The 115343-nt window shown below is 32.4% G+C and carries 122 protein-coding genes and 2 pseudogenes (2 of these 124 cut by a window edge); 67 read left to right on the plus strand and 57 right to left on the minus strand.

What is annotated here, in order from left to right:
• From WKH56_RS05595 to WKH56_RS05605, 3 genes are all read right to left on the minus strand, one after another.
• Positions 1–100, minus strand: the 5' portion of a protein-coding gene (locus WKH56_RS05595; protein ID WP_342834802.1) for a 5' nucleotidase, NT5C type. 584 nt of this gene lie to the left of the window's left edge; only the first 100 of its 684 coding nucleotides appear in the window; the start codon lies at positions 98–100; the stop codon falls past the left edge of the window.
• 194 nt (positions 101–294) lie between these two features.
• Entirely contained in the window at positions 295–1668 is a 1374-nt protein-coding gene (locus tag WKH56_RS05600) for a peptidoglycan DD-metalloendopeptidase family protein (protein ID WP_342834803.1), read from the minus strand.
• 212 nt (positions 1669–1880) lie between these two features.
• Complete coding sequence (locus WKH56_RS05605) at positions 1881–2165, minus strand: hypothetical protein (RefSeq protein WP_316910774.1); 285 nt, start codon at positions 2163–2165, stop codon at positions 1881–1883.
• Positions 2166–2261: 96 nt separating this feature from the next.
• Between WKH56_RS05605 and WKH56_RS05610 the strand changes: the two genes are divergently transcribed.
• Complete coding sequence (locus WKH56_RS05610; protein WP_342834804.1) at positions 2262–3284, plus strand: hypothetical protein; 1023 nt, start codon at positions 2262–2264, stop codon at positions 3282–3284.
• Between the two features lie 181 nt (positions 3285–3465).
• Here WKH56_RS05610 and WKH56_RS05615 read toward each other — a convergent pair whose 3' ends face one another.
• Complete coding sequence (locus tag WKH56_RS05615; protein WP_342834805.1) at positions 3466–4188, minus strand: hypothetical protein; 723 nt, start codon at positions 4186–4188, stop codon at positions 3466–3468.
• Positions 4189–4364: 176 nt separating this feature from the next.
• Between WKH56_RS05615 and WKH56_RS05620 the strand changes: the two genes are divergently transcribed.
• From WKH56_RS05620 to WKH56_RS05630, 3 genes are all read left to right on the plus strand, one after another.
• Entirely contained in the window at positions 4365–5087 is a 723-nt protein-coding gene (locus WKH56_RS05620) for a hypothetical protein (protein WP_342834806.1), read from the plus strand.
• Entirely contained in the window at positions 5084–5497 is a 414-nt protein-coding gene (locus WKH56_RS05625) for a deoxycytidylate deaminase (protein ID WP_342834807.1), read from the plus strand. The genes WKH56_RS05620 and WKH56_RS05625 overlap by 4 nt, the downstream gene beginning before the upstream one ends.
• Before the next feature lie 300 nt (positions 5498–5797).
• Positions 5798–7324 (plus strand): AMP-binding protein, encoded by a 1527-nt coding sequence (locus WKH56_RS05630; protein WP_342834808.1) that lies wholly within the window; start codon positions 5798–5800, stop codon positions 7322–7324.
• A 55-nt stretch (positions 7325–7379) separates the two neighbouring features.
• On the opposite strand, the gene ytvI is transcribed toward WKH56_RS05630, so the two are convergent.
• Positions 7380–8561: a sporulation integral membrane protein YtvI gene (gene ytvI / locus WKH56_RS05635; RefSeq protein ID WP_342834809.1), complete on the minus strand. Its 1182-nt coding sequence runs from the start codon at positions 8559–8561 to the stop codon at positions 7380–7382.
• A 110-nt stretch (positions 8562–8671) separates the two neighbouring features.
• On the opposite strand from ytvI, the gene dapA reads away from it, so the two are divergent.
• Positions 8672–9583 (plus strand): 4-hydroxy-tetrahydrodipicolinate synthase, encoded by a 912-nt coding sequence (gene dapA, locus WKH56_RS05640; RefSeq protein WP_342834810.1) that lies wholly within the window; start codon positions 8672–8674, stop codon positions 9581–9583.
• Positions 9584–9590: 7 nt separating this feature from the next.
• Here dapA and WKH56_RS05645 read toward each other — a convergent pair whose 3' ends face one another.
• From WKH56_RS05645 to WKH56_RS05665, 5 genes and pseudogenes are all read right to left on the minus strand, one after another.
• Entirely contained in the window at positions 9591–10091 is a 501-nt protein-coding gene (locus tag WKH56_RS05645) for a hypothetical protein (RefSeq protein WP_342834811.1), read from the minus strand.
• A gap of 111 nt (positions 10092–10202) precedes the next feature.
• Positions 10203–10601 (minus strand): annotated as a pseudogene (locus tag WKH56_RS05650) (M23 family metallopeptidase); the annotation flags it as partial.
• Positions 10602–10661: 60 nt separating this feature from the next.
• A pseudogene (locus WKH56_RS05655) lies at positions 10662–10763 on the minus strand (LysM peptidoglycan-binding domain-containing protein); the annotation flags it as partial.
• Positions 10764–10826: 63 nt separating this feature from the next.
• Positions 10827–11459, minus strand: a complete 633-nt coding sequence (locus WKH56_RS05660) for a LysM peptidoglycan-binding domain-containing protein (RefSeq protein WP_342834812.1) — start codon at positions 11457–11459, stop codon at positions 10827–10829.
• Between the two features lie 128 nt (positions 11460–11587).
• Positions 11588–12298: a hypothetical protein gene (locus WKH56_RS05665; protein ID WP_342834813.1), complete on the minus strand. Its 711-nt coding sequence runs from the start codon at positions 12296–12298 to the stop codon at positions 11588–11590.
• Positions 12299–12413: 115 nt separating this feature from the next.
• Between WKH56_RS05665 and WKH56_RS05670 the strand changes: the two genes are divergently transcribed.
• Together WKH56_RS05670 and WKH56_RS05675 are read left to right on the plus strand one after the other, a co-directional pair.
• On the plus strand, positions 12414–13019 hold the full coding sequence (locus WKH56_RS05670) for a hypothetical protein (protein ID WP_342834814.1): 606 nt from the start codon (positions 12414–12416) through the stop codon (positions 13017–13019).
• A 101-nt stretch (positions 13020–13120) separates the two neighbouring features.
• Positions 13121–13318 carry a hypothetical protein gene (locus tag WKH56_RS05675; RefSeq protein WP_316910764.1) on the plus strand — a complete coding sequence of 66 codons (198 nt, stop codon included), beginning with the start codon at positions 13121–13123 and terminating at the stop codon, positions 13316–13318.
• 100 nt (positions 13319–13418) lie between these two features.
• On the opposite strand, the gene gltP is transcribed toward WKH56_RS05675, so the two are convergent.
• Positions 13419–14675 (minus strand): glutamate/aspartate:proton symporter GltP, encoded by a 1257-nt coding sequence (gene gltP, locus WKH56_RS05680; protein ID WP_342834815.1) that lies wholly within the window; start codon positions 14673–14675, stop codon positions 13419–13421.
• Positions 14676–14913: 238 nt separating this feature from the next.
• Here gltP and WKH56_RS05685 point away from each other — a divergent pair, with 238 nt between their 5' ends.
• The 4 genes from WKH56_RS05685 (at position 14914) to WKH56_RS05700 (ending at position 23039) form a co-directional block, all read left to right on the plus strand.
• Positions 14914–16464 (plus strand): AAA family ATPase, encoded by a 1551-nt coding sequence (locus tag WKH56_RS05685; RefSeq protein ID WP_342834816.1) that lies wholly within the window; start codon positions 14914–14916, stop codon positions 16462–16464.
• A gap of 70 nt (positions 16465–16534) precedes the next feature.
• Positions 16535–18499 carry a vWA domain-containing protein gene (locus tag WKH56_RS05690; RefSeq protein ID WP_342834817.1) on the plus strand — a complete coding sequence of 655 codons (1965 nt, stop codon included), beginning with the start codon at positions 16535–16537 and terminating at the stop codon, positions 18497–18499.
• 16 nt (positions 18500–18515) lie between these two features.
• Positions 18516–19961, plus strand: a complete 1446-nt coding sequence (locus WKH56_RS05695; protein WP_342834818.1) for a hypothetical protein — start codon at positions 18516–18518, stop codon at positions 19959–19961.
• 18 nt (positions 19962–19979) lie between these two features.
• Positions 19980–23039 carry a helicase-related protein gene (locus WKH56_RS05700; RefSeq protein WP_342834819.1) on the plus strand — a complete coding sequence of 1020 codons (3060 nt, stop codon included), beginning with the start codon at positions 19980–19982 and terminating at the stop codon, positions 23037–23039.
• Between the two features lie 27 nt (positions 23040–23066).
• On the opposite strand, the gene WKH56_RS05705 is transcribed toward WKH56_RS05700, so the two are convergent.
• Positions 23067–24065, minus strand: a complete 999-nt coding sequence (locus tag WKH56_RS05705; protein ID WP_342834820.1) for an L-tyrosine/L-tryptophan isonitrile synthase family protein — start codon at positions 24063–24065, stop codon at positions 23067–23069.
• A gap of 173 nt (positions 24066–24238) precedes the next feature.
• Here WKH56_RS05705 and WKH56_RS05710 point away from each other — a divergent pair, with 173 nt between their 5' ends.
• Positions 24239–24532 (plus strand): HPF/RaiA family ribosome-associated protein, encoded by a 294-nt coding sequence (locus WKH56_RS05710; RefSeq protein WP_342834821.1) that lies wholly within the window; start codon positions 24239–24241, stop codon positions 24530–24532.
• A 239-nt stretch (positions 24533–24771) separates the two neighbouring features.
• Here the strand turns inward: WKH56_RS05710 and WKH56_RS05715 are convergent, their stop codons facing one another.
• The gene (locus WKH56_RS05715) at positions 24772–25779 is read right to left on the minus strand and encodes an aspartate-semialdehyde dehydrogenase (protein ID WP_342834822.1); all 1008 of its coding nucleotides are present in this window, start codon (positions 25777–25779) and stop codon (positions 24772–24774) included.
• A 388-nt stretch (positions 25780–26167) separates the two neighbouring features.
• Between WKH56_RS05715 and WKH56_RS05720 the strand changes: the two genes are divergently transcribed.
• Positions 26168–28042 carry a helicase-related protein gene (locus tag WKH56_RS05720; protein WP_342834823.1) on the plus strand — a complete coding sequence of 625 codons (1875 nt, stop codon included), beginning with the start codon at positions 26168–26170 and terminating at the stop codon, positions 28040–28042.
• A 43-nt stretch (positions 28043–28085) separates the two neighbouring features.
• On the opposite strand, the gene WKH56_RS05725 is transcribed toward WKH56_RS05720, so the two are convergent.
• The 8 genes from WKH56_RS05725 to WKH56_RS05760 all read right to left on the minus strand — a co-directional run bounded on the left by WKH56_RS05725 (position 28086) and on the right by WKH56_RS05760 (position 35692).
• Positions 28086–28598: a hypothetical protein gene (locus tag WKH56_RS05725; RefSeq protein WP_316910754.1), complete on the minus strand. Its 513-nt coding sequence runs from the start codon at positions 28596–28598 to the stop codon at positions 28086–28088.
• 117 nt (positions 28599–28715) lie between these two features.
• Entirely contained in the window at positions 28716–29930 is a 1215-nt protein-coding gene (gene dapG, locus WKH56_RS05730; RefSeq protein ID WP_342834824.1) for an aspartate kinase, read from the minus strand.
• A gap of 1 nt (position 29931) precedes the next feature.
• Positions 29932–31164, minus strand: a complete 1233-nt coding sequence (locus WKH56_RS05735; RefSeq protein WP_342834825.1) for an aspartate aminotransferase family protein — start codon at positions 31162–31164, stop codon at positions 29932–29934.
• Positions 31165–31166: 2 nt separating this feature from the next.
• Positions 31167–32081, minus strand: coding sequence for a UDP-N-acetylmuramate dehydrogenase (murB, locus tag WKH56_RS05740; protein ID WP_342834826.1), 915 nt, complete (start codon positions 32079–32081; stop codon positions 31167–31169).
• 368 nt (positions 32082–32449) lie between these two features.
• Complete coding sequence (locus WKH56_RS05745; protein WP_316910750.1) at positions 32450–32989, minus strand: PilZ domain-containing protein; 540 nt, start codon at positions 32987–32989, stop codon at positions 32450–32452.
• Positions 32990–33104: 115 nt separating this feature from the next.
• The gene (locus tag WKH56_RS05750; RefSeq protein ID WP_342834827.1) at positions 33105–34004 is read right to left on the minus strand and encodes an SPFH domain-containing protein; all 900 of its coding nucleotides are present in this window, start codon (positions 34002–34004) and stop codon (positions 33105–33107) included.
• Positions 34005–34032: 28 nt separating this feature from the next.
• On the minus strand, positions 34033–34464 hold the full coding sequence (locus WKH56_RS05755) for an NfeD family protein (protein ID WP_342834828.1): 432 nt from the start codon (positions 34462–34464) through the stop codon (positions 34033–34035).
• A 271-nt stretch (positions 34465–34735) separates the two neighbouring features.
• Positions 34736–35692: an LCP family protein gene (locus tag WKH56_RS05760; protein WP_342834829.1), complete on the minus strand. Its 957-nt coding sequence runs from the start codon at positions 35690–35692 to the stop codon at positions 34736–34738.
• Between the two features lie 177 nt (positions 35693–35869).
• Between WKH56_RS05760 and WKH56_RS05765 the strand changes: the two genes are divergently transcribed.
• From WKH56_RS05765 to WKH56_RS05775, 3 genes are all read left to right on the plus strand, one after another.
• Entirely contained in the window at positions 35870–36679 is an 810-nt protein-coding gene (locus WKH56_RS05765) for a hypothetical protein (RefSeq protein WP_342834830.1), read from the plus strand.
• A gap of 92 nt (positions 36680–36771) precedes the next feature.
• On the plus strand, positions 36772–39150 hold the full coding sequence (locus tag WKH56_RS05770; protein WP_342834831.1) for an AAA family ATPase: 2379 nt from the start codon (positions 36772–36774) through the stop codon (positions 39148–39150).
• 1053 nt (positions 39151–40203) lie between these two features.
• Entirely contained in the window at positions 40204–41274 is a 1071-nt protein-coding gene (locus WKH56_RS05775) for a hypothetical protein (RefSeq protein WP_342834832.1), read from the plus strand.
• A 235-nt stretch (positions 41275–41509) separates the two neighbouring features.
• Here WKH56_RS05775 and WKH56_RS05780 read toward each other — a convergent pair whose 3' ends face one another.
• Positions 41510–42790, minus strand: a complete 1281-nt coding sequence (locus WKH56_RS05780) for a UDP-N-acetylmuramoyl-tripeptide--D-alanyl-D-alanine ligase (protein WP_342834833.1) — start codon at positions 42788–42790, stop codon at positions 41510–41512.
• 275 nt (positions 42791–43065) lie between these two features.
• Between WKH56_RS05780 and glmS the strand changes: the two genes are divergently transcribed.
• The 4 genes from glmS to WKH56_RS05800 all read left to right on the plus strand — a co-directional run bounded on the left by glmS (position 43066) and on the right by WKH56_RS05800 (position 51021).
• The gene (gene glmS / locus WKH56_RS05785) at positions 43066–44865 is read left to right on the plus strand and encodes a glutamine--fructose-6-phosphate transaminase (isomerizing) (protein ID WP_342834834.1); all 1800 of its coding nucleotides are present in this window, start codon (positions 43066–43068) and stop codon (positions 44863–44865) included.
• A gap of 1844 nt (positions 44866–46709) precedes the next feature.
• Positions 46710–48185, plus strand: coding sequence for a UDP-N-acetylmuramoyl-L-alanyl-D-glutamate--2,6-diaminopimelate ligase (locus WKH56_RS05790; RefSeq protein ID WP_342834835.1), 1476 nt, complete (start codon positions 46710–46712; stop codon positions 48183–48185).
• Positions 48186–48452: 267 nt separating this feature from the next.
• Positions 48453–50324 carry an LTA synthase family protein gene (locus tag WKH56_RS05795; protein WP_342834836.1) on the plus strand — a complete coding sequence of 624 codons (1872 nt, stop codon included), beginning with the start codon at positions 48453–48455 and terminating at the stop codon, positions 50322–50324.
• Positions 50325–50442: 118 nt separating this feature from the next.
• A complete protein-coding gene (locus tag WKH56_RS05800) occupies positions 50443–51021 on the plus strand; it encodes a methyltransferase family protein (RefSeq protein WP_342834837.1) in 579 nt (192 codons plus the stop codon).
• A gap of 165 nt (positions 51022–51186) precedes the next feature.
• Here WKH56_RS05800 and WKH56_RS05805 read toward each other — a convergent pair whose 3' ends face one another.
• The 4 genes from WKH56_RS05805 to WKH56_RS05820 form a co-directional block, all read right to left on the minus strand.
• Positions 51187–51768 carry a hypothetical protein gene (locus WKH56_RS05805; RefSeq protein ID WP_342834838.1) on the minus strand — a complete coding sequence of 194 codons (582 nt, stop codon included), beginning with the start codon at positions 51766–51768 and terminating at the stop codon, positions 51187–51189.
• Between the two features lie 81 nt (positions 51769–51849).
• Positions 51850–54147 carry a sensor domain-containing protein gene (locus WKH56_RS05810; protein ID WP_342834839.1) on the minus strand — a complete coding sequence of 766 codons (2298 nt, stop codon included), beginning with the start codon at positions 54145–54147 and terminating at the stop codon, positions 51850–51852.
• Between the two features lie 137 nt (positions 54148–54284).
• Positions 54285–55373, minus strand: coding sequence for an endolytic transglycosylase MltG (gene mltG / locus WKH56_RS05815; RefSeq protein ID WP_342834840.1), 1089 nt, complete (start codon positions 55371–55373; stop codon positions 54285–54287).
• A gap of 77 nt (positions 55374–55450) precedes the next feature.
• A complete protein-coding gene (locus WKH56_RS05820; RefSeq protein WP_342834841.1) occupies positions 55451–55738 on the minus strand; it encodes a hypothetical protein in 288 nt (95 codons plus the stop codon).
• 215 nt (positions 55739–55953) lie between these two features.
• Here WKH56_RS05820 and WKH56_RS05825 point away from each other — a divergent pair, with 215 nt between their 5' ends.
• Together WKH56_RS05825 and WKH56_RS05830 are read left to right on the plus strand one after the other, a co-directional pair.
• Positions 55954–56334 (plus strand): hypothetical protein, encoded by a 381-nt coding sequence (locus tag WKH56_RS05825; protein WP_342834842.1) that lies wholly within the window; start codon positions 55954–55956, stop codon positions 56332–56334.
• Positions 56335–56999: 665 nt separating this feature from the next.
• Complete coding sequence (locus tag WKH56_RS05830; protein ID WP_316910733.1) at positions 57000–57296, plus strand: hypothetical protein; 297 nt, start codon at positions 57000–57002, stop codon at positions 57294–57296.
• Positions 57297–57317: 21 nt separating this feature from the next.
• On the opposite strand, the gene glmM is transcribed toward WKH56_RS05830, so the two are convergent.
• Positions 57318–58658 carry a phosphoglucosamine mutase gene (glmM, locus tag WKH56_RS05835; RefSeq protein WP_342834843.1) on the minus strand — a complete coding sequence of 447 codons (1341 nt, stop codon included), beginning with the start codon at positions 58656–58658 and terminating at the stop codon, positions 57318–57320.
• Positions 58659–58945: 287 nt separating this feature from the next.
• Between glmM and WKH56_RS05840 the strand changes: the two genes are divergently transcribed.
• From WKH56_RS05840 to WKH56_RS05850, 3 genes are read left to right on the plus strand one after another with little or no spacing between them, the layout of a single operon-like run.
• Positions 58946–59344, plus strand: a complete 399-nt coding sequence (locus WKH56_RS05840) for a hypothetical protein (protein WP_316910731.1) — start codon at positions 58946–58948, stop codon at positions 59342–59344.
• A gap of 53 nt (positions 59345–59397) precedes the next feature.
• Positions 59398–61719: a preprotein translocase subunit SecA gene (gene secA, locus WKH56_RS05845; protein WP_342834844.1), complete on the plus strand. Its 2322-nt coding sequence runs from the start codon at positions 59398–59400 to the stop codon at positions 61717–61719.
• Positions 61720–61770: 51 nt separating this feature from the next.
• Complete coding sequence (locus tag WKH56_RS05850) at positions 61771–62538, plus strand: hypothetical protein (protein ID WP_342834845.1); 768 nt, start codon at positions 61771–61773, stop codon at positions 62536–62538.
• Between the two features lie 67 nt (positions 62539–62605).
• Here the strand turns inward: WKH56_RS05850 and WKH56_RS05855 are convergent, their stop codons facing one another.
• Complete coding sequence (locus WKH56_RS05855; RefSeq protein WP_342834846.1) at positions 62606–62797, minus strand: hypothetical protein; 192 nt, start codon at positions 62795–62797, stop codon at positions 62606–62608.
• Positions 62798–62998: 201 nt separating this feature from the next.
• Between WKH56_RS05855 and WKH56_RS05860 the strand changes: the two genes are divergently transcribed.
• Entirely contained in the window at positions 62999–63217 is a 219-nt protein-coding gene (locus tag WKH56_RS05860; RefSeq protein ID WP_342834847.1) for a hypothetical protein, read from the plus strand.
• 41 nt (positions 63218–63258) lie between these two features.
• Here the strand turns inward: WKH56_RS05860 and WKH56_RS05865 are convergent, their stop codons facing one another.
• Together WKH56_RS05865 and WKH56_RS05870 are read right to left on the minus strand one after the other, a co-directional pair.
• Positions 63259–63714, minus strand: coding sequence for a hypothetical protein (locus tag WKH56_RS05865; protein WP_171778880.1), 456 nt, complete (start codon positions 63712–63714; stop codon positions 63259–63261).
• A gap of 72 nt (positions 63715–63786) precedes the next feature.
• Entirely contained in the window at positions 63787–64239 is a 453-nt protein-coding gene (locus tag WKH56_RS05870) for a hypothetical protein (protein ID WP_342834848.1), read from the minus strand.
• 129 nt (positions 64240–64368) lie between these two features.
• Between WKH56_RS05870 and WKH56_RS05875 the strand changes: the two genes are divergently transcribed.
• Entirely contained in the window at positions 64369–64752 is a 384-nt protein-coding gene (locus tag WKH56_RS05875; RefSeq protein WP_342834849.1) for a hypothetical protein, read from the plus strand.
• A gap of 112 nt (positions 64753–64864) precedes the next feature.
• On the plus strand, positions 64865–65425 hold the full coding sequence (locus tag WKH56_RS05880) for a hypothetical protein (protein WP_342834850.1): 561 nt from the start codon (positions 64865–64867) through the stop codon (positions 65423–65425).
• Between the two features lie 390 nt (positions 65426–65815).
• Here the strand turns inward: WKH56_RS05880 and WKH56_RS05885 are convergent, their stop codons facing one another.
• From WKH56_RS05885 to WKH56_RS05895, 3 genes are all read right to left on the minus strand, one after another.
• The gene (locus tag WKH56_RS05885; protein WP_342834851.1) at positions 65816–65983 is read right to left on the minus strand and encodes a hypothetical protein; all 168 of its coding nucleotides are present in this window, start codon (positions 65981–65983) and stop codon (positions 65816–65818) included.
• Between the two features lie 98 nt (positions 65984–66081).
• Positions 66082–66333, minus strand: a complete 252-nt coding sequence (locus WKH56_RS05890) for a hypothetical protein (protein WP_342834852.1) — start codon at positions 66331–66333, stop codon at positions 66082–66084.
• A 48-nt stretch (positions 66334–66381) separates the two neighbouring features.
• Positions 66382–66669 carry a hypothetical protein gene (locus WKH56_RS05895; protein ID WP_342834853.1) on the minus strand — a complete coding sequence of 96 codons (288 nt, stop codon included), beginning with the start codon at positions 66667–66669 and terminating at the stop codon, positions 66382–66384.
• 135 nt (positions 66670–66804) lie between these two features.
• Here WKH56_RS05895 and WKH56_RS05900 point away from each other — a divergent pair, with 135 nt between their 5' ends.
• Positions 66805–67914 (plus strand): hypothetical protein, encoded by a 1110-nt coding sequence (locus WKH56_RS05900; protein ID WP_342834854.1) that lies wholly within the window; start codon positions 66805–66807, stop codon positions 67912–67914.
• A gap of 109 nt (positions 67915–68023) precedes the next feature.
• Positions 68024–68254: an acyl carrier protein gene (locus tag WKH56_RS05905; RefSeq protein WP_342834855.1), complete on the plus strand. Its 231-nt coding sequence runs from the start codon at positions 68024–68026 to the stop codon at positions 68252–68254.
• Positions 68255–68286: 32 nt separating this feature from the next.
• On the opposite strand, the gene WKH56_RS05910 is transcribed toward WKH56_RS05905, so the two are convergent.
• Both WKH56_RS05910 and WKH56_RS05915 read right to left on the minus strand, forming a co-directional pair.
• A complete protein-coding gene (locus WKH56_RS05910) occupies positions 68287–68505 on the minus strand; it encodes a hypothetical protein (RefSeq protein WP_316910718.1) in 219 nt (72 codons plus the stop codon).
• 173 nt (positions 68506–68678) lie between these two features.
• A complete protein-coding gene (locus WKH56_RS05915) occupies positions 68679–69419 on the minus strand; it encodes a diadenylate cyclase (protein ID WP_342834856.1) in 741 nt (246 codons plus the stop codon).
• A gap of 241 nt (positions 69420–69660) precedes the next feature.
• Between WKH56_RS05915 and WKH56_RS05920 the strand changes: the two genes are divergently transcribed.
• The 3 genes from WKH56_RS05920 to WKH56_RS05930 all read left to right on the plus strand — a co-directional run bounded on the left by WKH56_RS05920 (position 69661) and on the right by WKH56_RS05930 (position 71984).
• Entirely contained in the window at positions 69661–69957 is a 297-nt protein-coding gene (locus tag WKH56_RS05920; RefSeq protein ID WP_316910716.1) for a hypothetical protein, read from the plus strand.
• A gap of 116 nt (positions 69958–70073) precedes the next feature.
• A complete protein-coding gene (locus WKH56_RS05925) occupies positions 70074–70241 on the plus strand; it encodes a hypothetical protein (protein WP_316910715.1) in 168 nt (55 codons plus the stop codon).
• 132 nt (positions 70242–70373) lie between these two features.
• Positions 70374–71984 carry a VirD4-like conjugal transfer protein, CD1115 family gene (locus WKH56_RS05930; protein WP_342834857.1) on the plus strand — a complete coding sequence of 537 codons (1611 nt, stop codon included), beginning with the start codon at positions 70374–70376 and terminating at the stop codon, positions 71982–71984.
• 16 nt (positions 71985–72000) lie between these two features.
• On the opposite strand, the gene WKH56_RS05935 is transcribed toward WKH56_RS05930, so the two are convergent.
• The 3 genes from WKH56_RS05935 to WKH56_RS05945 all read right to left on the minus strand — a co-directional run bounded on the left by WKH56_RS05935 (position 72001) and on the right by WKH56_RS05945 (position 74545).
• Positions 72001–73002, minus strand: a complete 1002-nt coding sequence (locus tag WKH56_RS05935) for a hypothetical protein (protein ID WP_342834858.1) — start codon at positions 73000–73002, stop codon at positions 72001–72003.
• Between the two features lie 83 nt (positions 73003–73085).
• Positions 73086–73427, minus strand: a complete 342-nt coding sequence (locus WKH56_RS05940) for a hypothetical protein (RefSeq protein ID WP_342834859.1) — start codon at positions 73425–73427, stop codon at positions 73086–73088.
• 422 nt (positions 73428–73849) lie between these two features.
• Positions 73850–74545, minus strand: a complete 696-nt coding sequence (locus WKH56_RS05945; RefSeq protein WP_342834860.1) for a hypothetical protein — start codon at positions 74543–74545, stop codon at positions 73850–73852.
• Positions 74546–74624: 79 nt separating this feature from the next.
• Between WKH56_RS05945 and WKH56_RS05950 the strand changes: the two genes are divergently transcribed.
• Both WKH56_RS05950 and WKH56_RS05955 read left to right on the plus strand, forming a co-directional pair.
• Entirely contained in the window at positions 74625–75341 is a 717-nt protein-coding gene (locus WKH56_RS05950) for a metallophosphoesterase family protein (protein WP_342835590.1), read from the plus strand.
• 60 nt (positions 75342–75401) lie between these two features.
• Positions 75402–75686 (plus strand): hypothetical protein, encoded by a 285-nt coding sequence (locus WKH56_RS05955; protein ID WP_342834861.1) that lies wholly within the window; start codon positions 75402–75404, stop codon positions 75684–75686.
• A 52-nt stretch (positions 75687–75738) separates the two neighbouring features.
• Here the strand turns inward: WKH56_RS05955 and sigI are convergent, their stop codons facing one another.
• A complete protein-coding gene (sigI, locus tag WKH56_RS05960; protein ID WP_342834862.1) occupies positions 75739–76497 on the minus strand; it encodes an RNA polymerase sigma-I factor in 759 nt (252 codons plus the stop codon).
• Positions 76498–76720: 223 nt separating this feature from the next.
• Here sigI and WKH56_RS05965 point away from each other — a divergent pair, with 223 nt between their 5' ends.
• The 9 genes from WKH56_RS05965 to WKH56_RS06005 all read left to right on the plus strand — a co-directional run bounded on the left by WKH56_RS05965 (position 76721) and on the right by WKH56_RS06005 (position 82932).
• Positions 76721–77302: a DedA family protein gene (locus tag WKH56_RS05965; protein ID WP_481861957.1), complete on the plus strand. Its 582-nt coding sequence runs from the start codon at positions 76721–76723 to the stop codon at positions 77300–77302.
• Between the two features lie 201 nt (positions 77303–77503).
• Positions 77504–77872, plus strand: a complete 369-nt coding sequence (locus WKH56_RS05970; protein ID WP_342834864.1) for a hypothetical protein — start codon at positions 77504–77506, stop codon at positions 77870–77872.
• 144 nt (positions 77873–78016) lie between these two features.
• Positions 78017–78607, plus strand: a complete 591-nt coding sequence (locus WKH56_RS05975) for a hypothetical protein (RefSeq protein WP_342834865.1) — start codon at positions 78017–78019, stop codon at positions 78605–78607.
• Positions 78608–78612: 5 nt separating this feature from the next.
• Positions 78613–79308: a hypothetical protein gene (locus WKH56_RS05980; protein WP_342834866.1), complete on the plus strand. Its 696-nt coding sequence runs from the start codon at positions 78613–78615 to the stop codon at positions 79306–79308.
• A gap of 171 nt (positions 79309–79479) precedes the next feature.
• Positions 79480–80673 (plus strand): ammonium transporter, encoded by a 1194-nt coding sequence (locus WKH56_RS05985; RefSeq protein ID WP_481861958.1) that lies wholly within the window; start codon positions 79480–79482, stop codon positions 80671–80673.
• 553 nt (positions 80674–81226) lie between these two features.
• A complete protein-coding gene (locus WKH56_RS05990) occupies positions 81227–81637 on the plus strand; it encodes a hypothetical protein (protein ID WP_342834868.1) in 411 nt (136 codons plus the stop codon).
• A gap of 42 nt (positions 81638–81679) precedes the next feature.
• Positions 81680–82072: a hypothetical protein gene (locus WKH56_RS05995; protein ID WP_342834869.1), complete on the plus strand. Its 393-nt coding sequence runs from the start codon at positions 81680–81682 to the stop codon at positions 82070–82072.
• Positions 82073–82128: 56 nt separating this feature from the next.
• On the plus strand, positions 82129–82332 hold the full coding sequence (locus tag WKH56_RS06000; RefSeq protein WP_342834870.1) for a hypothetical protein: 204 nt from the start codon (positions 82129–82131) through the stop codon (positions 82330–82332).
• A gap of 33 nt (positions 82333–82365) precedes the next feature.
• A complete protein-coding gene (locus tag WKH56_RS06005) occupies positions 82366–82932 on the plus strand; it encodes a hypothetical protein (protein ID WP_342834871.1) in 567 nt (188 codons plus the stop codon).
• Between the two features lie 160 nt (positions 82933–83092).
• Here WKH56_RS06005 and nadE read toward each other — a convergent pair whose 3' ends face one another.
• The 5 genes from nadE to WKH56_RS06030 all read right to left on the minus strand — a co-directional run bounded on the left by nadE (position 83093) and on the right by WKH56_RS06030 (position 87635).
• Positions 83093–83932 carry an ammonia-dependent NAD(+) synthetase gene (nadE, locus tag WKH56_RS06010; protein ID WP_342834872.1) on the minus strand — a complete coding sequence of 280 codons (840 nt, stop codon included), beginning with the start codon at positions 83930–83932 and terminating at the stop codon, positions 83093–83095.
• 46 nt (positions 83933–83978) lie between these two features.
• Positions 83979–84599, minus strand: coding sequence for a nicotinate (nicotinamide) nucleotide adenylyltransferase (nadD, locus tag WKH56_RS06015; protein WP_316910697.1), 621 nt, complete (start codon positions 84597–84599; stop codon positions 83979–83981).
• A 48-nt stretch (positions 84600–84647) separates the two neighbouring features.
• Positions 84648–86126, minus strand: coding sequence for a nicotinate phosphoribosyltransferase (locus WKH56_RS06020; protein ID WP_342834873.1), 1479 nt, complete (start codon positions 86124–86126; stop codon positions 84648–84650).
• A gap of 105 nt (positions 86127–86231) precedes the next feature.
• Positions 86232–86780, minus strand: a complete 549-nt coding sequence (locus tag WKH56_RS06025) for a cysteine hydrolase family protein (protein WP_342834874.1) — start codon at positions 86778–86780, stop codon at positions 86232–86234.
• A gap of 78 nt (positions 86781–86858) precedes the next feature.
• Positions 86859–87635, minus strand: a complete 777-nt coding sequence (locus tag WKH56_RS06030) for an NUDIX domain-containing protein (RefSeq protein ID WP_342834875.1) — start codon at positions 87633–87635, stop codon at positions 86859–86861.
• Between the two features lie 284 nt (positions 87636–87919).
• Here WKH56_RS06030 and WKH56_RS06035 point away from each other — a divergent pair, with 284 nt between their 5' ends.
• A complete protein-coding gene (locus WKH56_RS06035; protein ID WP_342834876.1) occupies positions 87920–88804 on the plus strand; it encodes a GT-D fold domain-containing protein in 885 nt (294 codons plus the stop codon).
• An 85-nt stretch (positions 88805–88889) separates the two neighbouring features.
• Positions 88890–89471, plus strand: a complete 582-nt coding sequence (locus WKH56_RS06040) for a hypothetical protein (protein ID WP_342834877.1) — start codon at positions 88890–88892, stop codon at positions 89469–89471.
• Positions 89472–89947: 476 nt separating this feature from the next.
• Here WKH56_RS06040 and WKH56_RS06045 read toward each other — a convergent pair whose 3' ends face one another.
• Positions 89948–91147: a replication initiation protein gene (locus WKH56_RS06045; protein ID WP_316910692.1), complete on the minus strand. Its 1200-nt coding sequence runs from the start codon at positions 91145–91147 to the stop codon at positions 89948–89950.
• A gap of 688 nt (positions 91148–91835) precedes the next feature.
• Here WKH56_RS06045 and hprK point away from each other — a divergent pair.
• Both hprK and WKH56_RS06055 read left to right on the plus strand, forming a co-directional pair.
• Positions 91836–92756 (plus strand): HPr(Ser) kinase/phosphatase, encoded by a 921-nt coding sequence (gene hprK / locus WKH56_RS06050; protein WP_342834878.1) that lies wholly within the window; start codon positions 91836–91838, stop codon positions 92754–92756.
• A gap of 343 nt (positions 92757–93099) precedes the next feature.
• Positions 93100–93441, plus strand: a complete 342-nt coding sequence (locus tag WKH56_RS06055; RefSeq protein ID WP_342834879.1) for a hypothetical protein — start codon at positions 93100–93102, stop codon at positions 93439–93441.
• A gap of 26 nt (positions 93442–93467) precedes the next feature.
• Here the strand turns inward: WKH56_RS06055 and WKH56_RS06060 are convergent, their stop codons facing one another.
• On the minus strand, positions 93468–94052 hold the full coding sequence (locus WKH56_RS06060) for a hypothetical protein (protein ID WP_342834880.1): 585 nt from the start codon (positions 94050–94052) through the stop codon (positions 93468–93470).
• A 499-nt stretch (positions 94053–94551) separates the two neighbouring features.
• Between WKH56_RS06060 and WKH56_RS06065 the strand changes: the two genes are divergently transcribed.
• Entirely contained in the window at positions 94552–94824 is a 273-nt protein-coding gene (locus WKH56_RS06065) for a hypothetical protein (RefSeq protein ID WP_342834881.1), read from the plus strand.
• Between the two features lie 15 nt (positions 94825–94839).
• On the opposite strand, the gene WKH56_RS06070 is transcribed toward WKH56_RS06065, so the two are convergent.
• Positions 94840–95226, minus strand: a complete 387-nt coding sequence (locus tag WKH56_RS06070; protein WP_342834882.1) for a hypothetical protein — start codon at positions 95224–95226, stop codon at positions 94840–94842.
• A gap of 285 nt (positions 95227–95511) precedes the next feature.
• On the opposite strand from WKH56_RS06070, the gene WKH56_RS06075 reads away from it, so the two are divergent.
• Entirely contained in the window at positions 95512–95877 is a 366-nt protein-coding gene (locus tag WKH56_RS06075) for a helix-turn-helix transcriptional regulator (protein WP_316910687.1), read from the plus strand.
• Between the two features lie 239 nt (positions 95878–96116).
• On the opposite strand, the gene WKH56_RS06080 is transcribed toward WKH56_RS06075, so the two are convergent.
• Positions 96117–96575, minus strand: a complete 459-nt coding sequence (locus tag WKH56_RS06080) for a YrvL family regulatory protein (protein WP_342834883.1) — start codon at positions 96573–96575, stop codon at positions 96117–96119.
• 348 nt (positions 96576–96923) lie between these two features.
• On the opposite strand from WKH56_RS06080, the gene WKH56_RS06085 reads away from it, so the two are divergent.
• The 4 genes from WKH56_RS06085 to WKH56_RS06100 all read left to right on the plus strand — a co-directional run bounded on the left by WKH56_RS06085 (position 96924) and on the right by WKH56_RS06100 (position 99686).
• Positions 96924–97208 carry an AbrB/MazE/SpoVT family DNA-binding domain-containing protein gene (locus tag WKH56_RS06085; RefSeq protein WP_316910685.1) on the plus strand — a complete coding sequence of 95 codons (285 nt, stop codon included), beginning with the start codon at positions 96924–96926 and terminating at the stop codon, positions 97206–97208.
• A gap of 254 nt (positions 97209–97462) precedes the next feature.
• On the plus strand, positions 97463–97693 hold the full coding sequence (locus WKH56_RS06090) for a hypothetical protein (protein ID WP_342834884.1): 231 nt from the start codon (positions 97463–97465) through the stop codon (positions 97691–97693).
• Between the two features lie 199 nt (positions 97694–97892).
• Positions 97893–99200, plus strand: coding sequence for a hypothetical protein (locus WKH56_RS06095; RefSeq protein ID WP_342834885.1), 1308 nt, complete (start codon positions 97893–97895; stop codon positions 99198–99200).
• Positions 99201–99227: 27 nt separating this feature from the next.
• Positions 99228–99686 (plus strand): hypothetical protein, encoded by a 459-nt coding sequence (locus WKH56_RS06100; protein ID WP_342834886.1) that lies wholly within the window; start codon positions 99228–99230, stop codon positions 99684–99686.
• 140 nt (positions 99687–99826) lie between these two features.
• On the opposite strand, the gene WKH56_RS06105 is transcribed toward WKH56_RS06100, so the two are convergent.
• Positions 99827–100159 carry a hypothetical protein gene (locus WKH56_RS06105; protein WP_342834887.1) on the minus strand — a complete coding sequence of 111 codons (333 nt, stop codon included), beginning with the start codon at positions 100157–100159 and terminating at the stop codon, positions 99827–99829.
• A gap of 160 nt (positions 100160–100319) precedes the next feature.
• Between WKH56_RS06105 and WKH56_RS06110 the strand changes: the two genes are divergently transcribed.
• From WKH56_RS06110 to WKH56_RS06140, 7 genes are all read left to right on the plus strand, one after another.
• The gene (locus WKH56_RS06110; RefSeq protein ID WP_342834888.1) at positions 100320–100772 is read left to right on the plus strand and encodes a hypothetical protein; all 453 of its coding nucleotides are present in this window, start codon (positions 100320–100322) and stop codon (positions 100770–100772) included.
• Positions 100769–100966, plus strand: coding sequence for a hypothetical protein (locus tag WKH56_RS06115; RefSeq protein WP_342834889.1), 198 nt, complete (start codon positions 100769–100771; stop codon positions 100964–100966). The genes WKH56_RS06110 and WKH56_RS06115 overlap by 4 nt, the downstream gene beginning before the upstream one ends.
• Before the next feature lie 149 nt (positions 100967–101115).
• Complete coding sequence (locus WKH56_RS06120) at positions 101116–101319, plus strand: hypothetical protein (RefSeq protein ID WP_342834890.1); 204 nt, start codon at positions 101116–101118, stop codon at positions 101317–101319.
• An 86-nt stretch (positions 101320–101405) separates the two neighbouring features.
• Positions 101406–102323, plus strand: a complete 918-nt coding sequence (locus tag WKH56_RS06125; protein ID WP_342834891.1) for a zinc-ribbon domain-containing protein — start codon at positions 101406–101408, stop codon at positions 102321–102323.
• A gap of 250 nt (positions 102324–102573) precedes the next feature.
• On the plus strand, positions 102574–103329 hold the full coding sequence (locus tag WKH56_RS06130; RefSeq protein ID WP_342834892.1) for a hypothetical protein: 756 nt from the start codon (positions 102574–102576) through the stop codon (positions 103327–103329).
• Positions 103326–103694, plus strand: a complete 369-nt coding sequence (locus WKH56_RS06135) for a cyclic-phosphate processing receiver domain-containing protein (RefSeq protein WP_316910677.1) — start codon at positions 103326–103328, stop codon at positions 103692–103694. The genes WKH56_RS06130 and WKH56_RS06135 overlap by 4 nt, the downstream gene beginning before the upstream one ends.
• A gap of 90 nt (positions 103695–103784) precedes the next feature.
• Complete coding sequence (locus tag WKH56_RS06140) at positions 103785–104075, plus strand: hypothetical protein (RefSeq protein WP_342834893.1); 291 nt, start codon at positions 103785–103787, stop codon at positions 104073–104075.
• 72 nt (positions 104076–104147) lie between these two features.
• On the opposite strand, the gene WKH56_RS06145 is transcribed toward WKH56_RS06140, so the two are convergent.
• The 4 genes from WKH56_RS06145 to WKH56_RS06160 all read right to left on the minus strand — a co-directional run bounded on the left by WKH56_RS06145 (position 104148) and on the right by WKH56_RS06160 (position 107323).
• Entirely contained in the window at positions 104148–104636 is a 489-nt protein-coding gene (locus WKH56_RS06145; RefSeq protein ID WP_342834894.1) for a hypothetical protein, read from the minus strand.
• A gap of 352 nt (positions 104637–104988) precedes the next feature.
• Positions 104989–105258, minus strand: coding sequence for a hypothetical protein (locus tag WKH56_RS06150; RefSeq protein ID WP_342834895.1), 270 nt, complete (start codon positions 105256–105258; stop codon positions 104989–104991).
• A 101-nt stretch (positions 105259–105359) separates the two neighbouring features.
• The gene (locus WKH56_RS06155; protein WP_342834896.1) at positions 105360–106322 is read right to left on the minus strand and encodes a hypothetical protein; all 963 of its coding nucleotides are present in this window, start codon (positions 106320–106322) and stop codon (positions 105360–105362) included.
• Between the two features lie 353 nt (positions 106323–106675).
• The gene (locus WKH56_RS06160; RefSeq protein ID WP_342834897.1) at positions 106676–107323 is read right to left on the minus strand and encodes a thymidine kinase; all 648 of its coding nucleotides are present in this window, start codon (positions 107321–107323) and stop codon (positions 106676–106678) included.
• A 153-nt stretch (positions 107324–107476) separates the two neighbouring features.
• Here WKH56_RS06160 and WKH56_RS06165 point away from each other — a divergent pair, with 153 nt between their 5' ends.
• The 4 genes from WKH56_RS06165 (at position 107477) to WKH56_RS06180 (ending at position 109533) form a co-directional block, all read left to right on the plus strand.
• Entirely contained in the window at positions 107477–107758 is a 282-nt protein-coding gene (locus WKH56_RS06165; protein WP_342834898.1) for a hypothetical protein, read from the plus strand.
• A gap of 141 nt (positions 107759–107899) precedes the next feature.
• Entirely contained in the window at positions 107900–108277 is a 378-nt protein-coding gene (locus tag WKH56_RS06170) for a hypothetical protein (protein ID WP_342834899.1), read from the plus strand.
• A gap of 110 nt (positions 108278–108387) precedes the next feature.
• The gene (locus WKH56_RS06175) at positions 108388–108651 is read left to right on the plus strand and encodes a hypothetical protein (RefSeq protein WP_342834900.1); all 264 of its coding nucleotides are present in this window, start codon (positions 108388–108390) and stop codon (positions 108649–108651) included.
• 114 nt (positions 108652–108765) lie between these two features.
• Positions 108766–109533, plus strand: a complete 768-nt coding sequence (locus WKH56_RS06180; protein ID WP_342834901.1) for a hypothetical protein — start codon at positions 108766–108768, stop codon at positions 109531–109533.
• Between the two features lie 102 nt (positions 109534–109635).
• Here WKH56_RS06180 and WKH56_RS06185 read toward each other — a convergent pair whose 3' ends face one another.
• Entirely contained in the window at positions 109636–110079 is a 444-nt protein-coding gene (locus WKH56_RS06185) for a hypothetical protein (protein WP_316910667.1), read from the minus strand.
• 252 nt (positions 110080–110331) lie between these two features.
• Here WKH56_RS06185 and WKH56_RS06190 point away from each other — a divergent pair, with 252 nt between their 5' ends.
• Positions 110332–110868, plus strand: coding sequence for a hypothetical protein (locus WKH56_RS06190; protein ID WP_342834902.1), 537 nt, complete (start codon positions 110332–110334; stop codon positions 110866–110868).
• A gap of 346 nt (positions 110869–111214) precedes the next feature.
• The gene (locus tag WKH56_RS06195) at positions 111215–111688 is read left to right on the plus strand and encodes a hypothetical protein (RefSeq protein ID WP_342834903.1); all 474 of its coding nucleotides are present in this window, start codon (positions 111215–111217) and stop codon (positions 111686–111688) included.
• 66 nt (positions 111689–111754) lie between these two features.
• Here the strand turns inward: WKH56_RS06195 and WKH56_RS06200 are convergent, their stop codons facing one another.
• The 3 genes from WKH56_RS06200 to WKH56_RS06210 all read right to left on the minus strand — a co-directional run.
• Positions 111755–113116, minus strand: a complete 1362-nt coding sequence (locus WKH56_RS06200; protein ID WP_342834904.1) for an NERD domain-containing protein — start codon at positions 113114–113116, stop codon at positions 111755–111757.
• 513 nt (positions 113117–113629) lie between these two features.
• Positions 113630–115087 (minus strand): flagellin N-terminal helical domain-containing protein, encoded by a 1458-nt coding sequence (locus WKH56_RS06205; protein WP_342834905.1) that lies wholly within the window; start codon positions 115085–115087, stop codon positions 113630–113632.
• Positions 115088–115283: 196 nt separating this feature from the next.
• On the minus strand, positions 115284–115343 hold the 3' end of the coding sequence (locus WKH56_RS06210; protein ID WP_342834906.1) for a hypothetical protein. 684 nt of this gene lie beyond the right edge of the window; 60 of the gene's 744 nt are visible here — the last part of the coding sequence; the start codon falls outside the window, past its right edge — the gene reads right to left on this strand; the stop codon is at positions 115284–115286.

Here is a 115343-nt window from a genome sequence, read left to right on the forward strand (position 1 = left end):
CTGCAATTGTATCGTCAATATCTAATAAAATAATAGGTTTGTTTTTTGGTTCTTGCTGAACAGTAGAATTTTCCGTATCAAAAATAATTTTGTTTTCCATCATTTCCCTCTCCTTGAGTCTAATTTCTTATATAAATAGTTTTTTATGTATTTTTTAATTAACCCATTATAAACACAAACAATAAAATAATGCCACTCAGAGTTAAAAAAGTTAAAAAAATGTTTTTTTTCACCATTATTTTTTTTAGGTGATTTCCGAATCGTGTAAGTAAAAAGTCTTATGCTATTTGTTCATTATTTAATAACATTTAATGGATCTATGTAAGAAAATGATGAGCCGTTATAAGCATTTGCAATTGAAAGATGTAGATGCGGACCTGTTGAACGCCCTTGATTTCCAACTGCAGATATTAATTGTCCTTGTTGTACTCGTTGTCCCTGCTTAGCATAAAGATTTTCGCTACTCATATGGCCGTAAATGCTAAAAAGTCCGTTGTCGTGTTGAATAACAATCCAATTACCAAAACCAGAAGCGGGGCCTGAGAATAAAACTGTACCAGTTCCGGCACTGTAAATAGGCGTTCCTAACGGTGCTGCCATATCAATTCCATTATGAGAAAGAGTTCGACCCAGTACTGGATGCACTCTGTATCCAAAAACTGAGGATATTGTGTATGTGCCTGCCTTCATTGGGCTAGTGAGAACTTGATCAGGGTTTAAGGGTATGTTTTCTGTTCCAGTGTTTGGTTTAACTTCTTCCAAAACTTTATTTATCTCTACCATAATTTGCTTAGATTGATTTTCCTCTTCAATCAGCTTATTAGACATTTCAGTTTCGTGTTGTTTATGAGTGCTCAGAATTACGTCTTGTTGAGCTCTTTGGACTTCCTGTTGCTTTTTTAGATTTAATAGAGCATTCTTTTGATCTTCTACTTTCTTCTTGTTATCTTCTAATTTTTTCTGCTGTTTTTTTAAGGCTTTTTCCTGTTTTTTTATGGCTTTATATATCTTTTCATTTTCGTCAGCAATGATGTTGATAAATTCGTGAGCGTTTATAAGGTCTTGTAAATTTTCGGTTTGAAAGAAGAACTGAAAAAATCCAAAGTCTCTATTTTGGTACATAAAAGATATAGTTTCGCCTAATTTCTTTTTTTGCTCGTTTAGCTCCGCTGTTTTAATAACAATATCTTTTTGTGTTTCGCTTAAACTCTTTGTTAGCGACAATATATTATCTTCAGTACTCGTGATTTCGGTTTGAGTTTCGTTAATCTTGTTTTGTATATCCGTAATTGTTTTTTCTGTTTCGTCTATATACTTACTAATTTCGCTTATTTGTTGTTTAATGACTGTCTTATTATCTTCGCTCTTTTTTAGGTCCTCTTTTAATGCATCTACCTTTTTTTCTGCGTCTAATTTTTTCTGTTCTTGTTCAGAGTCAATTTCTTTTTGTATATCTGCATTGTTGGTTTGAGGTGATGTGGTGGGTTCAGTAATAACTTTGTTTCCCTGAATAGGTGCGACTACTGTATTTTGAGGGGGTGAAGATGGTGAAGTTGTTTGTGGAGTAGCTGGTGCTGTAGAAGTCGGTGTCTCCTGAGATTCAGCTTGAGCCTGTAAAGGTAACAAGATGAGTAAGGCACATCCCGTAAGGATAAATTTTTTATTCAAAGTTATCCCCCTTTCGTATAAAAGAGTTCTTGCCTGTTTAAAAAAGAATTTACAAAAGTTCATAATATTAATAGCTTTTTAGAACCTACATTAGTGGCATTATCTTATCAAGGAATAAACCCTTTTTTTAGAAATAGTCATCTAAGCGGTATAAGAGACAAGTTGTAATAAAGGCTCATAAACCATAAGAAAAAGGCGCTATGAATTAGCGCCTATACATAAATGAGGATCGTATTGGATTTTGTTTCAAAGTAGAATAGCCCTTTGTCTAATCGAACTTTTGAATCTTCTAAAAAAGGAAAACGAACTGTTTCTTCATCAACTTTAAACTCAATCCATTCAAACTCATCTTCATCTAAAGTAATTTTAGTGATTACTCCATCGTAAGGAGTTCCATTAGAAATGAGTTTTACTTCTTTCTCCAGTAAAACTGAAGCAAGGAAATCAAATACTAAAAATATCATTTGATCCTTTGTGTTAGAAACGTACAATCTCAAATTCATCACCCTTTCTTTTAGTTTTTTTCTAGTCACTGTCATAATGATTTGAACCTAAAAGTAAAGGAAACAAGTACAAAAAATGGAGTGTTTATCGTGGAAAAAATGTTAATCGGGAGTTTAGCTAGTAGTCTTCTTCTTATTTCTGGATGTCAGGTTGGTGAGCAGCACGTTAATATACCTTCTGTTAAAGCAGATGCTGAAGTTAAAAATTACAGCGTTAATTATGATTTAGATGTACACACGGAAGGTAATAAAGTAAAAGTAACAATTTCAATGGAAAATAAGACAAACAATCCTATTCCTCTTATAACAAACAATAATCAACTCTTTTCCGTTAAGCTACTTAAAAAAGATGGATCGGTATTAGAGAAGGAAATTATTGATCAAAGAGACAGAAAACAGATACTAAGAAAAGAAAAAGTTAGTTGGGAAGTAGAGTTTGAGGCGAATTTAGATGATAAGGTTGTTGTAGAATCTGATTTGCTATTAAAGTCAAAGAAATATCAAAAATATGATTTAGAGAACCCAGAGCAAAAAGAACCGGTCATTGCTACAACAGAGAAAATTGAAACACCCAAAATAGCGTTTGCTCCTGATAAAAAGTTAATTTACACATATGAAGTTGGTAAAAAAGAAGGTTACATTCAGCAAAAGTTTCAAAATTTTGATGGTAACAAGGTTCAATCTTTTTCTGAACAAAAAGGTGTTCAACTTTATTCTCAAGAATCTGATGGTATTTACTATCTTTCCTCCCCTGACTCCGTAGGAGATATCGATGCTACAAAATTTATTCAAAAAAACGAAATGACTAAAATTATTCCATATCCACTAGTAGAAGGGACAATGTGGACAGTAGGAAAGAAAAAATATAGATTGTCTGATGCAAACTTAAAAGTAAAAACCCCGCTTGATACGTTTGATAACTGTATTGAGGTAACAGAAATTGATAAGAAGGTTACACGTTATTATTACTACCAAAAAGATATTGGACTGGTTAAAGTGAAACGTGCAAGAAGTAAGTTTTTGCCCGCAAAGACAGAACTTCAATTAGTTGAAATTAAAGATCCTATAGAAAAGCAGGATGGAAAAGAAGAAAAGAAACCTAATAAAAAATAAAAAGTCTAAACAAAAACACATCTCGATCTTGTAGGGTTGAGATGTGTTTTTTGGTATTTCCTTAAGTGAATTTAATCACTTAAATATGTAAGTGTTTTTATTGCTATTTTAATTTTATATGTAAGTTATGTATGTTATGTAAGTACGTATGTATGTATGTATATGTAAGTTATGTATGTTATTAATAAATAAAAATGACTTCTGAGTAAACCGTTGTCCCGTTATTTAAAGTGACTTTGTTAAAGGGATCATCGCCTTGCTCTAACTTGCTGTAAGAATAATCAAGAAATAATTTAACCTTTTGATCAATTTGGGTAAAATCTTTTTTTAGTAATAAGTTGTTTCGAGAGTTTAAACCATCATCGTGTTTACAAACCACAAATATGCGATTTTTGTCGTGATTTCGCCTTCCCTTGCTTTGATTCTCATATAACCACCTTATTAAATCGTTTCGGTATGTACGATCACTTGAATAATTACTCCGCTGCTTTCTAAATCTCTTAGGGAAGCTTGTCAGTTTTAAGTCAAACGGGACATCCATAATGTAAAAATCGATGGTTTTATGTTTAATATTCTCCTCTTTTCTCGCTATGTTGTACGAGCAGAAAATATCTTCCGTTACACTACTGGTTCGTTTGTTATACCATCTATGGGCCAAGTAGGTAAACTCCCCTTTTGGATTCCTTTCATAACATTTTTCCACTTCACTAAACGTTTGAGCGTTGTATACTACGCTATCGGTTAGCCTATCATTTCGATTATCTTGCATCTTCCAATGATTTTCTAAGTAAGGAACCGCTTGCTCTATCTCGTGAGATATAGGTGCAAAAAAGATTTCACTGTTCTGCTTAACGGGTTTTTCTTTGAATTTACTTGCTGGAACCGAAAAAAAGAAATTTTCCATTCATTTCACCTCTGAGCTTTTCTCTATGATGTTGTCAAAGGTAATTATATAAAAATGAAAATAAGGATTGGAAAAAAAGTTATGAAAACTAAAAAAGAGATTTATTTTCCGCTAAAAGTAGAAAAGTAAATAAGATATTAAAGAAGCAAGCTTTATATTTTAGGGAGAGTGATATTGTGAAACTTCCGAGTAAGATTGGATTTAGCGGTAAAATGACTGCGGGAAAAACAACTATTTCAAATTTGTTAGCTAAAGAGTATGGGTATGTTGTATTGCCTATTGGTGGACGAATTAAAAAGGTTAGCAACCTTTTAATTGAAGATAGAAACGAGTTAAAAAAATACTTATTAGATATATTACCTAAAGAAAACACGAATAAGGTAATGGTGCCGGTAGAGGTTGTATTAGGTGATTTAGAAGAGTTATATGAAAGACATTTTGCTAGTAGTGTTTCTCTTCACGGAGTACATAATGTGTTTATCAAGGATCACAATGGTATTTATGAAAAAAATGATTATTATCGAGACCTAACTCAAAAGGTCGGTAGTAAAGTAAGGGCTACGTTTGGAGAAGATGTATGGGTTCAAATATTTTTGAATGAAGCAGAACTATTAATTAACCAAGGGAAAAAAGTAATTTGTGATGATATTCGCCTTGAAGTTGAATATGACCTATTCTGCGAACAGAATTATACCCTAATACGATTGGATGTAGATCCTGAAGTCCAACGAAATCGCATCTTAAATCTTTATAAAACATATAACGGTGAAGCATTAACTCACCCTACTGAGATTGCGTTAGACAATACATACTTTAAGTATAAATTTGATACATCAGTAGATTCAGTTAATACAACTTTCAATAAAATTGACAGTTTAATTAAGGGGGGATTAGTTTGACTAGACCAAGTTGGGATGAACATTTTTTAAGAAGAGCTGAATTAAATTCCGAAATGGCTACTTGTGAAAGATTAAAAGTAGGAGCAGTAGTTGTAAAAGATAAAAAAGTAATTGGTGATGGCTTTAACGGTTCACCAAAAGGTCAACCGCATTGTACTGATGTTGGATGCTTAAAGAACGAAGAAGGAAGATGTATTCGCACGCTCCACGCAGAGTACAATGCAATATTGCAGTCAGATAGACACCTTCTTAAAGGAGCAACTATCTATTGCACGCACGAGCCTTGTGAAAATTGCACGAAAAATATTGTGCAAGCTGGTATAGCAAGAGTAGTCTTCCGTAACGCTTATATAAATAAATATAATTCGCATTTTAATATGAGTGTTCAATGGGAGCACAAACCATATTAAGAAGATAAATAAGAAAAGCAGCCACAATAACTCTTAAGTTTATTGTGGCTGCTTTTCTTGCTAGTATCAAATATTTTAAAAAACAGGAAAAAGTAAGCAATAGCTATTGTGGAGTTTCGGTGTATTCATTATGATGGAGTAGGTAGTTTGAACACGAATATGAATTTTATTTTAACTTTTCACAATAAGTAATTGAATGCGTATACATATTAGAACCCTACCCTCTACTCTTTAAGTTCGAGGGAAAGGTTGTTCTTTCTTGAATAAATATAATGTTTTGCATCTCTGGGAGGCGTTTTTTTGGAATTAACATTACCTAATGAAATTAACTTGTATGACGAAATGAAGAAACAAGCAAAGTTAACCCCTAAAAAAGTAATTGTAGAGGATACGAAAAGTTCTCTTACATACGATAAATTTTTAATTTCTGTAAACGTATTAAGTCAAAAAATTAAAGAAGCGACTAAAAATGAAGAACGTGTTGGATTGTATCTTCCTAATGTAACTACCCAAGTTGTTGCTTTGTTTTCTCTCTTTAAAAACAAACAAGTCCCTTGTGTATTGAACTTTTCAATGGACACACCAAGCCTTGTGGATTGTGTTGAAACAGCTTCTCTAAAAACGATTTTAACATCTAAAGAATTTGTTGAGATTGCAGATCTACATTCTGTAATAGAGGAAATGGAGAAGAAAGTTAGAGTTGTTTATTTAGAGGATTTAAAAGATGGAATTACTGTTACACATAAAGTGCGTGGAGTCGTTGGTTCTAGGTTACCTAATATAATTAAAAGAAAACAATCTGAAGTAATCTTGTTTACTTCGGGAACAGAGAGTAAACCAAAGGGTGTTATTTTAACACATAGAAATATCTACGCAAACATTAAGCAAGCTTTAGCTGTAATAGACATTAACCCAAATGATCGAATCTTTAATCCACTTCCTTTGTTTCATACATTTGGATTAACAGTCGGAGCTGTCCTTCCCCTTGTTGCGAATGTTAAGTCTTTCCTATATCCTTCTCCTTTACGGTATAAAGACATACCAAAAATGATCCATAAGGATAAAAGCACAATATTTGTAGCTACCAACACGTTCTTTAATAACTACGGTAAATTTGCTACAGCAGAACAATTCCAATCGCTAAGAATTGTTGTAGCGGGTGCTGAAAAATTAAAGAAAGATGTAAAAGAACAATACAAACGTGATTTTGGAATAGACATTTTAGAAGGTTATGGTGCTACTGAAACATCGCCAATTGTAGCTTTAAATACACCTACTCATCATAAACCTGGGACAGTAGGGAAACTTATTCCCCTAATTGAAAGTAAAATTGAAAAAGTTGAGGGTATTTTTGAAGGTGGTAGCCTACTCTTGAAAGGCCCTAACGTAATGAAGGGTTATTTAATACACGGAAAAGGTTTTGTACCTAGTGGCGAATGGTACAACACAGGTGATATTGCGAAAATTGACGAGGACGGTTACCTTCATATTCTTTCTCGATTAAAAAGATTTGCAAAAATTGCTGGTGAAATGGTATCTCTAAATAAAGTTGAAGAATTGGCTTCAGATTGTTTTGGTGATTCATCCTTCTATGCCGTTAGTGTTCCGGATAAACGTAAAGGCGAAAAAATTGTTTTGTATACAACAAAAAAGAATGTTGTAGATAGAGAGTTAAAAAAGTTTATAAAACAACAAAAAATTTCTGCATTGTACATCCCTCAATCTGTTGAGTTTATTGAGGAAGTTCCTGTCTTAGGAAGCGGCAAAGCTAATTACCTTGAGTTGGAGAAGAAAGCTAAAGAACTTAAGAAAAAATTTGCGTTATAAATATAAACTAAACAAAAAAGTAGAGGATTATTAATTAATCACTCTACTTTTTTGTTTAATGGGTATGAATTTTTTTGTTAGCCGCTTCTTTAAATAGCCACAAGTGAAAGTATCCTTTTTCCCATAAAGATTTAATTACTATTAGAATAACTGGTGCTAGGATAATTCCGATAAAACCTAAGACCGCTACAGATACAACCATCCCTGCTAACATTAAAAATGGAGAAATCCCTAAAGAATTCCCTGTTAGTCTTGGCTCCATCACTTGTCTAAAAGCAATTATGACTACCCATAAGACGGTAAGTTCTATTGCTAAAGTTGTTTTTCCGATAACGAATAAATAGATAATCCAAGGTACAAATAATGTAGAAACTCCTAGTAGTGGTAGTACGTCAAAGATACCGCTAATAACACTTAATAATAAAGCATTTTCTACTCTTAATATTAAGAGTGCCACACAAACAATGACAAATGTATAAGTTAATAAAACGAGTTGTGCTTTAATAAAGCTACCAATACCTTTTGCTGTGTCGCCAAAAACCGATGTAGTAAATTTCTTAATATTTGTTGGTACAGACTTAGATAAAAAACTTTGTATTCTAGGCCATTCAAAGGCTAAAAAGATGGAAAGAACATAGCCAATAACAATTTGAGTTAACACTTTTGTTATAAGTGATACATTGGTAAATAGCGTAGAAACTAAACCGTATGTCCACTCTCCTACTTTTCCACCTACAGAACTCAATTGTTCTTTAGCATTTTCGGTTACGCTATCTGGGACTTGGTTTATCTGTGACTTTAAAGAATTTATGTAACTATGAATAGAGCCTTCAATACTTGTAGTCCACTTTGGTAAATTGTGAGCAACGTTTTGGGCTTGAAAAACTAATAAAGTTCCCAATGAACCGACTAATCCCACCATAATTAATGAGATGACTGTAACACTTATGCCGGTTGCTAGTTTATATGACATTCCCTTTTTATTTAGCCACCTTATAAAAGGTCTATATATTGCATAGAAGGCTAATGCAAAATAAATAGGAGCGGCATATAAAAAGCTAAGTTTTAGTAAATAGAAGAATATAAAAAGTGCGACTATAAATAATCCGACATTTAAGATTTTCTTCCAATGGTCTTTCAGATAATGTATCAATTTAACTCCTCCCCTCATACGAGTTTTGGGGAGTATAAAAAAATTTCCGCTTAATACAAGAAACAAGGAATCTTTTTTAGTCAATTGGGATGTTTATTTACTAATCAAAGGTAGCGGAATCTTCCTTTGAACACTAACTTAGAAATATAATTTTTAAGAAGCTAATATTTAAAAATGGAAGGTGTCGCTGTTTTATGATGAATGAGTTTGGAAAAATTATTACTGCGATGGTAACACCGCTTAACGAAATTTTGAATTTAGATTTAAAAGTAATTGAACCACTTGTTAAACATCTAGAAGAGACTGGTACAGAAACATTCGTTCTTGCGGGTACTACTGGTGAGGGACCAACAATTGAAGAACGCGAAAAATTAGAACTATTAAGCGAAGTCTATAAACATAAAAATAAACTAACTAAAATTATTATGAACGTAGGTACGAATAATACAAAAGAAACAGTAAGAAATGCTATTAAATGGTCTGAGAATGAAATGGTTGATGGAATTATGGTGGTTTGCCCTTATTACAATAAGCCAAGTCAGATGGGGTTATACAAACATTTTGAAAGTGTCAATGATGCTGTAAGCAAACCTATTATGGCTTATCACATCCCAGGTAGAACAAATGTAACAATGAATGCTGAAACAATGGTTAAAGTGGCAAACTTATCAAATATTGTAATGTTGAAGGACGCTGAAGGTGATTTAGAAAAGCTTCAAGATGTTATAAAACAAACAGAAGGCAAATGGGATGTTTATAGCGGTGATGATCCTGCACTATTTGATTATCTAGACATTGGTTCAAAGGGCATTGTCTCTGTTGCTTCTCACGTTATTGGAGACGCAATTAATTCTCTCATAGAAGCCTATGAAAATAAGGGCTATGATAGCGCTAAAGACTATCAGGAATTTATTAAAGAAGTTTCAGAGCAATTATTCCCTTCTTTTAGTCCAAATCCGGTTCCTGTTAAATATGTATTGTCGAAAATGGGGTTAATGACTGAAAAGGTTCGCTTACCGTTAACAGAATTAGCTGGTAGTGAAAAAGAGCAAATCCTAAATGTCTTACATCAGCAACAAATATTCAAACAAATAAACCACTCTTAAGAGTGGTTTATTTGTTTGTTTCGAAGAAAAATAAGACGTTAAATTTCGTTAAGAAGAATTGGTGTATTAGACTATGAAATTGATTAAACTGCTCTTCTTTATAAATTGCTTCTCCTTTGTCTCTAGATTTCAAAATTACTTTCATCTTTTCTAAAGATAAATGAAATGAGTCATAAACTGTTTCTTTCTTTTGTCGTCTATAAAGTAAAAATAACTCGAAGAAAAAAGTACTTATTAAAAGTTCGTCCAACGAGTTAATGTTAAAATCTAATATCCACTCATCTCCTTCTAAAACATCTCGGAAGTTTGATTCTATAGGTTTATAAAACGGCTTTATAAATTCATTTGGAGTTATTAGTTCTAGGTATTCGTGGTTTAGATAATGCGACCATTCATATAGCAGAGCATCAATAACATAAAAAAAGTTTTCATCTTCTTTTACCAGATAGCCTTTCTTACTATAATCATCTAAAAACGAATTCGGGCATAATACTTTCTTTGCACTCACTTTTAATACCACCTCTACAAAGAAATACAATATTAAAAAAGGTTAGTACATATTTCTTTTTGTGCAATATGTACTAACCTTTTGCTTACAGCAATTTTAAATTTAATAGCATTAGAGACCGATTGTGTAAAGTTCAGGATCTACTGCGTTAGATTTCTGAGCATTCCATAATCCCTTATGAACCTCAAAGTGCAGGTGTTGACCTGTAGAGTGACCTGTACTTCCCATCCAACCAATAAACTGACCTGTTTTTACTTTATCGCCTACTTGAACTGCTCGTGAACCACTTCTCATATGAGCGTATACTGTTTCGTAAGTTTGGCCATTAATTTCGTGTCTTATGAAGATACACTCTCCATATGAATCTGATGTATAAGACCTAGTAACAACGCCACCTGCAGCTGCGTGAGCTTCTACGTTTCCTGACTTAGCAATATCAATACCATCGTGGTGTGTAGACCATCTTGGTCCAAATCCTGAAGTTAAGATACCTTCTGCCGGTTTTATAAATATTCGTTGAGCAGCAGATGCTGTTGATGTTGTTGTAAGTATTTGACCTACGTAAATAGTATTTGCTGTTAGGTTGTTAGCTGCTTTTAAAGCGGCTACGCTCATATTAAATTTGGTTGCAATTGAAAACAGAGTATCGCCAGCTTGAACTTTGTAAGTCATAGATGGACTAGTAGGTTGAACTGTTTGTGTTGGCTGAGTTACTGTTGGTGCAGTTGTAGAGCCTTAAGAAACTAACAAGCTTTGACCTACATAAACTGTATCTCCTGTTAAATTGTTAAGGGATCTTAACGTGTTAACTGTAAGGTTATGTTTCGTTGATATACTCCAAAGAGTATCTCCCAATTGCACTTTGTAATAAGAAGGTGAAGTGCTTGGAGTAGTAGTAATTGGGGTTGTGTTTAAAGTTTCTTGAGATTCATACCTTGGGACTGAAAGATACTGACCATATACATAGCCTTCTTTTCCTCCGGTTGAAATCTTATACCATCCGTTTGTGTTAGAAAGAACCTCTACTTCCGTCCCACCGTTTAAGGATGTCGTAATAGAATAGTTGGTCCCTGGACCGCTGCGAACATTTAAAGTACTAGAAACTGTAACGGTACGGTATTCTTTTTTGGTAGTAGTAGCTGGTTTATCGCTAGCGGTTTTACTTACTAATAGTGTTTGTCCCACTTTAATAGTATCCGATGACAAGTTATTTAAATTTTTAAGTTCACTTACAGATAAATTATTCTTTGTAGCAATGCTATACAAAGTATCTCCACTCTTAACGGTTACGGTAGCTGCAGATACAACCGTAGGTGCAAGTATAGCCGCTACAGTTAAACCTGTCGTTGCATAAGTTAATTTTTTCATATAAATTAACCTCCTGTTTTTTTAGAAAGGAAATGCTGTTGTTTAGTTATAAGCAAAAGCTTGAATAAATCAAGAGAAGTAGAACATTTAATCTGTAAAAAAGACAAAAAACCCTTTTATACCAAGGGTTAAGACTGAGGATTATTTTCTAGGAATTCTGTGTACAATCTTGTTAACTCCATACCAGTTGTATTGAAAACCTCAACATTAGGTTTATGCATACTTTTGCTAATGGCTGATGTTAGTGGCATTAAGTTTTCTGGCAGAAGGTATTCTATATATAAATTCAATTCTTTTTGATCGGGATTAAAATAAAAAATTAAAGGTAGTACATCGTTTTTTCTAGAGTCTATAACATCTTGAAATAATAAAATTTCACCCTTGTAACTAAAGATGCATTGAATGAATATCCCCTCGGCCATTCCATAGAATAGAGGTTTAAAGTCTTCTACTTCTTTTTTAACTAATTTATTTAGGGTTGTGCGCTCGGTGTCATTGTAATAGTAGGACATTATAGGAAAGAATAGCTGGCGACTAATATCCTGAGAAAAAATGTCGTCTTTTTCACTTGTTAGCTTCTCACAGACTGTATTTTCAAAAGGCTTATCACAAAATGGGCATATATCAATATTAATGTCTTTATTGGGGCTATGATATATAGAATCGTAGTTATAGCGAATTTTATCTTTTTTTATTCCTTCAATTATTACATTAGTTAGAGTATAAGGAGACTGATTAATCTCTAAACGAACATCAAATTGCATTTCTTGTTTTTCACGAAGTAAATCAATAAACTCTACGTGTTTATGTTGATGAAAGTGAAATATTTTAGCTGTCAAAACTGCCCACCTCCCCTTTTAAAAGGTCTTTAACCTCTTTCTAAATACCAAAACTGTTCCCTTTTTAAAAGGGAAAATAAGAATTCATTTTAAGTTATAACAGAGGTGATGACTGGTGAAGGCAAAATTAATTCTATTATCAGGTTTAACAGCGATTGCTTTAGCAGCTTGTCAAAACGATGACACTGCAACTAAAGAAAGTTCAGATACAAAGCAAAGTGCACAGGTGACTAGTGAAGAAAAGACTACAGACCAAAAAGAAGTGAAAAAAGAAAATGAAAAAGTAACAACTAAGGAAAAAGTTCAAGAAGAAAAAATTGAGAAGAAAGTAGTTACTGCCAAACAGACAGATGAGAAAGATAAGAAGGTTAAAGATGATAAAGCAATGGTATTAAAAGCAGAAGATACAATTGTAAACTATTTTAATGCTATTTCGTTAGGTGATGTAACTACTCTACAAAAGATCTATCCATCGGGTACCGAAGAAAATCAACAGCTAGGCAAGATGTTTCAAAGTAGTAAAGTTACTGCAGATATAATTAATATGAAAAAAGTAACTGTAAACAGCAAGGAAGCTCAATATAAAGTAAAAGTAAAGATTTACACAAAACAAGACGATTCTAATTTCACCGATAATGTGTCAGACTACGAAGTGACATTAGATATGAACAATGGAACTATAAAAACTAAATCAATAACGTCTACTGACTATCTAGAATAGAAAAACCGCTTAAGCGGTTTTTTATTTGTTTTTAAAAAGAACATTAGAAGTTTTGATGCATATATTGTTTGGTTGTCCTTTTGTCTAAGGGAGTTGATTTTTTGTCAGTTTCTAATTTAATAATGATTGGCCTAGGTGCTCTTGTAGCATTTGGATTATGTGTGTGGTATTATCTCGCTTTAACAAGAAGTAATGATGAAGAAGAAAGAATAGTGAAACGGGACTTAACATACGATGTAGAACCTGCATATACATTAAACTCTGGTAAAGACCAAGAAAATAACGAAAACAAGCAATAGATCCTTCATAACCCTATTTAGTCGCACTATTATTTTTAATTAGACTAGTAAAAAGAAAAAGCCAAGAAGTTAATTTTACTTCTTGGCTTTAGTTTTTGTATTATTCTAGGCTAGTTAAATAATCTTCTTCTTTTGTTTTATCGTATTGTCCTTCCCATTTAGAAATGACGATAGCCGCTAAAGAGTTACCTATAACATTTACTACTGTGCGTGCCATATCTAAAATGCGATCAATACCAGCAATAAACGCTAATCCTTCTACTGGAAGTCCTACGGAACCTAATGTTGCTAAGAGTACTACAAATGAAACTCCAGGGACTCCAGCAATACCTTTTGAAGTTATCATTAAGACTAAAACTAACGAAACTTGTTCCATTAGTGACATATCAATTCCGTATAATTGAGCAATGAAGATAGCTGCAATTGATTGGTATAGAGTAGATCCGTCTAGGTTAAACGAGTAGCCGGTGGGAATAACAAAGGAAATAATTGATTTAGGGCAGCCTAACTTCTCCATTTTTTCAATGATTTTTGGAAGTACTGTTTCCGAACTTGAAGTTGAATAAGCCAAAATAAGTTCATCTTTTAAAACTTTGAATAAGTTAAAGATATTAAACTTACATAATTTTGCTACAAGACCTAATATCACTACTATGAATACGAACATTGCTACGTATACAAGGATAACAAGTTTACTTAATGGGATTAGAGAGGATATACCAAATTTAGAAACCGTTACGCCAATTAAAGCGAAAACACCTAATGGTGCTAATTTCATTATGAGGTTAGTGACGTGGAACATTGCATCTGCTGTTGCTTGGAAGAATTGAAGAACCGGCTTTCCTTTTTCTCCAATAGCTGCCACACCAAGACCGAATAGTACAGAGAAAAAGATAATAGCTAGCATATTACCATCTGTTAGTGCGGAGAAAATATTTTGAGGAACAATGTTAATAAACGTATCTGCTAGACTATGAGATTCTACTTGTTCTGTTGTAGCTACGTAAGTTTGGATATTGCCTTTAGATAAGGAGGACATATCAATACCTTTACCAGGTTGGAATACGTTGGCCGCTACTAACCCAAGAATAATAGCTATAGTTGTAATGATTTCAAAATATAGTAGTGTCTTTCCACCAATCTTCCCCAGTTTTTTTATGTCGCCTACCCCTGCTACGCCAACAATTAAGCTTGAGACTACGATTGGAACAACAATCATTTTAATGAGCCGAATGAAAATTGTCCCAACTGGTTCCAAGTATGTTTGGACATTAGGGTTCCCGTAGAATACCCCTCCTACAACAATTCCTAAAATTAGTCCGATTAGTATTTGCCAAGCTAACCCTATTTTTTTCATACGAAGACCCCTTTCGTGTTAAAGAAATTAATTGGTGCGAATTTTAAAGCTTTCCAAATTTAAAGCTTAGCCTTTTATGTTTCTTAATTTTTTAATTTAGGAAGAAAAATGCTTTTACATTTATTTTTTTGAATATTTTATAAATTGTTTTTATGAGATGAAAAATAAGCTATATTACCTTCTTTTAACGTAAATAAAAAAATATAATGTGCTCAAATAAATAACAGGAGCCCATTATATGAAAAAGTTTTTAAGTAAGAACGCAGTTGTTTTAAACCTGTTTGAAAAAGAAACTGGTGTTTTGTATGGCGAAGACATCTTTATTTCTGTAGAAGGAATGTCAATTGGAAGTCCAATTTTAACTCGTAATGGTGCTACAGATTCTAATGTAGCAGAAGCTCTATATTGGCTTGAATATCACTATAATTTACTAGGGCTAGATTTAAAGAAAAATAACTCCTTAAGTGTTTATGACGTTTCTGAAAAACTTTTTGAACTTTACATCCTTTATACAGAGGAATCTGAATTTGAAATTTTATTTAATGGTGAACTTTTAGAAGAAATAAGTAGCTCGAAGGAAGACAAGCAAATAACAGAACTTAAACACCCTCCTGAAGAACAAAACCACGAAAGTAGCTTTAAGGATAACCCCTATAACCAATCCGATGTAACAACAACTTCTAGAAAAACTTTAAAGCCCTCACATACACCTGAAGATATTCTCAAAGAAGATTTAAATAGAATAGAATATGATCACTTAAGCGAAGGTAAGGTGAAACAAGCAATTGTTTTCCCTCCCTTATATAACGACGGAAAATACATAGAACAATTTTTAATAGAACGTGGTGTAAGATGCGCTCTAATAAAATGGGTTTTATCTTACCGTAAACACAATGCTAATAGATTTAAAAACGCACCTCAAGAAGTTGTTGATAGAATTGAAAAAAAACCTCACTACATAGGGAAAGTCCCGGTAATTGAAAAGGCTTTGGCCGCAATGATGCGTGACCAACCTCTGTCCCTTAAAGGAGAAGCCGGCACAGGAAAAACCACGTTGGTAGAAACAATTTCGTGTCTTTTAAACCTTCCCTTATTTAGTATTAACGGTTCATTGGAATCCAACAAAGCTACATTAGTGGGAGAAAAAGATATTGTAGGAAAAGGGAGACTTGTTACAAAAGATGGTCAAATGACAAAAGCAATGAAATGGGGAGGTATCCTCTATATTGATGAAATTAATATGATGCGTCCTGATGTACTAGCTATTGTAAACGGAGCTACCGATCATCGAAAAACATTTTATAACGATGTAGCTAAAGAAACTGTTGTAGGTCATACAGATTATCGCTTTATTTCTGCTATGAACATTGGATATGCGGGAGTAAAAAAGATTAATGAAGCTACAAGTGATCGCACCGCTTCCATTATATTGACTTACCTTGGAAAGAATGAAATGAAAACACTACTAAGAAACTTAGCACAAAGAGAGAATGTGCAGGCTAAAAAAATAGGTGCACCAGAACTAGAAGAAATTGATATTGTGAAGTTGACCAAAATCTATCTTGAGTTAACGGTTGCCTCTAAAAAAGGTTACATTCCTGTATTGGCTGCCTCCACTCGAAACATTATTCTATTGGCTAAAATTGTTCCTGTTTTGGGATACCAATTAGCATTAGAAATGATGTTAGATAAATTTGACGAATTTGCAGCTGAAATTGTTGGAGTGTTATCAAGTGACGAGCTATTAGATGAATTGGGTGTCGATCCAAACGAACTTCTTAATTCCTAAACAACTACGATGTAACATTAAAAGTAAGCCTCTCTCCTTTTAGAGAGGTTTTCTTAATAGGAGGATTTTTGTGATTTTAGAAAACCCGCAGATATTAAAATCCTTAGATGCGTTCTTGAGAAGAGCAATAGCAGATATAGAGGATATTGTATCTACAAGTAAAATGCAAGAGATAGAAATGACAAGGCTTGTTTTTAACGATGAAAAAGAATGTTATACGACTGGTAAAACAATAGTGGTGGGTAAGAATTTTCCTGTTTTTAAGCGTGATAATAACAACATTGTATATAGACAAGCTCAAGGGGTTATTGTTCACGAGCTCGCTCACGTTATTTTTACAAACTTTAAGCACTACGCTACTTTCATTAATACAGCTCCTCATAAGCATAAGAAAAGTAAAAATATCGCAAAAAGTGTTATTAATATTCTTGAAGATTATCGTATTGAAAATCAGGTAGCTGAATTAAATCCTTTTTATAAAAAATTGTTCCTAATGGTTCGTTTTCATATCGTACAAGAGGTAAGTGAAAAGATTAAAAATATTAAGATAGCTAATGATGTTGATAGGCTTAATGTACTTATAAACTCCCTCTTGTTTTTAGGTTTCATAAATAAGCCTTTAAAAACAGCAGATTCTACAACAAATGAAATACTAGTATCCTTGTTACCAATTGTTCGTAAAGCTACAATGGCAAAGTCAACTAAAGACGTAGCTGGCTATGCAGATGAAATAATGATTTTATTTAAAAAAATAGACATAGATGATAGTAACTTCTATGTAGATGAAGTAATAGAAAAGCTAATGGGTAAATTAAAAGCTACAGGCACTAATACTCCGCTTGAACGACAACAAATAGAAACGAGTCTTCCTGGTAGTCAGAATTCCGGCGATAAAGACGCGCCTGACAAATCAGTTGTTTTAGATATCACTAAGAGCCTAGAATTAGCTTCTAAAGACGCTGAAGATATTTTAGATGATTTAGTATCCCGAATGAACAAAGAGGTTCTCAGGCTAGAAAGAGAGGATATAACAAGCGACATTATAAATAACTACTTAAACACCTCTACAAATGAGAGACTTGAGTCACAAATAGAAAAGGAAGAAAAAGAAATAGCTGAGTTAATTAAAGATCTTCCACCCCTTCACTCTCGAAGAAAAGTTAATATCCGCAAACCTATTGAAATTGACAAGTATTCGATAGGCCACTATGAATCTTTAAAAAATGATTTAAGACTTCCTATTTTACGAACTACTTCCAAATTAGAACGAATAAAACAAACAAAAATTGAGGATTGGGAATACAATCAGAAATCAGGCTCCCTGGATACTAATGCTTTAACAAGATTTATAGCGTTTGATGAAGTAGATATTTTTAAAAAACAGTATCCTGATGATGAAAGATTGGCTATGGATGTAATGTTATTAGTTGATTGCTCTGGTTCAAACAGCGTTGAAGTGCTAAATCAAAAAAACAAAGAACGTTTACCTAGATATAAGGTTAATCAGATGATTGCGCTTTTTCTTCACGAAGTATTAAAAAGCATTGGATGGAGGCATTCAATATGGGCATTTGACTCTGGTAATACGGAGAATATAGCTCCTATTGTCCCCTTCACTGGATGTTTTGATAAAAAAGAAGGGTTAAAAATACGTTCTATAGGTGCAAGAAATGCTAACCGTGATGGAATGCATATTCGTATGGCCGGAAAACACTTAGCCGGGCACGCAGAAACAGATCGTAAATTATTAATTGTTCTCTCTGACGGTCAACCCGCTTCGCGTAACTATAGTGGCGTAGCAGCTATGTCCGACGTATATAATGCTACTCAAGAATTAAAGGAGCTTGGAGTTAAGACAATTGGAATATTTTCTGGTGATGAAGTAGAAAATCGATACTTTGAGCGAAAAGACAACAAAGGTGCGGGAATGTACGAAAGTGTAATTTTTCTTAATAATGACAGTATCTATGAGTTTCCTGATAAACTTTACAGCTTGCTAAATAAAGAATTTGAACTTGAGGATGATTCTTACTAATTAACTACTTTATGGTTTGAAAGAGAGGTTTTATATGACATTTTCCCTTAGAGCAATTAAAGAACTAGAATATAGAGCAAAGCGGCTACACAATAGGTTTAGTTTTAAAACGGAAGGAACAATGAGGAAGCCTGTTAATAGTCGGAATGCATCAGATTTCGAAAGTGATGTTGAGTATATGCTTCCTGCTGCTAACGAACTTAATTTTATAACTATTAAAGAAAATTATGAATACGCCCAAAATGTATTTAGTGCGGTGCAAAGATTATTAGTTGGCGGAAATAAAATTGTTCTGTCTGGTGGAACAAATGAAGAAATGAACGAACTAGTTATGAAGGAAACTCAAAATATATTAGATCTTATTTTAATGATTAAAGATAACGACAGGCAGTTTAAGAACATTATTTTTGATGAAAAACATAGGTTTGGTGAGCAGTGGTTTATAGAAATCGCTAAGCATATTCAAATAACTAATGATGTTTCTGTTTTTGTGAATGAATTAAATGGTGGAGATATTGCCTTACACATAAAAAAAGCATTGATGAACCCCAATAAAAAAGAAATAAACTTATATGGAATAGATCGAGATATAGATTGTGGAGCTGATTCAAGAAAGAAAGGTATCGAAACCGCACGTAACGGACTAGCTGAAGTAAGCTCTCTATGGGCTGATATTTCGTTTTGTGCAAATCACTACATAAATTTTGGCGATGAACGAAATTATTATATAGAAAGTGAAATCTATAATTTTTACAGAAAAAAGCTAACAAGGCAACAAGGAATCTTTGTTTTCAACTACCCCTTCTATCGAATTGATGACGTAAAAAACATTCTTAGTAATAATGAGTTAATAGCCGCTATTAACACAAATGATGAAATTGGAAACATAGTTTTTGTTCTTCGTTATGGAACCCCTAAAGAACACTCTAAAAAAGAGATTCAAAAAATAGAGTACCAACCTCAACGTTTACCCTCACAAATGACTGATGTAATTAACTACTATACGAAGCATATTGAAGAAGTTAAAACTTTTAGAGGTAAATATACCGATATGCACGATATTCGAACAGAGTTTGAAAATCAGGAAGATTCTACTGAGTTTCTCTTTGATTATTATCAACCTCGAAACAAACTACAGCAGCTTGATAATCCACTAATTGAATATAAGCCGGACCACGTACCCGCTATTGCAACTTCCGAAATTATTAATGGTCGATATGTAGATGAGGTATTAAAGAAAAAAGTAGGAAAACAGTTTGGATTTGATCACTTGTTCTCAACCAAAATAGTTAAACGCGAAACAGAGGAAAAGGAAGAAAAATTAGATAAGGACGGTAATAAAGTTGTGGAAATTAGTGAGAAAAAAAGTAACGTTATTGTGTCTATTGCTTTAATTGCTCAGACAGGAGAATATGTAGAATTATTTTCTAATGAAACAGAAGATGATGATGATTTTAACTAAAGAAGGTAAGGTGAAAGTTTGGACCGTTCATTAGACAACTTAAAATTAGATATGCACAATTCCTTAGATAGCTTAAGGTTAGATTTACATAACGGTGAACGCTCTTTTAATTTTAATACTGACCTCCTAATTGCTAAGAGGACTGAAAAAGAAAATGAGCTAGAGATATTAGCGGTTTCCCTGTATGAAACAAAGTCTGAGATTAATAAGCTAGTCAAGAAAAATAATGGTGCTTCTGGTAAAATACACGGACACCCCTTCTACAATTACGATCAGACAAAATTCACTATTAAAAAATTCTCTAACTTTGAAAAAAGAGAAACAGCAGGGAAAAAACATAGCCATCGGATAACGCTAATTAGAAAAAAAGACCTTGTAATAGATCAAACAGTAGAATCTTACCCGATTGTAATGTTACCTAAAGAAGAGGCGGAACATTTACAAACAATTGTTTTTGAATACGTTAGAGATAACATCGTTTCTCCGCTCTTCCCTGATGTGAGAATTCCGCAAGTGTTAGCAGGAGAACTATTTATATCTATAGAAGAAGCTCAAGTTATTTTAAAAAATGTTAATGATGGGGTTGTTAAGACAGAAAATGAAATAATGACAGCAGAAATGTTGCTTATGTATTATCAATGGGTTGATTACTTAGTGCAAGAATTAGCTAAGCGAAACAGGTTGCAACACTTAGAAGTAATTGCTTGTCCTAGAGATTTAATTGCATATGAGATAATTATTAATGAAACTGAAATTCGAGAAATCGTTTCTAGGGGGCTAATAGCAGGATGGATTAAAATTTCTAAAACCTCCAAGCTAACGAAGCGTTACGATGGCTTTGACACGTATATGCCTGATTATGCTAGCACATTTAAGCAAAGAATTGAGAGTATATCAGTTGCACAACATCATTATGGCGTAATAAGAGAACAAACCACCAAATACTTAAAACGTTTAGGTAGAGATCCTATATCCGTCCAACTAGATGCTATAGAAGCAGGTTTAAAATCTCTAAAGAAACAAAAAAGAGTAAATATAGTTGGTGAACCTGGTGTTGGGAAAACATACATTATGTCCTCTACTGCTTTTTTGGACTCGTTGTATTCCCAAAAAACGATGAAGCTCTTAGTAATGTCTCCAGATCATTTAGTGGAGTCTGCTTGGCAAAGAGAGACAGAAGAAACATTAAAAGAAGCGACTTACCATCATATAAATTCTGTAACAGATATTATGAAATACGAACAGCAAGGATTACTACTAGATGAAAAGCCTCGAGTATTTATATTACCTCAAAATTCCGCGAAGAGTGGCTATGCCACTATGCCAATGGTAAGGTGGGAAACTCACCTATTACCTATAGAAAACCAACCAAACAAATATAAGTCTCAAAAAGTATTTGTTTGTCCACACTGCGGTGATATTCAAAAAAGAAGAATTAAAAACACATACACTGATCCTAACGCAACAAAATTTATATATGTCCCCGTTCCTTATGACCATTATGCTACTGAAAGATACAATAATAGAAAATGTAATACGTGTCAGACAATTCTTTGGGGAACCACAAACAAAGAAGCAATTTCTTATAAAGAATTCGCTTCCGGAGAAGCTAAGGAATCTCCTTTTGTATACACAAGTGTAGGGTTTTTCCCTAGAGACTTAAAAGCCCTCAGAAGGCTTATAGAAGACACACGAAAGAAGTATGACGAGAAACCCACTAAAACCAAAAAAACTCAACTGTCAGGACTGAGAGCGGCTGAGTTGCAAATGAATGGTACTACAAAAGAAAAAAAACAAGTATCCCCTCATAAAGTGCCCATCGCTGATTACATTTTTAAAAATCTAAAGAATGTTTTTACTCACTTAATCATTGATGAGGTACACGAAATTCAAAATAGTGCTTCTGCAAGAACACAGGCTGCCGGAAAATTAATTGCATCTGTACCAAAGGTTATTACAGGTACAGGAACTTTAATGAACGGATATGCAAAATCCCTCTTCTTTACATTCTTTATGCTATTTCCAGAAAAAATGAAAAAAGCAGGATTTGAAATTGGTGATGTTGAGAAATTCCAAGTTGCCTTCGGTGTAACTGAAAAAAGATACCGCATAACGTCTGATAAAAAAAGAACTACTATAGCGCCTAAATCAAAGCCTGGTATATCCCCTATTATTTTCCCTATGTTCCTTCAGTCAACAAGTGTGTTTATTACCCTAGATGATTTAGAAACAGCGTTGCCTGCAATAGAAACCGAAGTTGTTGAGGTAGAACCATCTCAAGAGTTACTAAAAGGAAAACAAGAATTAGAACTAGCGGTAGCTGCAGCTACTAAGGGTGATGTGAAGTTATTTAAAGCCCTAATGCCTCTGTTATATTCTTATCTGGATATGCCAACGATACAAAGAGAAATTAAAGACGAAGACGGTAACTTAGTTCATTTAACTAAAGTTATAGCGAACGAAGATGACAGAAAAATTAATGCATTAAAATCAATAGTAAAAAAAGAAGTTGTACAAAATCAAAATAGAGTAATTGTTTATACATACTATACAAACGATGGTATTAATGACTATATAAAAGAGAAATTAGAAGAAGAAGGATATCGGGTTACAGTTCTCAACAAAAATACAGAACATAGTATTTCTTGTGACGGCACCTTAAAGAAAGTGCCTAAAAACAAACGCGAAGAATACATTAAAGCGGAGGTCAAACAAGGTACAGAGGTTCTAATCACCAATCCTGAGCTAGTTAAGACAGGAACAAACCTAATTGATTTTGCTCCTATTGTAAGATACCAGATGGACTATCAAGTTTATACTGAGCGTCAAGCGCGTGGAAGAACAAGAAGAATAGGACAAACCAAGCAATGCACAATCTATTACCTTTACTACAAACAATCATTTCAAGAAGATATTACAAAGCTAATGGCAACAAAAATAGTTGCATCTGAAGCAATTGAAGGAAAGATGCACTCTAGAGGTCTTGATGCAATAACAAATAGTCGAACTCCAGAAGAAGAGTTAGCAAAAAAATTCTTTGAAACAATGGGTTTAACTCATAACAAAAAGCCTGAATGAGATTTAATCATTCAGGCTTTTTGTTATTTATTTTTTAAAGAAAAATGGGTAATTGTATTCTTCTAAGTAAACTGGTTCATATTTCTTTTCGTTAATTGATTCCCAATTCTCCATACTCCAACGCTTGTCCCAGACTGCCATTCTTAAATGTGATCGATTTTGAAAGTAAGGATTCAAGAGAATGCTAAAAAATTTACTCTTTTTACTGGTGTGAGCAATAAGTAAATTAGGATTTAACTTTTTCAGCAAATGCAGTGCTCTACCTTCTCTAAAAATTAAGTTGTTGAATGCTCTAATGCGACAAGATTCTTTTGTGAGAAAAAAATTAAACACTTCAGAAAAATCCGGTTCAACATCTAGGTATGGGACAAGGTTCTCTTTCCATTTTTCAATTTGTGAAAAATAGGGCTCTCTTTTATCGTTCCATAACTTATAGTAGTGCTCTGATTTGGTTTCCCATCTGTTTTCAAACTCATATAAATTATCTCCAAACATCTCTGTCCATCTAGTTAAAACAATAGAATTTCGAGTGCCTGTTATTTTTTCAGCTGCTAAATTTAATTCTTGTAATATTTTATATGTTTGATCAAGTTCTTCTTTTGTCCATCCCCCTACTCTTTGGTATAGATCCCCTTTGTATGCAATGATAAATCTAAAATTATATGGATAAATCTCTCGTATTGTTTTTGCAACCATTTGTAAATGGATAAGAGTAATAAAATCAGCAATGTCGGGATGGATCCAACCGTTCGAGATATGTTCTTTTTTAAACTTAGGTGAAAATGTTGTTAAAAAGAAATCAATGGGTGCTCCTTTTGAAACAAGTGTTTTTAACTTAGAATAATATATGTTCTTAATTTCTTCTGACATTATACTACTACCTTCTAGTTGAACAATGGATTGGTTTGAGAACAGAAATCGGTGAATAACATCTGTAATAGTATCAGTATCTTTAACCTCTAAATTGTATTTATCAATAATTGATTTAAAATATAAGTTATTTAGTTCTAAATCTGCAATCTTCAAAGCTTTTCCCTCCCTTATAAGCTTAGTTCTCCAGCTGTGAGTATAATCAACATTTAACTTTTGTGGGGATAATTTCAATTATTTATTCAAGCCTGCTCATTGTTTTAACGAGGCACACAAAAATATAATTTTAAAACTAAGATGTAGAGAAAGAAGTTAAAGGGGAATGCTCGTTGAAAATACAATTTAGGGGCCATAACTTTGAATTACCTCAAACAATGCGAAAATATATAATTAGCAAAGTTCCAGCATTAGAACGCCTTTCTCAAAAAGATGTTAAAGTTTATTTGAGTGTAATGAAATTTCAATGCAATGTTAAATTAGAAGTTCTTTTATACGGAGAAAACCAAAATCGTATACGTGAAGAAAGTATCTCAAATGATTTAGATTCAGCGCTCTTAATATTAAATAGTAGACTTGAAAATCGTTTTAAGAGGCTTAAAAAAACTGAATTAGTAGAGATTTAATAATATTCTTCTAATACAAAAAAACTTATAGTTAAGAAACTATAAGTTTTTTTGTATTAGCTTTTTAATTGTTGTGCAATTGCGAACAAGAGTAGATGACAAGAATCGTTTTAAGTACTTAATAACAATTGCTTCTTTAAATTATACAAGCGCAGCATAGCGCAACATAATTTTTATGAAACGTTATGCAAACTTATTAAGTGTTACTAAAATCTATGCAAACTTATTAGTGTGAAGTATTAATTAGAAATAAGCTTTTCTGCAATTTGTACAGCGTTTAATGCTGCTCCTTTTAGTAAATTATCTGACACAACCCAAAAACTTGCGGCGTGGTCACTGTTTACGTCTTTTCTTAAACGGCCAACCATTGTATCGTAAACACCTTCTGAATTACGAGGCATTGGATACAATTGCTCTTTTGGGTCATCAATTAGCTTTAGCCCTTCAAATGTTTCCCAAAGACATCTTAATTCTTCAATGTTAATAGGTTTTTCAGTTTCAATATAAACTGATTCACTATGTCCAACAAATACAGGAACTCGGACACAAGTGGCATTTACTTGTATTGAGTCATCGTGCATTATCTTTTTAGTTTCGTTAATCATTTTCATTTCTTCTTTTGTAAATCCGTTTTCTTCAAAAATATCAATTTGAGGAATTAAATTAAAACTAATTGTATGAGGATATACCTTCGGAGTGTATTTTTCTTTATTTAAAAACGCTGAAGATTGCTCTTTTAATTCTTCAATAGCTTTTTTACCAGTCCCGCTAACTGCTTGATATGTTGAAACTACTACCTTTTTTAATCCTAAATGGTCTGCAATTGGTTTTAAAGATAAAACCATTTGTATAGTAGAGCAGTTTGGGTTAGCAATAATTCCTTGATGTGTAAGTATATCTTCTGGGTTTACTTCGGGTACTACTAAAGGAACATCATCTTTCATACGAAAATGGCTTGTATTATCAATTACTACCGCCCCACTATTAACCGCATACGGTGCATATTTTTCAGAGATACTTCCCCCCGCCGAAAACAAAGCAATATCAATTCCTTCAAATGATGCTTCCGTTAGCTCTTCAACGACTATTAGTTCGTCCTTATAATTTAGCGTTTTTCCTGCTGATCTAGCTGAGGCTAATAATTTTAATTTATTAACCGGAAAATCTCTTCTCTGTAACGTTTCAATCATTTTTTGTCCAACTGCGCCAGTTGCACCTACAACTGCTACATTGTACTTTTTCGTCATAGATAAACACCTCTAATAAATTTTTCCTCTAAATATGTAGAGGATGGGATTTTAAATCTACAAATCATACTATCCTTCATTATCTTCTATTTTTTTAAAATAAACAGGAGGAAAACTAAGCTTTTATAGGTGTGGAAATATACGAATTATACTAAATTGAACTTTAATTACCCTTAAAAAACCAACTTTTACTCAATTAATTTTTAGAGAAGAAATCATTTCCTACAGTTACTAATTCCTACAAACCAACATATTAAATAGTCATTACTAAAAAAGAAAAGAATATAAATAATCTTTAAGATGGTTTAGAAATATAGCTTGCTTTAAAGGGGTGTTTTTAGATGGAGTGAATAAAACCATAAGAATTATTAGAATTGGTGGTGATTAGATGTCTAATAAGCATCAAAGAAAGATTGAACAATCTATGAGAGAAATAGAGCATCTATTTAACGAATGTAAAAATGCTCAAGGTGATGAGATATTAAAATTAGAAAAAGAAATACGAAAACATCTAGAAAAAATACGTAATATTCAACTTACCATAAAGAAGTTAGCGCCACACCTTTTAACAGAAAATGTAGAAAAGCTAAATTTAATTAAAAAGGAGTTCATAGTACTATCGGAAAGCTTATTTAAAGAAATAACCCTAAAATACCCTATTAAAATGACGTATGCAGAACTTATAAATAATAAAGAGCATCACTTATTTAGACTTGGAATTCTAGGGTTAATAAACAAAGAAAAGCTTATTGAATCACTTTTTCACAACTTGTTTAAGAGACAAATACCTCCTCATCCAAAAGATGAACATCCTCTAGCTAGAACTATATCAAGAAAATTCATTATACATACAGGTCCTACAAATTCTGGTAAGACTTTTGATTCATTATTAAGGTTAAAAGAAAGTCAAAATGGAATGTACTTAGCTCCTTTAAGGCTCTTGGCATTGGAGGTATTCGAAAAATTAAATATAGAAGGTACCCCTTGTACACTGCTAACTGGTGATGAAGAAATACAAGTCCCCTTTTCTAATCATATCTCTTGCACCGTTGAGAAGGCAGACTTAAAGAACTTTTATGATTTAGTCGTAATAGATGAAGCCCAATTAGTAAGTGATTCATCAAGAGGAAACGCTTGGACTAGGGCAATACTGGGATTGTACGCAAAAGAAATCCACATTTGTTGTTCCCTCAATGCTGTACCTATTGTTAAAAGGTTAGTTGAAGATTGTGGTGATGTACTAGAAATCAATACAAATGAAAGAAAAACGCCTTTAATTATTGAGAAAGATAATTTTGAGTTCCCTAGAGATGTACGTGCAGGAGACGCATTAATTGTTTTTTCTCGAAAAAAAGTTCTTCAAATAGCCTCGGTATTAAGTCAATGTAACATAAAATCGAGTATGATCTATGGAAATCTACCCCCTGATACGAGAAGAAAACAAGTTGCTATGTTCGCATCGGGTGAAAATGAAGTGGTAGTCTCTACTGATGCTATAGGAATGGGATTGAATTTACCGATAAAAAGAGTGGTTTTGCTTGAAACAGAGAAATTTGATGGAAATGAAGAAAGGTCTCTGTCTGATCAAGAGGTTAAACAAATACTCGGTAGAGCCGGAGGAAAAGGTTTATATCCCGAAGGTTACGTAAACTCAGTTAAAAACAAAGAATTAATATTTGAGCAATTAGCCAAAAAAGATGAGAAGGTACGAGAGGTTTACATAGGACCGTTAGAAAGCACAATATTATCTTTGCGTTTCGGAACCTTAAAAGAAAAACTAAGTTATTGGAAGACCTTCATTTCTGAAGTACCTTACATAAGAAAAATTGAAATTACCCAACAACTTGAGCTACTTGAATTGTTACCAAAATATCTAGAAGAGAACTTGACGCAAGAACAAATATATCGTGCTATATATATCCCCTTTGACTATAGTAATGAAGAATTGTTATTAACGTGGTTACGGTATTTAAATGAGATAAGCAAATCTAATATTGAATTTGAAAAGCCGCTGTTTAATTTAGGATCTGATTTAGAAGGTTTGGAAACGGCATATAGAAAAATTGATTTGTATTATTCTTTCAGCAATTCTTTTAACGCTGTGTATGACGAGCAATGGATAACAGAAAGTAGAGATTTACTATCTACTCGGATTCACAACGTTCTTAGAGAACAAACCTTAAAAAGTGTTAAGCTATGCTCAAAGTGCGGAGAGTATTTGCTTATTGAGAACGAAACTAATCTATGTACTAATTGCTGTTAATGAAAAAAATAAAAGACGGGACATATATAATGTCATCCGTCTTTTAATTAATTTTCTTTTCAAGCTTTTGTTTTAATAAATACTCTTGAAACAACTTATAATTTGTAACTACTTTGTCTAAGTGTGTATCTTTAATCTTTTCTGTTTCCTTATACTTGGGGTATTCAAGAACTTTATAATCACCTTCTTTTAGAGGAACTCTTTCTTTTCTAACAACTTTATGAAATATTTCGTAAGCTTGTTGGCTAGGTATAGTTGCTTTGTTTTCATCTGAATACGATATGACGTTTCCTCTTTTGAAAACTATTTTGCAACCTTTTTCTAATTCAGTGATTTCTTCTACGTGCAAAGGTATTTTAAAACCTCTACGGTATTCTTTGGGTATAAACCACTCAAATCTAATACACAAGCCATCGTCAAATTTGTGGTATGCAATGAAACGGTAAGCATCTAAAATTGTAAAATTTGTGGTGTGTTTAGGATAAGATAGGACATACCTTTTTAATTCTGAAGAAGCCATTTGGTATGTGGAAGAATATAAAATTGGATAATTCATCAGACTATCCCTCTCTTCTTTTAAAAGGTATTATTAATACTATTTTTATTATTATTAATTATTCATAAACATTTTATTTTATTTTTCATAAAAAAAGCATACGATATCGTATGCTTTTCATCTTGCTAGTGGCTTGTCTAAACCGAACGAGTTATGTAAGAATCTAATAGCATCTTTTGATTGTTCTTCGGGTACAAGAACCCAAATTGTTGTATGAGAATCCGTGGATTGAAGAATAGGGATATCATTTGCGTAAAGTGTGTGGACTATCTTTCTTACTACTCCAGGTACGCCTGACATACTTGCTCCTACTAGAGATATTTTCACTACATCATCGCGTTGTTCAAAAGCTAAATTTAAATTTGCTAGAATTTCTTCTACTTTCTTAGCCTTATTCTTTTTAACTGTAAAGCCTACGCTATCTTGTGTAATATTGATGAGGTCTAAAGAAACGTTACTGTCTTCTAATAGAGAAAAAAGTTCATCTTGCATTGAGTAAGACATATTAGTTTTTACAACAAACTGCATTATTCCAGACGTTTGAGTGATGCCGGTTAAAAATTGGCCGGTATCCCGCTGATTTTGATCATCCAATTCGCTTTGATTTGTGATTAATGTACCTGTGAAATCACTAAAGGTTGACCTAACTCGAATTGGGATATTATACTGCATTGCAATTTCTACGGCCCTTGGGTGTATTACTTTCGCTCCTTGGTGTGCTAAGTTGCATATTTCGTTATAAGTCGTTTTTAATAAAATCTGTGCATCTTGGACGATACGAGGATCAGCAGTCATCACTCCCTCTACATCTGTAAATATATCAACATATTCTGCATTAACTGATGCGCCTAATGCCGTAGCTGAGGTGTCACTTCCTCCTCTTCCAAGTGTAGTAATTTCTAAATTGTCGGAAATACCTTGGAATCCTGTAACTACTAGAACGTCTGTTGTTTCTAGTTCTTTTAACATCCTTTCGGGTTTTAACTCTAAAATGCCCGCTTCATTAAATTCATTATTTGTTATAATTCCTGCCTGTCCACCTGTCAAAACACGATTAGAAATGCCTTGTTCAACCAACTCACTAGAAAAAACGCAAGCTGAAATTAATTCCCCTGTATTCATTAGAAGGTCTTTTTCACGTCCTGTGATATGTGGAGCCAAACTAATAAGTGTATCAGTTGCATAAGCATCTCCTGTTCTTCCCATAGCAGATACTACCACGATAACTTTATAATTTTCATTTAAGCCTTGTCGGATATGTTTAAAACAGTGTTGTCTACTTTCGGAACTTGCTACTGAAGTTCCGCCAAATTTTTGCACAATTATTTTCACTTTATTGTCCTCCGTTAAAAAATAAAGATAATTTCTTTTCTAATTGAAATTCTTTTAATGTTTTTTTAAATGCTGTAAGAAACTCGTTAATTTCCAAATGGGTAATAATTAATGGGGGGAGTAAACGAATAATATTGCCTTGCGTAATATCAATTAAAATACCGTTTTTTAATGAAGACAACTGAAAGTCTCTAGCTAATTCGGGGGAAAGTGTTGTTGATAGTCCGAACATTAAGCCTTTATATCTAATTTCTGTGAGGATATGAGGGCAATAATCCTGTATTTTTGTCAACTCATTAAATAAGTACGCTGCTTTCTCTTCCACATTTATTACGTCTTGTTCGACTAAAACTTCCATAGCTGCCAAACCTAAAGATGTAGCTAAAGGAGGATTGGCCCAAGTCGTGCCGTGATCACCTTTTTGATATGTCTCAAGGAGTTTATCTCCTATAATAACTCCTCCTAAAGGAATGCCTCCACCTGATCCTTTTCCAAATAATATAGCATCTGGTTTAATTCCAGATGTTTTGTAAGAAAAGAAGGTTCCTGTTCGACACATTCCTGTTTGAATTTCATCCATAATAAGTAGCGTATTAGTTTCATCGCAGATTTTTCTAGCCATTATCATAAATTCATCTGAGATAGGAAACACTCCGCCGGACCCTAAAACAGGTTCCATTAGAAAAGCAAGAGGCTTTTCTTCTTTTATTGCTTTTTGAAATTCCTCAATAGAGTTGGGAGTTATTTCAATAGCTTCAAATATAGTAGAGGGATAGTCTTGATAAACGGCTGGTTGCCTTGTGAGGGATACAGCTCCTAGTGTTCTTCCGTGAAAACTATTTTTAAATACAACGAGTTTGTTGCGAGAATCTGAGGTTCTCTTTTTTCTTTTGTATAACATCTTAAGTACAGATTCAGTTGCTTCCGCACCAGATGTAGTAAAAAACACCTTACCCTTAATGGAATATTCTGAAATTTTTTGAGCATATTCAATAGCATTAGGGTTATAGAAATGATAAGGGGCGTGAATCATATTTTTTGCTTGTTTTACAAGAACTTTATTTAAAGCTGGGTGGTTGTAACCAAGTTGGTTAACTCCCACACCAGCAAACATATCTATATATTGGTTTTGTTTTTCGTCAAATAGATAACAACCATTCCCCTTTATGATTGTTATGGGTAATTTAGTATAGGCGGGCGCTAAGTATTCGCTATTTTTGTCTGACCAAGACAAGTTTACCCCTTCTTTCCTCTAGTGGTTAAGAACTGTACTTCTGGATTTAATTGAACACCGTATTGTTCTTGAACTTTCTCTTGAGCTAATCTAATTAAAGAAATTACATCATTAGAGCTAGCGTCACCTAAGTTAACAATAAAATTCCCGTGTTTTTCAGAAATTTGAGCGTTACCTATACGGTGACCTTTTAATCCTAACTTTTCTATTAAGTTACCTGAGTACTCAGGTAGTGGGTTCTTAAATACGCTACCGCAGCTTGCTTCCTTAAGTGGCTGTGTTTTTAATCGGTATTCTTTATTGTCGTTAGTTATTTTGACGATATCTTCCTTGTTAGCAGGCGTTAACTCAAAAGTTGCTTCTAATACAACCCATTTTTCCTGCTGAATAACGCTTTTTCTATAACTAAATTGCAACTTTTCGTTTGTAAGAGTTTGTACCTGACCGGTTTCGTCTAGCACCTTTATCTCCTTTAACACTTTAGAAACATCACTTTTATGAGCCCCAGCGTTCATTGTTACGGCTCCGCCTACGCTCCCTGGAATGCCAGCACCAAACTCTAATCCAGATAATCCTTGTTTGGCAACGTTTAAACAAAGTACTATAAATGATGCTGCTGCACCCGCCGTAACTAAATTGTCGTTAATATTAATTGATTCAAATTCCTTACCTAAACGTATAACAATCCCTTTAATACCTTCGTCAGGTACTAGGATATTGGAACCTTTGCCTATAATAAAGTACGGTATATTATTAGATAAAATATATGTATATAAATTAGAAAGTTCGTTAATGGAATGAATATGCACTAAGAATTCAGCATTGCCGCTTAATTTCCAAGTGTTGTATCTCTTTAAAGATGCGTTTTCTGTAAAGTTTAAATTTAATTCTTGAAGCTTTTCTTTAATGTTTGTCAAAATAGTCATCCTTTCAACCTGAATTCTTTTATTTTATTTTTATGAAGATTTAAAATACCTTGGCAAAAAAAAGAAAAAACCCACTTATTTACGAGTTTTTTTCTTCTTAAAAAATTCAAAAGTAAATACAATTAAGTCCACAATTAGAGAAATTATAAGATAAATATATAAATAAGAAAAGATTAAAAATATAGGAATAAAGAAAACAACTGACATTTTTAAGTGCGGCCATACAATTAATATTAATAAAATGAACAGGATAGAAGTAAAACCGTTTTTTATGTAGTAGTTTTTGTAAAGTGAATTCATTCTGCATCACCCGTTACTAAAATACACATAAATAGTATTATTTCAAAAAATATAGCTCTTTATCTATAGTGCAGTTCAACTCCATAATAATATAAATCTTTGTAAATGTCGTGTTTTTCCCACGTAATCCTACCCATTGCTCTCCTTGGTATATTTTCTTCATCAAAAAAGACTTCTATGAACTCAGAAGTAAGTTCGTAATCAGTTTCAATTTTTAAGCCTGAATAGCTAATATCTAAAATAGTTACAAATCCAATCTGGTTAAAATCCGAAACTACCGCTTGGTATTCTACATTTTTACGTTCTTCTTTTCTAGCATTATCTACACATTTGTATTCTAGAACCTGAAAGTCGTATACCGGTTTTCCTTTATGCTGTGCTAAATCTTTAAAAGAAACTTTAAAAAAATGTATATGTTGATATGACGTATATACCAAATTGTAAATTTGGTCGGTAGAAAACGGTACAGGTGAGCCGTTCAAGCTTCTTGGTATTAATGTATATAAATAATTCTCTTCTTCTGCAAAGTAAACAATTTCTACGTTAGTCAAAACTCGATGATCGTTAGATATCACCTCTGCTGGTCGTTGGAATTGCATAAAATAACTACACCTCCTAATGTTGAGATGATTATACAAACAAAATATATATTTTCAAAAAAAACCTATAAAAAATATAGGTTTTTTAAGATGATTAAATGTGGCTAATTTATAATTACTTTTTATTAAAATTTGAGAATTCTTTAAGAGAGCTTACTGTACCCATTAAATTAACTGCATCATACGGAACAAGCATTTTGTTATCACTATCTGCTAATTTGCCAAGAGCATTGATAGACTCCAGGCTTAAAACTTGGTTAGAAATATTAACATTGTTGTACGCATCGTAAATACGTTTAATTTTTTCGCTTTCTGCTTCCGCAATTAAGCGTATAGCTTCAGCTTCTCCGTTTGCTGTTCTAATTTGAGTTTCTCTTTGGGCATCCGCTTTTAAGATTGCAGCTTCCTTTTCACCCTGCGCTTCCAAAATTTGAGCTTCTTTTATACCTTGTGCTCGTAGAACTTGTTCACGTCTTTCTCTCTCAGCTCTCATTTGTTTTTCCATAGACTCTCTAATATCTCTAGGGGGATCAATATCTTTAACTTCTACTCTTTCGATGCGAACTCCCCAGTTAGTAGTTGAATCATCTAGAGCTCCTCTTAATTGTGCGTTTATTCGGTCTCTACTAGCATAAGTTTCATCCAGTTCCATTCCGCCAATTGTATCACGTAAAGTCGTAGCAATAATGTTTATAACCGCTTCTCTTAAGTTATCAATTTCATAGACTGCTTTAAATGGGTCAGTTACTCTATACCAAACTACAGTGTTTATTTTTACACCTACATTATCGCGAGTAATAACATCCTGAGCAGGTGTATCTAAAACTAACGTTCTAAGATTAACTCGAGTTGAAATTTTATCTATTCCGGGGATTATAATTTTAAATCCTGCGTCAAGTTGTCGATTAAACTTACCAAGGCGTTCCACCATAGCTACAGTGGATTGCTTAACAATTTTAATTGAAGAAAAGAATAAAACAAAAGCTAAAATAACAAGAAAAATTGGGAATATCACATAAACACCTCTTAAATCAAAAAGAAATTCAGTTTTTAGGGTACACAACTAAGGTTGTTCCATCTATCATCTCAATTTTTACAATAGTATTTTCTTTAATTTCTGTATTATTAAGACTTTTAGCTAACCAGCTTTCAGACTCTACATTTACTCTTCCGTTTTTATTTGTTTCTATTTTTTCAGTAACTATGCCTTCTTTCATAATAAATGCTTCAATATTGGAAGGTCGTACAGTTTCGTTAATTTTAAATCGTTTAATAAGCACTGGTCTTAATGCATAGATAGCGACAATGCTTAATAAGGCAAATGTAGCGACTAAAACCCAAAAATTATCGGTTAGTATTAATGAGATAAAATATGTAATAAAGGAAGCAATCGCAAAAAACAAACCAAAAAATAATCCTGGAGTAGAGAATTCAATAATTAAAAATAACACTGCAAGAACTAGCCATATCTCCATAGTTAAATGTTCACCCCCCGTTAACCATAACCATAAACTTATTATTCTAATGTTTTTGCATACCTTGAATAAAGGGTAAACAAATTATTTCTTGCACAAACTTTCATAATTTTTCATAACATCTACTAGCATTTATGCAATTTGCGTAAACTCTACCAAAGTTTATGATCATAAAATTTCAGAGCATAAAAAAACAGGCATATCTATTTCAGTAATATGTCTGTTTTTATAGTGAAAATTATTAATTGAGTTTTTAAGTTAGTAGGACAAGTTAATTGTCTACTTGATCTAAGACATCAAATACTTGTTGAGCCGCCTTTTGAATAGCATCATTAGATGCAGTTACATAAGAAACGCCACCTATCATATCGGTACCAGCGTCTAACTTTATTGATTGAATGTTATCACCGCTTAAACTTCTCATTTTTAGAGCTAACAGACCTAGGTCTTTAAAACTTACATTTGAGTTAAAGTTTTTATCTACTACTTGTATTATATCCACCATCTTAGGAATGTTTCTAACTGTAATTGTTTGATCAACGATAGCGCGTATTACCTGCTGTTGTCTTCTCATACGCCCAAAATCGCCCTCTCCATCCTTCCTAAAACGCGCATAATTTAATGCCTTAATTCCATTTAAAGTTTGTTGACCCTTTTGTAAAGAAAACTGAGTTCTAGTTATTCTGTCACTAAACGTCATATCTTTTTCAACGTCTATATCTAATCCGCCTATTGCATCTACCATTTCTTGAAATCCCTTAAAATTAATAGTTGCATAATAATCAGTATGGATTCCAAATGTTTCTTCAATCGTTTTTGCAGTTAGGTCAACGCCACCTCTTGCAAAAGCTGCGTTAATTTTATCGTGACCGCTTTTCCCAGGGATTTCCACTCTTAAATCACGGGGTATCGATAGTAAAGAAACTTTAGAATTTTTAGGGTCTACCGCTGCAACCATAATTGTATCACTTCGACTATCATTGAATGAATCGCCGTCTACTCCTAACAGCAAAATTGCGAAAGGTTTTTTAGAGTCTAAATTAACGTTATCTTGAAAGTGTTCTATATTTGATATTTTCCCCACTTCTTGTACAAATTGCTCTTCAGCAGTTGGTTCTGGGTGTATGATGTTCCATACATATTGATCGAAAACATAATACCCTCCGTACAACAAAACACCAAAGAAAAATACAGAAAGTATAAATTTAATAAAACCTAGCAATTTCATTTGGACACCTCTTTATGGCTTCAAAATTATAAAAATAAGCTTATTTTTTATTCTCCAAGAAAAAAATTATCCCTTATTTGATAAATATTTTGGAAAAGATAGCATATTTTTGGGCCTTTCACTAGTTTTTTGTTTATAATTTATAATATAGAGGTTAGAAAGAGGTCGAATGATAAAATGGTTAATATCGAAACTTTTGATGAATATAAAGAACGTTTATTAGATGAATTAAAAAATATAGATGTAGTAGAGCAACTTGAGATTATAAATGACGACGAAATAAACTTTACTGTAAAAAATCCTAATTACAATGAAGGATTCCTAGTGGATTTAGAAAGCGTCTGGAGACAATACAAAATAGTTGGAAATTTAGATCTACTAAATGTCTTTATAGAACAACAAAAATCAAAGGTCCTCTTATGGGGATTAAAGAATAAAACTTTTGGAGAGTTAAAGGATAAATTAATTCCTTCCCTTCTACCTGTAAACAAAGTATCTAAAGAGGGTGAAAATTACATTACTCGAAATTTGAGTAGAGATTTCAAAACCACACTTATGTATGACTTAAAATATGTAAGACAAGCATTACAGGATGATTGCTTCCCTTTTTTACCTGATACAGCAGATATGATGAATATAGCTGCTAACAATTTAATGAATAAAGGTTGGGGGAACGAAGAGGAAATCTTTGAAAACGAACATTTCCAATTCTTCACATATCGTATTTCTGACAGTTACATCTCGCACTACCAATTTTTTATTAAAGAACTAATTGAAGAATCTATGGGCGACTGCTTTTTTGCCTTCCCTACTGAAAACACCGCTTATGCAGTAAAGGTTAAAGGAAATAAAATGGATTCAGTTATTGAGAGTCTCAATGTTTTGTCTAAACGGGTCCAGTTTAGTTATAAAGAAGAAGTTGAGCCTTTATCGCAAGATATAGTGAGATACAAAGATGGCGAATACGAGTTTTTGACTAAAAAGTAATATAAGGACATACACGTAGTAGCAGTATTCCCATTTTTTTATATACATATTAAGTAATAAGAGTTCTAAGAAGTGTTAACGGAGGAAAAATAATGTTAGGTTTATTTGGAAGAAAAAAAGGAAAGCGACACAACACAAGTAGTTTTACAATTGAGCAGGATTCTGATTTTTATTATGAAGTAAAACTTCATAGTAGTTTAGTATGCTTTACTAAAGAAAAGTTACACGCTGAAATTGTTGTAAAGGAATTAGAAAAGTTTGAGGTAGAAGGAACTTTAGAACATCTTGTTCCAGGATTCACTTGGCAACATATACGAGATATCCCCTATTTAATAGAAAATATAAGTTCTAATGCTTACGCTATGATTCGACCAGTTTTACAGCGCTATGGGGTTACTCATAATTATAATGGTAATTACATAACCACTTTAGATTCTACTAATTCAACAGTCTCCTACAAAACGGTGACAGGAATGTTGGTTAAAGGAAAACATTTACATAATGGGGTTGCAATTCGAAAAGAAAATGATGAATACAAATTAGAAAACGTACCTACAGGGAAAACAATAACAGCTATGGAAAGCGAAGAACAATTAAGGCAGTTCTACCACGAGACTGCTTCTTTTTTTCCTTGGCATTACGAAAATGTGATGCAGGTATTAGATGACAACATTAATTTGAAAATATATTTTAAAGAAGTCAAAAGAGCTATTAGTTCTGGGGGGGGAATTCCTCAACCTAGTACAGAAACAATTGCTCCTGCTCAATTTAGTATCTATGGAGGTACTGATCCTCTTAAGTTAGAGGCTTACGTAAAAGCAATGAAAAAGCTTAATAGTTTCATTGGTATGAAAAACGTTAAATTAAAAATTGACGAGTTCCTTAAAACTTACTCTGTAAACAAATTTCTTGGAAAGATGAACATAGGTACAGAAGATGAGAAGCTGCACTCTTTAATTGTTGGTCCTCCTGGTACTGGTAAGACAGAGGTGGCAAGAATAATGAGTGATTTATTATGGTCGCTTGATATGATTGAAGAAAATAAATTTGTAGAGTTATCAAAAGACGATTTTGTTAAATCAGCTGTTGGTGGCACTGAAGAAGCAACTAAAGCAGTTATTGAAAAAGCATTAGGTGGCGTAATGTTCATTGATGAAGCATATACGCTTTTAGGGAATAAGGGTTCTGCAGGAGATAATAATTTAGATTATGGAAAGATTGCTTTAGAAATAATTATGAGAGCAATGTCTTTCTATCCTGGTAAACAATTAGTAGTTATTTTTGCTGGTTATCGAGATAAAGTTGATGAATTACTGTTAGAAAATGATGGACTCCCTTCACGCTTTAAATTTAGATTCGAATTTGACGATTATACACCACAAGAGTTAAAAGAAATAGCAGTAGAAATGTTAGAAGGCCAAGGCTTTGTTACAAATGACATTAATGAACAATTAAGTCATTTAATTTACTCTAAGGCTAAGCGCGGTTCACTTCAAGGTAACGCCAGAGATATTAGTAATTTGGTTGGCGAAATAACACGACAGCACAAGAATTACGTATCAGAGAAAGGCGGTCATTATAAAATAATTCATCCGGATGTTATTCATTCCGTATCAAATGCAAAAAAAGTTAAAAATACCGCTGCTTTAGAGTCGTTGTTAATTGAGGCTGAAAAAGAACTAAACAATTTAATTGGTTTAGAAACATTCAAAAAGCAAGTTCGTTCCTTAAAAAACGTTTTAACTGCTGATCAAAAAAGATATGCACAAGGTATTGTTACTACTCCCCCACTTCTTCATATGGCTTTTAAGGGGAATCCTGGTACTGGTAAAACAACTGCTGTTAGGATATTAGCAAAAATTCTTAAAGGTTTAGGCGTATTATCTAGTGGACATTTTATTGAAGTTAAAGGAAAAGATCTAGTTGGAGACCACGAAGGACATACTCCTAAAAAAGTTGATGCTTTAATAAAAAAGGCTAGAGGCGGCATTTTATTTATAGATGAGGCTTATAGTATGGTAAATGGCAAAAATGACAGGTATGGTATGGAAGCCATAAATACATTGTTAGGTGAAATGAATGGATCCGGTGAAGATGCAGACCTTTCTATTATATTTGCTGGATACCCTAACAAAATAGAAGAATTATTCAGTCTGAATGATGGTTTCAAATCGAGGATTAATCAACATTTTATTTTTGAGGATTATAAAATAAACGAACTTCTTGAATTATTTAAGTTAAGAATGAAAGAACTTAGTTATGAACTTGATTATAATGTTCTTGAGACTGCAAAAGCAGCTATTTCATACGCAAAGAACGCTCACAATTTAGAAAACAGTAATGCAAGATGGATTAGAAATTATTCTTTAGCAATAAAAAGTGCCCAAGCAGATCGTCTAGAAATTGAGGGATACGATAATTTGCAACTTATTAAGCAAGAAGATGTTTTAGAAGCATACAAAAAGATGTAACTAAAAAAGCAACCTTCTCTTTTGGAGGTTGCTTTTTTAGTTATGTAATTATATTAGTTAATCTTAATAAACGCTATGCAATGTGCATACCGTTTATTTTATTTTATGCGCGTATAGTAAAATATACGCTGTGTATGTATAGTTAGTAATTACAATTCAACGCTTGCAATCAAAAGCAATTAAAAGCAATTAAGCGATATTTACAAGGAAGTTTCACTTCAAGGAATTTGATAGCTGTTTTATATTATTGATTGTTCAATTGATTGTTTTATTGACTAAATCCTAAAAGTCTTTATTGAACATTGCGTTATTAAACAAAAAGCCTTTAATAACAAGCTTCAATCAATATTGCATTACTTAATTATTAATTTTTATTGTTTAATTATTGATTATTATTGATTGTCACCTCTTTTTATTGCTAATTATTGATTGATATAGTTATTTAAAAGATTTATGTGTACTTTCCAGCATTAGATTCAGATCCTCTGGATAATCCTGATCTATGTCAATGATAATATTTAGTAATAAAGTTATAGTGTTTCTAATGATATTATTTCGCTTCCTTTTGTAATCCGAATGAATCATTTTCTCTTAATTATTACTTTTTGAAAAATAGCTGTAGTGTAATGTATAAGGGAACTTGGCAACTCACGCTTCCTTTTTATAAATTGAATAAAAAGTAAAATTTAAAAGGTTACCTGTGGTTTATAAAAGCAAGTACCTTTCGTCATATAACACTTTGTAGTAACGCATATTTGTGAAATAATAAAAAAATTGTTGTTCAGCGCTATGTTTTAAAGGACTTGTTACAAGTTAACGATAACTTATTGTTAACTGTTTATTGCTAATGTTACTCTATTGATTATAATTGATTGAATTTTATTGATTATTATTGGTTGATTATTGTTTATTGTTGTGGCTATTCCGTGATAAATAAGTTTGCTTATATCAATAGAAGTCGAATATTGAGTTAATTGGTTGATTGATTTTTATTGCTTTGATTGTTGGAATTTATGTATTATTAAACTAGAGGATTATATAGGTGGTGAAAATATGAGTAAAATTAGTATGAAAGAAATTTTAACAGAAACTTTTAAAGATGATGTATTGTGGCGACAAATTCACAACCTTAACCTAGAAGATTATTTATTTCCAGAATCCCTTTTAAAAGAACTCCATTTGGAAGATACATATTACACATCAAAGGCAGCTGCTATTATAGGTTTGCCAGATAATGATGCACAGCCAATAAGAAACAATTTAGCTGAAGGTAGAAAGAATGTTAGGGAGTATGTACAAGCTACTCGAACTAGTAGACAATGGACCTTTGATTATAAGTCCCTTTTTAGAATGCATATGTATTTTATATTAAACTTAAAAGGAAATATGTCTCCAAAGGAGATATCTCATTATCTAGGTAATGAAGTTGAAGAAATCGTCACAGATGGCAATTCTAAAAAAAGAAGTAACGTAATTAATGAAAAGCGTGAACTATCAAGTTCAAGTAATTCATCTAAATATGATGAAAGACTAGAAAAGATAGAAAATCAATTAATTTATCAAAATCAGCTAAATAGGCTACTTACTTTAAAGCAAGAATACGAAGAAGCGAGTCGGAAAGTGACGGACTGGGAACTACTAATGGAATTTGTGAATTATCAACTTGAAATAGCTGAAATGAAACGAAGAGAAATTAGATCTGAAAAGAAACAGTTAGAGTTAGTTAAAGAAACTTTTAAAAAGATTGATCAAATGAATGAAAATAATCGTCCAAGTTTGTTGAAGGCAATTTTCTCTAAAAATACAGCTGGGCCGGTTGATTACGATAAGACTTTCGCTGAAGTTGCTGCGGCAAGTGAAGTGAATTTGGACAAGCAATCCCCTAGCCAGGAACTAACAGATATTAATTACGAAATTGAAAAACTTAAACAAAAAAAGAAGAATATAGAAAACGATAAAGAAGATTTAGCTAAGAATAGAACAAATAAAAAAGAAGCATATGAAAATTTCAAGACACAATTTGATTACTTTGAAAAGAAGCTTAAAGCAACGAGTTTCGTTGAAGAAGCTTCACAATCAAGGATAAATGATTCTTATACAATCGAATATAACGATGAAAAATAAAAAAGAAGCTTATTTTAAGCTTCTTTTTTTGATATGAAAAGGTTGCAATCAAAACCAATTAAAAATTTTATTGTAACAAAACTAAAAAAATTTAATTTAAATCAGTATTTTGTTTCTTCCAATTAAATATCGCCAATTAAAAATTATTGATTAATTATTATTAACTTTTATTGATTAATTATTGTTTATTGATTGATTATTGATTGATTGTTGCGCAACACTTTTAGTTCGCTGTTTAATTAAAGTGATCGTAAACTTTTTCTAAGGTCATTCCCCTTGAAGCTTTAAGCAGAATATATTTTCCGGAAATTAGCTCATTGTTTTTCTTAACAAAATCACATAGCGCTTTGGTGTCATTGAAGTATTTTGTTTCATTAGAGCCTTTAGCGATTTTATAAGCTTCGCTCATATCCTTGCCTACAAACCAGAATTCAAAGTCTGGATACATTGTTGCGATTTTACCTATCTTTTTATGAGTGCTTATACTTTCGTTACCTAATTCAAATATATCACCGAGAATCGCTATTTTATTTTTAGGGGTGTTAATACTTTTAAAGGTGATTAGTGCGCTTTTAAGGGAAGTTAAGCTAGAATTATAACAATCTAAAAGAAAAGAATTAGTAACTTTTTCTTTGTATTCTAATCTCATATCAGCATTCTGAAAGCTATGTAACCCTTGCTGGATCATTTTAATATCTATATTAAGTATTTCTCCTAATTTAATAGCAAAAGCTGCATTTTTAGCATTATGAAGTCCGAACGACGGTAAGTCATAATTGTTTTCAAGATAGTTAAATGAAATTTTATTTTCTAATTGTTTTAAGTTCTTGATATCAATGTCTTTAACAGGGTGACCATTTAAGCTAGATAACAGACTCTCATCGCCATCAAAGATTACATTTTCCTTTGAAGTTAATCCCTCGATAATCTCCATCTTCGCCTTTGCTATATTTTCTCTAGATCCTAGATGACCAATATGAGATTCACCTATGTTAGTAATAATTGCAAAGTTAGGCTCGGCAGTCCTGCTTAAATCGCTAATCTCACCCATATGATTCATTCCCATTTCGACAATGCAGAGTTCTGTGTTTTTTGGCATAGTTAAAAGGGTTAGTGGTACCCCAAGGTGATTGTTATGATTACCACTATTTTTATGTATTTGAAAACTGTTTGAGAGTGCGGCCGCCAAGATTTCTTTGGTTGTAGTTTTTCCGTTAGAACCTGTGATACCCACTACAATTGGGTTAACTTCTTTACGATAGCTATTTGCAATTGTCTGGAATGCTTTTAATGTATCATCTACTTTAATAAATTTAATTTTGTTACTAAGATGAGACGGAACAGCAGTTTTATTATTCCATAAAGTTGCAATCGCTCCATTCTCTATGGCATCTTCTATATACAAGTGGCCGTCCGATTGATCCCCTTTAATAGGAACAAACAAACCCCCAGGTTCTATTTTTTTTGTGTTGAAGTGTACGTTTGTAACACTAATTCCAATAATTCTTTCTAACATAGTAACCTCCATTGTTTAGGGTTTTATTTAGACATTAATAAAAACGTTCTACTAATGTTCTTATAATTAATATTCTTTATTTTTTTTAAAAAAAAGATGTTACACCGTTGATTTAATTAGATGAATTATCTTTTAATGTAAACACATAAAAGTACAAACGAACTAAATTAATAAAACTAAATAATATGCACGTTTCATATTACTGCATAAATTTTATGCGGTGCTATGAAACGTAGCTATTGATTATGCAGAAAAGCTAAACTGGAGGAAATGCTATGTGTGGAATTGTTGGATATATTGGTTATAGACAAGCACAAGAACATCTTATCAAGGGATTAAGCAAGCTAGAATATAGAGGGTACGATTCTGCTGGAATTGCAACGATTAAGGATTCGCAATTAAAAGTATATAAAGAAAAAGGAAAGATTGAAGACTTAAAACTTATTCTTGATAAAGAAAATGCAGCTACTGCTGGAATTGGTCACACTAGATGGGCTACTCACGGGCCAGCTACTACATCAAATGCCCATCCTCATACTAGTCGAACTGAAAGATTTGTATTGGTTCACAATGGAATTGTTGAGAATTATAAAGAGTTAAAAGAGGACTTTCTAAAAGATGTAGAGTTTCGAAGTGAAACAGATACTGAGGTCATTGTTCACTTGGTAGAAAAAATGCGTGAAGAAAGTGTTACTACGGCTGAAGCATTTCAAAAGACATTAAATAAAATTGAAGGTAGTTACGCAATTGCAATGATTGATTTGGAAGATGAAGAAACAGTGTATGTTGCTAAGAATAAAAGTCCATTATTAATCGGCAAAGGCAACGGAGAAAATATGGTGGCTAGTGACGCTATGGCTGTAATTCATTTAACGGATCAATTTATTGAGCTAGAAGATAAAGAGATGGCCTTTCTAACAAAAGATGCTATTTCTCATCACAAAATTACCGGAGAAAAGATTGTACGAGCACCGTTTAAAGCTGAAATAGATCCAAGTGATTTAGAAAAAGGGACATATCAGCATTATATGTTAAAGGAAACAGATGAGCAGCCTGCAGTAATTAGACAATTAATTAATACGTATGGATTAAACGGGAAATTTGAAATCCCTAAAGAATTAAAGAATGATATTTTAGCATCTGAGCGCTTATATATTGTAGCTTGCGGAACGAGTTATCACGCTGGTTTAGTCGGGAAGAAGTTACTGGAAAAGCTATCTCAAATCCCTACTGAAGTTCATATTTCTAGTGAGTTTACACAAGATCCGCCAATGTTAAGTGATAAATCATTTGTAATCTTCCTTTCTCAAAGTGGAGAAACTGCAGATAGCCGTGAAGCATTGCAAATGGTTAAAAAACGTGGAATTAAAACTTTAACTATCACTAATGTAAGGGGTTCAACACTTTCGAGAGAAGCTAACCATACTCTTTTGCTGTATGCAGGTCCAGAAATTGCTGTTGCTTCTACCAAAGCCTACACTGCTCAGGTAGCTGTTATGAGTATACTTGCAGACGTACTTCGACAAGAGAAAAATATAGAGGCTACGTTTAATTTAAAAGTGGAACTTTCTAAAATCGCGCAAGGTATGGAGCGAATGGTAGACCAAAAAGAGGTTTTTGCTGAGATTGCTAAAGAATATTTAAAAGATGCCCGTAGCTGCTTTTTTATCGGGCGCACAATGGATTACAACGTATGCTTAGAAGGAGCATTAAAGCTGAAAGAAATCTCTTATATCCAAGCTGAAGGTTTCGCTGGTGGTGAACTAAAACACGGAACTATAGCACTAATTGAAGAAGGAACTCCTGTAATTGTTCCTATAACTTCTAAGGAAGTTAATTTGATGATTAGAGGAAATGTTCAAGAAGTAAATGCGCGTGGTGCAAATAGCTGTATTCTTGCAATGGAAGGCCTTGAAAAAGAAGGTGATCGCTATCTTTTACCTAAAACTCACCCTTTGCTTTCTCCATTGCTAAGTGTAGTGCCTATGCAATTAATTAGTTATTATGCTGCCTTGCAAAGAGACTGTGATATTGACAAACCGCGAAATTTGGCGAAAAGTGTAACAGTTTTGTGACACTACGAATGTGAGATTTTTATTTGTTAAGTGATAATAAAGTTGTTTAACTTTTCACCTGATATAACAACTGGTTTTTCTTAATAACCTTCTCTTAAGATTTTGTTGTTAAGCTTTCCTTTTTTTAATTTTAAGTTACTTATACTACTCTTGTCTAGTGTATTAATGTATAGTACAACGAAGTCGTTACTAATTTTTTTATAATGGTGACGACTTTTTTGTTACTTCTTATACATAGATTAATAGTTTTCTTTTCATAGTATCACTAAACTAAAGAATCATCATAAACACAATCGTGCATATCTTCTCATAAATAATATGCAAACTTAGTTTTAACTACTAAATATAATGCATTACCTGATTCTGATCCTCATTTTGTTGAAAAGTTCTTACAATCAAAAGCAATCAAAAGCAATTAACAAATATAATTCATCAAAACCATAGTAAAAAGCTTGCTAATTCAATTATTGTATCTAGTTAGTCTTTTTTATAAGGATACCCATTTAAAAGAAAGTTAATACATTAAGTCTGCAATAATTACGAAATATTTATTATTGATTGAATGCCTAATTATTAATTGTCAATTGCTCAATTATTGATTGTTAATTTTTAAGATGAGCAGCTAAGCTTAAAGTCGTATATTAATATTCGGTTACCTTAGCACCGGACTATCTCTACAAAGGCAATATAACTAAAAGTTTGTTCTCGATTAAAAATATAAAAAGCATAAGATGCTCAAGGTAACTTTTTTGGCCATATTAGATTTTAGTAATCAATATATACCTGGGGTATACAGTTGTAACTTCCAATTTGAGAATACTAGTAAATGCTAGTTGTAGAGGCGGATGTTTTGCTATTACTTAAACAATAACCATCTATTATTAAGTTGTTGGATGATTTGAAAAACGTTTGAAATCAGTTTCCTCTTTAAAAGGCTCTTTAGCAATAGATCTTCCATTACAAGTATTATCACCTGTGTAGGCAAAATCATATAGATTTTAAACAAGAAGTTATATTTCTGATTTAATATTTCAATGCAATAAACATATTCAGTGATTGCAATTTGCAACAATAATAATTGATAGCTGCAATAATAATTGTATACCGCAATTAAATCTTTTAATTGCGGTATACAATTAATAAATTATTTCTTATTAATTGTTTATTGCTTATTATTAATTACTTATTGTGTGTTGTTCTATTGAATCATTTTTAGATAGTTAGATCCACAAATAACTGGTTATACAAAAACACCAATACTTCTTTTATGTTCTATAAGTTATAATAACTGGTTTATCTTATAATACACATTGGTTGAAATAAGCAAAAAAGGGGATAAAGTTACAGATTTAGCTGAGTTGCATAACTATGCATAACATAAACTAAACTTTACTAGACTAACAACTAGTAAAGTTTATGCAACGTGCATTAACTTTACTAGATTTGATAATTTCAGCTCAATATGTGGTTAAACAGAGGCTTAAATATATTATTTTGTTTTGTATAGAAAGATCTCTGCTATATAATTTAATTTTTCGTCTTAACAATCAAAAGCAATAAAAAAGTTTATTGTGCTGCTTCTAGCTATTTTTCCAATAAATTCTTCTTAATTATTGATTATTATAACGTTAAATGTTCTATTGCAATTAATTAGTGTCTAATTGATTGTTATTGGAGATTATTGTTCAATTATTGATTGGGGATTAATAATAATTGTTTTACTGATTAATTATTAATTATTATTGAGTAATTGTTAATTGTATAAAAATATTAAAGATTTAACTAATGATTTATTTAAACACAAAAAATATAATGCTAAAAACAGTTAGAGGAGCTATTAAGAAATGAATATAAATCAATTACTTAGTGGAATAAGATTCAAAGAAATACAAACTGGAAGTGAAGAAGAAATTACTAATATTGCTTATGATTCCAGAAAAGTCAAAAAGGGAGCACTTTTTGTCTGTCAGAGTGGAGGGAATTATGATAGCCACAATTTTATTAACGAGGCTTTAGAGAAAGGAGCAGTTGCTTTAATAGTAGAGAGGGAGATAGAGACTCCCAATTCCGAAATTACAGTAATTAAGGTGGAAAATTCGAGGAAAGCACTATCAGGTATATCAAGTAACTTTTATAATCATCCTTCTCATTCGCTAAATGTTATTGGCATAACAGGCACTAATGGAAAAACCTCTATCTCCTATCTAGTGTCTGAAATACTTCAGAGCAACAAAGAGATGGTTGGGGTAATCGGGACAATTGGTATGGAAGTTAACAATGTGCCATTAAATTTAGAAAAAACTACTCCAACAACTCCTGACTCATTAGAACTTCAAATGATTCTAGGAGAGATGTGTAAAGTAAATGTGTCTACCGTAGCTATGGAAGTCACCTCAATTGGATTAGATCAGCATAGAGTAGATGATTGTCAAATCAATATAGGTGTGTTTACAAATCTAACAGAAGATCACTTAGATTTTCACAGGACTATGGAAAATTATAAAAATTCAAAACTAAAACTTTTTAAACTTTGTGAAGTTGGGGTGATAAATATTGATGATCTGGTTGGACGTGAGTACGTTCAAACTATGAGAGAAAGAAAACAAAAAAATGAAAATGTGAAAGTTACAACGTATGGAATAGACACAGAAGCTGATTTAAAAGCATTTGATTTGCACTTGAATCCATCCGGAAGCAAATTTAAAGTTAAGCATTTAGAAAATACATATGACGTAGCTATAAATCTACCAGGAAAATTTAATGTTTACAATGCATTGGCAGCTATCGGTGCAACTCTCAGCTCAGGTGTTTCTATGGAGATTATTATTAAGGCATTGAGAAATATTAGGGGAGCTAAAGGAAGGTTTGAGAGTGTTCAAACAAAGAGTAGCTTTTCTGTAGTAGTAGATTATGCGCATACACCAGATGCTCTAGAAAATGTGTTGACTACTGCAAAAGAGTTTAAACCAAAACGTTTAATTACTGTATTTGGGTGTGGTGGCGATAGGGATAAAAGTAAGCGTTCGTTAATGGGACGTATCTCTGGTGATTTATCAGACTTCACTATAATTACCTCAGATAATCCAAGGACAGAACACCCAATGGGTATTATTAGAAATATTGAAGAAGGCATAACAAAAACATCAGGTTTATATGAAATTGTAGATGACCGAAAAGATGCTATTAAAAAAGCTATAGAAATTGCATCGGCCGGAGATATTGTAATTATTGCTGGTAAAGGTCACGAAACATATCAAATACTTAATGATAGAACAATTCATTTTGATGATATGGAAATTGTAAAAGAATTAATTTCTTAAGTTTAAGCAACTTCATTTAGTAAACAGGCTGAACTTTGCATAACATTTATGCACAAAAAATATGTGTTATGCAGAGTTAGTAATCTCTTGCAATTAAATAGAAAAAATAATGCTTTTAAAAGGAACTTGAAACTTTATCTAGGTTCCTTTTTTTGTGCTTTTAAAATTTCATATTAAATAATACAAGGGTTGTTTTTTGAAATAAAAAAGAAGAGAATAAGTATGTTTTTCCATAAACATAAAATGGTAAAAGTATGAGGAGGGTTTATGCGGAGGTTAAGCAGTAAGTTACTAATTATTATTATATATATTGGGCTTTTGTGGACTAAGACAAATTACGTTCAAAGTAAAGTGTTTCATTTAGAGATTGAAAATAATGCCCAAAATTTCATTTTGGATTTTAATCCTCTAAGTAGCATTCTATTATTACTAGGGATAGGAATGTTATTTAGAAACTGGGGTATTTTAGTTTCATATTTTCTTGGTACTTTTGTTCTTTTTGCGAATGTGCTCTATTACCGTGAGTTAAATGATTTTATTACTATACCTGTGTTGATGCAAACGAGTAATGCAGGTGATTTAAAAGGAAGTATTGCGAGTATATTTGAATGGACTGATATTTTTTACTGGATAGATGTTATTGCATTGTTTATTCTTTTAATTTGGTTTAAAAAGAAAGAATCAGTAAATTGGAAAAAACGTCAGGCGAGCGTGTTTATTTACGGGGCGATTGTTATTTTTCTATTAAATATAGGGTTAGCTGAAAAAGAGAGACCTGATCTATTATCAAGAACGTTTGATCGACAAATATTAGTTAAAAATATAGGGATATATAACTTTCATATTTATGATGCCTTTATTCAAAGTAGAACGAATGCTCAACGCGCTATGGCAAGTAGCAGCGAGATTACTCCGGTATATGATTACATAAAATCCAAAAATAAGACGGTTAATAAAAACTTTACGTCAATAGCAGAAGGAAAAAATGTAATTGTTGTCTCTATGGAAAGCTTACAAAGTTTTGTTATAGATAGAGAATTAAACGGACAGGTAATTACACCGTTTTTGAACCAATTCAAAAACGAAAGTATCTATTTTGATAACTTTTATCATCAAGTTGGACAAGGGCGTACTTCTGATTCGGAGTTTCTACTTGAAAACTCTTTATACCCTTTAGATAGGGGTGCAGTATTTTTTACACACGGCCAAAATAAATATTATGCTTTGCCAAAGGTTCTAAAGGAGAATGGTTATTTCACTTCAGTTCAACACGCTAATGATAGTTCTTTCTGGAATAGGGATGTGGTTTACCCTAACTTTGGTTATGATAAATTTTTTGATAAAGACTCTTATAATGTAACTAAGGATAATTCTATTGGATGGGGTTTAAAGGACAGAGACTTCTTTGCACAATCTGTAACTCATATGTCTGAATTCCCTCAACCATTCTATACAAAATTAATTACATTAACTAATCATTATCCTTTTGTACTAGATGATGAAGATAAATTTATAGAAGCCGGAAACTTTCCAAGTCAAACTCTAAATCGCTACTTCCAAACTGTGCGTTATATGGATGAGGCATTTAAAGAATTTATAGAAGAATTAAAGGCCTCTGGTTTATATGAAAATTTAATAATTATCGCATACGGCGACCACTTTGGAATTTCTGAAAATCACAATCGTTCAATGGGAATGCTTCTTGGGAAAAAAATAAACGACTTTGAATCATTTCAGTTGCAACGTACACCAATGTTTATACATATTCCAGGTTACACTGATAATAAAGTAATTAGCAAAGTTTCTGGGCAAGTAGATATAAGACCTACAATTTTAAATTTATTAGGTATTAAAGAACCTAACCCAATTACATTTGGACAGGATCTACTATCTGCGGAAAGACCTAGTTTTGTAGTGGAAAGGGACGGGGCGTTTTCGACAAGTGACGTAGTATATAAAAACGGCGTTTGTTATGACAAGTATACCGGTAACAGAACTAAACTATATGCTTGTAAAGATGGTATTGAAAAAGCTAAGCTTGATCTAACTTTCTCAAACCAAGTGATATATGGTGATTTGTTAAGGTTCTTAAATGACATTCCTGAATACAACAGTGGTAAAGCGATTATAAAGAAATAAAAAAATATAATGTGCTTGAGAACAGGTCTTTAAAAGACCTGTTTTTATTTGTTTGAAGGGGCTATAAAAGATATCCATAAAGTATAGATGTTTAGCAAAAAGTAGGTGAGTATTGACTATGTTAAATTTCCCATCACAATTAGAGCACAACCTATTAGGTATTTGTTTATTATTGTGGGTGATTATTGAGTACAGAGTATTATTTAAACGAGATAAAAGACCGAAAAAGAATGACAGAAAAGCTTTGTCGTTATTTTCAGTCTTAATCTTAATGTTTTGTGTTTCTTCTATATTAATATATGAACGTAATTTGGGTAGCTTGGGTAAGGAGTATAGGTGGATTTTTTGGGTAGGAATTTTAATAATAGCTATTGGGGTAGCGATTAGACAGCATAGTATACACATTATGGGAGGTTCATATGTGGCAACTCTTCAAGTTCAGGAAAAACCTCAATTAATTCAAACAGGACCTTTTAAATTAGTCCGTCATCCTTGCTATACTGGGTTTATGATTTCTTTATGGGGATTAGGGATTGCTCTTTTAAACTGGCTTTTCTTACTACTTATAATATTTTTTTCTATCATTGTTTTTTTGATTCAGATTAAAATAGAAGAAAGGGAACTTGAAGCCTTCTTTGGTGAGGAATATAAAGAGTACAAAAAAACCACGAAAAAAATCTTACCGTATTTTTTGTAGCATTGAAATATAAACTACACGAAAAGAAAGGTATACACAATGTATACCTTTCTTTTTCATTTGTACTCTACACAATAGTCTGTCTCTTCAACGATCTGTCTCCAATACTCACAGTAGCCTTCTTTGCTATTTTTAGGATTATAAAGAGCACAGTTTTCACAGCATTTAGACATTATTTCCACCTGCTTTTCTGTTGGAAAGGTTAACTATTCTTGCGATATTCTTATTGAACTGGTGAAACAATTCAAATTTCAATTCATTTAAGGTGTGCACCAAAAAAGAATCATCTTGTTGTTTGGGTAAACCTGTTCTCTGTAAAAAAGTTCTAGAATGATATGGTTTTTCAAACTCACTAATAGTTTTCTCGAGTAAGGCAAGTTCGGATGGATAACCTTTAAACGCTTCTTTAAAGTCGTTTACTAAGTCTTCATAACTTAACGGGAATGCATCAAAAAAATCTGGATGCATTTCAAATTTTAAAAAAGCAAAATAGTCTAATAGAAAAAACACAAATAATGACTTCATCTGGTGGGGTTTAATTTCTTTTAACTTTTTCTCGTATTGAGTTTTTGTAGAGAAAGGAAAGTCATCCTCTTTAACTGAATAAATTGCTGAATAAAATATTTCTATAATAGTTGCTGCGCTTAATACCATATATGAATAAGGGTAAGGCTTATCATCTTTTTTTATTTGCTTTGCCAATTCAAAAGCAGCTGTGTCCCATTTTTCTTTTATTTTTCTGTTCATAAAACACCTCGCTTATTAAAAACATTTATGGAGTAAAATGAAATAATTTAGGTTTTATATTTAAACTTAGAATAATGATTTTTATTTTTTAAAATAAGTTGTTTCAAATTCCTCTGTTGGTAAAGGCTTTGAGAAGAAAAACCCTTGAATACCATCTGTACCAATTGACTTTAAAATCTTAAGCTCATCTTCTGTTTCCACACCCTCAGCAATCACCTCTAAGTCTAGAACGTGTCCCAGGTCTATTATAATTTGTACAACCTGTTTCATTTTGTCGTCAGTAAGAATACTATCTGTAAATGATTTGTCCATTTTTAATCGATTAACTGGAAAGTCCTTTAAATAAGAGAGAGAGGAGTAGCCTGATCCAAAATCATCAATTGCTAATCCACAGCCTAAAGCCTTTAATTTATCTAATACATTTAACACATTCTGTTTTTTCTTCATTGCTACTGTTTCCGTTACCTCTATAATTAGCAGTCTAGGATCTAATCCGAATTTCTTTAGATTTCTTTGTATATTTCGATATACGTCTTGGCGGTCAAATTGTTTGCCTGATACATTTATACTAATTGGGACTACCTGATAACCTTTTGATATCCATTCTTTAAGTTGTCTACAAGCTTCCTGAATTACCCAAGTTCCTAAAGAGTGAATAAACCCTGAGACTTCTGCTAAAGGAATAAATATACCTGGTGAGATTATTCCTTGTTCAGGAGAATACCAACGAATTAATGCTTCGGCTGAAGTAATGGTGCCTGTATGCGCATCAATAATAGGTTGATAATGTAGGCGGAATTCATTATTGTCTATGGCTTTCCTAAGACTTCCGTTAAGATGAAATTGTTCGCTTTGTTTCTTAATCATTGTCTCGTTAAAGAAACTATAAAAATTTTTCCCTCTTTGCTTTGAAAAATACATTGCTGAGTCCGCATATCTAACCAAATCATCTGTATTAAGGGTGTCTTCTGGATATGTTGCGATACCAATTGATGAAGAAATTAGAATTTCGTGTCCTTCTATTTCAAAAGTCTCTTTAAACCCTTCTAAAATAATCTTAGCTATTTCTGTTAACTCGTTTTTGCGATGAAATTTTTCAATAATAACTGTAAACTCATCGCCGCTCATTCTAAAGAGATGGCAGTGTTGTGGTAACAATGACTTTATTCTACTAGCTGTGTTTTTTAACAACTCATCTCCTGCAAAATGCCCTAAGCTATCATTAACATCTTTGAAATTATCAATATCAAAGAATAAAAGGGCAAATTTTTTATTTTCTTCCTTCATTTTTCGGTATATGTTAATAATCTCTTTTTGGAATTTTGCCCTATTTGGTAAATTAGTTAACGTATCTGTATATGCTAACTGATAAATTCTTTTTTCGTACTCTTTTTTCTTACTTATATCCTTTGCAATACCGTGAATTCCAACTAATTTGTTGTGCACAAAGATAGGGAATAGGGATAGTGATACAAAAATTGGATTTCCTTGTTTCTTAATCATTACCGTGTCGTATGTTTTTCTAATGCCATTTTTAACCTCTAAAAGACTTACTACAGTTTTACTAAAGTAATCTGGTGTAATTAGCGTACTGAAAGGTCTATCCATAATTTCGTTTCTTGTGAATCCAGTGGCATCAAGCATCGCGTCATTAATATCCGTAAAACAAAAATCTAAGTCTAAACTAAATACAAAGTCTGGATTCTGATCGAATAAAGATTTGAATCTCTGTTCGCGCTCCACCACATTCTCCACATCTTTGTTTTGTATATGAATATCTCTCATTACAATGACAACATACTGCACCTCATTATTCTTGCCTATAACAGGATTAAAGCTTCCTTTAACTACTATATATTCTCCAGAACCTTTAATACGGAAGTTAATTGTATGCTTTTCATTTTTCTCAAAAACACCGTTAATAATATGTGCAATTACTGGGTGGTCATCTTCGTGAATAAACTCTAAGAAAGATTTTTTATCAAATAGAGAAGGGGATTGATCTAAGTACGTTTGATGGGATGGAGAAGAGAAGAATATACGAGTTGAGGAGTCAATTATAGAAATCATATCATTTGTATGGTCTGTAATTGTTCTATAAATAGGATGATTCTCTATCTCTAAGTCTTCATTCCATACAATGTATAGTAAAAATTCTTCCTCGGCAATGATAATTCTGCTCTTTTCAAAGAATACTGGTATGTGTTTTCCACTTGCGTGTAGAAGAGAGTCTTGTTCGGAACAAAATAAGTGCTCGATAGGTTGAAGTAAAATATCCGATTCTAATTTGTTTGTTAAATGGCAAATATACGGGTTAACCGAAACAACCACTGACTCCTTGTTAACTAAGAACGTGCCAGTATGATAACGTTTTTCCAAAATAAACGCCTCCTTCTGAGAAGTTTTTGTGATAATAGTGTAATTTCGTCTTAAAATCTAATAATTTGAATAAAAAAATGCAAGTTAAAGCATTTGTTTTTTTTGGTCAAAATAAAAAACGGCTATGCCGTCTTTTATTATTTTGTTAATTCAAGCCATTCATTTTCGTATTTTTTTCTGTTTACTTCGTGTTCCTCAAATGTTTCGGCATAAAAAGTCTGTCCGTTTGGTCGAGCGTAGAAGTAAATTGCCTTAAAATGTGAGCCTGTTGGGTGCAAAGTGGCTGTAAGAGATTCGGTACTTGGAGCATTAATTGGACCTAGTGGTAGTCCAGGAGTTTTGTAGGTGTTATATGGGGAATCAGTATCAATGTCGCTATAAGTCATAAAAACTTTATGTTCTCTATTAGCATAAGCTGCTGTAATATCGCTTTCTAATTTCATTCCTTTGATTAACCGATTATAAAAAACTTGAGCTACCTTGGGACGATCCTCTGAAAACTTAGATTCTTTCTCTACTACTGAAGCAAGAGTAATAAGTTGATCAAAAGTATAGCCAGTGTCTAATATCTGCACTTTATTTTCTACATACCATTTATTTGTTTCATCTAGCATCTGCTCAATAATCTTATGTGGAAGGGTATTTTTTTGGAAGTCGTAAGTATCTGCGTGTAGATATCCTTCTAACTGAACGATTTTTTGTGAATTGTAAGCGGGGAGCCACGCATATTTTTTCCTTAATTCGTTATAGTATTCTTTATCGTTTACTAAACGTATAAAAGCTTCTTTATCTACAATGTTTCGTGAGGATAAAATTTCGCTCATTTGTTCAATAGTTGTTCCTTCCGGAATGGTAACATACCGTTCAGCAGTTTCTTCTTTTGTAGAATTGTCTATTTCATTTAATTCTGCTATTAGTGAATTAAAATCACTTGTATCTAATACAAATTTCCCTGGTTTAAATGACACATCAAATTTTTGATTACTCCAAGGAGCCATTTTGCAATAAATCTGTTTTAAGCGAATGTAATAATAAAACACGTTAGCATCCTCAATTACTCCGTTTGCTTCAAGTAAATCTGCTACTTGTCGAACAGAAGCGCCGGTAGATATATCAATGCTACCAGATGACACAGCGGATTTCCCTTTAAACCAATTCAGGCCTCCGACTGCTACAGCTGCAAGCACTATAATAAAGATTAAAAATTTAATAAAAAAGCGTTTCATTATAAAGTTTCCTCCTAAAAAAGGTTTCTTCTAATACCATTCGTCTAGTAATAGAAGAAACCTTAAAAAAGAAGTACTTATTTAAACCAGCGCCACTGGTTTTTTTGATTCATTCCAACCCCAAGTAAAAAGTTTGTAGGGTACTGTTTATTAGGAATGTAATTATCTATTTTAAAACGAGGATCGCCTATAGGAATCTCTTCAACTTCTCCCCAATCATTCATTACAACAAAAGATTCATTTACCCAATTAATGCCCAACACTTCATAGTCTAGGTTTTTCTCAAAACTTACGTCGCTGTAGGTTTCGTGAGGAATGTTTTCTGAGCAAATAAGAGAATCGATACGTTTATCTTCTCGTTCCATAATGCTCTTTAAATAAGTTACTGAAAAAACTTGCATAGTGTGTCCCTTTCTTGAAACTCCGTTTAATTTAATTAAATTTTATAAGAATTAAATTTAAAAAGATTATAAAGTACTAGTAATCAAAAAAACAATGTAAAAAAGCTTGCAGTTCTACTTATTTAATATATGGTCGGATGTGTTATATAGGTGTTTCTTTATAAGAAGGTGATATAGTGTTGCAATTATACAAAGATAGAAGTTTGGGGGTTGGTGAACGAGTAAGAGTTTATTTCAATTTGCATACTCATCTCTTTTCTATTGTTTCGCTGGAAGGTCAGTACAAAGGGAAGGTAGTTGCGCACGGAAATGGCATAATATTAACCAATGCTAAATTTAAAGTTAACAGATCGGGACAAATGAAAGTGAGAGAGATAAGGCGGAAGAGTGTACACGCATATATAGATGGGGTTTTTTCAGGGTTAACTGAAGAAGCTTTAAGTAAAAGAGCATATTATAACCCATATAAGACCGACTACTTTATTAATTGGGAATCTAAAGAAAATATATTTGAGGCTGACAAAGTAATGCTAAAAGACAAACGAGTTACTTATTTATAAACCGTTTAAACTAGAAGTTAATAGGGCATTTTGTTAATTTTGTTTATTAGAAACAGTGCTTATTAACGGTAACACAATTCATAAATGTTTATAATTAAAATTAATATTATTTTTGATTATGAACATTTATGCAGAAGTATGCAAAGTTACTATATATTATGCAGAGATATGAAGTTTTCTGAAGGGATATAAGTAACTATTGTAAAGTAGCTATGTTTATATGAATTAGTTTCAAAAGGTGCTAATAGCACCTTTTTTTATTTTTTTAATTTTATTAGAAAAATATCGATATAAAGAAGGTAGGAGGGATTAAAAGTATGATGTGTGATAATTGTAAAAGAAAGTTTGATGATGAAGAAGAAGTATTTTACGAGTGTAGTTCTTGCGAATACCTTATTTGTGAAAGTTGTATGAAGAAAAAAGGAAAGCGATGCACTAAGTGTAGCGAAGGTCGTTTAAGCAGCTACTAATTCCTACATAATTTAACTTGAAAAAAGAAATAATAGTGGTGAATATTTTTTAGTATAAACATCACTATTTTTTTTACGAATTTATGCATAAATCTCATAGAAAGTGGCATAAATTAGTATTAGACAGACTATTTAGAATTTACATTTTATTTATTTTAGTATATAATTAAAAAAAGGAACAAGGAGGAACTTCTTATGAATATTACTGGTTTTTCTCGTGTTTTTCTCTCTCAACAAAAGGCTGAAATTGTTTTGAAAGTACAATGGGATAAGGAAACAATGGAGAAATTAAAGCTTGAGAATCCTACTGTTCGTGTAAATGTTAGAAAGAAAGATTGCAGGTTAATTCCTAATAATATTGAATTTAAAATATACAATAACGAAGAACCAACAATCTATAATGTGCATAGCCAAGATGTTGAAAAAATCATTCAGTTCATTAATAGAGAACGTGGTAATTTAATTAAAGAAATTAACGACAAAGCGTCATAAAAAAGCTAACGGTGTTTCCCGTTAGCTTTTTTGTATTTCATTAGCTATAGAATTAACAAGCTTATTAACTAATTCACTACTATCTGCTTCAACCATTACACGAACAAGATTTTCAGTACCAGATGCCCTGACTAACACTCTTCCGTTATCTGCTAATACAGTCTCCGCTTCTTTAATTGCATTTCTAATAGCAGGATGGCTTTCCCAGGCTCTTTTATCCTTAACTTTTACATTAACTAGTTGTTGAGGATATTTTTTAAAGCCACTTAGTAGTTCTGTAATAGACATAGAGGATTCTTTTACAATGCTAGCTAATTGCAAAGCGCTTAGAATGCCGTCTCCAGTAGTGTTTAAATCAAGGAAAATGATATGTCCTGATTGTTCTCCACCTAGCGTGTACCCTTTTTTCATCATTTCTTCTAGTACGTAACGATCTCCAACGCTTGTTTGAACGGAGTTAACACCTAGTTCATTTAAAGCCTTTTGGAAGCCAAAGTTACTCATTACAGTAGAAACAACGGTCTGATTAGTCAATTTGCCTTTTAGTCTCAATGCCTTGGCGCAAATATATAAAATTTGGTCACCATCCACTACTGCTCCTGTTTCATCTACAGCAATTAAACGATCCGCATCACCATCAAATGCTAAGCCTAAGTCTGCTTCTAGTTCTACTACTTTTCTTTGAAGCTCTTCAGGATGTGTAGAACCACAATCTACGTTAATATTTACACCATTTGGTGAAGCGGATAAAACGTGAACGGTTGCTCCTAAGCTTTCAAATAGAGTAGGGGCTACAGTAGTTGCAGCTCCATTTGCACAATCTAATACAATGTTTAATCCCTCTAGGCTTGTTGAAATAGAGTTTTTAAGAAATTCCACATAAAAGTTAGCAGCGTTCTTGTAGGAAAGTATAGTGCCGATGTCTCCTCCGGCACATACCGGAATATCGTCTAATCTTTCAAGATAGTGCTCAATTTCTAATTCTACTTCGTCTAATAGTTTATACCCATCCTGATTAAAAAATTTAATACCGTTGTCTTGGTATGGATTATGGCTTGCTGAAATCATAACTCCACCGCTTGCCAATTGTTTTGTAATGTAAGCTACTGCAGGAGTAGGAACAATACCTAATTGAATAACATTTACACCTGAACTAGTAAGACCTGATATTAAAGCTGTTTCTAGCATAGACCCCGATATTCTAGTATCTCTCCCAACTACAAATGCAGGGCGCATTGTCTGCTCTTTCATATTTTTGGTTAAGACATAACCAGCGCTTTTACCTAACTTAAATGCTAATTCGGGAGTAAGCTCTACATTCGCTACACCTCGAACACCATCAGTGCCAAAATACTTTCTCATTTAAATAACCTCCGATAAACCTAATTCAAAAATTGATGATTTATCCTTAGAAATTTAAAGTGAATACCCTTGCTACAAGACCACTAGTTTTTCAATGTATTGAACATTAAGTATTAAGGGGGATATTCACTATTTAATTATTAAAGAAAAAGGTGAAAAATATTCCTGACTATTTTCTATCTTCATCTTTTATAAAAATATATGTGTTTTTACATATTGTGGACAAGGTACTTTTGAAAACTTTTTTAAGTTATATTCGATAAATTGAGAAAAAGTGAGGGATAGAGATGCAATTAGATATGGAGAAGAAGTATTATATCCTGCTTTCAATTCTAATTGGGTGGGCTTCGTATTTTGTGTTTCCTATTGAAAAACCCGCTCTTACGTATTTTTTAGGGATTTTTATTGGGGTTATATCATTGTTTTATCTTCCAAAAGAAGAATATACTCACAACGGCTGGATTCAAGCTGGAGTATGGGCACTTGTTTTAATAATTTTTCCTATTTATATTTTTGCTGGTTTAGCAGTAGGTATGGGAGCACATATAGTCTTGGATCAACTCAAGAAAATTGTAAAGGGCACTAAATTAGGTTTCTATCAACAATGGACATTTACGATGGGTCTAATTTTTGTAAACTTTATTGCCATTACTGGTGTAGCTATTGGTAAGTTTATGAATTATTAATGTAAACCGCATATTTTGTGCGGTTTCTTTTTTTTAAAGAAAGGTGAGACATAATGGGTTTACAACAATACTTTGATAATAAACGTATTAAAAAGATGATGAAATTAACAGATAAAATTGTTACTCAGCATACACAAGTTAGTAATATTGAGGATTCTGCCTTTGTAACGCAAACTCAACAATTCAAGGACCGACTGAAAAATGGTGAAAATGAGGAACAGGTACAAATAGAAGCATATGCACTAGCAAGGGAAGCTGCAAAACGTGTATTAGGTTTAGAAGCGTATCCGGTTCAATTAGTAGGTGGTCTAATTCTATCAGAGGGCAACGTAGCGGAAATGAAGACAGGGGAAGGTAAGACGTTAGTATCATTGTTTGCTATCTATTTTGAAGCACTAAACGGCTCAAAAGTGCATTTGGTTACGGCTAATGACTATTTAGCAGAACGTGATAAAAGTGTAATTGGGCCGGTCTTAGAATTCCTAGGATTATCTGTAGGATTGAATGTTTCAGGTTTATCAGGGGAAGAGAAAAAAGCTATCTACAAGAAGGATGTTATTTATAGTACAGCTTCTGAGCTTGGTTTTGATTACTTACGTGATAATATGGTTAAAAATAAATTCGAGCAAGTACAAAGCGGATTAGATTATGTCTTAATTGATGAAGCTGATTCTATTCTAATTGACGAAGCACGTACACCACTAATTATCTCAGGGCAAAAGAAAGAGGACTTAGGGTTGTATAAGCAAGCCAAAATGATAGTTAGTCTATTAAAAGATGATGAATATGAATACAACATAGAATCTAACTCTGTTTGGCTTACAGAAGCGGGAATGGAAAAGGTACAAAACTTCTGGAAGATTGACGATTTGTACTCTCTAGAAAGTCAAAGTTACTTACGTGCTACAAACTTAATGCTGCGTGCTTACTTTACGATGACTAAAGATAAGGATTATGTAGTAAGTAACGGAGAAGTTGTATTAGTGGACCAAAACACAGGACGTATTATGGATGGTAGAAGGTTTAGTGAAGGATTGCATCAAGCAATTGAGGCAAAAGAGAGTGTAGAAATAAAAGATGAAACAATGACACTTGCTACTGTAACTATCCAAAACTATTTCCGTATGTATAAGAAAATAGCGGGTATGACTGGTACAGCAAAAACTGAAGAAGAAGAATTGCAGAAAATTTATAACCTAGATGTATTAGTAGTGCCTACACATCGCCCTATTGCGCGTATAGATGATAATGATGAAATCTATTTAGACAAAGAAGAAAAAGCAAAGGCTATTATTAGAGAAATAAAAGAGCGCCACGAAAAAGGTCAACCGATACTGGTTGGGACATCATCTATTGAGGATAATGAGTGGTTAAGTGGTTTATTTTCAAAGAACGGCATTAAACACGAAGTACTAAATGCTAAAAATCACGAAAGAGAAGCTGAAATTATTTCAAATGCCGGTCAAAAAGGAGCAGTTACAATTGCAACGAATATGGCTGGTAGGGGTACCGATATTAAACTAGGTGATGACGTAAAAGAACTAGGTGGATTAGCTGTTATAGGAACAGAAAAACACGAAAGTCGTAGAGTTGATAATCAATTAAAAGGTCGTTCTGGTCGCCAAGGAGATCCAGGCTACAGTAAATTCATTCTTTCGCTAGAAGATGATTTGATTAAACGCTTTAATGGTCAAAAGATAAAGGACTTAGCAATAAAATTAAAGTTTCCTAAAGAAGAACCTATTAAAGATCGTATGGTAGCAAGAGCCATTAGTAGTGCTCAAAAAAGAATGGAAGGTTCGAACTTCGATATCCGAAAAAACTTATTAGAATATGACGAAGTAATGGATCTTCAACGAAAATTTATTTATAACGAGAGAACTAACCTAATGGATATCGTTGAGACGGAAGAATTCACAGAGAAGATGATTGAGGAATTTATCTGCGAAGAAGTTCGTAAACGATACGATGACGGTGAACCTGAGGAAATTATGAATTGGATTGTAAATGAGTTAATTGGGGCTGTTGAAAAGAATTTAATTAATCTTGATACAGTAGAAGATGTGGAAGAAAGTGTAGTGAAAGTGGCGTTAACTCGTTATAGAAAGAATAGAGAAACAATAGGCAATGACATTATTAATCAAATTGAAAAAGCAATATTTATGGACTTATTGGATCAGTTTTGGGTAAGGCATTTAGATCAATTAGTGCAACTAAAAGAGGGTATTCACTTAAGAGCTTATGCTCAAACAAATCCGCTTGTTGAGTACCAAAGAGAAGCGGCTGGAATGTTCCAAGAAATCCTTGCTGAGTTGAGACATTATTATTGTATGAATGTACTTCATTTTGATATTTCAAATATTGCTAAAGGGTAATCTGTTGGGGGTCTTCCTCAACAGATTTTCTGTAATTTAAGGGGGATATTTATGTTCGAATACAAGAAACAATTGAAAGGTTTAGTAGAGGATAATAAGGAACTGGTGAAGGAATACGCTATGAAATTGGGATTAATAAAACAGAAGGAAGAAACATATGACGAGTTAGAAAGTCGTTGTTACCGCATATTGGCTGAATATGATCATTTAATCGTGTATGGGATAGATGGACAACCTGATTACTTTAAAAGGCTATATGAGCGTTTTAAAGAGGATTCAAGAGTACAGTTCTGGTTAAGTGATGGAATGAAGGATTTGCTACCACCTGAAAGTGAAAATACGTGGATTTATAACCCTAACTCGTATACTTCGTGTTCCAAACCGATATTTGATTATGGGGATTACCGTTTATTCGAAAAAGCAAGTGAAGCTAAAAGCTTTGTGTTAGTAGATAATGATAAACAGCAAAATGAATCTATAGGGTTTCTATCCGGTCAAAAGAAAGAAAAGAATCTTGGTAAATTTGTATCTCAGTTTATAAAAGAGAAAAAAGAGCTAACAATCCTAACTTACGATGAGAAAACACTCTTATATCTTAAAGGTGTTATGAAGGGAGCGGGGTTAACTAACCGCTCTATTACCTTTGCGTTTTTAGAGGGAAGTCAAAAGCACCTAATTAACAGTTTTAAATCTGAAATGTATTCTGTTATTCCTGTAGTGACTGTAGAAGAAGATGCTAACTGGAGTGAACTAATTAGAAAATGGGATACTTACCAAAGACAAATTAGTGAGGGTATAAAAAATCATAAAAATAGGTAAAACAAAAAGGCTCTTGTAATAGAGCCTTTTTAAGAGATGAGTTGTCTTAATAAGAAAGATATATGAGCTACTTTCTTATAGGTTTTAGTATTTTCTTTTCTAGAGCAGTTACTAATTCTTCTAACGTATCGGCCAATGCCTCTATTTTAACCATAGAACGATATAAATCTTCAGTAGTAGCTTTCCTTGGAATTGCTAACTTTGCAGATGCTTCATAAGTTAGCTGATACGCTTCGCCTTTCCCTTTGCATTGGATCATAATATTCCAACCTAGGCTCATTAATTTCTTTAACCGTTCCTCAATCATCACAGTCACCATTTTCTTATAAATTACGTTAATTAATTTTCTAGTTTAGAAGGGTTTTAAATGCCCAATAATGTATTTATATATTAATTTAAATTGGCTATTAAACCATTTAACAAAAGTATAATACATATAACAAGAGCGGAGGAAAACGTTATGTTTGTAAACGACAAAAAGGTTGCTATCGCTTATGGTGTACCCGTTGAGACTGTTAGGAAATGGGTGGATACTAAATATATCTCCGGAAATAGAAAAGAAGATGGTTCTTATGAGATTGTAGAAAAAGAATTTAATTTTCTAATGGAAATGGAAAAGGTTAGAGAGCAAGTCTTAAAAGAATTTTTAAATGAAGATCCTTTAGAAATACATATATGAATTTTAAAAAAGCCGTCTAAAAATATAGACGGCTTTTGAAATTATACTAAGTAACCACGTTTTTTAGAAACGATCTTATGGTAGATAACTGTTAAGGCTAAAAAAACCATAAACATACATACAAGCATTACAAATACAAATGCAATGGTTTGAGTGAATGATACAATCGGAAACCAAAAAGAAATGCCTTTCGAAATACTAAGCAAAATCAACAGATAAGGTGAAAATACCAGTAAAATGGTTGTCCATTCGGTTAAATTACGCGCAAACCACCCAAACCAAGTAAGAGAAGGTGTTTTTTGCATACTTTGTAATTGATCTACTGCTACGTTCTCAAATACCGTGAAATAAAAATAAGAGAACACAGCTAAGACAAAAATTGATAGTCCGTTTAGAAAATAAAACGCGAATGTGGAACCTAAAAAGACATCAGAGGTTCTTGTAAATAAGAACACGATTGCAAGCACAACACCTGCAATCCAAGTAAAATTTCTCACTAGAAACGCCTCCTAATCTTATTAATTCACAATTCACGCAAAACGTTTTAATTCCTCTTTATAATATGATAATTATTTTAATATTTGGAAGGCTATACTGTCGGTTTCAAGGTTATAAGAAATTATTCTTAGCTTTATACCTGAATACGGTAAGTTAATAATTTTGTTCTTTTTGGCGTAAAAGTTGTAATTAGATTGTTGGATATTGCCTATGTTTTCGGAAGAAACTAGCGGATAAATAGAGAAAAACTTTACATTTTGAAATCCTCCAAAATAATAATTGATTGTTTTAGAGGTGCTTTCTCCTTCTGTAGAATAGGAAAAAATATAATCTCCAGTTTTAAACTGTTTTTCTATATGATTTACAGGTTTTTTAACGGCAGGAATTTCTGATAAATTTCGAATGTACGGCTTGTTACTATCTACTTTTTCGCTTTTGTTGTTTGAATGGTTGTAAGCCGCTGCACTAATAGCAAAAACGAGAACAAAAACAGGTACTAAGAAAGGTGTTATGTATTTTTTCATTATGTCCACTCCGAAACTCTAAGTTCTAATGTAAGTTAGCTTTGTCTAGTTAAGATATAATTTAGTTTGTTTTCTTTAATTTTTTAAGAAATTATTTATATTGCTCCCTACATAGAGGGAGGGATATGAATGGATGCGAAAAGATTAAAGACGTTTGCGATTACTCATATGACCGCAAATATCTTCCTTTCAGTAATGTGTATATATCTTATTATCCAATCAAAATTTAAAATAGAAGAAATGCTACATTGGTTTACTTTTATATTTATATTCGGCTTATGCGCGACAGTTATTACAAAACGAAAGATAATTGATTATTTTGTGGTGTCTTTAATAACACTCCCTATTGTTCTACCAATTATTTATACTACTATGAATGGAATGTTTTCTAGAAAAATAATTTTGTTTGATGCTTTAGGGTTTTGGTTTATACACAACCAGTATCAACAGTTGGAATTGATAGAAAATGAAGTGAGAAAAAATAAGGGTTATGGTGAAGAAAAAGAAGAATAGAGTAAAGGGTAACTCGGCTGAATTTAAAGTCGAGTTTTTTATTTTTCCAAAGGGAATGAGGATTGTTTTTTAAATAAAAAGACAGATTAAAGAACTTAGACGAGGTGTGACTATGCAGTTAAGAAAAGAAGTGATAGATCAAGAACAAGCTATTAACTATTTTGTTCGTGAAAAATTGAAAAAGGGCGTCAAATTAACAGATACGGAAGTGTGGGCAAAAGAATGGATGGATATTTACGCAAAGAATCATAAAAAAGCGGAAAAGATCCTTTACAAAACATATCATAATATTCCTAAATATGTGCGAGTGTGGGAACAAAGAATGAACTTGCAATCAACGCTCCCAATGCCTAAAAAGGCAAAGAAATACGCTCTTGAACACACTTTTAAAGATAAAGCAAAAGAACTATTAGCAAAAAACAAATGCAAAACAAAAATTTCGTTTGAAGATTTAAACCCTATGGATTACAAAATGATTTGTGATTGGTTTGAAAAAGGGATTGAAATGCCTGAATACCTTAAAGGTGTAATGAAATTTAAACTAACGTTTAAAGAAAACTTGGAAAAGCTAATGGGCAAAAGTATACAGGAAGCAATGACTGGCGCACAAAATGTAGTTTTTTTTCTATTCTTTATATTTTTCTTTATGACACTTATGCTAATCAATTTATAAAACCACAAAACTTGAGGTTTTGTACTACTATTTAAAAGATAAGAAATTTATAATTACCGGAAATTTAGAGCAAGGATTAAGAGGTTATTATAGGAAATTAATTGAAGATAATGACGGAAAGGTGTCTGGACGTGTACTGATTATTTACTTACAGATGATGAAGTCGGTTCTAAGTTAGAGAAAACCAAAGCACTTGAAGTTGAGATTCTAACTGAAGAAGAACTGCTATCAAAAATCAATTAAATTTAAAAGAGCTCTCGTTTATTCGAGTTGCTCTTTTGTTTTGTATAGAAATACAGAGAAACTATATATTCCTATACAAATACATCCTATATTTTAAACTTAAAAAAGACCTTTAGTTAAGGTCTCTAAATTTATAAAAATTCTTTATTATTTATTTTTAGGTCTTTCTTTTTCTAGTATTTCTTCAAGCTCTTTGGTAATTCTTTTTACTTGCACTTTGCTTTCGGAAGATAACTTACTGTATTTATCTGTAGCATACTTCAAATTACTAATTGATGCTGAGATAAACCCTTCCGTACCTATATCCATTGCCATCTTAAAAACTCTCCTTTGTGTAGCTTTAGGTTAAATTATCTTACAAGTATATAACAAGTCCTCTTACGTGAATACAACGAAAATTAAAGTTAAATTACTTACTCTTCGTTCCAAGAATCTGCTTCCTGCTGGGCTGCTTCAGGCGTGTCGTATACCTCAGCTCCAGATAACTCTATAGAAATACGGCTTTCTTTCTCATATTCTTCTTTAAAAACGCAATGTTTTAAGGTTGGTTTTTCTTTGTGAGACCAATCTTTATATAATTCTTGGTCTATTGACTCAATATTTATATAAAGATCATCAAAAAATCTATATCTCAGTCGTGCTATTTTCTTTGTTTGACTTTCCATCTTTAAAAATCATCCTTTTTAAGTTTATTTAGTATAAATATTTGTGCCTTATGCTAATGAATAATCTCCAAATGTAGCTTGTATATATTCTTTTAATGTGTCTCCACACCATCCGATAGCGGCTTCCTTATCATCACGGAAGTATGAACTGTTTGCTCCATTAAAAGAACCTACGTAAATAGTAGTTCCTTCATTATTTTCCACTTCTCTAATATAAGCTAAAACGTTACTATATTGAGCCCAATATACCACATAATAAGTGCTTTCTCCTCGGTTATTTGTTATTACTTTAATATTTTTAGAAATTGGGTCTACTACGAAATCTGGATCTGTCATTTTTATTTCCTCCTTAGTAATTTTTTATAGTCTAATACGGAAAGTTTTAAAAAGAAAAAATAAGTAAAATACTTGTGGTTAAAGGTGTTGGAAAATTTCAGTTCACTTTTCTTGAAAAAGGTACCTGATATCTTTATGAAAGAGTCAGTCCAACTTCCAATGGGGGTGAAAAAAGTGAAACTTGAAATTAAACAATTGTATCAAAAATCACTTAAATTAAAAGCTGAAGAAAAAGTAGATTCCCTTGAAAAACTACTGGTTATTTGTGAAGATACAGCAGAGCATTCTTATGGTTATCTAACAAGATTTGAGCTAATTAAAGAGTACAAACAATTAAATAAGATATACTCAGCAATTAAATTGTATTTAGCTAATGTTCACGTATTCTTGGAGTATAGATTTAACAGTAAGCCTTTATTGAATAGTTACTCTTGGGTTGCTAAACACATTGACTCAGTATTTAACATAAAACAAAAAGAAATAACAGACTTCTTTACTCATATGAAAAACGTATATGAAATTAGCGGCTATTCACTTAGAAGTTACTATCAAGAGTACTACAACTACTTAATGAGAGTCGGCAGATGGGAAGAAGGGTTTGCTACATACTCTCGCTGGATGGTTGAGAGTAGGGACGAGTCTTCACAGAGTATAGGACAAGAAGAGTCTGATCGTGCTTTCTATTACTTCAATGTGGGTGATTATGATAATGGTAAATATGTGTTTGAGGCAGTCAAAAAAGGTACTGATTGCCCGCTAGGTACAAGAACGTATGCCTATCCACGTGCAGTTAAATACTATTTCGAGTTAAAAGATTGGGAAATGACTACTTACTTGATGCAACGTGGTTATGAATACGCTAAAGGTAAAAGTAGTGCTATAGAAGAAGTAGCAGAAATAATGAAATCTTTAACTATTTTAAACCCTAAAATCGCTTTAAAGCTATGGGAAAAGCATCGTTGCAGCTTTAAAAACAGTGAAAACAAACGAGCAAAACACTCTTTTGGAATTTCATCCTACTTACTTGAAAAGAGCCTAGGGACACACCTTGCTGGTTCCCAGAAGCTAAAGAAGTTGGAGCAAAACGCTCAGGAGATGTACGAAATTCAAGAATATATGGATCAACGAAATGGTACAGATGCTTATCACGAAGAGTTAATGTACTGGGAAGAAATTTGGGGGAACTACAATAAACGTAGAAAGCATAAAAAACTACAACAAATAAATCCGGATGATGAAAGATAAAATAGAGCTTTTAAAGCTCTATTTTCCATTAAAATTTGATTACATACAAAAGGGAATTTCAGAAAAAATTGATATTATATTAAGACGAACTAATAGGAGGAAATTATAAATGACTACTTTAGAAAAATTAACAGAGTTAATTGTTGAACGTTTAGGTGTAGAATCTGGGGAAGTTACTATGGAAGCTAGTTTCAAAGACGATTTAGGTGCAGACTCTTTAGACGTAGTAGAGTTCATTATGGAACTAGAAGAAGCGTTTGAAGTAGAAATTCCTGACGAGGAAGCTGAAAAACTTGCTACAGTGGGAGACGCTGTAAGATACCTAGATGCTAACAAATAAGAAGTAATTAAAATACCGTTACTGTAAAATTCTTATACAGTAACGGTATTTTTCTTTTCTCCGCTTTCCTTTAACAAAAGACTTATATCTGCGTACTCATCGTCATACGTTCCTAAATATAAGTAATTGTTTGATTTGCAATAATTTTTTCCTAACTCCACTGCTTCGCTATACGCCAATTCACTTGCTATCCTTGCTTTTACAACTCCGTAACTTGTTTTGTAGTATGTATAATATCTTGCAATCCTCAACTTGTTTTCCTCAATTTCTTATGTTTGTAAGAATTATAATATCAAACTCAGTAAAATTTGCATATATTTTTTTTAGACGAAAAACATAAATGGTACACTTGCTAATTTTTTAAAAGAAAAACCGCTCCATATAGGTGCAGTTTTAGGGGGAATGCTGTTTTAAATAAGCTATTTCATTTTAATTTCTTTAAAGTAGAGTCATAGTGCTCTAAAAAGAACTGACGGAAATCTTGACGACTTGCCACAAAATACAATCCACTTTTAGTCGCTATGCGAATAGCACCCGTTTCTTCACTAACCACAAAAACAATTGTATCAAAACTTTCCGCTGTCTCTATTGCCACCATATGCCTTGTTCCTAATGTGCCGAAATTATCCCTTTTTCTAGCTGATAGTGGTAGTTTGCAGCCGGCAAAGTGAATGCGTCCTTTTTGAATTAAAACCGCTCCATCGTGAAGAGGTGTGTTTGGGTGGAATATTGTTCCGATAAGCGAAGAAGAAACTTTAGCATCTAGAAATGTTTGATTTTCTGAGGCTGCTGATATATCTCCGTTTTCATCCATAATAATAAGAGCCCCGTGTTTATTCTTTGATAGTTCAAAAAGAGCATCTTCGAAAACTTTAAGAGTGGCTTTTGAGGGTCTCTTCGGCCCTGAAAACCCGCCTAGTTTTTTTAAAAACATTCTAAGTTCCGGGGAGAATATAAGGAGAGTTCCAAATGCAAGTGTTTGTGTGCCTAGATTTAAGAGAAAGGATGTTCTTTCAAAACCTAAGTGTCCTGCTATATATGATAAAGCATAGATGAGTACAATACCTAATACCATCTTAACCGCTTCGGTTTTTCTGATAAATCGATACAACGTTAAAATAATTGCAATAATAAATACATAGTCTAATATATTATGCCATAACAAAACTACTCCTCCTTGGCTACACTGCGCTGTTTTTCATCTAGTTATTTATCTTTAGAAAAGAAAAAACCTTACAGAAATAGATAAAAAATGATGCAATGTTATTAAATATAAAAAATTAAACATTTAAATTAAGGGAAGTTTCCCCTCAATAGTTAATTAAGGTCTTCTGAATTAAAAGAAGTGAGTTTCTTGCAATAGGAAACGAACTGATTATAAGGCAGAGTAAAGAGGGGGAATGAATATGTGGAAAGACGTACTAGAGTATTTTTATCTTGAACAAGAAACAGAAAATATGTCTTGCTTTCGTCTGAAAGATCGCTATGTAGATGCTATTAACCAAAACTTCCGTTTCCTCTTAATAAGTCAAACAGAACAGTACGTTGTGTATTATTCTTATTCTCAACAAAATTCATCACTAGTAGTTAATAAAAGAGAATTTGGAGATAGAGAAGAAGCAGAGCTATATATAAGAAGTGAAATCAATGAAATTATTAGAAAGAACCTTATATATTTTGTGTTTGGTAAATTTGTTAAATAGTTAAGAAAGCAGAATGCATACTCTAAACTCTAACTTTTAAATGCCTTTTGAAATAGAATATAGTGAACGAATTGCTTATTAGCGATTTGTTTTACCGTTTATAGGAGGAAATTAATTTGAATAATAAACTACAACAAGAGAAAGAGTCATTATACAAAAAAGGCGTTAAAACTGTTCAGATTAAAGTAGATGCTTTAGTAATTCTTGATGAACAGGGTTATGTAACCGGCATTAAATTACCTAATGAAGCAGAATACTTAGGTAAAGAGTTTAAACAATTATGATCTTTAAGAAGTGAGGGGATTTCCTCACTTCTTTTATTTTTTTGTAAGGTCGTTAAGTAGTTTTATATAGAAAAAGTTGACAATACCCCTTTTATTACTATAACAAAGGCAGAACATAGAGGGGGGAGGAGAGTGAAAAACCACTTTTTTTCAATAGGGATTGCTGTTTTAATTTTAATATCTGCAACCATAACAAATTTCGTTTTAAGTTTTTTTGAAATGGGCTTATCAGATATAATGCAATCCATAATGTATGGCGACACTACGCCAATAATAGTATTTATTGCGGTAACAATTGTTTTAGCTGCTGCGCTTGGAATATCAATAATGCTACTATTTAAGAAGTTTGGTATGGGTTTCAAGAAAGGCAAACAGCTAGGTACTTCTAAATTAGCTTCGCTTAAGGATTTAAAAGATATTACAGGTAATGATGGTGTTATATTAGGTAAGAAGGTTAGATTATCTGCAAACCACAGTTACTCTCATATTTTATTAACTGGAGTAACAGGTAGCGGTAAATCATCAAGTTTCTTTATACCAAACTTAGTATCTAATCCTGAATCATCTTTTGTAGTAACAGATCCCAAGCTAGAGCTATTTAGAAAAACCGCAATGACAAATTTAGCTCAAGGAAAAAGAGTCTTAGTATTTAGTCCATTTAAAAAAGAAACATTAAAATACAATCCGTTAGCTTTGTGTAGAGGTGAGACAGAAATCAGAGAACTTGCACAAACGCTACTTGTAAACGGTAATGCAGCTGTTGAAGCTACCACAGGACAAAAATCTGGTGGTTCGGAATGGATTTCTATGTCTACTCCACTACTATCAGCATTCCTGATATATGTTAGAATGCTTGATGCACCTAAAAACACAATTAGTTACGCTCTAAATTTAATTATTGAGAATGATTTAGATACATTAAAATTTATGATAGAAGACTCACATCCTGTAGCGGAAAAACAATTTAATATCTTCTTACAATCTGCGGGTAGCGAACAAACCGCAGCCTCAATTAAAACCGTATTAGCAACAAATCTTCAAATGTTTGTTGATCCACTTATCGAAAATCTTACTTCTGAAAACGAAATAGATCCTGGGATGTTAAGAGATAGGCCTACTGTATTGTACGTAGGAGTTCCGGAGCATCGAAGTGACTTTATGAGTCCACTAATGGCTCCGTTCTATTCACAATTAATTGGTAGACTAATAGAGATTGAGGGTGTACCGGTTCAATTCTACCTTGACGAATTCGCAAACATTGGAGTTATCAATAACATAGATAAATATTTGGCCACAATTCGATCCAGGAAAATGTCAATATCTATAGGTATTCAAAGTATTAATCAACTCAAACAAAAGTATGGTCAAGAAACAACAGGTACTATACTAGATAATTTAAAAACAAAAATAATTCTGCCTGGTTCAGCTTATGAAACAGCGGAATACTACTCTAAATTAATTGGTAACGAAGAAATAAGTACATATGGAAGTAGCGATTCTAGAGGTGAAAAAAGCTTTTCTGAAAGTAAAACAAGAAGAGAATTATATTCACCTGATGAAATTAGAAGGTTGCCCGATGGTAAAGTACTAATTGTTACTGACAATAAAAATCCATTCTTAGATGAGCAGGATCGTTATTATGAGAGTCCACATTATCTAGAACTTACTAAAAAGGAAGCAGATGTAGATCAATATGTAGAATGGTATCGTTCCAAATTGGATGCACAAAAAAACAGACCTTAAAGAGTCTGTTTTTTTGTTACATTGAAAGAGATTTTTCAGCTTTCACCGTTGCTTTAGCATCAATTTTAGCTTGCTTTGCTGTATTGTTTTGCTCAATTTGTTTGTTGTTAGATGCAACTTTAGCTTTATCAGCCTCTATACTACCTTTATAAACACCAGTTACCTTGTTCCAAACGTCTTTTAATGTAGTGTTAGCAACTTTGTTCATTACCTTTTTACCTGCTTTAGCAGCTGCTACTTGAGCGAATTTTGATCTGTATTGTCCTGCTGTAGGATTCTCAACGCCTTTTTTCTTTAATTCAGTTGTTACCTTGTCTTTAATAACACCGTAGGTTTGTTTACGTTGCTTAAATTGTTTCATTGTAAACTGTGCCGCTGGTTTAATAGTAACACTGTTAATTGTTTTTAAAACTGCGCGAGTTTTTTGGAATCGACTACGATAGCTGTTTTTAGCTTTAAGAACCACGTTAGATTTAGCAATTTTGTCTTTTGCTGAAGCAATTGTCTTTTCTGAGACTTTATCGTTAGAAGCTTTAAAACGAACGTTCTTGTTCTCAGCTTTCTCGGTTTTCTTCTGAGCTCTAGCGGCTTTTTTCTCAGCTTTGGCATCAATTTCAGCTTGCTTTCTAGCTTTTTTGACATCTTCTCTAGTTTTAGGTTGTTGTTGGAGTTTTGTGTTATGCTCCTTTAATTTCCCGTTTTCTCCTTTTAAGAAGTTAGTTTCCGCTTTTGATTTATCCATCTCTTTTTCTAGAGAAGCTTTTCCTGCTTTTAAACCTTTATTTTCTGCTTTCAAACCTTTGTTTTCCGCTTTAAGCTTTTCGTTTTCTTGTTTAAAATTTTGGATTTTAGCTTTTAAATTACTTATTTCAACGTCTTTGTCTAATAACCTTTCTCCTGTAGCTTTTGTGTATTCATACACTCCTTCTTTAATTTCTTCGTATGATTTACCCTTAAAAGTCTTATCGTATTGTGCACCGTATTCCTTGTATTCATCATTATTTTTATTTGTGCTCATTTTATTCACCTCCAATTAAATCTGCAAATATCATAATCAGTTATAGAGATAATACAAGTAAAAAAAGAAAAACCCACTAGATGTTAACTAGTAGGTTCTAATGTGTCAGGGTCAATTCCGTTCTTAATAAGTACTTTAGTGACAATGTAATCGTAAGCGTGATTTAAAGTAGGGAATTCCTCATATTCGGTATGGGGTTCATAGTCAATGCCGTCTACTTGATAATACAAATGTAAATCTAACATTACGTGGCCAAATTTCTCTAAATCTTCTTGGGTATTACCACAAAAATCTCTTGTGTCTGCTTCCCAATCAATTGTAAGTGGGTTATCTATTTTGAAATATTCATCTAATAAAACAGCTAACATAGATTGAACTTCAGTTAACATTTCTTGTACAGCTTCTTGGTTCATAAAGTAACTCAACCTCCCTTCATAGCTTATTAGCAGAAGTAATAATAAATAAGAAACATAGAAAATCCATTAAAACTACATTTTAATTTTAAGATCTTAGATTATTCAACATTAGAACTAATATATAGGATTTAAAAAAGAGAATAAGGTTAAATTGGCAGAATATGTTGTTAGTATTAAATGAAAGGGGACGAAAAGAACTACTTCAAAACCTTAAAAACAGGGCAATTATTTGAGTTAAAACACATAAAAAAATAGCAGAAGATACCTGCTGTTTTTTTATGTGTTTTTTTATAAATAGGTGGGTATTTATTTAATAATCTGGTTTTTTTTATAAACTTACAGCTCTGCTAAAAACTGTGCATATCTTTTAGTAATTTTTATGCAAAGTTATTAAAAATGCATATTATATAATATTCCTTATGCGAATATCATCAGTTCTCCACGGAACTTAGTTTCTCAACATAATCTCTGGTAGAATTCAAAAAATTTATGACAGAAGTAGTATGGTAGTCAGTAATGGCTTGATAATTGCGTGTAAGAAGGTTGTTAATTTCGTCATAAATTCTTACTTTGTTTTCATTCATAATTTCATTAAGGTAAGTATCTAGGTTAGGCTTAGATAAAAAGCTTAAAGTAAACTCGTAAGACCTAATGGGGATATTATGATCTACTAAAAAATTCATTGTATCTTTAACAGGCACATCTTTAAAAGGGATACTTGATAAATTCTTCATTAACATTCCATTTTTATAATTTACTGTTTGATAGTCTTCTGCAATTTTAAAATTGAAATTGCATCCCATATAAAAGCGAAACTTAAAGTATTCTTTAAAACGCCAAACATCCTCTTTAGACACATCTTTAAAACAATTTGATTCTAAATGTTCTTCTCGCAAAAAATAGTATGTACCATCTTCAAAAAAACGTGCAATTATATTTAAAAAATCGGTCGTTGAAATGTTATCTTTTTCTTTTTCAGCTAAATGTTTGGTTAAATAATTGTAATAACTTTTGTTGTATTCAGAGGGACTAATGTCAGAACCAAGTGCTTTTCCGTAAATTTTACAAAGCTCCTGCACATCATATTTTTCAATCTTTATTGTAGAATTTTCAACATCGACAAACACTGCTATTTCCCCTTTTATATTTAATATCTTAGAATGTATTTTAATCGAAAAAGAAAGAAGAGTGAAAAACTTGTATTTTGTGTTAAGTGATTCTCACGGGTGTTATCAGGAGTTAAAAGAAATTCTTACGTATTGGAACCCACAGGAACAGACACTTGTGCTATTAGGGGATATTGTTGATAGAGGGCCATCTAGTTTAGAGTGTTTGCGTTTAATAATTCAATTACAGGAAAAGGAAAATGTGATAACAGTGGGTGGGAACCACGAGCAATTATTGTGTGAATGGTTAGAAATGAAAGGTAATGAGTCATTCTACTATTTAGAAGTTTTTAATAAAACAATACAGTCCTTCTTTCCTGATGTATCTAATGTCTTACAGAAGTACACGAAACAAAGAATAGCGAATGTTTTAAGGACAATGTATCAAGCGGAGCTGTCTTTTATAAAAAATATGCTTACTTATTATGAAACAGATCAGCTCTTATTTGTTCACGGTGGCTGCAACCTAGAGCCCAATTGGAAAGTTGACGCTGAAAGAGACTGTAAATGGATTCGTCAACCTTTTATAAGTGGCGAAAACAAAACAGGGAAAACAATTATATTTGGTCATACTCCCACAGAAAATATGCACGATACACAGTCTAATGATATATGGATTTCGCCGTGCAAAACAAAAATAGGGATAGACGGTAGTTGTGTTTACGGTGGGCAACTTAATGCAATTGTAATTAGCGATAGCGGAAAATTAATAGATACTTTTTCCGTTAAGAAAAAAGGATTAATTTCTAATATATAGTATATAAATCGTTATAATGTGTAGGAAATTCAAACATTATATGGAGAGAGGGAAATAGATATGGCTATTGAAGAAAGAGATGTATTACACGCCAAAACTAAAAGTAATCAGTTTGTAAAAATTCTTGGTGAAGTAAAACAAAAGTATGAGGATACATTACACGTTCTCATCGGGAAGAAAGTCATCCTTATCCCCAAAAGTGAGAGCAGACAAGGAAGGAATGCCAAGGTAGGAGAGCCGATTTACGTAGAAGGGAAAGTCACACAGCAGTATGAGGATACAGTGCACGTGAAAATTAAAGAAAAAGTTATGCTATTTCCTAAAAGTATAGTAGATGTCATTTAAAGCTTCCGTACATAACAAAAGTGAGGTTGTATTTGTATACTCCTCACTTTTTTCACTCCTCTAACCGCAAATAATCCTTTAAGAACACAAAGTTATTATCTAAAATAATCGCTAAAGAAATAATATATTTGCGGTTGCGCTCCACTGTTTTGCGCGTAACAGGTAAATCCTCTAATTTTAATAAATCTTTCATAGGAATTTTCTTTGTATCGTAAAAAATATCCCTTAAATCTTTATTTTGAATTAACAGTTCAGCTACTTTAATTGCATTAATTCTAGCATCAATATGTTTAGGAGCTTGATTCATAAGCTCTTTCATTGTTAAATTAAACTCCGCTAATTTATCTTGAAACTTTAAGATTTCATCCTGCCTATTGTTGTTAGTTAACTCTTCTTGATATGCCGAAATATCAACGCTATCTCTAGCGTTAGAATTACCTTCTTCGTCGTTATCCATTTGTAGAGTAGAATGATTAAATAAATCAGTGCTTGAAGATTCTTTACGTATGTAATCTACAACTCTATTTTTAATAACTGTTTCTGAAAAAGCAATAACAGATTTTCCCTTACCAGGAGCAAATTTATCTAAGGATTCGTTAAATGCAATTAAACCAATACTAAATTCATCATCAGATTCAGTAATATAACGCTGACAAACAGAGGAAACAGCGCTGGCAACAAAAGGTGTATAGTCTTTTATTACTTGATTACGAAGATCCATATCTCCGCTTTGTATTTTATCTATAGACTCGTCTAAAGATATATCTTTTCTTTTATTGCTTTTGCTAAATCTAGAAAAGATATTAGCCATCTGTTTTCACCTCGTGATGTTGTTTTAATAAAAAAGTATTGGACAAAATATTATGATACCACAATTTCTAAAATGAACAAGAGATTTTTAGGCTAAGTTTTCCCTTAACAAAAGGGTTTCTAACAGATTTTTGAAAATGAATAAGACATATTTTCCAAAATAAAAATTACATATAAAAGAGATGGGAGAAGGTAGGGAATTGAATGAAGTTATCTTAGAATCAATGAATTTTTTAAAACAATTGTCTTATTTTGGTATAGTGCTGGCTTTGTGTTTTGAGTTCGTTCCTGCAGAATTAGTTTTACCTCTTGCTGGATATTGGATATACAATGGAGATTTTAATATTCATTTAATGGCCTTAGCAGGTACAGTGGGAGGAACTATCGGACCTATGACTTTATATACTTTGGGTAAATACGGTGGAAGGCCGATGGTAGAGAAGTACGGAAAATTCTTTTTAGTCAACAAAAAACAAATAGATGCTTCGGATCGTTTCTTTAATAAATATGGCGCGAGTGTTGCATTTGTTGCTAGATTCTTACCGCTTGTAAGGACTGCTATTTCTATACCTTGTGGAATAACAAAAATGAACTTTGTAAAGTTTAGTATCTACACTTTTTTAGCAATGTATCCTATAACTTATCTTTATCTTTATGTAGGATATAAATTAGGTCCGCATTGGAACCAAGCGGGTGAATTATTAAATCAATACATCAAGCCAATTGGAGTTACAGTGTTAGTGTTAATTGTAGGGTTTATAGCTATTCGTGTTGTGAAAAATAAAAGAAACACAGAATTGTCCTAAAAGCAGAAGTTTAAAGCTCTACGCTGCAAACTTCTGCTTTTGCTTTTTTTATATCGTTTTAACATTGGAATTTTCCCGTATATTTTTTTTACACTCAAAAACATAAATGGTATACACTTATACATATATTTGAATTTCAGAAAAAACCATATAACAAATGACGGTAGCTGGTAGTAGAAATGGAACGGGTGGGAAGTAACGTTGAAAAACTTATCTAATCATTTAAAGGAGAAAATCCAAGAACATTTGAAAGCACTACAACTAGAAGAAATTGAATGGTTGGATGAGCAAGCGGTTGTTGAGAGTTGGAAAGAGCAAAAAGTAATAGCGTATGGGGGCACATTTCTTTTAATAGCCCTAAACACAGGGGTAGTTCTTGAGTTTTCTTATATGTCTTCGCAAGGAACTCAATATTGCAACTGTAAAAATACTGACGAGGGTTATAATGCTTTTTATAATTGCTGTGGCGAAAGATGTGATTGGGAAGTGCCGATGGTAATTAAAAACGTTCAAAATAAAGAATTAGAAGAAGTATTTGTTTTTACAGGGAAACAAAAAGAACTATGGTAGTAGCCTTTAACAAAAAAGAGACGAAGCATACGCTTGGTCTTTTTGTTATTATGGTTTGTTTTAAAGGTGAGTTGGTTCAAAGAGAATATAATAAAACAGGAGAATAATTTTAGGTGGTTAAGCAGGGAGGAAGGATGTTAGCTAATGGAATATTTGAGAATCCAAGATAAAATAATTGCTAAATTGGGGAAAGAAATGCCTGAAATTAACTTTAGGAATATCAAGACGATTCCAGTTATTAATTTTGATTCGTTCTTAAATAAGAGTAAAAGAGAGTTTATTGATTGGTATACAAACAAGATTGCTTTTATTAATTTTAACGTAAACCTAACAGTGTTGAACGATAAAGAATTACTGTTATTTGAAGAGGTATGCGAAAGTCTTGGTTATGGCTTTGTATTACAATACAACACATTAAAAGGATTCTCTGTGCACACATATAGTAAGATTCAAGAACCTTCAGTCTCTGTACTAGAAAAAGCGGTAGAAGCTCTTCAATATTTTGGTTCGGCTATAGGTGATTCACAAAAAGTTCAGTGGATTTTTGGATCTCATAAGCAGCGGGCTCAAACTCTGTTCTTCATTCAAAGGTTTGTGTACGAGGACGTAATGAAGGTAAAAGAGGAAATAGTGAGTGCTCTAAACAAAGCAAAGGTAGAAACAGACACTGCGGTTTATGAAGCTTTTAAGACGGTATTGAGTGCTGTTTATGAACAGGAAATTAAGAAAAGATAAGTAAGTTGAATTTTGGAAAAGCTTTTGCGTCTTTAAGGGACGGAAAGGGTGATAGTATTTTGGAAATTGATTGTAACGAAATTAAAATGCGGATTTTAACCAGGTTTGCTCTGGAGTTTCCATTTCTAAAAATAACAGGGTTGCTCAATTTTGATGTTAGTAGGTATATTTGTTCTCGCCATTTAACATTAGATAATAATATTACAGTGGAGAAGATAGAATTTGCGCTTAGAAAAACATTTAAAATCATTGGGATGAAGGTCGATATATCTAAGTTTCCTTTAATTAATAATGCAATGGTAGAAGAAATTAAGGGGTTATTGTATACACCGACACTGATCTTTAATTTAGATGCAGGACTCAACTTTAGTATACAAAGTAGTAATTTGAATACGTTGAAAAGAATAGAGATGATTAAACGCATTCAAAGAATTCAATTATATGGCTCAGAAGGTGATAAAAAACATAATCTACCTATCGATGTCCTATTTGGCGATGAAGAATACATAAGAGGTAAACTAGCGGAACTAAGAAGTAGTGCCACAGTGCAGAAAGCATTGAAGAAATTTATAGATAGTATAAATTACGATTGTATAAAACAAACGTCTGAAAAGATGAAAAAGCACCTTAGAAAATACATACGAGAGGAAACTAGAATTTATTTTATAGAATACGATAAGAGGGATAACGTTGGAGGCTAAATGAATGCCTTCTTTTTTTATTTACCAAAACAATATGTTAGATAAACTCACACAAAATATAAAATAGTTAAAAAAACAGAAAGGGAAACGAACGATAATTGGAAAATATGTTATAAAACTTTACATAATATTAGGGGGAGATAAAGTTTGTTCAGTATCAATAGCGTATTTATGTTCTTCTGTACATTACTTGTCTTGCTTATGACACCTGCTCTAGCTTTATTTTATGGGGGACTAGTAAGAAGTAAAAATGTACTGAGTACTACAATGCATAGTTACACAAGCATAGCAGTGGTCTCTATTCAATGGGTGTTAGTAGGATATACATTAGCTTTCGGAACAAGTTTCCACGGCATAATTGGAGGGTTAGAATTCTTAGGGTTGCACAACGTAGGTTTTAAAGCCAACGTAGATTATTCTTCTACAATTCCACAGAGTTTGTTTATGATGTTTCAAATGATGTTTGCAATTTTAACTCCTGCAGTAATGGCTGGCGCTTTTGCAGAACGTATGAAGTTTGGACCTTTTCTAGTATTTATCCTGTTATGGACTACTATGGTTTATGATCCTCTAGCCCATTGGGTATGGGGTGTGGGTGGTTGGTTAAGAGAATTAGGAGCCTTAGACTTCGCTGGCGGTACAGTTGTACATATTGCTTCAGGAGTTTCAGGGCTAGTTGTCTCTTTAGTCCTTGGTAAAAGGCTGCAATCAAAAGAGAACACACCTCATCATATCCCTTTAACCATATTAGGAGCGGGACTACTATGGTTTGGTTGGTTTGGCTTTAACGTAGGTAGTACACTTACGTTAAATGGTGTAGCAATGAATGCATTTATCACTACTATGGTGGCTGCAACAGCATCGAGCTTATCTTGGATGTTATATGATTGGGGAAAGAATAAAAAACCTACTGTTTTAGGTGTGGCCACGGGCATAATAGCTGGTCTTGTAGCTATTACTCCTGCTTGTGGTTTTGTATCAGTACTATCTGCAATTGTTATTGGATTAACGTCAGGTGTTATATGCAATTTTTCTGTTTCTAAAATGAAAGAAAAATTAAAGTATGATGATACTTTAGATGCTTTTGGTCTTCACGGATTCGGGGGCATTTGGGGAGCATTAGCAACAGGGTTATTTGCTTCAAAAAATGTTAACGAAGCAGGTGCAAACGGATTATTCTTTGGCGGTGGAATTGACTTACTGCTAAAACAATCAATAGCTGTTTTTGGGACTATTCTTTTCTGTGGTCTCGCAACATTTGTTATAGCAAAGATAGTAAACAGAATAACTCCAATGAGAGTGTGTGGTGAAACAGAAGAAGTAGGGCTCGATTTAGTACTACACGGAGAAAAAGCATACAATTAAAAAAGATGAGTATTGACTCATCTTTTTTTGTTGCGTAGTTCGAATGATTGCTTTGTGTGAAAAAATATAACAAATAGATAGTATAAAAAGCGTATTTTTATGGGGTGAATGTTAATTATAAAGCGAATTTCACATTTTTATATTACATAATGTTAATATTTATTACGTAATTGTTAAATTTTTCGTTTGGAAGAAATGTAATATATCTGTATAATGCTATGATAGGCGTAAGCTATATATATAAAACGAATACTGAATGTTATATAAATATACTGAATATTATCTTATGTATACACCTCTCTTATTTACATTTAATTAGAGAAAAGGCGTTATATATAGGGTGTTTGTATAAATGTCTGAGAAAATAAATAGAAAAGCAAAGTAAACTAGCTTATTTTTTTATGTTATTATAATTCTAATGTAAGTAAATCATATGGAAATTATTAATTGAAACTACAAAAACTTATTAAGTAAACACCTAAATCTAAGTATTCCTATAGTTTAAAGGTAGTTGACTTAATTTTCTCTTACTAATAGAAAATGGTGATATTTAATGGAAAAATGCATAGAAGAAAGCGGAGCGGCAAGGAAAAAGCAGTCCGATTACCATAGGAAAAATTATGACTATAAGAAAGTAGACAAGGAAGAATTGGCGACATTGTTATACAATTTAGAAAGTCTATTTACGTTTATAAAAAAACAGAGTAGATTATTCGCTCATATAATTGCTTATTTTTTAGTGGTATGTGGTCTAACTTTGACAGCATACTTTTTTGTTGATGAGTTAGGGGCACTCCCTACTGGAATTCTTATAGTTATTAACGTTTTTATGGTCTTTTACGGTATATGGTTGCTGTTTTTAGGAATAAAGCAATGCTTTAAAAACGACAAGTATTTAAGGGTGCTAATGGCACATATACAGGACGTGAAAAGAGTAATGCAAAACAAGGATGAGCCGAATTAAGATTATGTCATTGTGAGATTAGGGGTTTGGGGAGAGAATCAAATGAAAGAATTGTTAGAAGAAGCAGAGAAGGTGGATTTTGAGTCTATTGACAAAGAATCTCTTGTTGCGATGTTGTATTACTCAGAGGAGTTCTATAGTTCTGGCAAAGAGTTTCTAAAGGTGTTTACTCACGTATTAACCTACTTTTTCACTACGCTACTTTTCGCTATATTTTGTTGTTTTCACGCGCAATATATTGAGCAAGTTCCTCTAATAATTGCAATTAGTATGAAAGTTGGTATTGTTTTTTATGCCTTATATCTCGTCAGAAAAAGTATAAAGATGTATCGGGAGCACGAAGTATATTTAAGGGTTTTGTTGCAGTATATTGTTAAAACAAAAACAGCCTTAAGTAAGAAAGATAAAAAGGGTGAAGGTTCTCTGTCAAAGTAATTATAGGGAGCCTTTTTGTTGTGGTTTTAAAACTTTTTTTCAGAAGGGAAATACTTATGATTAATGTGTTTTTGTTAGTTATTAATCACGAAGAGAAAATACTTTTCTACAGTGAGGGAGAGTTTGCTGATCAACATTACGATGAAGGTAGAAAGGGAGAAAAATACGAATTTTACTCCAAAGACTTTTTAATGGAGTTTTTAAAAGAACAACAAAACGAATATGGCAAATATAAAAAAGTAGAAGTAACATCATATTAAGCACAGTAAAGAAATAAGAGGGCGGAGAAGGTATTGGAGAAAGAATTAAATCGAACTTTAAAGCAAATAGAAGAAGAACTTTACAAGTATCAAGATTACAAATTGTTATTTCCGAACTTTAGTAATTGTGTTTTAAGCTGGATACAGGTTAATGCACCTCATTTTAAAAAAAGAAACCCTGGGCTGGCTATAAAGCTTGCTCTTAAGAGGATAGAACATCCATTAAATCTTACTCGTACTAACCGTTTAACAAATATAATGGGCAAGGATTTTCCGGATAAGCTTCAGTACTGGTCGAAATTAGGAGTTACCTTAAATGCAACTTACACATTTAATACAGATTGTATTTGTGAGATGAAACACTATTCTTTTAACGACAGGCTGGGATTTGCTCAGTGGAAAAAACATATAAAAGATGATGACCTGCAATTACGATTAACTTTTGGAGAGCCGCTCATTGATGTATTTAAAGAGTGGAGAGAAAGAAGAGTAAAGGATATAGAAGATAGGTACAATGAGGAACTAGCAGAGTTTGCTAAATCGCTTCAAAATGAACTAGACAGGAACTTAATAAAAGTTTTAAATGAAATTACCGCTTGATTTTTCTTTTTTCTCCCAAAGTTGTATTTACTTATAGAGAGTATGTTTTATATTTAGTGAATCTAAATTGCAGCACCCGTAACACGGTAAGACAGTGAGGTAACATAGCAAGCTAAATTATAAAACAAAAAGACATCACAACAATGCGATGTCTTTTTTCTTACTTCCACCAGGAATCGTGCATAGAAGCTGGTAGTTGGCGTTTATGCTCAGTTAGTTTGTATCTTGTTATGATCTTCTCAGCTGCTTCTGGAGGTACGTCTTTTCCTTCTAAGAAGTCGTCTAGCACATTATAAGTAATGCCTAACTCTGTCTCATCTGTTTGCTGTGGCTTGTTATCTAATAAATCCGCTGTTGGTTCTTTCAAATACAGTTGGGACGGTGCACCTAACTCTTTTAACAAACTGCGCCCTTGGCGTTTAGAAAGGCCGCTAAGAGGTAAAACATCTGCTCCTCCATCTCCATACTTAGTAAAGAAACCTGTGACTGCTTCTGCAGCGTGATCAGTACCGATAACAAGTAGGTTATTCATTCCTCCGATAGCGTATTGAACCATCATTCTTGTTCTAGCTTTTACGTTACCTTTGTGAAAATCGCTTAACGTTCCCGAAATGTCTACGTTGTAATTCATAGCAAAGGTATCTACAGTTTTAGAAACATTAAATGTTTCTGATTGGTCAGGCTTAATAAATTGAAGTGCTAACTGAGCGTCATCTTCATCTGCTTGTGTTTGGTAAGGCAAGCGAACTGTTACAAATTTGGCGTTGTGTCCTTCTTGACGTAGTTCTTCAACTGCTAGTTGTGCTAATTTACCGGCTAATGTAGAGTCTTGACCACCGCTAATTCCAAGTACAAAACCTTCTGCTTTAGATAAAATTAAATATTCTTTTAAGAAGTTAATTCTATTGCGGATTTCTACTGCGGGATAAATTGTCGCTTTTACATTTAAATCCTTAATAATTTGTTGCTGTTGATTTTTTAATTGTTGAGTTAAAGTCATTTTAGTTCCTCCTAAAAATTAATTGAAATAGTTTTATTAAATGTTGTTACTTGCTTTTTTTATATAAAGAATTCTTTTTACAGTATTCATAGCAAGCTTCAGGTAATAGGTATCTAGGTTCACCGCCACGGCTGAATTCTTCTCGAATGTACGTAGAGCTTATTTCCATAGCTAATCCCTTGCTCATAAGGCGAAATCTACCGTCATCGTTATTACGGAGGATAGGAGACTTAGCGATTACTTCAGTCATATCAATATTGTTTCTGGCCATAATGATAAACTTGTTTTCTTTTACAAGTTCCTCTGAATGATTCCATTTTTCATTGCCAATATCGACTAGTAAATCGGCTCCCATAATAAAATAAACATCATCACCTTTAAATTTTTCTTTGAAATATTGCATTGTTTGATAGGTATTAATTTTCCAAGCTTCCTCTTTCATTTCATAATCATCTGCTATGAAGTTTTCATTCCCCTCGATTGCTAGGTTAATCATATTCCAGCGATGAATATCCTCAGTATTCATCTTTTTATCTCGTCTTTTATTAGAGCAAGGTAAGAAGATTACCTTATCTAATTTGCAGCGATGTGCCACTGTGCTTGCCGTCCATAAGTGAACATTTGTAATTGGGTCAAATGAAGAGCCATAGATGCCGATTTTAGCCATTTTTAATTCCTCCTAGGTAATTGCATTGAAATTTATATTAAAGTGAAATTAGCGGACGCTACGCTTCTTAATCTCTTTGTTTACTTTTTCTTGTACATATGCGATGTGTTTCATCTTGTTATCCCAACATTGTTGACTTAAATCTACTGGGTACTCTTCTGGCATTTTAGTACGTTTGTATTCATCCCATAGTAGAGTAAGGTTGCTTTCAGCAAAATCTTGAATACTTTGAAGAGTAGGAGAGGTATACACCAATTCACCTTCGTTAAAGATTGTTGTGTGTAGTTCTCTTGCCTCAAAATTCGAAACAAATTTGCTGATAAACGTGTGAACAGGATGGAACATCTTTAAGTGATCTTCCTCTTGTGGCTGCTCGTGCTCTAGGGTAATATAATCTCCCTCTGACTTATTATTAGAATGGTTAATGATGCGGTAGACACGCTTTAAACCTGGTGTAGATACTTTCTCTGGGTTGCCGCTAATCTTAATGGTATCAACCATATTTCCATCTTCATCTTCGATTGAAACTAGTTTATAAACTGCTCCTAACGCAGGTTGATCGTATGCTGTAATTAACTTAGTGCCAATTCCCCAAATATCAATTTTTGCTCCTTGAGCTTTTAGGTTAACAATTGTTTCTTCATCTAAATCATTTGAAGCAATAATTTTTGTATCTTTAAAATCAGCTTGATCTAGCATTTTGCGAGCTTCTTTAGATAAGTAAGCTAAGTCTCCGCTATCTAAACGAATGCCTTTAAAATTAATTTTGTCACCTAACTCCTTGGCTACCTTAATAGCATTCGGTACACCAGATTTTAACGTGTCGTATGTGTCTACTAGGAATACACATTCTTTGTGACGATTTGCGTATTTATGAAAAGCAATGTATTCATCGCGATACGCCTGAATCATAGCGTGAGCGTGTGTACCTGCAACGGGGATGCCAAACATCTTTCCTGCTCTCACATTTGATGTAGCGGAGAATCCACCAATATAAGCGGCTCTTGTTCCCCATACTGCAGCATCCATTTCTTGAGCACGTCTAGTACCAAACTCCATTGCAACTTGTTCACCGATGACTTGTTTAATGCGACTTGCTTTAGTAGCAATAAGAGTTTGATAGTTCACAATGTTTAAGATAGCTGTTTCTACCAATTGAGCTTCAATTAGTGGTGCTTCAATGCGAAGGATAGGCTCGCTAGCAAAGACTAATTCTCCTTCTCTCATAGAGCGTACTGTGCCGGTAAATTGAAGAGTTGAAAGGTAGTCTAAATAATCCTCTTTGTAACCTAATTCTTCTCGTAGGTAGTTAATATCACTTTGACTAAAACGAAAGTCATTTAAATACTGAATAACTCTTTCTAGACCAGCGAATACTGCGTATCCATTTCCAAATGGTAACTTACGGAAGAATACCTCAAATACCGCTTTTTTATTATGGATGTTGTCGTCCCAGTAAGTTTCGCCCATATTGATTTGATAAAGATCCGTGTGAAGAGTTAAGCTGTCATCTGTATAGTTGTTCATTTTGATTACCTCCAAATATAAAATGTATGAGTTTTGAATTTGATAATTTATGTTGCATTCGTATTCTGTTGGTTTTTATCGACTTCATCTTAAGAAGGGAAGGGGTTATACAATTTCTGCGCCCAGAGCGGTTTTAAAATGTTGTATTGCCCACTCGTGGCCAACTTGATTAAAACTTGCTACTGCCTTTTCGTGTACAACAGGTTTGTAATTTAGCGCAAACGAGTCCACAAGTGTATGCAGGCAACAGATGTCCGTGCATACACCCACGATGTGTAATTCTGTAATCCCACGCTCACGCAATTTAAAATCTAAATCAGTGCCAGCGAAAGCAGAATATCGAGTCTTATCAATCCAGTAGACATTAGGATTAAGTTTGTTTGTGTCATAAACCTCTTTAAGACTTCCGTAAAGCTCTCTACCTTTTGTATTAGCAATGTTGTGAGGAGGGAATAGTTTTGCTTCTGGATGATGCTGTTCGCCTTTGTGATGTAAATCAATTGCAAATACTACATAGTCGTTATTATTTATAAATTCCTGTGTAACTCGAGTAATTTCTTGTTCAATATCTTGCCCAGGTTTTCCGCAAGTAAGAGCGCCATTACTTGCTACAAAGTCGTTTGTGTAATCTATATTTATTAATGCTTTTTTCATTTAAAATTCCTCCTATCAAGATTCGCATTTACATTTAACTATTAACATATTGTTAATTATTATAATTAAAAAAATAAGTTAATATCTCGCTGTGTAAATAGGTTTTACTACATCTGCATCAATGAAACGATATAACTGAGCCGGAGTTTTTGAAGTTCTTTGTGTCTTTTCTCCAATAACAGGTTCAAGAAAGGGGAGAGATTTAATTTTTCTAGCAAATGATTGGTCACTAGCTATTGCCGAATCGCTTGTTACCGTTAATAAGACCGCTTGTAACTCTGAATAAGTAAAGTGTTTTGGTAAAAAGTTTCCCGCTATATCTGTCTGTAATAAATCTCTTTTAATGTTTTCGATTGCTTCTGTGATTATCTCATAGTGATCAAAAGCTAAGTCTAAATTAAGCGCTTCTTCTAACGAGAAAAGATCTACTTCGGCTGCATCGTCGTTAGCTGCTCTCTTAGATAATGAATACTCTGGAACAATTGCATAATGAGCATTTGTAATAACCCAACCACGTTCATCTCGTCCAGGCTTATCATAAACACCGAAGTGTTTAATGTGAATTCCGTTTACACCTGTTTCTTCCTCTAGCTCACGTTTAGCGGCTTCAAATGCTGTCTCACTCGGGTGAACAAATCCACCAGGTAAAGCCCATTTGCCAGCTTCTATATTTATTTCGCCTTCGGCATTTAAATCTGCTCGTTTAATAAGCATTAATTTTAAGCTCATAAGAGGTGGTTTATATTCTTCGTTTTTTTCAGAAACAATAGTGAAAACAGCAATATCAGAAGTGTATCCGTATGGTCGAGGATATTTATCTGCATTGTTGTGGTTTGATTCTTGTTGAATTGACATTGAGTTTCCCCCTTACATATATATTTAATTTTTTGTTTTTTTATCCTTTTATTATTTAACAAAATGTTAATTGTTAAATGTAGTATATGCTTTTTCTTTAAATTTGTCTAGAGATAAAACCCAATTTCTAAAAAAAAAATTAAAAGAGCGCCTCAGTGAAATACGGAAGAGAGGAATTAACAGCGCTTAAAGGATAAAACATTCAGCAGTTCTATTTAAGTTAAGTTTAAATTGACATTATGAAAATTATTAGCTAGAAAGGCAATATATTGGAGGTGTGTTAAATGGGTAATAGAGACAGATATAGTTTCACTGATAAAGAATGGGATGAGATATATAAAATTGGTTATATGGATCAACAAGACATAAAAAGTATAGCAGCTGAGGGTATTTATAGAGGAGGAGAAGAATTAATAGCTAAAAGGCTCCAAGCTAATCAATACCTCCCTCACAATATTGAGAAGGTTATTGAAGCAGGGATTAAGGCATTAGAAAAAAATATAATTTCACTAAAAGATGCTAAGGAAATACAAGCTCAAATAAAAGATGCTCTTGAAGAAAAAAAGGGATATTCATTAATAAGACTTGGAGATGGTGAACTACTAGCGCTAGCTCACGATATCTTACTGGATAGTGAAGAAATAGCAAGAAATCCCCGTTTGAAATTTCTTTCATATGCAGGGATAGATATTCCTAATCATAAATATAGAGACCAGTTAACAAGAAACCTTCTTCAAGCTTCTGCCATAGGAATACCCACAGCAAGATTCCCCGCTTATCAACGTTTATTTAATCAGTTGGCTACTTTTTATAAACTCCCACTAAAGGATTTAAATTTAACTCACTCTGTTATTAACTATCACCTAAACAAATCCACAACTTTGTATCACGATTTATTGAAGAGTAAAAAAATTTTACTAATTGGCAATAGGATGGAAGAGGGGAAAAGGTATTTTGAGAAAAAGGGGTATGACAGCATTGTAGCTTCTATACCCGTTAATGGGTTTAATTCTATTAACAATGTAGTTGAACAAACAAAATTATATGATTATGACGTAGCATTTGTATCTGCAGGTATTCCAGCAAATATAATATGTGTTGAATTAGCAAAGATGGATAAGGTTGCATTAGATTTTGGGCATATGATAGACGGTCTTCTTTCTAACTGATCCGCTAAACAAAAAAGTATTTTTTCTACGAAACAAACAATTACAGCATATAATCTATGAAATATGAGACAAAAGGAGAATTAATATGGTTTCTAAAATTGATGATATGAAGAGAATTATAAAAAAGGTTGAGAACGAGGTAGAAATTATAACAGCGTCAGAATGGGAAAAGGACTTTGAGGAGTTTGTAACACATTCTTTAGATGGCGAAGTGAAGGTTGATGACCTTATGGACTATATTAAAACTATTGAATTTGATATTAGTTGGAATTATGAAAGCTTATTTAGGGAAATTAAGATTGATTTTGCTGACGTTTACGGAACCATTGATTTTAAATATAGTGTAAACACTGGCATTACATACTTTTCTCAAGCTGAGGCTGATGTGCTTATTGATTATAATGATATAGAGGCGGTATTTAAAGCGATAGAAAAGCTACTACCCGAAGAGTATTATTCGCTGGAAATGCAATGGACTTTTTGGAGAGAAGAAGATAGGAAAAGCTTTGTTGAAGGAAGGCTGCTATATGCCTCTCAATTACAGGTCAATAAATTAATTGAAGGCATAGCGGATTCAGTAGTTTATAAAGAGGAAGAAACTAAGTTAAAAGAGAGTATTCTCTCAATAGCAAAAGAGCAATTAAACATTGCAAAAATTAATATATAAGAACTTTAAAGAGATAGAAGTAAGACTTTTATCTCTTTTTTCATTTTCCTAAAAATGTTTGTGGAAATCACAAATAGATTAGCTTATTATTATAAAAGTGTGCAAAAAAATATATACAAAAAAACATAAAAGAGAATTTTGAAAAATATGAATATTTTAATGCCCTTGGGGTAAATAACTATGACAAAAGTGTAAACATTTTACATCAATGAAAAATTAAAGATTTATGGTTGGCTTCCATTAGAATATTGCAAAACGAATTAAAATTAGCCGGACGAAGGGAAGAGGGATATGGTACCACGTATTGTTCTTGCTGCTTTTTTTGCAGTTATAGTTTCTAGCTTACTTATTATGTCTATTATCAAACCTTATCAATGGTAATAAAAAACTGGTAGCTTTGCTGCCGGTTTTTTTATTTCAAAAAAAACACTCATAAAGAGTGTTTTTATATTTAAAAGATAAATTGAATTCCTTCTTTATTTTCGCGTGTTACTAATAAGAGAGCTTTCTCTATTTTTGTTTATTTTGAATAAAATTTCTTCTTTTCTATCTTCCCATAGAGAAGTTGCTTCCTCTAAGGACATTATTTTCACAAATTTTTCTACTGCATCAAACCTTAAGAGGAATTCAGTAATAGGGTCCGCTTTTTTAGTTACACCTTTAGGAGTGTATTCACTAATAAGCTCCTGAATTAACTGCTCTCTAGGTTCTAACTGAACAGTTGCTTCAGCTTCCTTAACTTGTTCGGACAGAATTTTTGTAACATAAGGCATAAAATGTTTAATATTCTTGCGCGTTCCGACTAACTTGATTGCAGATATAATATTCTCCTTTTCGTATTTTAATAACCAGTCATTTAGAATATTTTCAGGAGCATTAAAACCGGAGTGGACACAAGCATTATGTAATTCAATTATATCTGGATTTTCAACAATCTTATCCAGTCGCTCTTTTATATTTTCTGTTTCAATTGCTTTAAGCAAAAGATTTGATTTGATTTTAAATTTCACTTTTACAACTGGTCTACCCTGTCTAATTGGAATATAGGTAAAAGAGATGTCTGTTTTTTCTTCTAGTTCTTTTTGAGCACGATCTAATACTTTTTGTTTAAAGTTAATCCAGGAAGAATATTTATTTTCAATACCTAACTTCTCCCTTAACTCTACTAAAGTAAATGTTCTCTCTGTTAATCCTTCATAGGATTTTAATAGTTCAAACATACGAATACTGTGGCTACTCTTTAAGTGGATAACATTTTCTAACTTATATTTTGTAAACTTTTCACTTAAAGCGAGAAAATACGGTTTTAAATCTGGATCAAACCTAACTGTTACAGTTCCTTCGCTTTTATTATAAGTGGCCTTAGATAACCAGTTAATTCTAGTGGGATGACCTTTTTCGTTTAGAATTATAAAAGGTTTGCTCATTAGCCTTTGAGTAATCTCGTCAATATCCTTATATATACTTTTTGCTTTTGAATTAATTAATTTCTTAAATTCATTTATTGAAAAGGTATATGTTTGAAAGTCCTTATCTGTAGGACGAATATTTGATGCAATACACAATAAGACTTTTTGTTCAGTTACTCCTAGTTTATAAGCTGCTTCAACAAAACTATTTGCTTTTGTGACTAAGTTATTTCCGCTGAAAATTAATGTCTTCTTGTCATTCGACATTTTAATACCTCATTTCTTTCGATTTGAAGTATTTTACAATATATTTTCGCGAAAAAATGAAAAATATTTAAATAAGGGGTGGGTTATTCTATATTAAAAACCCTATTTTTGTACTGCTTAAATAAGAGGAATTTAATTTCAATTGAGAATATTTGAAGTTGATTGTGTGGAGAAGAAGCAAGCGGAAGTATACTTTGGTTATAATTTGCCTAATCTTTTGCTTAAAATAATAATATAACCTACCTTTTTGCTGTTACATAAAAAGAAGACCCTAAAAAGTTACTACATTGCCCGAAATAGTTACTACAATACCCGAAATAGTTACTGTTTATAACCCTAAATAATTACTAAGTTTACCCTAAAAAGTTACTACATTGCCCGAAAAGATTACTTCATTGCCCGAAAAGATTACTTCATTGCCCGAAATAGTTACTGCTTTGCTTTCTGAATCCCTTGGGAGACAAGAGGTTCAAGCTTCCGTAAACAAGATATAAACAAGATATAAACAAGAACAAATAATGATATAAACAAGCTTAAACATATATAAAGAAGATATAAACAAGAACAAATAATGATATAAACAAGCTTAAACATATATAAAGAAGATGCTATTAAAAGTTTAATAATTAATTAATTGATACTTTCTTAATTTTAAATATGATGTTCTCGAATAAGAGGTGATTCGAGAATGAAAGTTATAGACCTGAATAAATTAATAAATACATTTAACTTGGAAGTTATAGCAGGAGAGAAAGGCATAAATAATCAAAACATAACTTCGGAGGAAATATATAGACCTGGTTTGGAATTTACAGGCTTCTACGATTTCTTGCCTAAAGATCGTATACATATTCTTGGTAAGCAAGAGATGACCTATTTGTTATCTTTAAAAGTAAGTGATCAACAAGAGCGATTAAATAAATATTTCAAGTTAAATCCGCCTTGTATAATTATCACTAGAAATTTACCTGTTACAGAATTCTTTGTAAGAGCTGCTAACGAACATAATGTAACTGTCCTTAAAACAAAAGAGATTACAACTAATTTCATTACCGCTCTTTATAGTTTCTTCCAAAAAGAATTAGCTATTGAACAAGCTATTCACGGAGTATGTGTAAATGTCTTTGGAGTAGGTATTATTATTCGTGGAGAAAGTGGTATAGGGAAAAGTGAAGTGGCCTTATCACTCATAGAAAGAGGGCATAGGTTAGTATCAGATGATTTAATAATACTTAGAAAGATTGGTCCAACAGCATTAATAGGTACTCATAACGGAATGAATCACGAATTTTTAAGTTTAAGAGGAATTGGTTTTGTAAATGTGCCCCGCTTATACGGTGCAGGATCTATTCAAAGTGAAACAAAGATAAACTTGGATATTTGTTTATTACCTTGGGAAAAGGGCACATATTACGATGCTGTGGGTTTAGATGAAAAGAGTTCTAACTATTTAGGAGCTAATATACCGTTAATAGAACTCCCGATTCGCCCAGGAAGAGATATCGCTAGCCTAATTGAGGTAGCAGCTAAAAATTGGAGACTTCAACAAAAAGGGTACAATGCTTTAGAGGACTTCTATAATAGGTTTGATGAACAAAAAAGTGAGTAAGTCACTTTTTTTCTATTTCTTTAATGGTATAATATAGAATATTAAGTAACATAAATGCAAATAATGTATAACACTATTTTCTATAAATGTCATTTATAATAAATTAGTGAATAATTAAACAAGTTTATTACAAAATGAAATGCAATTGTTAATGATAAGACATATTCAGTTCATTAAAAAGCTGTATAATAAATTTTGTAATTAGCAAAAATGCTGTTTATTGTAATTAAAATAAGGGTATTTGGATATAGTTAAACATATATAAAAAATGTATGTTTTAAAAATGATAATAAAATTGACAGTGCGTAAATATAAATTGGCTATGATTTGAAGGAGAACGAAAATGATTATTAACTTAGGTTGGAAGAGCTTACAAAAGAAATATATAACCGATAGAGCTGTAAATAAAACCTTTAAAAATAAAGTGCAACGTTTTATGACAAAAGCTTTTTTAGAAACAGTGACGGATTTAAATAATGGTAAAATTCAATTTGTTTTCTTATTTGAAGATAAAAAATATGTGGTCGAACTAGTTAAAAATCATATGTACAAAGATAGAGGTTATATATGCGGAATTAAGCGCTCGACATATATGGAATTCGGACCTAGCTTTCAACCAGAAATACTGCCTTACTTAAAAGAATATAAACAAAGATATATGACACAAGCATATATGTTAGGATAAAAAAGAGGGTTCTTTACCCTCTTTTTTTATTTTAGGTGTGTGCTTATCATTTTAAATATCTTCTCAATTGCTTTTTCGTTACTGCCTTCTGAAAATCCCTTTACGAAATTGTTCCACAGCCTACTTATTAATTCTTCTACCGTATAATAGTTTCCGGTGAGCTCGTCAATTTCTGCAAGAATCATTTCCCCTCTTCTAATGTTCACTTTATCTAATGAGAATCCAACGATATAAGTAGAATGCTCTTTCTTTTTAACTAAATATATTCTATTGTTCATTGGATCGTTAATTTCTAAATTTTCGGTGGGTGTTACATATTTAGTCAATTCATCGCATACTTTTTTCGGATTGTGTTTTTTCATATTTCTGTGTATAAAATCAATAAACAAGGCGCTAACAAACTCTCCTACGCTTACTGGGACTTCGTAGTTTGCTTCTAAAAACTCACACATTAATCTGGTTCTAAGATAAACAGATTGGGGTACCTCTACAGCCATTTCTATTTCAGCTTCTTTGTTAAAAGCAGAGGAGAAAAAGGTAGCTAACCTGTCCACAAAATGTTGAGACTGCATTTCTTTACCTAATAAATTAGCGGCGCTATAAGATTTCATTATAAATCCTCCCAAATAATATTTTTTATACTATATGAGAGATTTTCTACTTGTATGTTTAGAAAAATAGAAAATTGTTCACACTAAAACTACTATTTATAATTTGGGACGGAGTGAACATTATGAAAAGAGAAATTAGTGAAAAGGAAAAGAAGAGAGGGCAAAAGCTATTAAAGAAACTTAAAAAGAAGGCGCCTCTTAAACAGACTAGAGTTATCAAATTAAGCTAAATGCTATTATTTAATGTAAAGTAACCAATAATATAATAAAACGCGTTAGAAACAAAGTAGAAGCCTTATTTAAGGTTTCTACTTTGTTTCTTTGTACAACATTTCTTTGCCGTTTTAATTTAAAGTAGAAGCGAAAAAACGGTGGTTAATAGATTGTAGGAGAAAGTGTTGTTAGGGGAAAGCAACAAAAGAAATAGGGTGTATTAATTTCCCGCTTTCTTTTCAAACCATATATAATATTGTTACTAAATAATTAAGGATGACTATATATGAGGTTTGGGAACCACAGAAAACTACAACGTATTCAAAAAACAGAAGAAGTAATAAAAAAAGTTACTGACGGAATAAAAATGTATTGTTCAAATGATAAATGTAAGAACATAGTAACCTTGGATTTAGAAGCTGCTGCTCGTACAATAATGTGTGGTAAGTGTCATTCTGGTTTCTTTATTAAAAAGAAAAAAATCAAAAAGAAACCTGTAAAAACAATAGCTTGGAAAGATCAGAAAGAAATAATAAGAAGGACTATCAAAGAATGCTGATAGTCCTTCTTTCTTTTATCGCATAGTTAAAGAGCGTTCATCAAATACGTATTGTATTTTTTGGGAAAGAGGTTGCCTTGCCCACTTAGGTATTTCAATGGATCCTCTATTCATATCATCACTCTTAAAAAAAGTTACAGAACCTTTCTTGTACGAGTTTAAAAATAAAAGTAGTAATTCTGCCTCATTAAGAGTAATATCGTACGATTGTTGTTGTCCTTGGTGTTCTAAGTATATTGTAAATCCTTTAATTGCTTTGTTGTCCTCTGGTTGATTAGCGCTGTAATTAATCCTTAAGTTGGTCTTTCGCTTTAGTAAATAGATATAGCTCTTAATCTGATTAATTAACTTATTACCAGCATTAACTTTTCTTGCGTAAGTATTAGCTTTTATCGCAAACATCCCCTTTTTGTAAAAGTATTAAGCCATTAGGCAGTGTGTGAATCACTATATTAAGACTCAGATATAAGAGCTTTATACCTTAAATTTTGTAGAATAGTGTAACTTCCTGAAATACATTCACGAATTAGAGGAATTTGAAAAGTGAAGTTAGAAATGTACAGAACAGTTTCTTTTATAAATAAGTATAAGAAAAAATTCTTGTCCTTAATATTAAGTAATTGTTACAAAATGTTAACTTTAGTAAAAATTAATAAAAATACATTTATGTGAAAGGGGACATTGTTAATGGGAGAACATCAAGGTCGCAGTTTTATGATTAAACAACGTGCAATGTTAAAAGCTTGTTTAATTACAATGATTGAGACTGAAAATTTGTATGGATTAGAATTTAGGGATTTTATTCGTGAACAATATAGAGATGTAGGCTATCGCCCAAACCATTCAGAAATTTATAAGTCCCTGCACGAACTAATGGAAGAAGGAATTGTAGAGCAAAAAAAGAGGAAATGCCAAGGTAAGAAACTACAAGAGGTTGTATACTACAGAATTATTGATAAAAACAAAGCCGATTTATATCAAAAACAGGTAAGAATGGAGCTTGAAAGATGTGATCGTCTTGTTCACAAAACTTTAGCTGCTATCACAAAATGACAAATCAATCTCTTTAATGAGGTTGATTTTTTTAATAGGTGTTATACAAGAAATTCATAAACGAAAAAATAAAATTTAGATTCACCAATAGTGAATTATTAAAATTGTTCTTAGTATATTTGAGTAATTGGAATAGTGATGTTAGAAAGAGCGGATATATCGCTAAAAACCAGTATAAAATGAACTCTAAATAAGTAAAAAAGAACAAATATATGAAAAAACGGCGGTTGTGCAGCCGTTTAATCTTTTTCCTCTTCATTACCTTCGTATTCAACTTCACGTTTCTCTGTACGCTTATTTATTTGTGTCTTTAAATTTCCCATATTGAAAATTGCCATTATTAATGAAAAGATTAAAAGACTCCAAAAAGAGATAGAGACTGTGCTAAAAAGAATATCGGTTAAATGCCAATATGCTAAAGGCAGAAGAAAAGAGAGTAAAAACAAAATAACATTATTTGGTTTTTGAATGTTGTTTTTTTCGGCAATCTTTACAAAAACTATTCCAATGAGGAAGCTTGAAAGATAGACCAAGATATTAAGCACTAAGATAAATAGAAAAGCATCGTGGAAAGAAGCTGTGTAGATGCCTAAGAAATCTACCTTAGAGACGAAAAAGAAAATACCCGCATACAAAGCGGTAAATAACAAGAAAACAAACGCTATGATAACTAAAAATTCTATAATTGCTGGAATCACCCTCTTTCTGACTAAGTTTGAATATTATAAGAGTTTTTAGAATTACTTCAAATATTTAGCGATTTTTTAAAATTTGTTTTGCAATTTTTGTCGAAAGAAAGTAAAATAAAAAAAGCGAAATAAATAAAATGCACGAAAAACATAAAAGGTACAAAACCGAACGGTTTGTTTCTTTTAGAATTTTCAAAAGTGTAAAAAGGTGTTTTTTATTGTAAAGAATTACCGTGGAATTTTTTTAATGAATGCGCAATAATTATATTAATAGTTTTATTATTCTAAATAAGGTAAAAAACACTAAGTATTTCTAAATAGATTATATTAAATGTTAACAACGGAGGAGAAACAACAATGAAAGCAACAGGAATGGTTAGAAAAGTAGATGATTTAGGACGTATCGTAATTCCAAAAGAAATTAGAAGAGTTTTAGAAATCGCAGAAAAAGATCCAGTTGAAATTTTTGTTGATAGTGATCAAATTGTCTTAAAAAAATATAAACCGAATAACGCTTGCGCTATTACTGGTGAAGTTTCACAAGATAACGTTACACTGGCTAACGGTAAAGTAACATTAAGTCAAGAAGGTTTAAAGCAATTACTTGAGGAGCTAGTAAAAAAAGCTCCTGCAGCTAACTAATTTATAACTATTGGCATAAGGGAAGATCGTTAAACTCAATTGTTGAGTCTAGCGGTCTTTTTTTTGTAGTTTTTTTACTTTAATATTGCTAGAAAGAAAACTGCGAGTTATAAATGTGTTTCATTATGCGGTGATACAATTAAAAAATTCCATAGGGTATATAATCTTTTTTCCACATAAGATTATCTCAATAATATATTTAAAGCAACTTAATTAAAGCTTCTGGAAAACAACTTTAAAAGGAGTTACTTGAGATGGAAATTAGCAGAATTAAAAAGCAATGGGATACATATATCAACGAATTTGAGAAGTGTAATTATATGGATGTCGAAAAGCATACGTCAATGGCTTTGAAAGTAGGATTGTTACTACAGGAAATTGAAAAGCTTAACAACAGCTTGTACAAAATTAACTTTCTAAAACATTCGTTTGTTGGAAATCGAACAGAGTTGCATAGGGAGATTTCTAGAATTATTAAAGATTAAATAATTAATTAAACACGGTTTAGAAAAGGAAGATAATATATCTTCCTTTTTTTGTGTGGATTAAGTTGATGTTCTGTTATAAAGGATGATTGCATTGTTGAGCCATTTCTTTTACACGTTCTGAAATATTGTTTTTTCCATAAAACATAAAGAAATTACTCTATAATATGGAAAATATTTATCAAAAGGAGTAGGTTAAATGAATATGGCGTTACCAGGAAATCAATTTGATATTAAAGCAAAACAAATTTTAAAACCTTTTATTAGGAAAGTTAGTAAGTTTGGTTTTAACGTTCCAAGGTACTTTTTAACCGGAACCAAAAGACGAAACAACATAGTAGGTGTAACCAAGGAAAAGCTGGTCATAAAAACGGATACTTCTAAAGAAAAGTTTTCTATTTCTATTCAAAAAATTGAACAAGCTATCTCGTTCATTCTTTATAAAAGAATTGTAAGTAGAAAAGAACTTGAGAAATACTCTAACTATAACTCTGCTTTAATGGGTTTACTAGAGATGATTCTATTTGAAGTAGCAAGAATCCAGAAATCCGTTAAAGGAGTTCTTCAAATAAGATTAATTGGAGTGAGATTTTTCTTTAGTGGTATGGATAGATGCTCAGAAGCTGACTTTCAAACAATTGTTCATAATGGTGGTACTTTTATACTCTGTTCTTATTTCTATCTAAGAGAAAAGGGGAAAAGTCTAGAAGCATTTATGAATAAGTTAAAAGATAATGGTTTAAAAATGATTCTAGATTCTGGCGCTTTCAGTATTCATAACGCTTTAGAAAAGGGGAAAATGTTAATGAACGCTGCAAGATATAATTCTCTTACCGCTAAGCAAAAAGCGGAAATGAACGTAGTTAAAGAGATAACAGTAAGCGATTTTGCAGCTGTTCTTAACAAATATAGTGATATGATCTATGGTTATTTCAATCTAGATGTAATAGGGGATGCAAAAGCATCGGCTCAGAATTTCAATCAGTTGAAGCAACTAACAGGAAAATCACCAATACCGGTTTGGCACTGTGATGTAGCTAATTGGAGAGATAGTGATTTTGAATTACTTAAAGAAATGGTCAGTGAGGATTACGAAATTATTGCTTTAGGAGCAACCGTTCCTCTTGGCAAAAATGCCGGTCCACAGAGACAAAACAAGGTTAAAGAAGAGTTGTTTGAAGAAATCTTCAAGAGACACCCTGAACAATGTTTTCACTGGCTTGGGGGATCTTCTGACTTATTATTAAAGTTTCCTTTCTTCTCAGCTGACTCTTCTGGATGGATACAGGGGAGAAAGACAAATCAAATATACAGTTTTGAAGAGCAATCAACAGAAAAAATGAACAATTGGTCGAAAGAGAGATGCTTGGCATACAATGTGTTTGCTTTGTCATCACTTGAACATATTGGTGAAGGTATACAAGGTTCGTTGCTCTTTAATGAATTTGAACCAAAGAAAAAAAGAGAATTAGATAATTCAGTTCAACAGCTTGAAATTGCTATTTGATACTGGGATGGAAAAGGAGAGCTTGTTTTGAATAATCAAAGTCACTTTAAAGAGTTAATAAAATACTTTATGACATTAGATAATCACTATCTTGGGTGCCAAGATGAACTATTTGATGGAGAATGTCATATGTTTGCTAATAAAACCTATAAACGTAGCGGTAGAGGAAACATTAGGCTTTTAGATAATAATACAATCCTTTGTTTTTATTTACCCTATACAAAGCCTAACGAGAAGGAACCAGATCCTGTAGTAGGAATAAGTAAAATGCCTAAATGGTTTCAAGATATATATAAAAGAATACTGGAAATAAGAATGGAACAAGGTGTTGTAAATACAGTTAAAGAAAGACCTCGAATAACTTCGATACAACAAATTTCAACCAGAAAGAAATCAATATCTATATCTGCAGCTTTTGAAATAGAAAAGCCTAAGAAAAAAGACGAGGAAGTAGAACTACAAATGGACTTGTTTTCATTTGGTTAATAAATATTAAAAGTTGGCAATTTAACACTGCCGACTTTTTCTTTTAATTAAGTATTAAAAATAGCAAAACAACCTAGCTGGATTCGAATTTAATATTGAATCTAGCTAGGTTGTTTTTAGAGTGATGGTATATTGAAGGGTTAAGCTTCAATTCTATTCCATTTGTTAACGGCCACCATTAATTCCTCAGATAATTTACATAAATCGTTCTTATTTAAACTGAATGGGGCTATTGTGAAGAATGAGGGTTTCTTAAGCTTAAACCAGTTGTCTATGCCTTTCCAATGGTACAGAAAATAATGTTCTAAAGTGTATTCTTTTTCTCTATAAGTAAAATGAAAACTAAACCTTTGGATCTTTCCTAATCTTTCTCTGTGAAAGTTAAGTAACTTTAATTCATCTAGAACAGCTTTAATTGATGGACGAGAATTAGAGTAGTTAACTTCGTTATAAACCTCTAATAAATTAGTCATATGAAACACCTCATTTTTTATTTAATCAACTATTTTAAAAAAAGTAGGATAAACCTTAGCGATAAGTTGAAATTAGAAATTTAGAGTATTTTTTCACAAACAAAAAAATGCTTCTACAATGAGACTAGATTAAAGGAACGTATTAAAGGGAGAGAATGATATGAAAAAAATTACAGTTTACAAATCAACTACAGCTGACGGATACACAGCATTTATAAAAGCTAAGGAATTTATACAAAAGCATAATCTAGAGTATGAGTTAAATAAGCTAACGGAAACTGCTGTTCCTAAAAAGAAAATGAAGAAGTTTTTATATTTTTACACTTCTTGTAATTTAACAGAAACTTTAGATGTTACAGAAGAGGAGTGGCGATTATTACTGACGAATAAATGGTACGAAAAAGTGCTAGATATTCCCGAAGAGGATCGTGCTGACTTTGTTCTTGATAATGCTAATGAAGCTTTCAGAAAGCCAATCATCTTTATGGATTATTATGATGAACAGGGTTGTCTTAATGAAGAGTATGAAGGTATAGGTACGGTGGGTTTTAATAACTCTGAATTTGGATTATACATTCCAAAAAGCGAACGTAACTACCAACTGAAAAAATGATTAGCCAACTCAGTCAAATAGATAAACTAAACAAAGAGGTTGATGAAGAAAACAAAAGCAAAGAAGAAATAACAGAAGAGTTTAATGACGAATACTTAGAAGAAATAGATGATAGCCTGTTTGAAAAAGAATTCTACGGGCAGTGGATGGAGAATGGTAAGCAAGAACAAAACCAATTTTCATTAGCAATTTAACAGTATATATTACAAAAGGGACTTTTTAAGTCTCTTTTTTTCTTTTAAAAAAAGATTAACATATTACATTTCTATAGTTTTAACCATTCCCTTTTATGTTTTTTGTGAAATAAAATTCATTAACTAAAAATATAAAAGGGAGCTTAGAAATGACACCAACGAAGGAAGCGGCTTTTTTAAGACGCGTTACAGAGAAAATGAAGGATCAAATTGAGATATTAAGTCCATACTTGGGTTCTGCTAAGCCTATTACATATAGATGCAAACAATGCGATGAAATAAAGACAATTCCTAGAGCAGGAGAGTTGGTTAGGAAAAAGAAAAGTTCTAATGCTTGTAAAAATGTTTTCTAAAGAAACTAAACGCTGGACGCTCAGAAAAGGCTAAAGAAAATATTTTAAATAAGCTAAACGAATTTAAGACTTTAAAGATACTAGGAATGCATAAAAAGGAAGGTAATGATCAACGTTGGGTAGTATCCCTTTGCTGTTTAGAGTGTAGGTATCACTGGGATGTTGTGGGTTCAAATATTACGAGGTACACCAACCGCTGGAAAGGTTGTCCGGATTGTTGGATTAAAAACACGGAGAGAATAAGAAAAAGCAAAGAATTATTAATTAAAGCTAGAATTGACAGGGTTCAAAAAGCTAAAGAGAATTTTATGAACTATATGCAGAGTAGAACAGATGTTAAGATGCTGGGTGAATATGTACATAAGAAAAGCACAACTGAATTTCAGTGTAGAGAATGTAAGCATATCTGGCCTACCACTCCTTTTCATATTCAAAATTCAGAATCGGGATGCCCGCTATGTAGTTGGGGATACACGGAGGCTAAAAGAACATATGTAGAGTCTGTGATGGAAATCCACGGTAATGACATTACAGTAATAGATGAATACATTAATTCCAAGACTAAAATTAGGCATAGTTGTAATAGGTGTAAAAACTCGTTCGAAGCTGCTCCTAACCATATTAGAAAAGGTTCAGGGTGTCCTCATTGCCATATATCTAAAGGTGAAGAAAGAATAAGAAGATTCTTAGAAGCGAATGGTGTATTGTTTATTCGTGAATGGAAAGATCATAATTGCGTGCATTATAAAACGTTACCTATGGACTTTTATTTACCTAAATATAATATAGTTATAGAGTTTCAAGGAGTGCAGCATAAAAAGTTTACTCCTCGATTCCATAAAACTATAAACGATCTTGTTAACCAACAAAAAAGGGACCAATTAAAGCGTACATATTGTAAAAGAAATAAAATTAAGTTAGTGGAAGTTTGGTTTGATGAAATGGAGAAAATAGAAGCAATACTGGAAAACGAATTATCCTTTACTGTACAAAAAACTGGTTAAACCCATTCTTACATACTTTTCTCTAATATAATTCCCTTATGTATATTTAGGCGTTTGCGGATTTTCAAAAAAATACGTAACAACCTAGCAAAAAAGCATAGAATAGAGAGAAAATAACCTAGAGTTACTATTGATGAATGAAATTTAGTCGTTAGGCCTTATCCGGACAAATGGATAAGGCTTTTTCTTTTAAATAAAAGAAGAGAATAGTTTAAAAGTTTTATAAACTGTTTGACCTGGGGGGATTGCGGTGAAATTATTACAAAAATTATTTCAAAGTAAAGAAGATAAGTTATTCAGATACTTATTGGGGAACGAAAACTTGTTAGAGAAGGGGTATAATTCGGTTCATATAAAAGACATTAGAGAGTTTGGAATGTTGCGATGTGATGCCAAATTTGAAGTAGTTAATAGTCGGGTAATTGCTGAAGTTGGCTTTTCGGATTTTGATTTAGCTGCTGGTAACATTGAACAGTATACAAAGCTATCTGTAGTAAAAGAAGGGGATGCTATATCCCTTGAGTCTAGCGGCAAAAAAGTGCGAGTGAATAAAGAATTGTTAATGAAGTTAATGAACAAATATGAATGTATTCTAAATAACTATCAGCAAGGTCAAGAAACGCGATACCAGCACTTTATTGAGAAACTTATAAATGGGGATTACAATCACAAGGAACATATTATTGGAACACAAGGAATAGAGGAAGGTAAAGAACTAATTCTTTCTACGGACACAAATATAGACTTAGTTTTTTCAAGGTTATCTCAAGGTATGGTTATACGAGTAAAGGATTCCGAACAATTGTATTTAAGAAACTTGGAATATAGCCTTGAACAAGAAGCGTTTGTAAATGCAAAGGTTAGAAAGTTGGCTATTTCCGCTGATGAAAAAGAAAAACTCATTTCTTTTATTAAACAATTTATTGATTCAAGGGAAGTAAAAAGGCTTTTTACAGAAGAAGAACTGCTACTTCTAAAGATTAATGACTGGGGAAGTTTGAAATGAGTAAGAAAAAAAGTATTAATTTGTATTTAGACGATAAGAGAGCGTGTCCAGATGGCTTTGTAATAGCAAGAACAATAGAAGAAGCCATTTACTATTTAGAGAATTATTATGTACATATCCTTTCACTAGATCACGACTTAGGGGAAGATAGTAAAGGGAACTTGTTGAAAACAGGTTATGATTTGGTAAAGTATATTTGTTTAAATCGTTTAAGAGCTGATAAGATACATATACATACTAGTAATCCAGTAGGAAGAGAATATATGTACGGAACACTTGTGAATGCGCAGAAGAAGGGATTTATTGACTCCGATATAAAAATACGTCACTACTCAATAACTATAGATAAATATGTAGATGAATGAAGGGGATGGTTTATATGCTTTACAAACCTGATTTATAAGTAGGTGGCTCAGGGCGACAGCCTAATTTTAAACCGCCTACGGGTGAAAGGTTTGAATATTGATTCTAAAGAATTGTTACTTTGGGAAATTGAACAGGATAGAAAGATTGCAACGAAGTTTTTTGAAAAAAAGAGAAAAACAAAGCTTCCATATGAAAAGAAAATGTATGAGAAAAAGCGCAAGCAATTAAGAAATAGTTACTTCTTTAGGAAAGAAGATGTGTGGGTTAAGAAAGTATTTCAAAAAAAGTTCCGCCGTAAGTGGAAGGAAGAAAGAAATAGAGGTAATTGGCACAGACCTGTAAACAGAGAGTATCATACTTATGGTTGGATAACGTGGTGATAAACCTCCACTGTATAATTCGTGACTAAAAAAGGGAGTCTACACATTGAATGTGTGGGCTCCCTTTCAATTCTAATGTTTTAATTGCGTGTAGACCTCAATAAATTGTTTTAAGCGTTCTTCGCTGTTTAACAGTTCGAGCCTTCTTGTGTGACCCCATTTATCTACTTGCATTGGCTCGCCTTGCCATAGAATCTGTATATTTCTTCTATGCCTAGAATGCGTACTGTCAGGAGCATCAATATAATAAGCACCGCTGGTAACTTTAGCAACAGCGTATGTATTAAATTTAGTTGTTTGACCAGTTCCTATAACAACAATATCACCCTCGGAAACATCATTGTAGAATTGATCAAAGAAACCTTTTACTGCTCCCCATTGTCTAGGTTCTTTAGAGTTTTCTTTAAGGTTGGCGAATAAGGTTTTCTTTTCTTCTTCGGTTAATTTACCGTAATCTTGGTCGATTTTATGCTCATCTAAAGCAACATAAGGAATTTCCGCTTCTGTAAATCGTTTTGCCCACTCTTTAAATGTTTTTACTAACCATACGTTTTCTACCATAGATATTCCCCCTTAGTAATCCGCTAACAATATAATAATAATTATAAATATTGAGTCATTTCTAATTATAGAATACAATTTTTTGGTAAATAAGTAAATTAAATAATGCGGCGATTGTACCTTAAAAACGTCATTTTTTGTAATTTTGTGCATAATAATAATTTGCTTGTACAGAATATATGATCGAAAGAGTCATTTCTTGATATTTCATTCGGCTGGTTGTAGGACAAAAAAATGAGATATGTCGAAGTGGTTCTTTACAAAATACATCGCTCTTATAGATTTATCGGTTGCTAAAAAAAGGGACTCACCTTAGCAGCCGATAAAAAAACTAAGATAAACCTATCTTAGTTTATAAATAATCTCCCAGGAACGCGAAAACGGGTGTGTATTCACCAACCCAAGCACCTAAAACATTATAATGGAAGTACTCAAGTGCATCTTCTTCGCTCATATCATCGTTAGTCATAAGAACATCAATACACTTTCTAGCATCGTATAATGCAACCATCATCCCGGCTCTTAGTACATAACCAATTAATGCTTCATCAAAGCCGTCTGCAAAAAGTGCATCTGGTATTATTTCTGCGACATCTTCTCTTGTAATTCTCACCGCTACCACCTCCAAATTTTAAAAATTATAAGTTAAAGAAGGGCGCTTGTTTAAAAAAAACAAAATAAAAAAGGTTAGTGAGATAATATCCACTAACCTTTCGTTGTTTATTAAATTAGAATAATCACTGGTTCACTAGCATCATCTTTTGTGTTTAACTCATCGAGGCGATCTAAACGATCTAAGTTATCTAGATGTCCTATGTTAACCTTTGTATTGTCAGAGATATCTTCTGAATTACCCTTTAAATTACCTTCTGAATTATCTTTTTCAGGGTTTAAAGAATCGTTATTATTAGTATCATTTGTAATTGTATTATTGACCGGAACTGTTTCCGCAGAAGAAGCAGTTTCTTCTAAAATTTCTTTATGCATTTCTTCTACCGTAGTAGATTGGAAAGTATAAGAATCATCTATCTCTGTTATAACTTCAACATAGGAAGTATTTTTATTAGCTTTGGTTGTTGTTAGATGCTCAACTTCATCGACTGAGTTATCAACTTCAGATACTGCATAAATGTTATTTAGATCATTACTAGCTACTATTTCAGAAGATTCTACTGCTACAGAAGGTGCATTTCCTTCGTGTATCTGTTCTTCCTGTGTTTCTTCGGTCGTTTTTAATTCAAGATTGTCGAAGTTTTCTACTTCAGATGTGTTTTCTTCAACATTAGAAAAAATACTGCTATCCTCAGTTGGATCTTCAGTACCAACCGGTTCTGTTGCTGTAAAAGAAGTATTTTCTTCTGCAGTTTCTTCTCCGGCTGTTAATTGAAATTCATCAGAAGCAGCTACTTCCAACATACTACCATCAAAAGCTGTAATACTATGGTTAGAAGTTTTCTCGTTTGTATAGTCGAATGAATATTGTTGATCATTTAAATTGAGTTCCGCTTCATACTTTTTGTATAGAATCTCTTGGCACTTTGTGCAAGTAACTTCTGAAGGGTCACCCCAAGTTATTTTCTCTTGAATACCAAACTTCTTTTTACATAAACTTTTTAAGCCTTTATCTAAATTAAATGAATGGATTGTTCCGCAACTATATCGAACTAATCCTATATAACCTTGCATATTATCAAACTCCTTAGTTGCTTTATTGGATAACAGACTACCAGCGCTTTATTAACTCTGTATTAACTAATGTTGTATATGCTGTGCAGTTTATACTTATTCCGTTCAAATGTTTTTTAATGTTTGATTTGTAAGATTGTTTTAGTAAATGTTGTTATTATCTTTATCGCTTTGTTCTCACCTAGATTTTACAATTATTTTCTTGTTATGCATAGCCTAATGCAATAAAAAAATTTAGATGTACTAGAAAAAGCTTCCTACTTCACCTTATGAACATAATAGAACCCTATTGAAAATGTTCATCAACAGGGTTCTTTTTAAGCGGTAACCCGCTTTAAATAAGCATATTAAATTTAGGCTTTGTGCGGTGGAACATAACAGTTACGACATCTAGCTTGATAAGATTCTTTGTCTCCTATTGACACAATAGGTCCTGTTTTAGCTGGTTTTCCATTAACCATTCTTTGTGTATGCGTAGCTTTTGGATTTCCACACACATTACAGAAGGAAAATAACTTTATAATCTCATCAGACATTGCCATAAGCCCACCTATAAAACCAAACTCCTTTCCTCTATAGTCCATATTTAAGCCAGCTGCAATGACTTCTTTCCCACGATATATTAATTCATTAATAAGCTTCATAATATTCTTTTTAAAGAATTGAACCTCATCAAATCCAATTACATCATACGAATTACATTCTTCTAAAATTTGTTCTACCACTTCATCTGATAATTCTGTAGGTAAGTTAGTTGCAGGGAAGCTATATTTTTGTTGATTTAATCTACTTACAATTCTATCTTCGGCAAAGCGATTATCATTAACAGGCTTATAGGCTTTAACTCTTTTCTGTCCATATTTTTCGTATTTGTCGAGTCTTCTAATAAGTTCTCCTGATTTCTCGGCAAACATAGGGCCAGATATAACAGTTAATGAACCACTTGTATTTAAAATTGGGTAAGTTGTGGAATCTTCATTGAGATGTTTAATTGTGTTCATAAGGTGATATCTCCTTCTTTTCTAAATAACCCATAAATTATATTTGATAAAAGATAAAAAAACGAAAAAAGTCAGATTTAAATTAAATTAGTAAAATCTCCTACAAAATGTAAAATAGTTTACACTATATAAAATGACTAAGGAGTGGTACAAATGCTAGACAATAAAGTACTAGAAAATGCTAACGGTGACAAGTATACATTATCGATGCAAAAAAAAGAAATCTTTAAAGATAAGAAGGCGAATGCTAACTTTTGGGACACAGTTGAGGAGTTTGGAGAACAATTCTATATACAGGTGGCTAAAGAACTAGGCATCAACATTATAGAGATAGGGGATTTAGAGAGGGCTAAACTTCTATCAAGTATGGCTGTGTTTCTTGTAGAGAAAAATCACAATGAGGCAAATGCTCCAATTATAGACGAAGACTTGTAATTTTAGTAGATAGAAAAAACAGCTTAACCTTAAAAAAGCTGTTTTTCTTTTACAAGATTCAATAGCAAGATTTAGTACAAAGATGTTAAAATCAAACATAGAAATAAAAAACATATCAAATATAGTGGCGGTGACAGATAAGTGGAGTTGTTAACTTACTTAGAGAATGAGGAAGATGGAAAAGATTTAGTAGCACTTTATAAAAAGATGGATGCTTATGATAGTGAAGAAAAATCAATGCAAAAGAGACTAGAGAGTTTAAAAATTGAGAAAGAAGTGTTTCAATCTAAGGAACAAACAATGCCATCTCTACTATTAAAAATCGGTGAACTGGGCATTAATTATCCTATGAGTGCTAATACTTATAAAAAAGAATTGCTAAAACAAGCCATACTAAATAAATATATTGAACTAATTGAAGTACATCAAGAAAGTTTAACAACTACAAAGAACTGGTTTAAGGATCAACAAAAGAATCCGCTTTTTGTAAAATTAATGGATAGTGTTAACAAGTTTTAATTTATATATAAGGAATTAGAAAAGGAGACGTTTTATGGGGAATCAGAATGTTATTTCTCTATTCATAAACACACTCAAAAACTAAAGGTGATTTTAAGCTATCGCTTTTAATGTTTGTAACTATAGCTGTGTATGCTATTTTAGCTGTAGCTTCAAACGTTATAGAAGCTAAGATCCCAGAACTAACTTATTATGCTCAAATGATGACAGCTATATATAATGTTTGGATGTTAGTAATGCTTTTTTGGGCGATTAAGGTAATTGCAAAGTACGGTTGGGCAAAAACATCTTCAATACCTAAAATAGTACTGTTGTGTACAGTTGTTTTTAACGGTATATATACAGCTAAATTATTCTATAATTTATTTACATAAGTATGAAGCGGAATCTATTAAGGTTCTGCTTTTTTTGTTTATAAAAAAACACTTATTTTTCCACATTTCCTAAATTCGAGGCTATTATAGTAAAAAATTTACGAGGTGTACAAAATGGAAAAAGCATTTGAATTAAATAATGAAGAAGTAACAAACACGGAAATAGATACGGTATCAATAGATATGTTTGCGGGAACAGGATTTTTTGATGATGATAAAAAGGAAGAAGGAAATTCTAAATCTAAAGAGATTACTCAAAATAACAAAAAGGGTAGTAGCAAACCAAAAGATAAAAAAATCGAGCCTGATAACAAGAAAGTGATTGAGCAGAAGGATGTTGAATTAGAAGTAACTGAAGAGAAAGCGGAAGAATTATCTGAAAAGCAAAAAGCGGAAGCGGCAGTGAAAGAGCAAAGAAAAATACTATGTTCAATGATTGCTGAGGAATTAGAGAATTGGCCGAATGTACATTTTGAACAACTGGATGTACACTTTGAAGACCGGGATGTACCCACTAATGGAACTATAACCGCCCTTGTTGGTGTAGAAGAGAAATATATAACAATGGGAGGGAAATATAACGGTGCATCGTTATATTTAAAATTAGTTGCAGCTAAATTTACAGAACTTACTCTAAAGGATGTGAAAGATAATTTCCTTAAGAAAGTTGATAGAGCAGTTTCGTTAGATTTTGATAGATGGGAAAGAACAAAAGATAAATTTGAAGAAGTTAGAGAAACAAATCAATTTAAAAAAGAAGATGATTGCTCTATATATAAATTTATTTATGGAGAACTAAATAAGGAAGACATTAAGATGGCACAAAAAAGATTTGCTGATAAAAAGCAACGATTAATTAATGATCAGAAAAAAGCTGGTTAATCTATTTAAGTTTATAAAGGCAAAAAAGCCTGTTATTATAACAAGGCTTTTTTTTAAAACTATTAGAAAAAGACTTCAATAATCTGAAGTCTTCTTTGAGATTTATTGCACTTTAGCGTTAGTACGAAAAGTGTTAAAAACAGCAAAAGCTAGAACAATGAAAAGGCTCAAAGAACCTATTAAAAGGGCAAGTCTACCAGCGTAATAAGCTGAATCGAAAAATGAAAATTCTCCTGGTTTACCGTCCATAAATAACCCACAGAAGTCTAAACCAGCTAGAAATAGCATAAAGCCTAAACTAGCGAAAAATCCTGTAAATCCCTTAACGGTTGCTCTGAATAAAGCAATAGTACACAATATAGGAAAAATGAAAAACAGGGCCATTACATCGTCTGTTTTTGAATTCTCGCTAAATAATAGTGTTACTAAGGGTGCCCATCCAACTAAAAGTGTAAGCAATGCTGTACTTACAACTGAGAATATAAAACGATTTTTATTGCTCATTTTTCTTGTTGGGACTGTTCCTTTTTTGTTAATTTGGTTCATAAATTTCTCTCCTTTTTCTGTTTTCATAAATTATAAGTACAAAAGAGAATAATATGGAAAAAAGCCGAAAAAATTGGTATAGTTATAAATAATAATGTCGTTAAAAAGTTCTGTACTAGTGTATTTTTGTTAAAGTGTTGTAAATAGTAAGTAGAAAGTTCTTTAATCATTAATTAGGCTAGAATTAATGAGGGACAAATTAAATAATAGTTAATAAGCTACTTTATAAAACTTCTAATAATACATACTTAAATGAACTCAACGCCTTTAATTAAATTCAAAAAATATGTGGGGAAGGTATGTGATCCTATGGAAGACGCTAAAAGAATTGAATCCACTTTAATGGGTAGTGTTAAAAAAATAGAGGGGAAAATAAGGTTTTTGCTTATAACCTTTTGTTCCTTTTATTCATTATTTTTCACAAAACAATTCCTTGCAGAACGGTCTTGGGAATTTTTAAAAAGCAACAATATTTTTGTAATACTTGGATTAATACTAGTCTCCTTTGTGCTTGCAAAGTATTTCCTTGCAGAAATTGAAGAAGCTTTAGGAAAAGAATTAAGGCAGAAATCCGAAACAAAAGTAGATAAACTTCAAAAAGAGTTTATTTATTTTGTTGGTATCGTATTTCTTTTCTTTTTCACTCAAGTAGGAATAACAGCATTCTTTTTTTCTGATTTTGAAAATTTAATGTTATTTAATACTATTAAATTGTATCCGGTTTTATTCACGATCAACTCTATTATTATTTATGTAATTTATCGACTTACAATATTAAAGCTTAACTAATCGATGTTTGAGAAGGCTACTCTCTTAAAAATAGGTTACTTCAAGTGACCTATTTTTTTCTTATAACAAAATACGAACATTTGTTCTTTTTTTATTATAACAGAGATGAGGAGGCTTGGAAAGCCATTTTTTGGTCAATTTAAAACATTTTTCTTAAGTGCTTTTTGTTAATCCGTACTATTACTAACTATCTACATCTTAATTAAGCTTAGCCTTACTAAATTCTCCCTTAAAGTTCTATATAGAAATAAGGGGTAGGGGCTGAAAAATATGGAAAAACCCTAAAGATAGCGGTATAGTGTATATTAATGCTATTAATATAGAGAACTAGAAAGGTAAATGAACTATGGAAGAAATAAAAAAGAATGAATCAATTTTAATCAAAAAAATAAAGAAAGCAGAATCCAAAATAAGATTTTTATTAATTGTTTTTTGCTCATTTTCTGCGTTGTTCTCTTTAAAACAATATGTTGCGGATAACTTATGGGAACCATTACATCATAACAATGTTTTTATAACATCCTTTATGGTAATCTTTTCAGTCGCTATTGCTTATTATTTAAAAAGTGAAGTTACTGAAGCGTTGGGAGAAGATTGGACATCTGATGCTGAAACCCAAATAGAAAAATTGCAAAATGAGTTTCTCTGTCTAATTGGTTTTGGTGCTATTTTCTTTTCTACTCAATTAGGTTTAATGATTATGTTTTTCTCGGATTTTCAATATCAAACATTCCTTACTGTCAAATTGTATCCTATGTTATTTATAGTTAATTCCTTAATTGTTTATATACTTTATCGACTAACAATTTTAAAATGGTGATAAAATAACAGTTTGAGAACCCTTTTATACAACAAAAAAGCACTTAATATATTAAGTGCTTTTTTGTTATTCTACGCTATTTATAATTAACTCTTCCTTACCTTTGTACGCGTTAAATTCGCCTTTAAATTTATATGTTTCTCCCTGACTGATAAAGGGCACATCTGTTCCTTTAAAAATAACGCCATCCATTTGTGACTGACTGTCGCCTAAAATTAAAAACTTGGTACCGCTGCCTTGATCATACGTAAACTGCTGTACTGTAACCTCCAACTCTACGTAGTCACCTAGTCTGGCATTAGTTGTTAAGTCTGTGACATTAGTATAAGTGGAATTGCTAACGGTTGGTTCGGTAGTGCTGTCCTGCTCATTTGTATTACTATTGACCGGCTGCTCGTTCACTGTATTTGGTGTTTTTTGTGTGTTTTGGTTGTCTGAAACTTCCTTAGCTTTTTTTGTTGTCTGAACTTCTTCATTTGGTTTGGTAGTATCGCTTTTTACTGATGGGAGGAAGAGCCAAGCAGCTCCTATACCCAAAATTGCTACTAGAACTATAGCAGGGACAAAACTTGCTTTGTTTTTCTTCTGTTTACCTCGTCTTTGTCTACTACCTAATGTCTGCTCTGCCGTTGGTTTTTCTTGATTAGTAGTAACAGGTGAAGGAGATATAGGTTCCTTAACTTGCTCCACGTTATCGCTTTTAATTGATGCAAACTGATTTTTTAATTCTGCTAGTTCTTCATCAAACTTATTCAATTTATTACTTACTTCTTTTGGGTTGTCATTTGTTATCTCATCGGAAATTGTTACACTCTCAACAATCTGTTGAATGGTAGCGGGCGATAACATTACTCTTCTGTCGTAAATGGGATATTTAGTAGCTTTTTCCAGCAAGTAGTCTAAGTTATTATTAAGCTGATCTGCAAATAGATGATGTTTAAAAAAGCTATCTCTGTTCATTGAATTCCAATTGCTTATCTTTTGCTGTATATCCGATCTATTAAAGCCTATATGGATAACACTGAAACCAACTAACTTATAGAAATCTCCAAGAGTACTAATTTTTAAGGACTTTAAATAACCATTAAACTCGTCAATATGCTTTTTAACTTGGTTTAAAGGGTTACGCGTCTGGTCAATACTCGCTATTTTCATTGCTCCATTTGAATAGACGTTACTTATATTGTTAATACTCCAGTTCTTTACTTCTAAAAGTCTAAAACCATAGCGGGGTGAAATGATTAAAAAATCAGGATCGTATTTTCCAATCGACGGGTGTGCTATCACATATGTATCATCTGGTAAATATTTAGCAAGTAAATCTCCTACTTTTAATTCTCCTTCTAAGCCTTTAATGTCACTTTGAGATAAAACCATTGAGGAATGAAGGGCGCTTTCTAACTGGTCTCTCCCTAAAAACTGGGCCATATCTTTCTCTCCTATACCTTATATAATCTTTATTAAATGTTTAGAGACTTTCTGCTTCTAAAGCTTTATAAAACTAAAGTAATAAAAATTCTCTATGTAATTGGAACTATTTAGATATATTTTACCACAATATGCTTAGTAGAGAAGGGAGTTTAAAATAAATTAAATTAAATTAAATTGAAAATAAACAGACTAATGAAGTAGTTATTAATTACAAACGCCAAATAGAGTTACATTGCATTTACATCCTCATATAAAGCTGAATGGTACTAACCTGTAATTACTTCAAAGAATTTGTTACTTAAAAAATTAAGTGCGCTTTTCTACCTTTAGGTTCTGCAACATAACCTTATAAGGTTAAGATATCTAAAAAATAGTCTCTCCAATTATTAAAATGCAAATTAATAGATAGAGAAATTCGAATACTGAAAAGTAATTCTTAAAAATACAAATAAAAAACCGATAATAAAAAAGAGCCCCTTGGCAGAGAGGCTATTATTATAAAGTAATTTGTTATTGTTGTAGTAGTTTCATCGTTGTTTCTTTATGGACATTATTCTTTTCCAATAAGGATAGCGAAGTTTGTAACTTTATTTGCTCTTTGGAGATACTACTTAACTCTTTGAAAGTATCTACATTCTGAACATCTTGGTAAGCTGACTTAGAAGAATTAATAGTTTTTTCAAGAGAATCTTGTCTAAATGTAAAAAATTCGGATAGACTTCCAATTCTATTTTGCTCTGTTGTTAGGTTATTTAGAGCTGTATCAATTTTCTCTATTGCGTTTGAATCATTAATAGAGAGTGAATACAAGCCTAATCCTTTAGACGAGAGATTAGTTAAGTTAAATTTAGATACATCTTCCTCGCTTGCTCCGCTACGAACTTTTAAATTGCCGTTCTGTAGTTGAACGTTATTAAGGAACGTACCGTTGTAGACATTGGCAGTGTCGTACATCGTATTTCCCCAAGCGTTAGATGCAATCCATTCAGCTGCAAGGCTGTCTTGAGTAGTATTGCCGCTATAATTAGCGGATATTTGTTCACTTGAGAGAGCTTCGCTGTAAACCCTGGCACTTTCTATGCTACCTTTTAAAGGGAACGCCCACAATGCATCTGGTGTATTCCCCATTCCTAAGCGAAGATGTCCATAATCAGCAGTGGAGTATTCGTAGAGAGTGCCTCCGTTAGGGAAGGATTTCCCGCTTCCAATTTCATCTCCGTTAACATATAGGTGAATCATTTTATTTTCGGTATCCAGGGTAGCAATTGCTTGATAAGTTTCTCCCTCTTTAATAAAACCGTCCTTAGTTTCAAGTTTAAAGGAGTCTGTTACGCCGGAAGGATAATCAAACCAGGTTTCAAATACTAAGCTTCCTTCGGTTGATACTTGAAAGCCGTGATGGAATCCTTGAAAACCCATAACAACTGATCTTCCTGAAGTAGGTAGTTTGTCCACAGTAAAAGTAGCGTCAAAAGTATGGCTAGATGTGTCTAAGTCACCTAAAATTTGACCAAACTCCACGTAACTATCTGCACCATTGAACTTTAAAGCAGAGTTATTAATAGGCCTTATGTTGTTATAAGAAGTTGATTTAGATATTTGGTCAATGCTGGTTAATAATTGAGAAAATTCTTGTTGCATTGCTTTTTGGTCTGAAGTAGAAAGTGAACCGTTTTGATTTTGAATAGTTAGGGTTCTTAAGCGTTGAAGCATATCTTTAATAACGGACGCTCCAGAATTCATAGTAGTTAAAAGATCTAATGCGTAATGTACATTTTCAAGTCCTTTTTGCGAAACGTTAGAAAGACTTTTTAATCTATTGCTTACTAAAAGGCTAGTTGAATTATCAGAAACTGAATTAAATTCTAAACCTGTCGATAACTTACTAATAGATTGATTAGTTAAGTTTTCTGAGAGCCTTGTTTGTTGTAGTAGCTTTAAACTTGTAACATCAGTTTTAATATACAAAAAAGCTTCACCTCTTTCGTGAGCGCATCATACAAAAAATATTTTGTATGTCAAAAAAAGATGAATGTTGTTTGTTAGCAGAAATAGAAATAAGAAAAGACCTGACTTTAAGAAGTCGGGTCTTTTTAAGGTTTATTAATAGAATTCACAAGTATCTATCTAAGTATGTAAATTAATTGTATTGAGAATCGTGGCGTCAATCATCATCTATAGCACCAAAGTTAATATCCCAACCATCGTTTGGAGTTCCTTCGAA

Source organism: Priestia sp. SB1 (genome assembly GCF_038898415.1).

What these genes read in the sequence shown, in the direction of transcription:
- WKH56_RS05615 (WP_342834805.1), bottom strand. Translation starts at nt 4,188, where the DNA reads ATGGAAAATTTCTTTTTTTCGGTTCCAGCAAGTAAATTCAAAGAAAAA.
- dapA (WP_342834810.1), top strand. Translation starts at nt 8,672, where the DNA reads ATGATGAATGAGTTTGGAAAAATTATTACTGCGATGGTAACACCGCTT.
- WKH56_RS05660 (WP_342834812.1), bottom strand. Translation starts at nt 11,459, where the DNA reads ATGAAAAAATTAACTTATGCAACGACAGGTTTAACTGTAGCGGCTATA.
- gltP (WP_342834815.1), bottom strand. Translation starts at nt 14,675, where the DNA reads ATGAAAAAAATAGGGTTAGCTTGGCAAATACTAATCGGACTAATTTTA.
- WKH56_RS05685 (WP_342834816.1), top strand. Translation starts at nt 14,914, where the DNA reads ATGAAAAAGTTTTTAAGTAAGAACGCAGTTGTTTTAAACCTGTTTGAA.
- WKH56_RS05715 (WP_342834822.1), bottom strand. Translation starts at nt 25,779, where the DNA reads ATGACGAAAAAGTACAATGTAGCAGTTGTAGGTGCAACTGGCGCAGTT.
- WKH56_RS05720 (WP_342834823.1), top strand. Translation starts at nt 26,168, where the DNA reads ATGTCTAATAAGCATCAAAGAAAGATTGAACAATCTATGAGAGAAATA.
- WKH56_RS05725 (WP_316910754.1), bottom strand. Translation starts at nt 28,598, where the DNA reads ATGAATTATCCAATTTTATATTCTTCCACATACCAAATGGCTTCTTCA.
- WKH56_RS05745 (WP_316910750.1), bottom strand. Translation starts at nt 32,989, where the DNA reads ATGCAATTCCAACGACCAGCAGAGGTGATATCTAACGATCATCGAGTT.
- WKH56_RS05755 (WP_342834828.1), bottom strand. Translation starts at nt 34,464, where the DNA reads ATGGAGATATGGCTAGTTCTTGCAGTGTTATTTTTAATTATTGAATTC.
- WKH56_RS05760 (WP_342834829.1), bottom strand. Translation starts at nt 35,692, where the DNA reads ATGAAATTGCTAGGTTTTATTAAATTTATACTTTCTGTATTTTTCTTT.
- WKH56_RS05765 (WP_342834830.1), top strand. Translation starts at nt 35,870, where the DNA reads ATGGTTAATATCGAAACTTTTGATGAATATAAAGAACGTTTATTAGAT.
- WKH56_RS05770 (WP_342834831.1), top strand. Translation starts at nt 36,772, where the DNA reads ATGTTAGGTTTATTTGGAAGAAAAAAAGGAAAGCGACACAACACAAGT.
- WKH56_RS05775 (WP_342834832.1), top strand. Translation starts at nt 40,204, where the DNA reads ATGAGTAAAATTAGTATGAAAGAAATTTTAACAGAAACTTTTAAAGAT.
- WKH56_RS05780 (WP_342834833.1), bottom strand. Translation starts at nt 42,790, where the DNA reads ATGTTAGAAAGAATTATTGGAATTAGTGTTACAAACGTACACTTCAAC.
- glmS (WP_342834834.1), top strand. Translation starts at nt 43,066, where the DNA reads ATGTGTGGAATTGTTGGATATATTGGTTATAGACAAGCACAAGAACAT.
- WKH56_RS05790 (WP_342834835.1), top strand. Translation starts at nt 46,710, where the DNA reads ATGAATATAAATCAATTACTTAGTGGAATAAGATTCAAAGAAATACAA.
- WKH56_RS05795 (WP_342834836.1), top strand. Translation starts at nt 48,453, where the DNA reads ATGCGGAGGTTAAGCAGTAAGTTACTAATTATTATTATATATATTGGG.
- WKH56_RS05800 (WP_342834837.1), top strand. Translation starts at nt 50,443, where the DNA reads ATGTTAAATTTCCCATCACAATTAGAGCACAACCTATTAGGTATTTGT.
- WKH56_RS05805 (WP_342834838.1), bottom strand. Translation starts at nt 51,768, where the DNA reads ATGAACAGAAAAATAAAAGAAAAATGGGACACAGCTGCTTTTGAATTG.
- mltG (WP_342834840.1), bottom strand. Translation starts at nt 55,373, where the DNA reads ATGAAACGCTTTTTTATTAAATTTTTAATCTTTATTATAGTGCTTGCA.
- WKH56_RS05820 (WP_342834841.1), bottom strand. Translation starts at nt 55,738, where the DNA reads ATGGAACGAGAAGATAAACGTATCGATTCTCTTATTTGCTCAGAAAAC.
- WKH56_RS05830 (WP_316910733.1), top strand. Translation starts at nt 57,000, where the DNA reads ATGAATATTACTGGTTTTTCTCGTGTTTTTCTCTCTCAACAAAAGGCT.
- glmM (WP_342834843.1), bottom strand. Translation starts at nt 58,658, where the DNA reads ATGAGAAAGTATTTTGGCACTGATGGTGTTCGAGGTGTAGCGAATGTA.
- WKH56_RS05840 (WP_316910731.1), top strand. Translation starts at nt 58,946, where the DNA reads ATGCAATTAGATATGGAGAAGAAGTATTATATCCTGCTTTCAATTCTA.
- secA (WP_342834844.1), top strand. Translation starts at nt 59,398, where the DNA reads ATGGGTTTACAACAATACTTTGATAATAAACGTATTAAAAAGATGATG.
- WKH56_RS05850 (WP_342834845.1), top strand. Translation starts at nt 61,771, where the DNA reads ATGTTCGAATACAAGAAACAATTGAAAGGTTTAGTAGAGGATAATAAG.
- WKH56_RS05855 (WP_342834846.1), bottom strand. Translation starts at nt 62,797, where the DNA reads ATGATCCAATGCAAAGGGAAAGGCGAAGCGTATCAGCTAACTTATGAA.
- WKH56_RS05860 (WP_342834847.1), top strand. Translation starts at nt 62,999, where the DNA reads ATGTTTGTAAACGACAAAAAGGTTGCTATCGCTTATGGTGTACCCGTT.
- WKH56_RS05870 (WP_342834848.1), bottom strand. Translation starts at nt 64,239, where the DNA reads ATGAAAAAATACATAACACCTTTCTTAGTACCTGTTTTTGTTCTCGTT.
- WKH56_RS05875 (WP_342834849.1), top strand. Translation starts at nt 64,369, where the DNA reads ATGGATGCGAAAAGATTAAAGACGTTTGCGATTACTCATATGACCGCA.
- WKH56_RS05880 (WP_342834850.1), top strand. Translation starts at nt 64,865, where the DNA reads ATGCAGTTAAGAAAAGAAGTGATAGATCAAGAACAAGCTATTAACTAT.
- WKH56_RS05885 (WP_342834851.1), bottom strand. Translation starts at nt 65,983, where the DNA reads ATGGCAATGGATATAGGTACGGAAGGGTTTATCTCAGCATCAATTAGT.
- WKH56_RS05890 (WP_342834852.1), bottom strand. Translation starts at nt 66,333, where the DNA reads ATGGAAAGTCAAACAAAGAAAATAGCACGACTGAGATATAGATTTTTT.
- WKH56_RS05895 (WP_342834853.1), bottom strand. Translation starts at nt 66,669, where the DNA reads ATGACAGATCCAGATTTCGTAGTAGACCCAATTTCTAAAAATATTAAA.
- WKH56_RS05900 (WP_342834854.1), top strand. Translation starts at nt 66,805, where the DNA reads ATGAAAGAGTCAGTCCAACTTCCAATGGGGGTGAAAAAAGTGAAACTT.
- WKH56_RS05905 (WP_342834855.1), top strand. Translation starts at nt 68,024, where the DNA reads ATGACTACTTTAGAAAAATTAACAGAGTTAATTGTTGAACGTTTAGGT.
- WKH56_RS05920 (WP_316910716.1), top strand. Translation starts at nt 69,661, where the DNA reads ATGTGGAAAGACGTACTAGAGTATTTTTATCTTGAACAAGAAACAGAA.
- WKH56_RS05935 (WP_342834858.1), bottom strand. Translation starts at nt 73,002, where the DNA reads ATGAGCACAAATAAAAATAATGATGAATACAAGGAATACGGTGCACAA.
- WKH56_RS05955 (WP_342834861.1), top strand. Translation starts at nt 75,402, where the DNA reads ATGGCTATTGAAGAAAGAGATGTATTACACGCCAAAACTAAAAGTAAT.
- sigI (WP_342834862.1), bottom strand. Translation starts at nt 76,497, where the DNA reads ATGGCTAATATCTTTTCTAGATTTAGCAAAAGCAATAAAAGAAAAGAT.
- WKH56_RS05965 (WP_481861957.1), top strand. Translation starts at nt 76,721, where the DNA reads ATGAATTTTTTAAAACAATTGTCTTATTTTGGTATAGTGCTGGCTTTG.
- WKH56_RS05975 (WP_342834865.1), top strand. Translation starts at nt 78,017, where the DNA reads ATGGAATATTTGAGAATCCAAGATAAAATAATTGCTAAATTGGGGAAA.
- WKH56_RS05985 (WP_481861958.1), top strand. Translation starts at nt 79,480, where the DNA reads ATGTTCTTCTGTACATTACTTGTCTTGCTTATGACACCTGCTCTAGCT.
- WKH56_RS05990 (WP_342834868.1), top strand. Translation starts at nt 81,227, where the DNA reads ATGGAAAAATGCATAGAAGAAAGCGGAGCGGCAAGGAAAAAGCAGTCC.
- WKH56_RS05995 (WP_342834869.1), top strand. Translation starts at nt 81,680, where the DNA reads ATGAAAGAATTGTTAGAAGAAGCAGAGAAGGTGGATTTTGAGTCTATT.
- WKH56_RS06000 (WP_342834870.1), top strand. Translation starts at nt 82,129, where the DNA reads ATGATTAATGTGTTTTTGTTAGTTATTAATCACGAAGAGAAAATACTT.
- nadE (WP_342834872.1), bottom strand. Translation starts at nt 83,932, where the DNA reads ATGACTTTAACTCAACAATTAAAAAATCAACAGCAACAAATTATTAAG.
- nadD (WP_316910697.1), bottom strand. Translation starts at nt 84,599, where the DNA reads ATGGCTAAAATCGGCATCTATGGCTCTTCATTTGACCCAATTACAAAT.
- WKH56_RS06020 (WP_342834873.1), bottom strand. Translation starts at nt 86,126, where the DNA reads ATGAACAACTATACAGATGACAGCTTAACTCTTCACACGGATCTTTAT.
- WKH56_RS06025 (WP_342834874.1), bottom strand. Translation starts at nt 86,780, where the DNA reads ATGAAAAAAGCATTAATAAATATAGATTACACAAACGACTTTGTAGCA.
- WKH56_RS06030 (WP_342834875.1), bottom strand. Translation starts at nt 87,635, where the DNA reads ATGTCAATTCAACAAGAATCAAACCACAACAATGCAGATAAATATCCT.
- WKH56_RS06035 (WP_342834876.1), top strand. Translation starts at nt 87,920, where the DNA reads ATGGGTAATAGAGACAGATATAGTTTCACTGATAAAGAATGGGATGAG.
- WKH56_RS06040 (WP_342834877.1), top strand. Translation starts at nt 88,890, where the DNA reads ATGGTTTCTAAAATTGATGATATGAAGAGAATTATAAAAAAGGTTGAG.
- WKH56_RS06045 (WP_316910692.1), bottom strand. Translation starts at nt 91,147, where the DNA reads ATGTCGAATGACAAGAAGACATTAATTTTCAGCGGAAATAACTTAGTC.
- hprK (WP_342834878.1), top strand. Translation starts at nt 91,836, where the DNA reads ATGAAAGTTATAGACCTGAATAAATTAATAAATACATTTAACTTGGAA.
- WKH56_RS06055 (WP_342834879.1), top strand. Translation starts at nt 93,100, where the DNA reads ATGATTATTAACTTAGGTTGGAAGAGCTTACAAAAGAAATATATAACC.
- WKH56_RS06060 (WP_342834880.1), bottom strand. Translation starts at nt 94,052, where the DNA reads ATGAAATCTTATAGCGCCGCTAATTTATTAGGTAAAGAAATGCAGTCT.
- WKH56_RS06065 (WP_342834881.1), top strand. Translation starts at nt 94,552, where the DNA reads ATGAGGTTTGGGAACCACAGAAAACTACAACGTATTCAAAAAACAGAA.
- WKH56_RS06070 (WP_342834882.1), bottom strand. Translation starts at nt 95,226, where the DNA reads ATGTTTGCGATAAAAGCTAATACTTACGCAAGAAAAGTTAATGCTGGT.
- WKH56_RS06075 (WP_316910687.1), top strand. Translation starts at nt 95,512, where the DNA reads ATGGGAGAACATCAAGGTCGCAGTTTTATGATTAAACAACGTGCAATG.
- WKH56_RS06085 (WP_316910685.1), top strand. Translation starts at nt 96,924, where the DNA reads ATGAAAGCAACAGGAATGGTTAGAAAAGTAGATGATTTAGGACGTATC.
- WKH56_RS06090 (WP_342834884.1), top strand. Translation starts at nt 97,463, where the DNA reads ATGGAAATTAGCAGAATTAAAAAGCAATGGGATACATATATCAACGAA.
- WKH56_RS06095 (WP_342834885.1), top strand. Translation starts at nt 97,893, where the DNA reads ATGAATATGGCGTTACCAGGAAATCAATTTGATATTAAAGCAAAACAA.
- WKH56_RS06105 (WP_342834887.1), bottom strand. Translation starts at nt 100,159, where the DNA reads ATGACTAATTTATTAGAGGTTTATAACGAAGTTAACTACTCTAATTCT.
- WKH56_RS06110 (WP_342834888.1), top strand. Translation starts at nt 100,320, where the DNA reads ATGAAAAAAATTACAGTTTACAAATCAACTACAGCTGACGGATACACA.
- WKH56_RS06115 (WP_342834889.1), top strand. Translation starts at nt 100,769, where the DNA reads ATGATTAGCCAACTCAGTCAAATAGATAAACTAAACAAAGAGGTTGAT.
- WKH56_RS06120 (WP_342834890.1), top strand. Translation starts at nt 101,116, where the DNA reads ATGACACCAACGAAGGAAGCGGCTTTTTTAAGACGCGTTACAGAGAAA.
- WKH56_RS06125 (WP_342834891.1), top strand. Translation starts at nt 101,406, where the DNA reads ATGCATAAAAAGGAAGGTAATGATCAACGTTGGGTAGTATCCCTTTGC.
- WKH56_RS06135 (WP_316910677.1), top strand. Translation starts at nt 103,326, where the DNA reads ATGAGTAAGAAAAAAAGTATTAATTTGTATTTAGACGATAAGAGAGCG.
- WKH56_RS06145 (WP_342834894.1), bottom strand. Translation starts at nt 104,636, where the DNA reads ATGGTAGAAAACGTATGGTTAGTAAAAACATTTAAAGAGTGGGCAAAA.
- WKH56_RS06155 (WP_342834896.1), bottom strand. Translation starts at nt 106,322, where the DNA reads ATGCAAGGTTATATAGGATTAGTTCGATATAGTTGCGGAACAATCCAT.
- WKH56_RS06160 (WP_342834897.1), bottom strand. Translation starts at nt 107,323, where the DNA reads ATGAACACAATTAAACATCTCAATGAAGATTCCACAACTTACCCAATT.
- WKH56_RS06165 (WP_342834898.1), top strand. Translation starts at nt 107,477, where the DNA reads ATGCTAGACAATAAAGTACTAGAAAATGCTAACGGTGACAAGTATACA.
- WKH56_RS06175 (WP_342834900.1), top strand. Translation starts at nt 108,388, where the DNA reads ATGTTTGTAACTATAGCTGTGTATGCTATTTTAGCTGTAGCTTCAAAC.
- WKH56_RS06180 (WP_342834901.1), top strand. Translation starts at nt 108,766, where the DNA reads ATGGAAAAAGCATTTGAATTAAATAATGAAGAAGTAACAAACACGGAA.
- WKH56_RS06185 (WP_316910667.1), bottom strand. Translation starts at nt 110,079, where the DNA reads ATGAACCAAATTAACAAAAAAGGAACAGTCCCAACAAGAAAAATGAGC.
- WKH56_RS06190 (WP_342834902.1), top strand. Translation starts at nt 110,332, where the DNA reads ATGAACTCAACGCCTTTAATTAAATTCAAAAAATATGTGGGGAAGGTA.
- WKH56_RS06195 (WP_342834903.1), top strand. Translation starts at nt 111,215, where the DNA reads ATGGAAGAAATAAAAAAGAATGAATCAATTTTAATCAAAAAAATAAAG.
- WKH56_RS06200 (WP_342834904.1), bottom strand. Translation starts at nt 113,116, where the DNA reads ATGGCCCAGTTTTTAGGGAGAGACCAGTTAGAAAGCGCCCTTCATTCC.